Below are 115,343 nucleotides of genomic sequence, written 5' to 3' on the forward strand. Positions count from 1 at the left end.
TCGATAATGCTTGTACCAACAGGGAGGGGATAAGCATGGCTCTAACAGATATCAAAGTCAGAACAGCTAAGCCAACAGATAAGCAATATAAGCTGACTGATGGCAACGGTATGCATCTTCTCGTCCATCCCAATGGTTCTAAATACTGGCGTTTGCAATACCGATTTGGCGGAAAGCAAAAAATGCTGGCTTTAGGAGTTTACCCTGACGTATCTCTTGCAGATGCCAGAGCCCGCCGTGATGAAGCTCGTAAGCTTTTGGCAAACAGCATCGATCCGGGAGATAAAAAGAAAAATGATAAGGTTGAGCTGGAAGAAGCGCGTACTTTTGAGCAGCTTGCTATTGAGTGGCATGCCACAAATAAAAAGTGGTCGGAAGAACATAGTCGACGAGTGCTCAAAAGCCTAATGGACAACCTCTTTCCAGCCATAGGTAAGAGGAATATTGCTGATCTCAAAACTCGAGACCTGCTAGCCCCAATCAAAGCGGTAGAGTTGTCGGGGCGACTAGAGGTGGCATCCCGTCTACAGCAGCGCACTACTGCAATTATGAGATATGCCGTTCAGAGTGGTTTACTTGATTACAATCCCGCGCAAGAGATGGTTGGTGCTGTCGCTTCAAGTAACCGTCAGCATAGACCTGCATTAGAGTTGAAACGTATTACCGAACTGCTTCAACGGATTGATAACTATACCGGCAGGCCTCTAACTCGCCTAGCTGTTGAGCTAACCCTTCTTGTTTTCATTCGTTCCAGCGAATTGCGTTTTGCCCGATGGTCTGAGATCGATTTTGAAACATCAATGTGGACGATTCCAGCCGAGCGAGAAGCTATCGAAGGGGTAAAACACTCACAGCGTGGCTCAAAAATGCGCACACCTCATTTGGTGCCGTTATCTCGTCAGGCGTTAGCAATCCTTAAACAGGTACACAAACTTAGTGGCGATCGCGATTTTGTTTTCATTGGCGATCACGACCATCGCAAACCGATGAGTGAGAACACGGTGAACAAGGCGCTGCGCGTTATGGGTTATGACACGAAGGCAGAGGTTTGTGGACATGGTTTCAGAACAATGGCCTGTAGTTCATTGATAGAATCGGGATTGTGGTCGAGGGATGCGGTTGAACGGCAGATGAGCCATATGGAGCGTAACTCTGTACGTGCGGCTTATATTCATAAGGCCGAGCATCTGGATGAGCGCAGACTGATGCTGCAGTGGTGGGCTGATTTTTTGGATGCGAATCGGGAAAAGGAAGTTAGTCCTTATGACTTTGGTAAATAATCTAATTCCTGACGCTTGCTATGCGTGAATTTGAAAAGCCAGCTTGAACTATAACCCATACTTTTTTATAACTGTATTATTCTGGCGACTCAGAGGTGCACTATGAAAACTTTCGATACTCGACTTGCGATGAGCATCGTATCGCACTCAACTGGAGGTTTTAGTTACGAAACTCTTGCTAGGGCATTGATTTCTAGAGATAAAAATGTGAGTCCTGACTTCCTTCTTGAATCATGTCGAGACTTTTGTTTATCTCTTGCGGAAAAAGGCCTTCTGAGACGATGCCAAAGATGTTCTCATTCTCAAGATGAGTATTTCGAGTACATTCCTCACTAACATTCGTCCCTAAAATTTTTTTTTGGGACGAATAACTTCTTTCTTGTCATCCCCCTTTTTCTCCTGTAGCTTGTGCAACAGGATTCGGAGGGGCGATTGTGAGCAACATCAACTTAATAACTACATGTACAAATGGAAAACACTACGGTAGCGAAGATATATTGAGTCTTAGTCAATTTTCATCAGGCCGCATCTCTTCAAGTGTACTCGTCAATTCTTGGTGCAATGCTCTGAATGAAGCTATATCTACATCTGCAACTGTATGTGCAGATGATCTTTATAAAGGTGGGCACTGGGCGACAGCCAAAGCGATCTTAAATGAATATCCTATTGATTTATGGGTGCTTTCTGCTGGACTGGGCCTCCTCCATCACAAAGACAATGTTGTGCCGTATAAAGCGACCTTTGCTGTTGGATATGACGAATCAATACCCTTGTATTCTCAAGAATATGTAGGGAAAAATTTTCATAGAACATGGTGGAAAGAAATAACTAATAGATCTATTTTTAAATCTAAGCATCCTACATCTATTGTAGAACTAATGAAAAAAAATAAAAAAGACTATTATATTGTTTGCGGCTCTCCAGATTATATTAATGCAATTGAATTGGATATTATTAATGGTATTGAGTATTTGGTTGATGCAAAAAAACAACTGCTTATTATAACTTCAAAAAAAATCAATGACAGGTTGACTGCATATCTTTTCAAAACCAACCAAAATATGGCTCAGTGGTTAAGATGTAATATGCTCATGCTTAATATCAGTATGGCAAAATACATTGTGAAGGAATTTACGTCAAAACAACTCAATAATTTAAATGAGTTATCTGAAAAGTTAGTAGAAGAATTAAAGGAGTTACCTGAGCGTGAAGTAAAAAAAGGAATTCGTCGTAACTCTGAGGAAGTTAAGTCTTTCATTTTAAAGCTTATGGAACAAAATCCTGGTATCAGTGCAACACATGCGTTGCGTGAATTTCGTGACTCGGGAAATTCATTTGAGGAAAAACGTTTTCGGGCTGAGTTTAAGGCCCTTAGAGAGGCTAAACCATAATGCTACTTGCCTGGGTTTCATGGTAGAATCCCCCGTTTTTTGAGGCTTAGCAGTGGCGTCACAGGAGAGTAAGTTGTCGAAGCTAAAGTATTTTTTCCCTGATAGTCAGGATTTTATCGATCCCAGTTTTGACTTCTTCCGCGAAACGCGTAACGAACATCGCGTGCGTCAACGTGACGATCATTATCCGCATGAGGTTTTTCCTCATCCTTATGATGGTATGCTGGTTTCTAAAGCTGTAGTAGATGGTCTTGGTGGCGGTGAGAGCAAATATACCCGTGCCCAGCGTTTGCGTTATTTCCGTAATGGAATGAAGCACTTTTTCCGTCTTCCGGAAAATATGGAAACCATGGGTGATTGCGGAGCCTTCACCTATGTTAACCAGGACGTCCCCCCATACCGTGTGGAAGAGGTGATTGAGTTCTACGAAACTTCCCGCTTTAACCATGGCGTTTCTCTCGATCACATTGTCTTTGGCTATGAGAAGCCAGGTGAAGTATTCAGTGGCGAAGTATTGGCTGAATGTCGCCGACGCCAGGATATCACTCTGACCTTGGCTCAAGAGTTTTTAAACAAGTCTCAAAAGTCCTGTTTTACTCCCTTTGGCGTTGCACATGGATGGAGCAAAACTTCCTATCGTCAGTCTGTAGAGGCCCTGCTGGCCATGGGATACAGAAATATCACCATGGGGGGGATGGTGCCGTTGAAAACGGCGCAGATCCTTGAGACTCTCGAAGAGATTAAACCGCTGCTGAAAAGTGATACACGTGTTCACTTGCTTGGCATTGCCCGTCCAGAGAGTTTCGCCGACTTTATCAAGTTTGGTGTGACCAGTATTGACTCAACAACACCGCTGCAGCAAGCCTTCAAAGATCGGAAAAACAACTATCATACGCCTGATGGCCCGGCCTATACCGCTGTGCGTGTCCCTCAGTTTGATGCGAATCCAAGCTTGAGTCGCAAAATAAAATCTGGCGTGATTGATCAGGATATTGCACGACATCTGGAAAAGGATGCCATGACTGCCCTGTTTGAATATGATAAAGGGGCTTTGTCCCTCGAGAAGACTCTTGATGCAGTCCTGGCATATGAACGCCTCCATTCGGGTGAAAAAGAGGCCGATAAAATCCGTGCGGATTATGAGCGTACGCTGGGAGAACGTCCTTGGAAACAATGCCAGTGCAATATTTGCCAGGCCATCGGTATCAACGTCATCATTTTCCGCGGAGCAGAACGTAACCGTCGCCGCGGTTTCCATAATATTCAGGTGTTGTACAACCGTTTACAGCACACATTGTCATTACGCTCAGAGGAACTGTCATGAGTGAATATCGTGTTCCCGCCCTGCGAATCCGACAGGGTGAGGAGAGGCAACTCTATAGCCTTGCGATAGAAGGTAAACAGATCAGCAAAATTGCAGCGATTTCGCGAATTCGTCGCGGTGAAGAGAATTTGGTTGGTTATCAGCGTCCAGAAGTACGTAACCATATTCGCGAAATTCAGCGCTATATTGAGAGTAAAAACCCGATGATACCAAACCCGGTGATTATCGCTTTTGATAAGCGTGTGCGTTTTGAACCGCTTACAGATAATGGCGACATGGGGCATCTGGTGATACCTTTCTCCGAAGATAAGGATTTTGAGAAGCCAGGGTTTATTGTGGATGGTCAACAACGTACTGCTGCTTTGCGAGATGCGGAAATCGACTCGTTTATGATGCCGGTCTCTGCATTTATCGCTAATGATGCAGAAGAACAACGCGAGCAGTTTATGCTGGTTAACTCCACAAAACCGCTGCCCAAAACGTTGTTATACGAACTGGCACCGCATACCCACGGTCGTTTGCCATCCGATCTGCAAATGCGTAAGTTTCCTTCGCTGCTGACTCAACGACTGAACTTCGGGGAAGGTCCACTTGCGGGGCGCATCAAAACGGCAACCAATCCTGATGGGGTTATTGCTGACAACTCGATGATCAAAATGATCGATGCTAGTCTTCGTGAGGGAGCATTGTATCGCTTCCGTGACCCTGCGACAGGGTTGGGGGATGAAGGGAAGATGGTGAAACTGCTGAATAACTTCTGGTCGGCGGTGGAAACCGTGTTTACCGATGACTGGGACAAAAAGCCGCGCTATTCCCGCCTATTACACGGCGTCGGTATTCTTGCACTGGGTAGCCTGATGGATGAAATTGATCAGGTGCATCAGGACTATAAAGGTGAACCTGGCTGGACTGAGATCCCTTCCTATACTCGTTTTGTCGAAGAGTTAAATCGCATCAAGTCGCTTTGTGCATGGAGTAGTGGCGCGTGGAACTTCGGTACGGATATTGATGGTCAGCCTATCGTCCGTAAATGGAATGAACTGCAGAACCTGTCGAAAGATATCTCATTAGTGACGGATTATCTGGTCACAAGTTATATCAAAGCAGCGAACGCCAATATATAAAAAAGGGGCATTTGCCCCTTTTTTTATGCCACTACTGCAGAAACCTGCTGAACGTGCGCAATAAACGCGTTCAGCATTGACCCGGCACCTTTACCTGTAGGGTAGATTAAATCTCTGCGCTGTGCTGAGACCGCGTAAAAGGCCTGATGAGTGGCGCTGCCTGCAGAAAAGATGAAGTAATCAGCCTGTTTTGCTTGATTAATCAACTTGTCGGTTGCAGTGTGCGCATGGCTGATCTCCACTCTGATCCCGGGGAACAGCGTTTCCAGCATCCGTTTCGCGCGTCTTGCCGCGCCTTCTGTCAGGCTATAAATCGCCACTCTGGCTCCGGATAAGTCCGGCAATTCATCTTCTGCATCTGCCGTACAACTATCCTGCTCAGCCGGAAATACGCGCTCTGCACCTTCCCCTAGCACGTCAGTCGCCAAGTTGCGCATCACGGTACGAGTAGTCGGATCTAATCGCGCCCATATTCCGCTCACAAAAGACTGAACGCTGAGCCACAGCGAGGTGAGCGTCGCCCGATCCTGCACCGGAGCATCAAGGAAGAGTTCGATCAACTCGCCCAGCGCTGGCAGGTTGCGGAATGAACTGGCGCGTTCGACGATCAGTTCCAGCATGGCACCGGACTGTTGATACGCTTCCTGGCTAACAGAGCCTTGTAGGAAGCGGTCCGTCACCATTGTGGCCAGCTTGATATCCGCCTGACTGACGCTTTGTTCCATCGCAAGAACATCCAGCCACTTTAGCCACGTAGTGCTACTCAGACTGAACTGATGACGTTCAAGCCATTCAATAAAGGCAGGCATCACGTTACGCAGGATCGGGAACGCGTCTGGTGGAACCTGACTTGATAGTAACTGGAGCATCGTCGCTTCATGGAACGAGTCGGCGGGCCAGTTTTCACTTTCCAGCGCGACCAGTTGCACCAGGCTGTTGCTGTCAACTTCTGACTGACATAGTCGGGAGAAACAGATATCCCAGCCCACGATTTGCGGATTGGTCAGATGGCGGATCTCCTCGATGAGTGTTTTCAGCAGTGGTACCGCCATCGCCTGCTCTATCAACTGCTGATCAAGCGTGTGGAGCGTTTGTGCGTAGCCCGTAATCTCCTCTTGCGTTGCGGTCAGGGAGGTTTGCAGATATGCGGCAAGCTTTTGCAGCGTATCCGGGACCGACGCCGTCGCTGTCGCTGCTGACGGACTCACAACGTAGAACGGCCGACTGGCCCAGGTGTGCAATCCACTCAACCAGTCGGTTTTTAGGAGTTCTGGTAACGCGTTGAGCAGGTCGACTTCGCCAATAAGCATCACGCCGGTGGCCCAGGTTTTCCACGCCGCAAAGTCAGCCTCATCCTGGGATAAAAAAGGCATCTGCGTAAACAGAGGGTGTAGCGCCAGACATTGCGGGCGAAGATCCGCCGGGGAGGCCTGCGGATACCCGTGGATGTCGGGTGTAAAAAAGCGCTGCTGGTATGCTTTCAGCAGCATCCGCATCAGAGTTGTGGGAATGCGTCCCCGAACCAAATCAGCAAGCGAATCGTGATTCAGCAGCGTGTCCCACTTCTCTAACTTACCCGCCTGCTGGAGTTCAAGCAGCATAAGGTTGCGTCGCGAAAGCGCGCCGTTGTTCTTCAGTTCCTGTAGTAAAGCGTCGCTTGTGGCTTCGTCTTTTTGGCTATTCGCCAGAATGAAATCACTCAAGATCCGCCCAAAGGGACGTTTGACCGTGCGTACGATTGATGGCCTATCACGAAACAGGGCGATAACGTCTTTGAGCGCGGCGAAGACCCGCTCTTTTGCTGGTTTATCTTTCTGCTTTGTGGGCAGTAATTCGATCCGGATAAATCCGGCCGGACAGTGCGTCAGCAGAGCCGTTTCAGACAGCGATGTCGCTCCCTGCGCGGGGACGAAAGTCACCCTTCTATCGGCAATAACATCGGCAGACCCCAGCCTGGCATTCAACACATTGCTGAGCTCCAGCGTGGTGCGATCCGTTTCTGCCGCGGCAAAAAATACCCAGCGATGAGCATCGCACCAGGGCAGAATGATCGGCCACTGAGCGTCAGTCGCGCTCTCATAGAGCGGCAGTAAGACGGTTTTTAAGTCCGCAGGGTAGGCGTTTTCAACGTTTTCTAGCAACCTGTCCAGCTTCAGTAAATTTCCGTTGCCAAAGAAGTCACGCACCCATTGAGGAGTATCAGTCATGGGTGTCTCCAAAGGTGTACTGGCCGCTAAATTCAATCAACGCATCTGAAATCACCGTATTATTAGTTGAAAACAGTAGATGCTCATCGTTCAGGTTTGCGCCGCTCCAGGTGTAATTCATGGATCCTTTCAGAAAGAAATGTTTGGTCAGCAACCCCTTGGCGTGCAGGTTCTCGTGATATAGGTATTGCATGTCGTGATCGGGCGATAAGCGCGTCAACAGTCGCTCGATAAAGACCACGCTGCGCGTGTCTTCACGTGTCACGATGCGTAGCGGACAGCCATTGTTGACGGCGGTGGCGAGCAATTCCTGGAAGCTGACCATCCGGGCCCCCCATGAAGGATCAAGAAAACTCCACTGACCGCCCCGGTTATCAATCACGTCAAAGTCGCTCATCCACGGTGAGATCAGCCAGATCGGTTCTGGATAGAGGATCAAGCCACTAAACTGCGCGCTTAGAATTTCCCGCAAATGTCGCTGGCCCAGTGGGCCATGTAGGAAAATTTGTCGTTGTTCTTCCATTTCTGCGTTCCTTACAGCAGCGCTTCGGCCAGTTCAATACGTAACACTAGATTGCCATCCTGATAATCCACGGCGGATTCGCGGGGATAAAGATGCAAACCAAAGTACTCAATCGGGGTCACCTGCACCAGAGAGGTCACTTCCACAATACGATGGCGGGCCTCGCGCGGGATATGCAGTTCTGCAAAGCCGTGTTGGGTAATGGCGTGATGTAACTGCGCTAACCAGTCGTTCTCGCTGATGCTGATGCTGCACGCCGTCTGTTGAAACAGTGAGCTTAGCAGCAGTCGTTCAGTCAGGTTGTTACCGGACTTAAACGGATTGTAATAGCTGAGAACCGACTGACGGATGGCATTGCCGCGCTGCCAGAGCATTCCCTGAATTTTGCAAAAGCGCTCAAAAACTTTAATCACACTGGCGTCAGGCAGTTCTTGCGTCGCTTGGGTATGGGCAAAAATATTCAGAGCGATTTCGTATCCGGCTTTGTCTTCCAGTTCCCGCCATGCGTTGAGATATGCAAGCATCTGCGCATCATGTGACGCCTGGCTGCCCGGACGTAGTACTCGTGTGTGCAGCACCGACATAAAACTGTGACTGAGTGCAAATCCCTGCGCCTTCAACAGCGCTCTGAGGTGGGCGTTAGCCTCACGGCGCTGCGGATGGCTGCTGGCCTTACGTATCGCATTTAAGGCCTCCCGGAGCTCGCTGGAAGAGGGGAGCCGCGAAAGCATTTCGAACAGGTCGTAGTCGATCTGCTCGTAATCGCTGGCGGCAAAACTACGCATAAACAGATTCAGTACGGAGACCGGATCCTGATGAAAAACGTCTTCCAGACGGGTAATGATGCCACAGCCGCCGGGTTCTGATTCGGTCAGCCAGATGTCCAGTACTTCGTCGTTGAGTTCGGTATCCACCACCAGACCGCGTTCATCGACATCCGGCAGCAACAGGTGGCTGGTTTGTTTGACCGCTCCGGCAAGGGTCGTTGTCAGCAGATGCTGTAGCCAGTCCTGAAAATCGACATCATCACTGAGATCCTGAGTCAGGATCGCGCTGTGCCTGTCCACCATTTCCAGAATGTCGGTCTCTTTAAACAGGTTGCGCAAATGTTGCTGCAGTTCCTGGCTTTCGGCGTCGTCTTCACCATCCTCGCTATTTTCAAAGATATTCTCTGCCTGGAAGAGTGTGTCCGCGATATCAGTCAGTCGACGTCGGCCGTCCGGGGTTTTTAATTCCGCGATAGAGTCTGCCAGAGACGACTGTGTGGCCAATTCCCGCGTAACCGCCGCTAGGTAGCACTCGTAGATCCAGTCAGCGGTGAACGTGTCATATTCGAAGCGTGGTTCATGTTTGATCCGATGCTGGAAATAGAGCGTTCGCAGTGCGCGCTGAATGGCCGGGTCATGCCGGAGGCGTTGCAGCAGAGTGGGCGGCAGCGTAAATCTGAGCCGGGTGCCATCCACCCACTGCCGCACGCCAACCCCGACAGGCTCGCCATTGTCGACCCACCTGAAGTTCACATGCGCCTGTTGCTTGGTTTTATTGCGTAATGAGGCTGTTGCGTGGGTGGCGTAACGCGTGACGTCGAGAGGTGTCATGTTCTGGTGGGTAAAGAACGTAATGGAGCGAAGGGTGTCCGTCCACGGGCCGGCAGGAATGGGGAGCGGATCGGCCTGATCGTCTGGGTTAAACCGGGTATGCCAGTACAGTTGCGAGTTGCTTTTCTCGGTGAGATTTTGCTCGAATCGCAGCGCGCGCGTAAGCACCTGCATCGGGCGAATGACCCTAATAGGGGGCTGACCTTCATACTCAATGATACACTCGGGCTGCCAGGTATCGCCGAAAGCCTGCTCAATTTCAAAATCAACATCCGAAACGCAATTCATCGCCGGAACAAAGTTGTTCGGGATAAGCCAGTCTGCTTCATTGTCGGAGTAAACGGCATAGCGCTTGGAAATGCGCCCCGGCGCAAACTCTTTCAGACCCTGAATAAAGGGCAAATGTTCACGTTTCTTGAACTTCCGCTCGAGATGGATCTCCAGTTCCGGCAGATTGAGTTCACTGAATAGCGCTGAAGGAATAAAGGCCGGCAGCGGGGAACGTCCCGTCGAACGGTCTGCCTCCGGTTGGCCCATCCGCGACCATTGGGTGGTGAGTTGTCGTTTTAATGTCGGCAGCAACTCCATCATGATCGAACGGGGCGGCGACCACAGTACACGCTGAAGTTGCTCGTCAGTGATGCGCAGCGCGTAGAACAGATACTTTTCCAACTCCTGCTGCCACGCATGTTGTTCGATCACGGCGGTAATCAGGTGGAACATACGATCAAGATGGTCAAGAGACTCTCGCTTTGTCTGCCGTTTATTCAGCAATGACCAGATATTACTTCCGGGGATCTTCGTGCTCAGCCAGTCAAGTGTCGCCATTGCCGCCTGCATTTTCTGGATATGAATGTTGCCCATCGGCAACGACTGTCCTTTTATCTCTGGATTAATGAGCTCTTCATAGCGTTGATAAACGACGCGGTCGCGGCCAAATTCGGACAGGACTGCGACCATCCACGGACGCATAGTTCTTGAACGACCGGCACGCCCTTTACGCTGCAAATAGGAGGCAACGTTACGTGGCGCTTTATGCTGAATAACCATGCCAACTGAGGGGTCGTTAAAGCCCACCTCCAGCGACGCGGTTGCAATTACCACTTCCGCTCTAGGATCGACCCCGACGTCCTGACTGGACGTTCGGGCAACGATGGCCCGGTCATTTTCGTCAAGTGGGTGACCAATATCCTGCGCGATACGCCAGTTCTGTCCTGCCAGAGTCAGCGTATGGCTGTTTTGCGGTGTTTCCAGACGCTGAGCGGCCAGCGGCGGTTTTGCAACGTATAAGTTTTGACCACGCGACCGCCAGCCTTCGGCGTCACACAGTTGATGATAAAGTCGGTTATTGATATCCAGATCGTCGGTGAAGACGAAGGTTTTTTGCCCCCATGTCCCGCGTGATTTTTTCCTTTTCGTATCCAGAATACGCCGGGCGAGCATGCTGGTCTGGATAGTAGTAGACAGCAGGGCGGTTTGCGAGACCGGATCACCGCGTAATGCCAGCAGATATTCAGCCCCTTCATCTTCCATTTCGTGGAGCTTCGGTTCGATAAGAGCCACATGTTTTTTATGCGCACCTACCAGAGCGGCGAAGAAACGTTCGGCGTCACTTAGCGTTGCCGACAGCCCGACAAAATGGGGGCGGCTGCGTGCAAGTTGCATCCAGCGTCGCAGCAGATAGGCTGTCTGCGCACCGGTATTCCCCACATAGGTGTGTACTTCATCCAGCAGGACTACCGGCGGCGGTGTTACGCCGATGCCAACGCCAAATAGGTGATTCGTTTGGTTATTCCCGAGGTGCTGATTGAGCATTTCGGTGGTAGTAAACAGGATGTCAGGCGGGTTTTTCATCAGCGAGACGCGGGTCAGGATCACTTCGTCACTGTCTACGCTGTGATCGCAGTGGCTACAACGAAGAATCTCTCTTTTCGCTTTGATATCTTCTGCTTTCCAGTGCATTTGCCCCTGACATTTCGGCGTGGTGCAACGGAGTAAATCAAAGGGCATATCCTTGTCTTTATCTTTCGTTGCGTATTGATGGTTGAACGGGGTGTCACCGAAAAAAGAACCAATACGGATCTTGCGTCCTGCCAGTGCTAGGGCCTGACTGTCGAGTTCACGACATTTGCCCCAGGTTTCCATGAACTGATCTTTAAGCAGTTCTTTACGCGGATACAGTGCCAGCGTCCTGACCCGCTGTGCGTTGTCGCGCTGAATATCATTGAGGAGCGAGGTGAGTGCCGGGAGATAGAACGCCAGCGTTTTACCACTCCCCGTACCGGCACAGACAATGGTCCCGGTGGCTTCTTTCGCGTGAGCATGATGACTATGAAAGTGCCAGGCGCGCAAAATACGTTCGGTTGAGCGTTCCTGAAAGCCGGCAATGGAAAAGTCGCCGATCAGTCGGGAAAGCGCCTGGCGTTTAATCTCGTTCATCCACGGGACGTCGACCCATTTGCTCAGCACCGTTTGCGCCGGAAGTTCCCGCTTCGGATAGTTGCGCGGGCGACGGACGAAACGGTAGTCGGCGACAAGCGTCCGGGCTCGCTGAAGCGGCTGATCGCGGAACCATTGACGCTGGTGGCGGAACAGGTAGACCGATTCCGCCATACGCGTGCGGTAGCGCGTCCCCCCTTTGCTGGTCGGGACGCTGAAGAGCATGGCAGCATTCTGCAGTTCTGCCAGTAACGACTCTGCATCTTCGTAGGGCAGGTGCCGGGTAAAGAGTGAGATGATATCGGCATGGGTAAATGCGCCATCCGTATCCCCCCAGACCAGCAGTTCCGCTTCCCGCTCTTCGAGCAGGTCCAGCGCCTGGTGCAAGTGGGACAAATCAGCCGTAGACATAAACTATTTCCTTGTGATCACGAACTCATCCAGCATCTCTTGATCCCTTAACCACTCAAGCACCTCGGGCGTCAGGGCACTTAACGTCGGGCGGAGACTCTGCGGGCCATTAATGCTATTGAAAAATGCTTGCACCACGTCAGGCCAGTCTGTTTTCATCATGCCGCGCAGGGAATACAGTTTTTCGGCGAGCGCTTTGATTTGGTGAATCTTTTCACCGCTTACTGGTTGGCACTGCGTTAAGTTTTCGAAATCCTGACGTCGACGCTCATAGTCGGAGGCGATATCGTCAAATTTGTTCGCATTTTTTTGGAAATTCAGTGTCTTGTCATCGACATGAACCTGCTGATGTAACTCTTCCAACCATGCATCCCAGGCATCTTTCAGTTCTTTGCTCAGGTCCTTGTGTAGGGTGCCGAGTTGGCTGACGCAATGGGTCAAGGAATCATTCTGGATGATGTCGTAAGCGGTAGGTTCCTCTGAAGCGGCCAGCGTCTCATCTAGAGAGTTCTGTGGCGACTCTTCCTGATCTACAAGGTTTTCTTCCTCGCCGGGATTGTTTACCGACTGGTTTTTCAGCCAGCGTCCCCACTGTAACTTGAGACTTTTGACGCTGTTCGCGGCAGCGATCAGTTCGCTACGCTGCTCGTCATTCCAGTTAACCGCAATGCCCCGCGGGAGTTGTTGCTGGGCTGGATATTGCTGTTTAAGCAATGCAAACTTATCGGCAATGGTGTTAGTTTTGCTGCACACCAGATTACATTTATCGATGATTTGTGAGGCCTTACCAGCCTTAACGCTAAGATCGAGTTCTTTTTGCATTTCAGCCAGTTGTTGGCGCAAGGTGGTCATTAATCGGCTCCAGAGGCGATGATATCGCTCACAAGTGTTTTCAGACGGTCATTCACTTTATTCAGAGCAAGAGTCAGTTGCTGGATATCCCCTTTGGCGTTCATCTGCTGGAGTGTGAACGCGATCTTGGGTTGTACCAGTTGCCATTGCGCAAGTACGCTGCTGATTCTTGAAACGTAGTCACCGTCAAGTCGACAGATCTCCAGCCACAATTTCGCACTATCTTTCTGTTTTTCAATGGAAAGTAACGCAATTAAAGTCGCCAAACTCTCCTCGGCGTCGGTTCTGAGGGCTTCAATTTCACCCAGCAGCCACGAAGATGGTTTGTACTGAGCGCTGCCTGTGGGATAGTGCTCGGTCCGCACAGTCTCAATAAACGTCTGCCAGTCGTTCAGTTGGCTGAGGAAATCGTCGCTATCTTTAATGTTGGCAAAGAGATGAACATTTTTTAGCGTGCTGGCAAGTTCCTGTTTGACGGAGAGCGCCGCACGTTCAATTTCCGCACCAAGCGGCTGTTTTAACACTGTTTTCAGCGCGGAATATATTACATCGGCATCCAGCGCACGACTGCTGCCCAAGCCTGAGCCTTGCTCAGTGATGGCAACCTGTTCAAGCCACGCTTTTCTGGCATCATCCCATCCTACGAGCGCCTGCGCCCTAGCTTCGGCGACTCTGGCGCTGGCGTGCGGATGCAGGGTCGCCTCAATCCCTCTGAAACAGATCTCGGAAGGAGAGGTCGTCAGCGTTCGACCGGTACTTTTCCCTTCGGTTCTCCCGACACCTTTCTGGGTGAGGCATAGGGTATTGACGATCTCCGCCGGTTCTTCTTTACCCGTCACCAGGCCAAGCAGCAGAGCTTTTTGCAGATGCTTTTTAAGCGCATCCTGTAAGTTACGCGCCCGGAAGTGATTAATGGCGCTTTCAGTAGCCTGCGGCACCCACCACTGGATGAAGTTTTGATAGCGAGTGTAGTCTTCCTGCGCCTCTGGATAGTTAAAGCCTTGCTTTAAACCGGCGTAATACTGGATACGTAACAGGGCTACCGCAGCGTTATACACATCTACCCGTCGGGAAGGATCGGTCAGGTCCTGCTCAGAGTAAAAGTTCGTAATAATGCTTGAGGGGTCAGACGCCGCTTTTGGCAGTGAAATCAACGTAAAACGACCTTCTTTCAGCGGTGGCCGAGAAGACATACCGAACAACTCTGGCTGTGCATGAATTTCATAACAGGCGTTCAGTGCCGCACGCAAATCACGGGCAACATCCTGCGGCAGAATGACATTGTCATTCACCCATGCACGGACCGCCCTGATAAAGGGTAGTTCGGATTTGGCAGTGTATTTTGCCTCTTCTTTCGGTTTGAATTCCGGATTGTCAATCTTTTTACCCGCCGGCGTACTGCCTATTTTGCCCGCCGTTTCGTGTGCGTTCTTTGTTGCTGGTTCCGCCGACTCCATGGTGGGACCTTTGCCATTCAGTTGCGCTGCTAGTTCATCGAGGCCAAAGGCACTCGCAACGCTGCCCGGCAGTTTTTCGCGTAGTTCATCAAATGAATCAATTCCATATCCCCAGATGGCGGCAAGCGTCACCGAACTGCCAACCCGGTTGACAACTATCTGTGAAATCTTGTCTTCGATCTCGGGAACGGCATGAATTCCAGCGAAATTTGCTGGCGGGAACTGTGTTTTTTCCGCTTCTATTCTGCAATCGCGCAGAATATCTAACAGGATGCGGTTAATGATTGTACGCGGGTTAAAAATCAACTCGCCGCTGCTGTCGCGGCAATGCTTATCCGCCAATGCCAAAATGGCATTGCGGTTATACGGGAAGAGCGGGAATTTCTTATTGGCAGAATAACCAAAATCTTCTAGTGCATTGGGGATCTCATCACTGTGCCAGACAGGTGGCCACTGGGGCTTACCTTGCTCAGGACTGTTTTTTAACTCCTCTGATCCAAAGCGTGCGGCGTTTAGATAGCGACCACAGAGCGAGACAATACGATCTTCGTTATTGTCTTTATCGACGTTCTCGATGACCCACTCGTAGCCAGCACGCGTGATTAACGTTTCCTGGCGGCGTTTATAGCCGGGATAATTGTCGGTGACTGCAATCACTGAGTGGACAGGACAGAGAATTTGCACGCCGCTAGGTGCCGCTTCTTCGATCAGGCTGTCGATCAGGACATCTTCAATGGCGGAGATCGCCGCCATATCTTCTACCAGAATCACCAGACGGCGATTAAGTCGCAGAAACTCCTTGCGGATTTCCTGAAAAAGCTCCTGAAAAGATCCTCCATTGAAGGTGAACAGGCGCTTGAAGAGTGATTTCAGCGAGGTATGCATGGCTTCATTGAGTACGCGCGCTGCACGGGTACGCGCCTCCACTTGGTCTAACTCATGCAGTTGAGAATGGTTAAGATAGCGGCGTGCACGCGCGGACAGATCGTCAGGCTCAAAGACAAAATAGAGATCTTCCGGAAGAAGTTCATATTTATCATGATCTTCTTCTCCTTCTTCCAGACCACTACTCATCCGACTGGCAAGTTTGAAAATACAGTGGCCCGACTTCAGAAGATTCTGTTTGAAGTTGGGGTCGGTGATCAGATCACAGATACCGTTTTCCACCTCTTCAATGATGGCTTCCATATAGGCGAGTCGGTCTGCTGGAATGTCTTTACCTTGTGCCAGCAGCGTTTGACCTTCTTCCATGACCGCTTTTTGCATGTCCTGCAACTGATGGGCCATCATGGTCAACAGTAGATCTGCCAGATCTTTCGCCGGATACTGTTCTGTTACTTCATTAACGCGCATGCGTGCGTTGTCGAAAAATTCCCCCGTCAAGTTTTTCAGGATGCGTAAAAGCACCTGTCGTAGACTGGAGTTTTTGGGTATCCGGACAATTTCCCATTGCTCGCTCTGGTCGTTTTCCGCCAGGTACATGTTGAACCGGCAGTCTAACCAGCGCACCAGATGTGATTTCCCCATCCCCGAGCGGCCAATCAGTGGGATGGCGCGCTCCGTATGAAGTAACTGCTGGAACAGGTCTTCGTCACGTAATATTTTATGATTTTCATTGACGTCGCGTCGGGTCAGTAGCATCGGTTCATGCACGGCCAGAAGCACATGATCCTCTAATTCTTCTGCTTCATTGCGAATGCATTGGACGATATTTTTCCTGGATGGCCAGTACTCCATCATGCTCATTCTGCATCCTCCCTTAGCGTGATTTGGCTAACCCGGCGAATTTTACCGCCAGGTAAGTGGAGTGATAAGGCGTCTTTATCATCACTGCCGATGGCGAGGATAATGCGCTTACTGATTTCAAGTCGTTGCAGCGCAACGGATGTGCTGGTGCAGATATTGTCACCTTCCGGCGCGACCCAGTCTTTTTCCTGCTGCATCACGTCATGAACGGAGTTTCTGAACTGGCCCCCGTCCATCATTGGCATGACCTCCGCCATGTTTGCCATAAAGATTTTGGCGGGAAGGGTACGCGTATCGTCAAAGATCTCCGGCAGAAAATATTGAATGGCCCGGGTAGGGTCGGTGACATAATTTCCGTCCGGCATTAACTCGAGAAAACCGAGAAAACGACCAAATTCTCTCACTAGTTTTTCGGTATTGGTATTGATGGTTTCGCCGGGTAACCATTTATGCACTTTGTTGGTGATGATCGTAGGGGAGAGAGGTTCCAGGCCCCCGAGCGAGTGTTGCTGAAGGCTCAACAGGCAACTCAGTACCCGCCACAGCGGTTCGCATTCATTCCCACTGGCAACGCCGTTTTCACGACAAGCATCAATCGTACAGGCAAGCAACCGATGCGCCAACGGACGCACACCTGCTTCAAGCGGTAACATCTTTCCGTCGAGCATCGGCCAGAGTCCCAGATTGCACCAGAAGCTCAGGTTCTCTTTTAATTTTCCCCATGCGTTATCGTTAGTGGGCAGGTTATCAGGACGATAACGGGCGAGCAGCGTGTCCTGAGACAACGGTTCCTGTGCGCTTTGCAGAACGCGTTCAATCAAAGGAAGCAGTATCAGGCCGCTTCCTGGGTTTGCGTTGTTAATTATTGACATGTTTTAGTTGCCTGATAAAAGTGTCCAGCGACAGCGCATTAGCGGCGCTTGCACACCATGTTCGATGTGGGAACTGAGGATCGGCGAGATGCTCAGGTGCAATAATAATTCGCTCAAAGCGCGTCATGGGTAGGTCTGGGAATGCATTGGCCGTGTTAGGGATGATCACGATCTCTGGTCCATCCGATGCAGGTGCTGTCATTTTCTGTGCGCTCCAGAAATGCGAAAGCGAATCCAGGTTGTTCTCTAGTTGCAGGAACACTGGCCTGTCTGCACGAATAAACACGTATTCGCCAGAGGTGATCAGCGACCGCAACGTCACACGAAGTTCCATCAACAACGAATGTAACTTCATATTTTCGTTGTAATAAACTTTCTTTTCCGCACCTACGAAGAGTGCTTTTTTCTTCGGCTCGGAACGTAAAATTTGTACATCTGTGCCCACGGTGGGCGAAAACGCTCCTTTCCCTTTCTGGCGACATCCCGGACAACCTCCACAGGTTAACTCGGGAGGATGGCTCTGATATTCATAGAATTTCTGCAGAATTTTACACAGTGGTTTGCCAGGATCCTCCAACCACATTTCCATTACCGTAAAGGCTGCCCGGCGGTTATTCAACTCGGACTGGCGGATCTTCTCCACATGGGTGTTCCAGTGCGCTTCTGAATAATGCGCATCGTCACAGTGACGGATATGAACGTGGTTATAGTAGCTTTCGAACCATTCAATCAGTTGCGTGTTGTTGTCATCCAGATTATCTCGCAGGTCGTCAGGAATTTTCGGATCAGCAAAGACCAGTTTGATGAGTCCGGCTCTTTGCATTAACAGCAATGTCCGACGGTTCCAGGCTTCGTTTTTATCGCCTTGGTGATCAATATGAACGGGCTTGGTGTTCAATGAAATCATGTAGTCAGCGATCGGGCTTTTCTTACGATCGTCAAACATTGCTTTCCAGCGGGCAAAACCTTTTTCTACGCCAATCAGCGTCTCAACGGCCAGCGATTTTGCCGTTTTCATTTGCGCCTTATGCCATACCAGATGCACCTGGCAGGATCTGCCGTCACGCCCAGCACGCCCGCAGTCCTGGTAATAGCGGTCGATATTTTCCGGAATGGCAGCATGAATGATGCTGCGGATTTCCTTTTTATTCATCCCTACCCCAAAGGCAGAGGTAGCGACCATGATATCGAGCTGGTCATTTTTCCATTTTGAAATCAATTTCTTGCGATTGTTTGTGTCAATTTGACCGTGGAACATGCCGGTTCGCCAGTAGCCCAGTTCGTTCAGACGGGCAGACCACATTTCCGCATCTGTGCGGGTAGTGCAATACAAAATCAGCGGGCGGGGTAAGGTCATCAGAAGCTGTTCGACCCGCTGACGATGCGCGTTTTCATTTGCCTCATGATGCACAAAATATTCCGGCTCCGGGCGTAGGAAATTAGCTGACACTTCAATCAGTTCGCTGTTTTCATCATGGAACTGCTCGACCAGAATGTCCCGGGTGCTTTTGCTGTAAGTCGCCGAAAGTAGCAGCGTACGAAAACGGCATTTTCCTAGGGCTTTCAGTGAGCGAATCATAGGGGCAATCAGCTGAAAGTCAGGGCGGAACTCTGCGCCCCATTGATCGATCAAATGCGCTTCGTCGATGACGATCGCGCCAATCATATTCAGTCTGGAAAGCTCAAACAGCACCGGAACCAAAGAAGAGCGAACGGATTCCGGGGAACAGAAGAGCACACGCTGTGTCCCCGCTTTGATTCTTTCCTTAATTGCCTGACGCGAGGGCTGATCTTGTCCTCCGATCCAAGCATAACTTCCACCATGATCTTGGCCGGTGCCGCGAAGCAGTTTTTGCATGTCGTCAGCCTGCTCAATTGCGAGGGCGACGGTGGGGACGATCACCAGCGTGAGGGTGTTTGTCGGTGCGCTGAGCGCCTGGAGTTGGGTGAGCAGACTTTTACCGCAACTGGTGGGCAGATTCACCAGCAATGTACAGTTATTATCAGACGTTAGCAGCGTCCGGATGGCGGCCTGTTGACCGAATCCCTGATAGTGAGTCAGCCAGGGCTCCTCGGGTAACAGGCGCTTCAGTGCCGGATCGGTCTCGGGGCGCAGCAAGTTCCTGCGGATCTTACGCTGATAGGTGGCTCTGGTCAGCGCCAGGTCCGCCTCTTCAGCCAGTTGAATTTGTTGCGCGGCAGGCGACTTTGTCATGCCCCACTCAGGCGCCGGAGCGTCGGTCAGTTCCGGCGGCAGGGGTAGCCACGGCGCGCTAATACCACTTGCGTGAGCGGCACGTAACGCATCGGCGTAGCCGGCAAAAATGTCACCATGACCTGCCGAGGCATCGGTGATGATCTGAATCAGTCTGTTCAGAAACTGATTTTCGATGCCGTCCTTAAAGGTGACCCCTTGACTAAAACAGGTGGTTAGCGCCTGCTGCAGGCGTGACCATTCCTCTTCCATCAGACGATTTCCTCCAGTAGATTTCTGCTGCACACCACCACGGCTTTGACGGCCATTAACTGGAGTCTGGCTTGTTCGCCGAAGGTTGCCTGTTGTTGTTCCCGGTCACTGGCATAGACTCGTTCCACCATCTCTTTCCAGGTGTCCGGTGAGACAAGCTCTTCAATTTCTTGCCAGAGATTAGGGCGCAGATTCATATCTGCATAGAATTTCTGCGATGTTTCATGTTTGGCGTACTCGCTATTGAGCAGTTCCAGCAACTGCGGATTCGTCACCGGTGTACCCTTAGAGGACAGCCAGTGTTGCACAATACGCGGCGGGTACAACTCGTCTGCGATACGGCGTTGGGCGTAGGTGTCCTGCGTCTGGCGATGGGTGACAAGCCAGGTAGACTGGAAGAAGTAATTGGGCTCATTCAATGGCTTTGGGAGCACCCGCAGTACCGCCATGGAACTGCCCCGGGCATCCTGGTTTAACAGTTGCCAGATCGTATCGACAAATGGCTGCCCATAACGCAGCGGATAAACGGTTGTTCCGTCGATCGCCGGAATGCGTTCAGCGCTCATCAGATGCGTTGACGGTGGGTTACCCCCTTCTTTATCGAAGCTGAGCATGCAGGTGGTGAGAAAGGTTTTAAAATCGACCAGCGTCCCTGTGCTGCGGCCAGAGAGTTCGAACTGAAACTTGATACCTTTTTCTGCGGTGCCGGTGGCGCGAAAACGCAGCGCACGCGTGATCCAACTTGTCAGCGTATTACACTGCGCTACTGCAAGATGATCGTCAGCGCTTATCTGTTGCGCAAAAATCGCCGCCTCTGCAATCTCGTCATCCATCGCCAGCAGCTTTTCCTGCATGTTAATTTTATGCGTTTCATTGGCCAGAATGCCCTGTTCGCCAGGGAATTCGCTGGCAATACGTTCAAGGGCCACCGGACCTTCTTGGTAGACATTTTGCCACGCATTTTCCAGATAATCGTCGAGGACGAACTGGAGGCTGGCGATGGTGTTATTAAATACGCCAATGCTGTCTTTCAGAATGCTGGCCCACACGTTGCGTAATCCGCGGTCGGCATGATTTTTCAGGATCAGACTCTGGACGGGTTTTACGCCTTTCAGGTTTGCACTGTACCTGTTCAGACGACCAAGGCGCTGTTCAATACGGCTACAAGAGCGCGGTAAACCGTAGTGAACGGCCAGTCGCAGACCTCCATGGAGATTCAGACCATCTTCGCCGCTTTTATCGCAGATCAGGATCCGAATGGGGCTGCCGGGTTTCAGGTACATCAGGGGTTGACCCGGTTGATAGCGCTCCAGGGGGTACTCCAGCAGCAGTTCGAGCTTTATTGCCAAGTGCTGGGCAAGATCCGGACGATCGCAGAAGACGATGGCTTTTCCTGTTGAATTCTTTTGCAGCCACTCATTCAGGGTGATGGCAAGCTTGTTATCAATGGCCTGAAGTTCATTTTTTGCAGTTGAAACAATGTGTTCTAACAGATCTCGTTCTTCCTGAGTGCGTTCCGCTTCACCCAAATGTACTTTAGCGCGTTGCATGACACAGAGTGGGCTGGATAGGAGATCGTCAATCCAGAAGAGGTACGTGTCTTCACTCATTGCCCACTGCGTATTCTGCGGCAGTAAAGATAATGAACGATACTCATCAATCAGTTCGTCTAACGCTAACCCATCGCAATACCAGCGGCACTCTGCTGCTCCATTTAGCCCTGGAAACAGAAGGTTTAGGTTGAGGTTTTTCGTTTCATCGAAGCTGAGTGAAACCTGACGGCGGTTACGCAACAGTCGATGATGAATGCGATAGTTTTCCCCTAGGTGCCGGCGAATATCCCGGATCCTTTCTTCACGCTCCGGGGTATTGGGGGAGAACGTCCCAATAAGCGGGATGAGTTGCTGGCAGAGTGTCATCAGAACAGTATCTTCTGGGAACTGCTGCTGCAGTGTTTCCAGATTACGGCGTAAGCTGACGTTTGAGACGGAAGGTACTAACCCCGAGAAGATCCCGCCGAGGTTTTCACGATTTTTGACCAGTTCGGTAAAGTATTGCAGATGGGTCTCATCCACTTGGTAGGATTCGGGATTAATACAGTGCAGCATCGACAAGAAGTTCCTTTCATGCCCATGCAGAGGGGTCCCCGTGAGTAACAGAACGTAGTGGGCTTTCCGGCAACCCTCAGCGATCAGGTTGAAGTCATAACGTTCATCTTTATCTCCTGACCACGGCCAAGAGGCAATCTGGTGGACCTCATCGACCGCGATAAGCGAAGGGGTGAATCCCCGTTCAATCAGGGTACAGGCATCGCAATGGGTGCAAATCACGATGCCTTCTGTGACCTCATTTTGTCGCAAACCTGCGAGGGCCGTCGAGGCATCAATAATAAGTTGTTTCAGTTGAAAGCGTTCACCCAGTTCTTCCCGCCACTGGTTAACGAGCGGTGCCGGAACCGCAATAAGCATGCTGACGTGGCCAGTTGCTTCTAACGCGTGTTCACGGACGACCATTCCGGCTTCGATGGTTTTCCCCAGACCAACCTCATCGGCCAGAATATATTTAGGGTTTTTATCCTGAAGCACACGGCGTACCACTGCCAACTGGTGGGGCTCAAGTTCAACGGCGCTACTGGAAATAGATGCCATCGCCCGGCAGGCAGCACGTTGTTGGATGTAAGTTTCAATAAAGGCTTGGCGGTGAGGGAAAAAGAACGGCGCGTCATTAGCTTGGTGGGCAAGGAAATCTGCAGGGTTTACTGGGGTATCCGGCGCTTTGTTCAGAACAAAAATTTCGTCGATTGTCAGCGTCGTACTTTCATCTTCGCGAAAGATGACGAGAAAATCCCCTTTGGGGCGCGAACCGCCAAATCGGGCTCTAGCCCATCGTTGGCTTTGTGGTTCAATGCAATAAATTACCGTCTCTTCGTGCGGGATTGTCGGGGTGAGTTGTTCTAAAGGAACTTTCGTTTGCCGTGCATAAGGTTGAGTCGGTGACTCAAAAAAAGCAACTATTGCATTGTTTGCGTCAATATCAATGCTGACGACTTTTCCGATGCCCTCAAAATGCTCAGAAATAACCAGCGACCCAATAGGTAATATGCTCATCATCACAATCCTTGAAATTGTCTTCGCATGTATGATATGTGCGAAAAATGGACAGTCATGGGGTGAAGTAAGCGGTTTCCATGTCTGAACGACACACACATAGAGAAGCAAAAGTTCAGTCGATAGTGACAGGATACTGAGATAAATCCCATATTCAAGTGAAAAAAATCAAAGTTTTTAGTAAGTTCACAGATAACAAATTGATGTGATTAATTCACTTTGGGATGATTGATTTGTATAGAGAAAATCCCTTTTTCAACTGCTATTTTTTAGTGTTGACAGTATTAAGTTTGAGTTAAGGTAAGTTAAATTGAATCGATGAAAACTAGATGGTTAATTTATTGCGATATATTAAATATTTTTGTTGCATTAGTTAAATATAACAATAAATTTTAATAAGGCTAGGTAGCCAATATAAATTTGGCTACCGAGGTAAATTATTATTCACCGTGATAAATACAGCCTGCAGAGCATGTCTCTTTAACGACGACTGCGCTAAGGATTGGGAGTTGCGGCTTAATCTGATTCCAAATCCATTCAGCAAGCACTTCGCTGGTGGGATTCTCCAATCCAGGAATATCATTGAGATAGTAATGATCCAGGCGATCTAGCGTCGGTTTGAAAATGGCCTTGAGTTCAGCGAAATCAATAATCCAGCCCGTGTGTTTATCAACTTCACCGGTAATCTCAAGGCGCACGACAAAGGAGTGTCCGTGTAAGCGACCACATTTATGACCGTCCGGTACATTGGGGAGACGGTGCGCGGCTTCAAAGGTGAAATCTTTGTATAACGTAGTTTTCATGGTGACCTCATTTTTTTGTTATACAGTAACAATAACAGCTAGGATTTCCTAGCATTTCTGAGTTAGCTACCACTACCCTATTGATAAAAACAATCAGCTCGAGCCTACACGGGCTGTTTTCGAGTGTGAGCCTATGTGCAGGCTGAGCATGCAACTAAATTGCTGGTTATCGCCGGTCACAGCCTAACATGGACTGCTTCGCGTGGTTCCCACTTCATAGTTTAAAAATTGGCGGCAAGAAAATACCTTAGCATTCTCATGCTGCCACAGTTTGGACTGACCCCACGCCCGTAGACAAATTCTGTCCTCACGATGAGGCCTGTTCGAAGGCCTCCGGACTGAGGCCGCCGAGGTGACTGTGGCGCCGGGCCCGGTTGTAGAACACTTCAATGTAATCGAAGATATCGGCCCGGGCCAGATCCCGGGTTTTATAGATGCGTTTTCTGATCCGCTCTTTTTTCAGCGAACTGAAGAACGATTCGGCCACCGCATTATCCCAGCAGTTGCCACGCCTGCTCGTGGACTGACCCCACGCCCGTAGACAAATTCTGTCCTCACGATGAGGCCTGTTCGAAGGCCTCCGGACTGAGGCCGCCGAGGTGACTGTGGCGCCGGGCCCGGTTGTAGAACACTTCAATGTAATCGAAGATATCGGCCCGGGCCAGATCCCGGGTTTTATAGATGCGTTTTCTGATCCGCTCTTTTTTCAGCGAACTGAAGAACGATTCGGCCACCGCATTATCCCAGCAGTTGCCACGCCTGCTCATGCTCGGGGCCAGGTTATTAGCCCGGCAGAAGCGCTGCCAGTCGTCACTGCCGTACTGGCTGCCCTGGTCTGAGTGCACGATGACCTCGCCGTCCGGTTTTCGCCGCCAGACGGCCATCATCAGCGCGTCGAGTGCCAGTTCGCGTGAGAGAGTGGGCTTCATCGACCAGCCGACCACATTACGGGCGAAGAGATCGATAACCACCGCCAGATACAGCCAGCCCTGCCAGGTGCGGATATAAGTAATATCTGTGACCCAGACCTGATTGGCCCGGACAACAGTAAACTGCCGNTCACTGCCGTACTGGCTGCCCTGGTCTGAGTGCACGATGACCTCGCCGTCCGGTTTTCGCCGCCAGACGGCCATCATCAGCGCGTCGAGTGCCAGTTCGCGTGAGAGAGTGGGCTTCATCGACCAGCCGACCACATTACGGGCGAAGAGATCGATAACCACCGCCAGATACAGCCAGCCCTGCCAGGTGCGGATATAAGTAATATCTGTGACCCAGACCTGATTGGCCCGGACAACAGTAAACTGCCGCTGCACGCGATTAGGGGCAACCACTGAAGGCCGGCCGGCGATACGACGCGGCGCTTTATAGCCGCGTACGGCTTTGATCCGGTTTTGTTGCATAATACGACCCACCCGGTTTTTGCCGCAGGTTTCCCCGATTTCGTTCAGGTCGCCATGAACCCGCCGGTAACCGTATACGCCTCCGCTCAGTGAATATGAGTCGCGGATAAGCATCAGCAGACGCTGGTTATCTTTATCACGCRCCGAGACCGGGTTGTGCAGCCACGCATAGAACCCGGCCCGGGCGACATTCAGTACCCGACACATCGTCATCACACCCCATACAGTGCGGTGTTCATTGATAAAGCGGTACTTCAGTCGGGCTCCCTTGCAAAGTACCGCGCGGCCTTTTTCAGGATATCCCGTTCTTCTTCGGTGCGTTTTAGCTGCGCCCGGAGTTTCAGGATCTCGCTTTTGGCTTCCAGTAAATCCCGGGCATGCTGTTCGCTGTGTATCAGGTTTGATAGCCCGTAGCCACTTGTAGAGGCTGTGTGCAGAAACGCCCAGACGGTCGGATACTTCGGCAACGGAATAACCGCGTTCTGTTATCTGACGGACGGCTTCTTCCTTAAATTCAGGTGTAAATCGTGGTGTGCCCATACGCTCCTCCTATGCTCAAACTATAGGGCAGGATCGTCTACCGGGGCGGGGTCAGTCCAACTATAGGGCAGGATCGTCTACCGGGGCGGGGTCAGTCCAAGCAGCGTAATAGTTGAGGTAAGTAGAGCCCTAAAGGCTCTGCTGTTGCCATAGCATTTTCACCTATGCAGTGATTTGCTTCAGTATCTATTGCATACGACAAACCAGATCGCTATGGGCGCATGCTGGGCCTTGTCATAAACAGCGACGATAAACAGATTAACTGCGAAATAATCCGCGCTGGTGCAGCCTGGGTTTATCTGAAGTACAACATTGATTCCGAGCTTCCTTCAATCGAGCAGGAAGCTCGGCAGAACAGCGTGGACTATGGCAACAGGCGAACATCGTCGCGACGTGGGAATTACGACACCATAAAAAATGGCGCGAAGCAGAGCGTCATCGATGATGAAAAGCGCAAAAAGATTTTTTACTTTGCGAGTTACATAATGAAATTCAGAGGACAAAAGGCGAATGACCTACATCAAAAAAACTACGTCCAACGGGCGCAATATGCAGCGTGTTTGTTATGTCACCGGCCACGGTCTGACTAACCAACGTTTTGAAAGTTTCCGCGCATTTTGGGAGTCCGAAAAACTCGAAGGTGATCATATCGGTGTGCGTACAAAACTTTTTCAAGATGCCGAACAGGCCAATTACCAGGGGTACAGCATTCGCATGGTTTATAAGGCTGACGACGAGGCAGGGCTAAAGTGATCAAACGAATGGCCACAATCGTGGCCGTTTTAAAATAGTTCCTGTCTTTGGTGTGTATCACAGGTACATTTGGTGTGTCTGTTAGGCAAATATAGTAATCAGCCAAACGACGAACACGCAGCTATACGGCGTTAGGCAGGCGGCGCGCTCGCGCACCTTCAGAAAGCAAATGAGAGCATAAAAAATGGGACTACGTTTCCGGCAGCCATTCATGCTGTTCCCTGGCGTGCGCTTGAATATTGGAAAACATGGATTTAGCGCGTCATTCGGCGCGCCGGGAGCAACCGTAAACGTCGGCAAACGCGGAAAACGGGCGACCGTCGGCATTCCAGGGAGTGGTATTTCTTTCACTCAAGATCTGTATAAGTTCGGCAACCAGCAACAGCATCATCGCCAAAACTTGCGCTATATTGACCCGCAGGCGACGAATTATTACGTGCCTGACGAAGGCGACCACATGATCCGAAGTGCCGCCGTCGAGCGTCTGACTAGTGAAGGCCTGAAGCCGCTGCGTGATCTAATCATAACGGCCAACGCGCAACAGAAGGAGATCCGCGCTGACCTGTTAGAGGCCCGTCAGGAGAAAATACGACAAACTGACTTGCTGCAACGTAAAAAAACTAGCCTGTTTCGTCGATTCTACAAAAAGAGTATTGCCGCGCTGGAAGAAAGCCTTCCGGTAGTTCGAGCCGAGGTGGAACGCCTGGAAGAGTGGGAAGAGAACACAAAGATTAGAATCGAGTTCGACGCGGGCGAGCACTGCGCGTATGTTTACCTGCCGCGCACTTGATCAATGGGCCTTTTAGCATGGTGTGGAACTACCGCTTATCCAGCCAGGTAAGCCAACGCCGAACGGATTTATTTAGAGTTTTAACGGACGCTTTCGCGATGAGTGTCTGAATGAACACTGGTTCAGCGATATTCTTCATGCCCGGAAAACGATTAATGACTGGCGGCTGGATTATAACGAGTGCCGTCCCCATTAATCGCTGGACTACCAGACGCCAGCTGAATTGGCAACGGACTGGCGAAACAAGAAATATGAAGAAAAACCAACCGACATTACTAACTGAAGGTTGTATCTAATCCTGGGGGCAGGTCACCCTGATAAGGTGTGAACTTTCTGGCAGTCTCATTCTTAATTTTTACTTCAAAGGTAACAAAGAAGGGGATCATGTCCGTAGATATTCTTCTGCCTCGTTACCATGGTCAGATCCTGTTACCGATAGCCGGTCCGCGCTGCGTATGACCGACACGTCGGGTGGCCCAAACAGCACGGTGAACGTCGACGGCACCATACTGAGGATCAATCATGTGCGGATGTTTAGGTGGGGGCTGTGGGGAAGCAGAAGGACGCAGTCAGGCTGGGAAGGGGAACGGTTTCTGGAACACCAGCAGGCGTATTTTACGCATGCCGGAAACGGTATCTCAGCCCGGCAAAATGGGCGCAGAACGTTATTCGTTTTGGCCGTATGTCAGAATTTTTTCACCGGAAAGCTTTCCGGATGAAGTTATGACTCAGCGAGGGGGGCATTCCCTGTTAATTTTTACAGCAGAACTGGGAACGTCAAAATCATCTCAATCACGAAGCCAGGCATTTTTTTATCTCACTGAATGCGAGTGGTTTGCTTTGTACCCGAGAATTTACATAAGTTAGGATTCATTGTGACCTCGTGAATTGTGGTAATGAACCAACTTTTTATTTTAAACGAATTAAAATATAAAAAATAAATCCATGCCCATAATAATGATTGGTCAGCGTCTGCTATTGCTATGCTTTCATTAAGTAAAGCCAAAAGATAAAATTCTTTTATGCTGTTATTATGTGACTAATGCAAAAAAGTGACAATTCTGTATGTCTATAAATTAGGGATTAATAAAAATATTTGTATTTCAATTGCTTATATATTTAAGGGGTGCTTACCATAGATCCCAATTTGGACTCGATAATAATTTGAGTTTCTGCGCCTTAAGGCTATGCTTAAGAGCATTATCTGATATCGTATAAAAGGTTCAACGGGAGATTTATGCAAACCGTGATTAACTTAAAAACGGAAAAACAGACGCTTATTGTCCTCCACTCCTTTGAGGAGTTTAAAAAATGGTATTTGCGTTTTTTTGATCTGAGTATCTTTGCCGAAGGTGAAGTGAGTGCCCTTCTGAATGAGGGGAAACCTGAGCATTATCCCTGTATACCCCTGATCCTTGATAAAAATATGAATCTTATATTTTTTGATGCAACGTCTGTAAACTGCTGGTGCGAACAGTTGAAGTCCATCACCTTAAAACATAAGCATTAAGTTGATAAATGCAAAACCTGTGCTATATATTATACTTACTGGCTTGTTTTGGTTGCAACTATGAAAAAAAAATCAACCCGCACTGATACCCATTATCTTAAAGTGATAATGGAAAAAATTGAACCATTTTTGAATTATGAGAATTATGGTGCAAATACTCGGTTTACTATTAATGAAAAACATAATGAAAAATGTTATTTCATTAAAAGCGGTGCGGTTTCGTTGTATCGGTATCCTGACGGAGTATTACTGGAAATTTTTGATGCGCCAACACTAAGAGGTTACATACCACTCATTAAAGACAGTGAAACAGAATATGTCATCAAACTATTATTAACATCCGAGGTTGCGATCGTTTCCAAAGAAGCATTGTTTAATTTATTATCGACTCAAAATTTATGGGAAGAGTTCGCACGTTATCAAATGGCGCTTATTTCATCTGTATCAGAAGTCATTTACAGACTATCGACGCCTAATAGTTATGATTCAATCCGCCATCAGTTGATTGAATTGATGGCAAAGCCGAGTGAAATTAGGGAGCTCATTACGGCTGAGAACTATATCCGCTGTAAAACCCGCATGTCCCGAAGCAGTATAATGCGTATATTATCAGATCTTAAAACAGGTGGTTATATTACGATTGAAAGAGGGATTCTACGTGGAGTGCATAATCTCCCGCTAAAATATTAAGAAAATCGTCACGGAATCAGAGATAATAATTATTTCAGGCGTGGCAGGAAAAACGTACAACAGGATGTTTATTTTGCGTAGAGTTTATATTATCTCTGATAATCAATATTTTGCACTGGGTATTGCTGGTCTTTTTTATAAGGTAGATGCAAACATCATTCACCCGCAAGATATATTTGATAAAAACAATTTCTTGAAGAATGGATTCGTATGAATAGATCTTCACTCTTTACGGAAAAGAACAACACAGGTCTCACTCAATTACAATTATAATGTTCATTCCACATTAACTTCTGCGGCTCAGAGAAGTATGGAATTAATTTCAAAGGGTGTTGAAACTTATGTCACCTGGATTAAGGCCAGCAGTAAAGATGCTAAAGTAGTCCAAAGACATTACCGTGCTGTCAAAAAGTCTGCAGGCATTGAGAGCGTAAGCGTTCATAATTTATTTCTTACAGAATATATCGCTGTAAGTCATATGTTGATGGTCTGGCTTTCAGGTTGGACTGAGCTAAATATATTTCGGAACCTGAAACAACAAAAGATTGTTAATGCTGGATTGGTTGACTCAGTATAAGTTTCAGTAATTAATATTATCTATATAGAAGCATTGAGAAAGGAAAAATGTATCTAATCACAGGATTAATACACAAGGCAGGGGGGGCGCCTGTCTCATGGAAACATTACTCGTGCCATAAGCTTACACTGGAGCAGTGTGTAAAAATGCTATCGAGGCCAAAGGCGGCGGGTAAAAGCTATGGATATCCGGTTACGATTACTGATTACCACTGCAAAAAAATGGTGGAAAATGATCGGTAAAATACCCCTGAAAGAAACAGAGGGCTGACAGGAGAGGAGCTTTGTCTACTAGCTTGACGAGCGGAAGGATGAGTTACAGAAAAGCATCACCCTGATACTCTATAACTTAAGATAAAGAGCATGCTCATTTTTTGCGCATTAGCCATTACATTCCTTCGATAGCGCCGGCAAACCATCACACATCACCTGCAACTCATTAAACATCCTTGCCACATGGAAACCATCGCACACCGAATGATGGACCTGCACCGCGAGAGGCAACAGCACTTTTCCATCCTGTTCGTAGTATTTACCAAACGTGAACATTGGGGAAAAGAAGTTCTTCATATGCGCAATATTCATCGTAAAGTTCGTAAACGTTACCCACGGAATAGACGAGACGAAAAAGACGTTTTCGCGGGTCTCTTCCTTAGGCCAGTATGAAAGGTTATTGCCATAGCGCGCCGTATCTTCTGCATACGTGTTCTGGAAGTGATGAATATTGCCGTCGAAGTGGCTCCACAATGACGAAAAGGTCTCCGTTTCTGGGTGGAAGATGGTGTAGCTGGGATGAACTTCATTCCATATGACAAGCTCATCGTCCTTCATGACCATACGGAACTCAGGATGCCGGTTCATGATTTTAGACAGGAGAAAAATGATCGTAGGGTAAAACTTCCAGCCCACCTCTTTGATATGTTTTCGCAGCGCGGTGATGTCGATCAGAACCGTTTGGTTAATTGTACACTCAGCAAATGACTGGAAGACTTCAAAATGCTCTTTCCTTGCCCAACGAGATAAATCAACAGGCGTATAGTCCGGGGCTGTTTTTTTCATATTATAACCTTTGATTATCAATCACCTGAAGGGTTTTGGGCCAGAAACAACCGCGCAACCATTTCAACCGTACCTAATCTTCCTGTCAATCTCAGCCTGTGGTTTTCCGAACAGGTATCCCTGAACGAGATCGCAGCCAAGCGCCTGAAGACGTTCAAGCTGCGCTTCGGTTTCAACGCCTTCTGCAATGACTCTCATATTGAGGCTCTTCGCCATGCCGGTAATCAATTTAACGATATTAAGGGCATCATCCTGCGTGGATATTGGGTTCACAAAGGATTTATCGATTTTAATTTTATCAAAATTCAGTTCACTCAGTCTTGATAGCGACGAATAGCCCGTTCCGAAATCATCGATAGAAATTTTTACACCGAGCGTTCTGAGCTTTTTGAGAATAGTGATCGGCGTATTGCTGTCACTGAAGAGCGAAGACTCCGTAACCTCTAATTCAAGACGGTTTGCCGGAAGTCCTGTCTCCTTCAGGATGGACTGTACCATCGCCGTAAAGGATTTCGTGCCCAGCTGAACGGGTGAGACGTTCACAGAGATCCTGGCCGGAACCGCCCATGAGACCGCTTCCCGGCAGGCAAGCTCAAGCACATTTTTGCCAATCTGATTGATCATCCCCGTTTTTTCAGCGACAGAGATAAAGTAATCAGGTGACAGTATCCCCTTCACCGGATGTATCCAGCGAATCAGCGCTTCGTAGCCGTAAATTTCATTGCTGAATGAATCGACAATAGGCTGATAATAAACAACGAACTCATGGTTATCGATCGCCAGTGCCATATCATGTTCAAGGGTTCTACTTTCCTGCAGCTTTTGCAGCATCCACTGACGGAAGACTTTTATCTGCTGTGAACCCTCTTTTTTGGCTTCGTAGAGCGCCAGATCGGCAAATTTATAAAGATAATCAGAGCGCCGTTCATTATCCGATAACACGATACCCACACAGGTGGCGATTTTTATCAGCTGGTTATTAATCGTATAGGGCTGGCTGATATGCTCGCTTATCTCTTTGGCGCGCGAAACGGCTGCTGTTTCGGTGAGGCCGCTGGAAAGCAGAGCGAATTCGTCTCCGCCCAAACGGTAAAATGTATCAGTGGCGCTGCTCATTGAGGTGAGGCGTCTGGATACCTGGTTCAACAGCAAATCTCCGGCATCATGGCCATAGGTATCGTTGACCTCTTTGAATCGGTCTAAATCAAATAGCATTACCGTGACAGGGGTGTGGTTTTTATCGGCCTGAAGAGTAATTTTGTTGAGATCGTCCCAGAAGAAAAGGCGGTTTTTCATGCCGGTGAGGGAGTCATGATAAACATCATACTCCAGCTTCGAGTTCTGAATTTGCAGTTTTTCTTTTGATATTTGAAGTTCGTCGGCAAGGCTTTTAACCTGCATGTGTGCTTTGAGAATGTTTTTATTCTGGTAGATCATTAAGAAACCCAGAATAAAGCTTAAAATCACAAGGAGTAATGAAAGTACGGAATAAATATAGTACAGGATCTGTATTTTATGGTTGGATTCATTAACCGTGTTAATATCTTTCGTCAATGCCGTTGCAGAAAGCTGACTTAGCGGCGCATCGAGATCATGCATATTTGTCAGATATGCCTGTAACTCCGGATGGCTCATTTTTTCAAGATGGCTATCCAGATAGGTCAGTATTTTCTCTAAGCGTATAGCGAGTTCCTGATGCGCTTTATCGCTGTCAATATAGCGGCCTAAATCTCCCCCCTTCATTAAATCGCTCTGGCTTAGCATAATTTCGAGACGCATGCGGACCTGGTCTATCGTAACGTCATCAGTATCGGTTGCGTATAGACCAAGCCATGATTCAAAACGGTAATACTCTGATACCAGTTGTGCCACGGACCAGGACTCAGTGTATTGAGTCAGTTTTTGCAATTCCTGCTGTCGATCGTAAACAAGAAATGCAATATATCCTGTCGTGATAAAAAGAGAAAAAATGATACCAACCAGTATCCTGTTCATTATGTTCTCCTGAACGGCTACTCAATCTTCATTTTGCTAACCTGCCATGCTGATCGCGAGTAATAAATCTGATTATTCAACTCAGGAAGACTGTCATAGGGGTAAACAATGAAAGATGGCCCTTTGTCTCGGATGCGCATATATTCGCCATTGACCTTTAAAGCAAGTATGGCGTTGTATTTTTTGAAATCACTGAGAGGGATCACGGTAGAGTAATCATTGAGCGCAATAACATTAACGTTAGTCCCCTTCGCACCCACATAATCCATGAGTTTGTTCATGGGGACACCCTCAAACTTTGTACGTCCATTATACCAGGGGGATGTCGTCTCGAAACTCACCACACCCAGTTTTTCAAGGCTGGCGAGATCAAACACTGCTTTTCCATTTTCATTGGTATTTTCTATATTACCGTAAATCGTTAAAATGGGTTTACCAACTGGTTTTGGCAGTTCGCCAGCCCAGGTTACACTTTGTACCAGACAGCATAACAGCAGTAGGGTTAATCGCATTTTGGCCTCCACCTTTTTAACAGAAGTATAAGAATTATAATTTAGATATCACACGAGTTGATATATTTTGTTGGGGAGTAAGGGTTTTTATCGTTTTTATTGATGTAAACACAGTTTAATCAATGGGTTATGCGTTGTGGGTGACAGGGTTTTTGATACTCGAGCGACGCTTAACTTTTTGATAAAAGCTAAAATTGCGGGCATGAATGCTCTTCTGTTTAAAAAATAATCGCTTTAATTGATTGATATTAACTTCGACGACAATTTTGGGGGGCCCGTGGCTTTTTGGGGGCGCGAATCTGGAGACTAAATACGCGCCCCGGGGTGTACGCTGTTTCAGGATCACGATGATAAGCGAGGACACTAACATTCCGATTGAGCGTGTCCCATAGCGCTTGCCTTACTTCATGTCCTCCTGGATCCCCCTTTCGCCATGCTGGCAAACACTGCGTCCCGGTAGATCCACGCATGGACGAGTGCGGCAGAGAGATGGACCAGCACCACAGCAAAAAGCAACTTTGCCAGAAGGCTATGGGCATCGTGACACCAGGCATACAGCACTGGACTGGTGGGGACAATCGCCGGCAGGTTGACGCCATCAAACATTACGATTGGCAGGCCCGCTGCCGACAGTTGCGCCCACCCCAGCAGCGGCATTGCCAGCATTAACCCATACAGTATCCAGTGTGATGCCTTTGCTGCAAGCACCTGCCAGATGGGCAAATCGGCAGGAAGTGGCGGCGTCCGGCTAAGAAGCCGGTTGACCAGACGCACCAGTGCCAGCAGTAAAATGGCGATACCCAGCGGCCGGTGCAGGTCGATTAACCAAATCCGGTGATGTAACGACGTCATCATCGCGGTACCGATGAAAAGCATGGCCAGGATCATCACCGCCATCAGCCAGTGCAGGCTTCGCGCCAGGGTATTGAAATGCTGCGGCGCGTGCTCTCGCATGTCTTTATTCGAGCTCATTTTACCTCCTGCTTTTGCACGGCTTCGGTGGCCTTGCCGTAGCCGATTTCCCGCTCACGGCGGCTGAAAGAGTGGGAGTAGGCCGCGGAGCGGGCGTTTAAGATGGGATCATCAGACACCGCAACGCCTGCAGGAACAATCGAAGGGTCAAAGTTAACGTCGCGGCACGCGCCTGTGGATTGTGTTTCGACGCGCGTCACTTCCAGCGTGCCGGCTACCACCTTTTTGCGATCGTCCGGCCATGGCTGGGAAGGGTCATCCACCGGATCGCCCGGCTGTGCGAGCTGCAATACCATATCCCAGTAGATTGGTTTCTGTGCCAGTCTCTGGCTGATACCTTCGAAAAGGAAGTCATGATCGACTTTCTGCCGTACCGTCTCATCCAAAGGCATAAACAGATCGTGCGGGCGCATCATCCAGCGTACCGGCTGTTTATGGCCTTGAGCATCGACAAGGTAGAAAGCATTAATGCTGTTAAACGTCGCACCGGAAAAGCTACCGGGAGCCGGGGTTTGTGCCGCCCACGCGAGGTATTTCTTTGCCTCGGGATACGCTTTTAAAAATGCCGCAAGGCGCTGCGGATCCGGCTTGCCGGTAGACCCATCTACCGCGAGCGCTTTTGGCATGGCGAGAAATCCTTCAGGATCCCGTGTTGCGAAGAATGGCACGTTGTTCATTGCCATACGCCATTGTTGTTTGTCATCCGTTTTAAGCAACAGCGCCATGCTCAGCGTTTTCGTCGAGGTATCCGCGGCATGTGGGTTACCGGTGCCAATAGAGAATCGTCCTACAACGGGGGTTTTTGATTGGGAAAAGAGGCGTGCGGTTGATAAAGACGTTGCTGCACCGTCTGGCGTGAACGTACCCGCAAAACAGATGCCTTTCCCGTGCGCACGACGAAAGCCGGCTGGAAACGGTTTCGGTGTTTCTGACACTAACGACTGACTGACGGTACGAGATCCGAACCAACCCGCAGTCCACGCCAATACGGATGCTAATACCCCAGCGATGACAGCAATCGACGCCAGCGCTCCCCAGGTTTTTTGGGATTTGAAATCCAGCTTATACATAGACGTTTTTCCATAGCAGAAATGTAATACCCGTTAGGCCCAATAATGAAAGCGAAACATTCATAATTCAGAGATAATAGAGAAGACGATTAGGTGTAAATAATCGTAGTGGCACTTATGTTGAGAACGGAAATATTCGTGTTAAGTATTTTTTCGAGCCGGTCACGATTATTTTCGAGTATATAAGCCAGGCAGGCAAAAAAAAGAATATCACGAAAAGTTTATACTTTGCGCCTGTGGGGGGAAGGTTTAAGCTCAGCGCTTAGCTGGCTGTTCGTGCCGTGGAAGCATGGAAGCGACTCGGGGTAAATATCTGTTCCCCCTTCAGAGGTATTGCCGGCATATCTGGCCAGTGAGTGCCTTCGCCGGCAGTAATCAGAGCCATAATCGATCTGTTGACCGGCTAAACCGCCTCCAGCATCCCAAAACTCACAATCCGCGCGCGTCCCAGCTCTTTTGCCCGGTATAGCGCCACATCCGCGGCGCGCAGCAGGTTGTCGGTCTGGGCATGTTGAGGGTAGCTGGCAATGCCAATCGACACATCAACCGGCCCAATCTCGGTCAGTCCGTAGCGAAGCGACAGCTCATGTACGCCGGTGTAAATCTTCTGCGCACAGGCATACGCGCCTGCTTCATCGGCACCAGAAAGCAGCACCAAAAACTCCTCGCCCCCGTAGCGGAACGCCAGTCCGTTGTCATGTGCGACCCGCTGAACGATTGACGCCACGCTTTTAATTACCCGATCGCCCGCTTCATGGCCGAATCGGTCATTGATGCTCTTGAAGTGATCGATGTCTATCATCATGCAGCTTAACGGTTCGCCGGTGCGTAACGCCTGTGCCGTTTGGGTTTGCAGGGTATCTTCCAGATGATGACGGTTACGCAGTCCGGTGAGCGGGTCGAACAAGGCTTTTTCCAGCAACGCGTCGCGCAGACGCTGGTTGGCCAGCGCCAGCCCAAGCGCTTCGGCCATCAGTTCCAGATAGGCGCGGGAAGGGGCGTTGTCCGCCGTAATATTCTGGAAGGAGAGCAGGCCAATGGCCTCGCCCTGGGCGATAAGCGGCACGCACAGGGAACTTTCCGCCTGGGAGGACGGCAGATGGTAGCAGGCGACATCCGGCTCACCGTTTACCGGCGGGTGGCTCTGCCCGCGGCGCACGGCCCAGCACTCGTCCGGATGGAAGCTTATCTCTTCACCAACCGGTGAAAGCCATTGCGCGACGCAGCGCATCTGCCACGGCTCCCGGTCAAGGACGTAGAGTCGGCCCGCGATCCCCGGCGCGATATTGGGGGCAAACAGCTCCGCCACGTTAATCACATCGTTAAAGTTTTCACACCCCTGCAGCCGCTGGGTCATGCGCGCCAGCAGCTCGCGGATGGCCCAGTCGGCATCGCGCTCTTTCTCCAGACGCTGTCGCGCCAGGCCGTTTTCGCGGAAGATGCGGATGGCCTGGGCCATATCGCCAATCTCATCAATCTGCTGGAAATTGGGCGTTTCAACCGCGTAATCCTGGGATGCCAGACGGTGCACCACGTCGCTCAGGCGCACCACGGGGCGCAGCACGCGGCGCTTCAATATAAAGCCGAGAACAAACAGGAACAGCAGGGCGGTCAGGCCGACCATCAGCTCAGAGGCCGTACGCAGCGCTTTCGATTTTTTTGTCGCGTCCTGAACGGAGGCGATGACGCGTTTGTCGAGTATCTGGCGGAAGTGATCGAGCTGGCTCTGCGCGCGCTCCAGCTCCAGCTCATAGGGCGCGCCGTAGAGCAGCGCAACGGCCTTAGCATCTTCTCCCTGCGCCGCGCTCGTTAGTGCCGTCTGCTGCTCGTCCTGCAGTTCATCGACAATCTTTATTCCTTCATGCAGCAGGGCCAGTTCTTCATCCGATGCGCCATTATCCTGCAACTTTTCCAGCCGAAGCTCGATGCTCTTCAGGCTGTTTTCTGCCTGGTTATATTCCCTGAGAACCTGTGGATCTTTTTTAATGACGTACAGCCGTGCTAAATCAGACTGCGCCCAGATATCGATTTCAATATCTTCCGTGAGCTGATCGAACATCTGCCGTTGTTCAACGGCCTGACGCTCGAGGGTATCAGCACTGGACGCCATCAGCATGATGATGCCGGAGGCGATGGTCAGGCAGACCGTGGCACCATAGGCCCAGTTGGTTATCGTCGCGATTCGCACCAGATGATCCTTTTACGACATGAGTAGGATGGCGTTCTTTCAAATTATAGAAAACGTCTGATTTAAGGCGAAAAAAAAGGCGGCACAGCGCCGCCTGGTGTGGTGTATATCGTCACATCCTCACAATTCTGGAGGATTTTTTCCTTCTTCGATGAAGTCGGGGTCCAGCTCTTCGGCATTACCTTCGTGATCGCGCCCAGAGAAGAGGTTCCAGCAGGCGATAAACAGCGCGGCAATGAGCGGCCCGATCACAAAGCCGTTAATGCCGTACAGCTCCATGCCGCCGAGGGTGGAGATCAGAATCAGGTAGTCCGGCATTTTTGTGTCTTTCCCCACCAGCAGCGGGCGCAGAATATTGTCCACCAGCCCGACGATAATTACGAAGAAGCCGACAATAAACAGCCCTTGCCAAAGCTGATGGGTGGCGAACAGGAATATTGCGGCGGGCACCCAGATAATCGCCGAGCCGATGGCGGGCACCAGCGAGAGGAAGGCCATCAATGCGCCCCAGAGCACGCTGCCATCAATGCCTGCAATGGCAAACGCAATCCCGCCGAGCGTGCCCTGCACCACCGCGACCACCGCCGTGCCTTTTACCGTCGCCCGAGAAACGCCGACGAATTTGGCGAACAGGTGCTGTTTAGCGAAATCAGACAGCGGCAGGGAATCAAGGATCTGGCGCACCAGATAGGGGCCGTCTTTCAGCAGGAAGAACAGCAGATACAGCATGATGCCGAAGCTAATCGCAAAGCCAAACGTCCCCTTGCCAATCAGGAACGCGCTGCCGGCAAGATATTGCCCGCCCTGCAGGGCGACATCAGAGAGTTTTTTCTGGATCTGCGCCGCGTTGGTCAGGTTATGATCCGCCAGGAAGCCGCTGGCCCAGTCAGGCAGATGGTTAAAGATGCTCGCCACCACTTCCGGGAACTGGGTGTTGTTCTCCTGGAGCTTCGTATACACCACGTTCAGCTCAATGGCGAGCGAGGAGAGGATCACCATCAACGGAATAAAGACGATCAGGCAGATAATGCCAATGGTCAACAGCGAGGCAAGCCCGTTGCGATCCCCCAGCGCTGCGCGCAGCCTGTTTTTTACCGGGTTGAAGATGACGGTCAGAATGGCAGCCCAGAGTATCGCGGAGAAGTAGGGCGACAGCACGTCGAAGAAGGCCCAGGTCACGAGGGCAAGAATAAAGATAAAGAAACCTTTGGTCAGTCCGTTAAAGCGCATCAGTCAATCCTGGTTACTAAGAAACTGTGTCGACTATAGAACTGATTGTGAGAATTACCAACTTTGCGTCAGGGGGCGGGCAGTGTAGCGGTATGAATCCGCTCTTCACGGATACCACTTTCGACTGACCGAAGATCGCCGCTTCCCGCACCATGCTGTAAGTATCTGCTTGCGGAGGTGCTTATGGCCTGGCGTCCGATTCTCTATGTGATCCTCACAACCCACCCCAGACTCAGCGCGAGGCGTGCCCGTTTGCGTCTTGTCATCTAGCTTTTTATTAACAATCGCGGTATAACACACCTTCTTTGGATGTTTAGATGTCCATACGTATAGAAGGTAATATGCAAAAACAACAAGAAAATGGGCAGCTTAAGCGCACCATGAAAACACGCCACCTGATTATGCTCTCGCTGGGCGGCGTGATTGGGACAGGGTTATTCTTCAATACCGGCTACATCATTTCAACGACCGGGGCGGCAGGGACGCTGCTGGCGTACCTGATAGGCGCGCTGGTGGTCTGGCTGGTGATGCAGTGTCTGGGCGAACTTTCCGTGGCGATGCCGGAAACCGGCGCGTTCCACGTCTATGCCGCCCGCTATCTTGGCCCGGCGACGGGCTACACCGTGGCGTGGCTCTACTGGCTCACCTGGACGGTGGCGCTCGGCTCGAGCTTTACCGCCGCCGGGTTCTGCATGCAGTACTGGTTCCCGCAGGTGCCCGTCTGGGCCTGGTGCGTGGTCTTCTGCGTGGTGATTTTTGGCCTGAACGTCATCTCGACGCGCTTCTTTGCTGAAGGCGAATTCTGGTTCTCCCTGGTCAAAGTCATTACCATCATCGCCTTTATTATCCTTGGCGGGGCGGCGGTCTTTGGCTTTATCCCGATGCAGGACGGTTCCCCCGCGCCGGGCTTAAGCAATATCACTGCCGAAGGCTGGTTCCCGCACGGCGGCCTGCCGATCCTGATGACCATGGTGGCGGTGAACTTTGCCTTTTCCGGGACAGAACTCATCGGCATCGCAGCGGGCGAAACGGAAAATCCGCACAAGGTGATTCCGGTTGCGATCCGCACCACCATCGCGCGCCTGATTATCTTCTTTATCGGCACCGTGTTTGTGCTGGCGGCGCTGATCCCGATGCAGCAGGCGGGCGTGGAAAAGAGCCCGTTCGTGCTGGTGTTTGAAAAGGTCGGGATTCCTTACGCGGCAGACATCGTTAACTTCGTGATCCTGACGGCGATCCTCTCGGCGGCGAACTCGGGCCTGTACGCTTCCGGGCGCATGTTGTGGTCGCTGTCGAACGAGAAAACGCTGCCGCGCTGCTTTGCCCGCGTGAACAAAAACGGCGTGCCGCTGACGGCGCTCTCGGTCTCTATGCTCGGCGGCGTGCTGGCGCTGTTCTCCAGCGTCGTGGCCCCGGACACGGTGTTTGTCGCGCTCTCGGCGATTTCTGGCTTTGCGGTGGTGGCGGTGTGGATCAGCATCTGCGCGTCGCACTTCGTTTTCCGCCGCCGTCATCTGCAGTCCGGGCAGCCGCTCTCTGCGCTGCAGTATCGCGCGCCGTGGTATCCGCTGGTGCCGGTGCTCGGTTTTATCCTCTGCGTGGTGGCCTGTGTCGGCCTGTGGTTTGACCCGAGCCAGCGCATTGCCCTTTATTGCGGGCTTCCGTTTGTCGCCCTGTGTTATGGTGCGTACTACCTGACCCGAAATATGACATCGCAGGAGCCTGAACATGTCGCAGAATAACCCGCTTATCGCCATCCTTGAAAAACAGCCGTTTGTGGTGCTGGATGGCGCGATGGCAACGGAGCTGGAAGCGCGCGGCTGTAACCTTGCAGACAGCCTATGGTCTGCCAAAGTGCTGGTTGAAAACCCGGATCTTATCCGCGAAGTGCATCTCGACTACTATCGAGCGGGCGCGCAGGTGGCGATCACCGCCAGCTATCAGGCCACGCCTGCGGGGTTTGCGGCGCGAGGTCTGGACGAGGCGCAGTCCCGCGCGCTGATTGGTAAAAGCGTGGAGCTGGCGCGTAAGGCGCGCGAAGCGTATCTGGCTGAAAATCCGCACGCGGGTACGCTGCTGGTAGCGGGCTCCGTTGGGCCTTACGGCGCCTATCTGGCGGATGGCTCAGAGTATCGCGGCGACTATGTGCGCAGTGCGGAAGAATTCACCACCTTCCATCGTCCTCGAGTGGAAGCGCTGCTGGATGCGGGCGCTGACCTGCTGGCCTGCGAAACCCTACCATCCTTTGAGGAGATTAAGGCGCTGGCGGCGTTGCTGTCTGAATATCCCCGCGCCCGGGCGTGGTTCTCGTTCACCTTACGCGACAGCGAGCACCTGAGCGACGGTACGCCGCTGCGCGAGGTGGTCAGCGTGCTGGCAAGCTCTCCGCAGATCGTCGCGCAGGGCATTAACTGCATCGCACTGGAAAACACTACGGCGGCGCTGAAGCATCTGCAAAGCCTGACGTCGCTGCCGCTGGTGGTCTACCCGAACTCGGGCGAGCACTATGACGCGGTAACTAAAACCTGGCACCACCACGGCGAAGCGTGCGAGACGCTGGCGGGGTATCTGCCCCAGTGGCTGGACGCCGGAGCGAAGCTGATTGGCGGCTGCTGTCGCACCACGCCGAAGGATATTGCTGAGCTTACCGCGAAGCGCTGATGCCCTCACCCTGACCCTCTCCCACGGGAGAGGGAAAAAAAACAACCGCACAAAACCAACTATCCTTTCCCGCTTTTTATCTAAAAACGAATCGTTATGAGCGATTCATTTTTATTCCTTTATCAAAATTCCCGCGCCGGAAATACTGCCCTCATAACAACAAGGGGAGCAGGCACTATGGCAATTTCATCGCGAATCACACTTCTCGGCGCACTGGCGCTGTGGGCATTTCAGGCGCAGGCGGTGGACGTCACCGTCGCGTATCAAACCTCTGCGGAACCGGCGAAAGTCGCGCAGGCGGACAACACTTTTGCCAAAGAGAGCGGTGCGAAAGTCGACTGGCGTAAGTTCGACAGCGGCGCCTCCGTGGTGCGTGCGTTAGCCTCCGGCGACGTGCAGATCGGCAATATCGGATCCAGTCCGCTGGCGGTTGCGGCCAGCCAGCAGGTGCCGATTGAGGTTTTCCTGCTCGCCTCGCAACTCGGTAACTCTGAAGCGCTGGTGGTGAAGAAGAACATAACCAAACCTGAGGATCTGATCGGCAAACGCATTGCCGTGCCGTTTATCTCCACCACCCACTACAGCCTGCTGGCGGCGCTCAAACACTGGGGCATCAAGCCGGGTCAGGTACAAATTATCAACCTGCAGCCGCCGGCGATTATCGCCGCCTGGCAGCGCGGGGATATTGACGGGGCCTACGTCTGGGCACCGGCCGTGAACGAGCTGGAAAAAGACGGCACCGTGCTGACCGACTCTGAAAAAGTGGGCCAGTGGGGGGCGCCAACCCTCGACGTGTGGGTCGTGCGTAAAGACTTCGCTGAGAAGCATCCAGAGGTGGTGAAAGCCTTCGCCAAAAGCGCGATTGACGCCCAGCAGCCGTACATCTCTAACCCGGATGAATGGCTGAAGCAGCCCGCCAACCTGGAAAAACTCTCTCGCCTGAGCGGCGTGCCGGAAGCGGACGTGCCGGGGCTGGTGAAAGGCAATACCTATCTGACGCCCGCGCAGCAGGTGCAGCAGCTGACCGGGCCGGTGAACAAAGCGATTGTGGATACCGCCACCTTCCTGAAAGAGCAGGGCAAAGTGCCTGCGGTGGCAGCGGATTACAGCCAGTACGTGACCGATCGTTTTGTGAAATAAGGAGTCCGCCATGCTGAATATTACGAACCTGTACGCCGATTACGGCGGTAAGCCCGCGCTGGAGGAGATCAACCTGACGCTGGACAGCGGTGAGCTGCTGGTGGTGCTGGGCCCGTCCGGGTGCGGAAAAACCACGCTGCTGAATCTGATCGCCGGGTTTGTCCCTTATCAGCATGGCACCATCCAACTGGAAGGCAAAAAGGTGGAAGGCCCGGGCGCCGAGCGCGGCGTGGTCTTCCAGAATGAAGGGCTTCTCCCCTGGCGCAACGTGCAGGAAAACGTGGCGTTTGGGCTGCAGCTTGCGGGCATCAACCGCGAAAAGCGGCTGGAAACGGCACGGGCGATGCTGAAAAAAGTGGGGCTGGAAGGGGCGGAAAAACGCTTAATCTGGCAGCTTTCCGGCGGCCAGCGGCAGCGCGTAGGTATTGCCCGCGCGCTGGCAGCTAATCCGCAGCTGTTGCTGCTGGACGAGCCGTTCGGGGCGCTGGATGCCTTCACCCGCGAGCAGATGCAAACCCTGCTGCTGCGCCTGTGGCACGAGACGGGCAAGCAGGTGCTGTTGATTACCCACGATATCGAAGAGGCGGTGTTTATGGCGACGGAGCTGGTGCTGCTCTCGCCGGGGCCGGGCCGCGTGCTTGAGCGTTTGCCGCTGGATTTCGCCCGCCGCTACGTCGCGGGAGAACCCGTGCGCAGCATTAAATCCGATCCGCTGTTTATCGAACAGCGTGAATACGTTTTAAGCCGCGTGTTTGAACAACGGGAGGCCTTCTCATGAGCATCGTCTTCAGTGAAAAAACGCGCCGCACGCGTCTGGCGCTGCGCTGGCCTTTCTCGCGCCAAATCACGTTGAGCGTCGGTACGCTGCTGGTGCTGCTGGCGGTGTGGTGGGCGGTTGCTGCCCAGCAGTGGATCAGCCCGCTGTTTCTGCCCCCGCCGGGCCAGGTGCTGGCCAAACTCATTACCATCGCCGGGCCGCAGGGCTTTATGGATGCCACGCTCTGGCAGCATCTTGGGGCAAGTCTGGCGCGTATTCTGGTGGCGCTTCTGGCTGCCGTCATCATCGGCATTCCCGTGGGTATTGCGATGGGGCTGAGCCCGACGGTGCGAGGCATCCTCGATCCGCTGATCGAGCTTTACCGCCCGGTGCCGCCGCTGGCCTGGCTGCCGCTGGTGGTTATCTGGTTCGGCATAGGTGAAACGCCCAAAGTTTTACTCATCTATCTGGCGATCTTTGCGCCGGTTGCAATGTCAACGCTGGAAGGCGTGAAGAGCGCCCAGCAGGTGCGGATCCGGGCGGCGCAGTCGCTGGGGGCCAGCCGCACGCAGGTGCTGCTGTTCGTGATTTTACCGGGCGCGCTGCCGGAAATTTTAACCGGGCTGCGCATCGGCCTCGGCGTGGGCTGGTCCACGCTGGTGGCGGCAGAGCTGATTGCGGCCACGCGCGGCCTTGGGTTTATGGTGCAGTCGGCGGGAGAGTTCCTGGCGACTGACGTGGTGCTGGCAGGGATCGCGGCGATCGCCTTCGGATTAGAACTGGGGCTGCGCGCGTTACAGCGCCGCCTGACGCCCTGGCATGGAGAAATACAATGAGTGAACGTCTGACCATTACCCCGCTGGGGCCATACATTGGCGCACAGGTATCGGGCCTGGATGTGACCCGTCCGCTGAGCGATAACCAGTTCGAGCAGCTGTACCACGCGGTGCTGCGTCATCAGGTCGTTTTCCTGCGCGAGCAGGCGATCACCCCGCAGCAGCAGCGCGCGCTGGCCCTGCGCTTTGGCGATCTGCATATCCACCCCGTCTATCCGCATGCGGAAGGTGTGGAGGAGATTATCGTTCTGGACACCCACAACGATAACCCGCCGGATAACGACAACTGGCATACCGACGTGACCTTTATCGAGACGCCGCCCGCCGGGGCGATTCTGGCGGCGAAGCTGCTGCCGGATACGGGGGGCGATACGCTGTGGGCCAGCGGGATTGCGGCGTATGAGGCGCTCTCCGCGCCGCTCCGGACGCTGCTGAGCGGGCTGCGGGCGGAGCACGACTTCAAAAAATCATTCCAGGAATACAAGTATCGCAAAAGCGAAGAGGAGCATCAGCGCTGGCAGGAGGCGGTTGCGAAACATCCTCCGCTGCTGCACCCGGTGGTGCGGACCCATCCGGTCACCGGCAAGCAGGCGCTGTTCGTGAACGAAGGGTTCATCACGCGCATTGTGGACGTGTCCGAGAAAGAGAGTGATGCGCTGCTGGGATTCCTGTTCGCGCATATTACCAAGCCGGAGTTTCAGGTGCGCTGGCGCTGGCAGGAGAATGACCTGGCGATATGGGATAACCGCGTGACGCAGCATTATGCCAATGCGGACTATCTGCCGCAGCGCCGGATTATGCAGCGGGCGACGATTTTGGGCGATAAGCCGTTTTACCGCCCATGATCCTGTAGTACCCGTAGGCCGGGTGGCGGCTACGCCTTACCCGGCCTACAAAAAACTGCACACTTAAAGGTGCGCCTCAATATACCGCTGGTAGCGGTTCGCCTTCAGGTAACACAAATCCACCAGCACCAGCCCATCAACGCAGTTGTTAAACGCCGGGTCGCTGCCGAAATCAATAAACTGCACGCCGCCGGGCTCGCAAAGCTCGGAATATTGCTTGTAGAGCGGCGGAATGCCGCAGCCCAGATTGCCGAGCAGGGATTTCAGCTTTGTCAGGTCGTCTACGTAATCCACGCCGCCAAACTGCGCCAGCACGTCCGGCAGGGACGCGGGATACGGCTGGCGCGAGGCGGCTAGCGGATGCGTCGCCGGGAACCACAGACGGTAAAAGGCCACTAGCAGATCCCGCGCGGCTGGCGGTAACCCCCCGGAAATTGAGACCGGGCCAAACAGGTAACGATAGTTCGGATAACGCGCCAGGTAAGCCCCAATGCCGGACCATAAATAGTCCAGGCCGCGGCGTCCCCAGTAGCGCGGCTGAATAAAGCTGCGCCCCAGCTCAATGCCGTGCTCCAGCACGTCCTGCATTTTGTCGTCGTAGTGGAACAGGCTATAGCTGTACAACCCTTCCAGACCGCGACGTTCAACCTGTCTGGCGGTCGGCATAAAGCGATACGCGCCGACGATCTCCAGATCCTCATCATCCCACAGGATCAGGTGCAGATAATCATCGTCGTAGCAGTCGGTGTCCCGGCGCTTGCCGCTCCCTTCCTCCACCGCGCGAAAGGCAATCTCGCGCAGGCGCCCCAGCTCGCGCAGTAGCGGGGCGTCTTCCTGACCGTTGCGCTGCCAAAGATAGATGGTTTTACCGTCGCTGGTATTGCCCAGACATTCGGCCTGCGCCAGCGCGCGTTTCAGGGTGGCCCGGTCTTCCGGACGGGCAATCGCGCACTGGGTTTTAAAGACGCCGGGCACTCCCTTGCCAAGACGCATCACGTGCTGACGGCACTGCTCGGCCATCTCACGCGACGAAAGGGTGGCGCTGTGCCAGTGATGCCACGCAATCTGCTGGCCGATTTTAATCGGCAGCTGGCTGTGGCGGCGGCGGAACATCTGCTGCATCAATAACAGCATCGACAGCGTCGGGGAGACCAGCGTACTGGCATAAAAGAGCAGGCTGTTATGCGCCTGAATATGCACCGGCAGCAGCGGGGCGCGCAGCTTGCTGGCGAGTTTGATAAAGCCGGAGTGCCATTTTTTATCGCGAATGCCTTTACGCGTGGGGCGGGAAACTTCTCCGGCCGGGAAGAAGATCAGCACGCCTGCGTTTTGCAGATGCTGTTCCATCTGAACCAGGGACGATTTCGCCGTCCTGCCGCCCATATTGTCCACCGGAATAAACAGCGAGCTGAGGGGCTCAAGGTGAGTCAGCATCCGGTTGGTCACGACTTTAACATCGCGACGCACGCGGGAGACGGCGTACATCAGCGCCAGCCCGTCCAGCGTACCCGTCGGGTGGTTGGCAATAATGACCAGCGGGCCATGTTCGGGGATTTGTTCGAGATCGCGGGCGGAAACGGTGCAGAGAATATCAAGGTGTTCCAGAACTTGCTCCACCATATCCAGCCCTTTCAGGTGGCGGTGGGCTGCGGCAAATTGCTGAAATTCGTCTTCGTAAAACAGTCTTTTTAACAGACTTTTTTGCCAGGGTGCAGGCCTCGCCTGAGGCCAAAGATCGTCGAGAACGCTATCGAGGCTAAACATGGTTACTCCTCCTGCCGTCTTGCGAAGACAGTAGAAGGAGCAGATGTCGGTTGTATTGCAGTTTGGTGAAGATTAGCGGAGGATTTTTTTCTCAGCCAGATCCAGCGCGAAGTAGCTGAAGATCAGATCCGCGCCTGCGCGTTTGATGGCGCCGAGGCTTTCGAGGACCACTTTCTCTTCGTCAATCGCACCGGCTAGCGCGGCGAATTTGATCATTGCGTACTCGCCGCTGACCTGGTAAGCGCCCAATGGCAGCTCGGTGCGCTCGCGAATGTCGCGCAGGATATCAAGATACGCACCAGCCGGTTTCACCATCAGGCAGTCTGCACCCTGGGCTTCATCAAGCAGGGATTCACGAATCGCTTCTCGACGGTTAAGCGGGTTCATCTGATAGGTTTTACGATCGCCCTTCAGCGCTGTGCCCGCAGCTTCACGGAACGGGCCGTAGAAGGAGGAGGCAAATTTGGTGGAGTAAGACATGATGGCGGTGTCGGTAAAGCCCGCCGCGTCCAGCGCCTGACGGATCGCCTGAACCTGTCCGTCCATTGCGGCAGAGGGCGCGATGAAGTCCGCACCCGCAGCGGCAGCCACAACCGCCTGCTTGCCGAGGTTAAGCAGGGTAGCATCGTTATCCACGCCGTGATCGCACAGCACGCCGCAGTGGCCGTGAGAGGTGTATTCGCAGAAGCAGGTATCTGACATTACCACCATTTCCGGCACGGTCTCTTTGCAGATGCGGGACATGCGGGCGACGAGGCCATCTTCTTTCCACGCGTCGCTGCCGGTGGCATCGGTATGGTGAGAGATGCCGAAGGTCATCACCGAGCGGATCCCCGCGTTGGCGATACGTTCGATCTCACGCGCCAGATATTTCTCCGGAATGCGCATTACGCCCGGCATGGCTTCGATGGCTTTGTAGTCATCGATCTCTTCTTCGACAAAAATCGGCAACACCAGATCGTTTAAGGTCAGGGTTGTCTCTTCAAACATAGCGCGCAGTGCAGGTGACTTGCGCAGGCGGCGGGGACGTGCAATTAAATCGGTCATGGAATGCCTGATGTTTGTGGAACAAAGAAGGCTAGTGTACCGCAAAGTGAAGCCAGGTGTTTTACTAAAGTGGGCATTTTGTTTTTGCGAAATGCGGCAGATCGGGTTTCATATCATCAGTATATAATACCGTTCAGGATATTATTGAAAGGAGGTGAGATATTCGTGTTGTTTCTATATTAATGGGTATGCATCATTAAAAATGATTTATTATTTGTTATTATATGTTTTGCATTGGTGTACCTGTATTTTAACTTTTTGTTTTTATAATATTAATCTCGAGTGACCCATGCGTTTGTCGCTTTTGAAGTGTTATTAGTCTGAATACGGACTTAATGGAAACATTCATTGAACCTTTTTCAAATGAAACTGCATAATTCCCTCCGCAATTAGATGTTGCAAATTCAATGATGGACAAACTTGCTTACGTCCCTGAGGAGGGATGACCCAATGCAAACATGGAAAAAGAAACTCGTTGTATCTCAACTTGCATTAGCCTGCACACTGGCTATCGCTTCTCAGGCCAATGCGAAGGATATTTCCGGTACGACCTATAATACATTCGGATACGATAATACCGCTTCCACTCCCTGGTATTATGGCTATGCCGATTGGGATTACTCAGACGCGACACACGACGGTGATATTTATCCGGTGATTAATAAAAGCACCGTGAATGGCGTTATTTCAACATACTATCTGGATGATGGCATCAATGGCCGGGCAAATGCGTTAAGTATTTCCAATAGTACTATTAATGGCATGATTACCTCGGAGTGTATGACTTCTTCGTGTGCGGACGGTCTGGATACCGATGGCACCAACCATTCTCAATACGATCGTTTTAGCCTGACCGTTGATAATTCCACCATTAACGATACCTATGAGCATTATGCGTATGACGTCGTGAATGGGGAAAATACGGAAAGACACTATCTGGACACGTATAATCTGGGTAATGCGATTACCCTGGATGTGGAGTCCGATATTGTTATCCAGAATAATTCCCACATTGCCGGTATTACTCTGACGCAGGGATATCAGGAACTGGATAACACTCCTTACGACGGTATTGAAGGCGTAGCCAACAGCAGCAAAGTATTTACAGACACGCTGGTGGTGAAAGACTCCGTTCTGACCTCAGGCGCATACAGCGATCTGGGGACCAGCGGGTTCTACGGTCAAACCGCGAAGCCTGGCGACTACGGTGAAACGAATGCCACGGCAGCAGATGATGCGGCGCTGATCGTTGCAGCTAGCGCGTCTGATAACGCGATGCAGACCACTGCCACGTTCGATCACTCCACCGTTACTGGCGATATTCTGTTCTCCAGCACCTTCGACAACAACTTCTATCCGAACGGCGATCCGGCAACCGATACCACCGACGATGGCATCTATAACCCAACCACCAACGGCTGGGATGGCACCGATAAGCTGGATGTGACTCTCACCAACGGCAGCAAATGGGTCGGCGCAGCGCAGTCCAGCGTCGAGGCTATCGGCACTGCGCAGATGTATGGCCAGGGCTACAGCAACGTAGACTGGAGCACTCTATCCCCTAACAGCATTTGGCCGGACTCCACCTATGACAGCAAAGGACACGTTACGGGTGAAGCGGTATATCAGAGTGGGCTGTTTAACATCGCGCTGGATAACGGCTCAGAGTGGGATACCCGCAAGCTTTCTAATATCGACACGCTGACGGTAAACAACCAGTCTCAGGTTAACGTTGAAGACTCTGGTCTGCTGGCGGACTCCATCACCCTGACCAATGCTTCATCAATGAATATTGGGGACAGCGGTGGCGTGGCGACCGACCATCTGTATCTGGACAGCTATAGCCGTGCGGCACTGACGGAAGAAACGGCCGAACTGTATGCCAACACCATCACCGTGGATAACGGTGCTGAGCTGGCGCTGGGGCTGGGTCAGGTTGATACGCATAATCTGGAACTGACCGATGGCGGGGTACTTAACGTTGCCAGCCGTGATTACGTCCTGAACAGCGATCTGAACAACGCACGCTATATCACTAACGATAAGTACAATGCCGACTACGACTACGGTGTTGTGGCGATGAACTCAGATGGCCATCTGTCAGTAAACGGTGACGTGGCAGGTAACTACCAGGTACGCATCGACGATGCGACCGGTGCAGGTTCCGTTGCTGATTACAAAAACAAAGAGATTATTCGCGTCTATGACAATAACGCGGATACCACTGCCAGCTTTACTGCCGCAAACAAAGCGGATTTAGGTGCTTACACCTATCAGGCACAGCAGCAGGGTGACGCCGTTGTCCTTCAGCAGAAAGAGTTGACCGACTCTGCGAATATGGCGCTGAGCATCCCATCAGCCAATACCAATATCTGGAATCTGCAGCAGGATTCCGTTGGCACGCGTCTGACCAACAGCCGTCACGGCCTGGCGGATAACGGCGGGGCGTGGGTGAGCTACTTCGGCGGCAACTTCGACGGTGACAATGGCGTTATCAGCTACGACCAGGACGTGAGCGGTATTTTGGTGGGTCTGGATACCCAGATTGACGGTAATAATGCGAAGTGGATCGTCGGTGGGGCGGCAGGTTTCGCGAAAGGTGATATCAGCGATCGTACCGGTCAGGTCGATCAGGATAGTCAGACGGCGATGATCTACGCGTCTGCGAAGTTCATGAACGATCTGTTCCTCGACAGCTCCCTGAGCTACACCCGCTTCAACAGCGATCTCTCCGCTAACATGAGCAACGGTCAGTATGTTGACGGCAATACCACTAATGATGCTGTTGGTTTTGGGCTGAAGCTGGGCTATGACTGGAAACCAAACCTCTCTGGCTACGTTACGCCATATGCAGCCGTATCTGGCCTGTTCCAGTCTGGTGATGATTATCGTCTGAGCAATGACATGCGCATGGATGGGCAATCTTACGATAGCCTGCGTTATGAACTCGGTGTTGATACGGGCTACACCTTCAACTACGGCGGCGAACAGGCCCTGACGCCTTACTTCAAACTGGCTTACGTCTATGACGACGCCGATAACAATGCCGATATTAACGGTGACAGCATTGATAACGGCGTGAAAGGTTCCGCTGTTCGCGTTGGGCTGGGCACCCAGTTCAGCTTCACGAAGAACTTCAGCGCTTACACGGATGCCACTTATCTGGGCGGCGGTGACGTTGACCAGAACTGGGGCGCAAATCTGGGTGTGAAATATACCTGGTAATGAATAAAAGCGGGGGAGTAGTTATCTCCCCCACTTTTTATAGAAGTAATAAAAATAATATTGAACCGACAAATACGGATGTCTTGAGGTCTGCATGAACGTTAATGCGAAACCGCTTTCTGAATTACGCCGGCTCGAACAGTATTTAACAGCGGCCAGTACCCCTTTTACATGTGCGCCCCAGCAATTAATTACGTCAGGCGAATGGAATGAGCCTTGTACGATCGTATTACAAACCGGTGTTATTGAGGTTTATCGTTCTTCTGATGAGCTTTTGGTAGGGATTGCGACAGCCCCTTTTATTTTCGGTCTGTCTACGGTGATGATTAATCACTCTCAGGAATACAGGGTGATGGCTAAAACGGTCTGTACCGGTTTTTATTTGCCCACGGAAACCACCCGTCAGCTCATCCAGCAGTATTCACTCTGGAAAGAGGCCTTCTGCTGGTTATCCTGGATAAATTACATTCTTGAGAAACGCGATAAGCAGCTGGTTGGAAATAACTCCTATCACCAGATCCGCTCGATGCTGTTGAATATGGCGGAATGGGATGAAACGCTGCGTTCAAAAATCGGTGTGATGAATCATATTCAACAAAGCACACGAATTTCACGTTCCGTTGTTGCCGAAGTTCTTGCCGCCCTGAGGCAAGGAAACTATATCAATATGAGCCGGGGCAAGCTGGTCAGCATTAACCGCTTGCCCACGGAATATTAAATTTAGTTAGACGCGGTGAGCACCTGGGCCTTATTGGCGCTCAGTTCTGCCACCAGGTTATTAATCCCGTCACTCATATTGACGAAACGCGTATGCGGGGAGCGGGTGACCACCACAAACGCGCCGACGTTTGACTGCGGGATCATGGCCATATAGGTGATGAATCCGCCGCCGCCGCCGGTTTTCTGAATAATTCCCGGACGGCCATTTTTCGGCGCCATATAGACCCAGCCCAGGCCGAGCGCATCGGCTTTACCCGGCACGTCCATTCCTATGACGCGGTGCAGCTGAGTGCGCTGATAAATCAGGGTCTGCATGCGATCGGCCTGGCTGGTGCGAGCGTAAAAATCCGAGGAGAGGAACTGCTGCATCCAGCGCATCATGTCGCCAGGCGTGGAATAGACTCCGCCGCTGCCCACGGCCGCGAGCGTGTTATTGCAGGGGCTGGCGCCTTTCTCCGCCACCATCAGGCGACGGCACTGATCCGGGGATGGGGTAAAGGTAGTGTCTTTCATACCCAGCGGACGGGTTATCTGCTCTTCAAACAGCTGCGTGTAGGGTTTGCCAGCCGCCGTTGAAAGGGCGTCCGCCAGCAGGTCAAAGGCCAGGTTTGAATAAGAGGCCTGCGAACCCGGAGCCGCCTTCAGCGTGGCGGTACTCAGGTAGCTCCAGCGCTGTTCGCGCGTAGGCCAGACAAATACGTCACGGTGCGCTGCCCCGCCTGGCTGCTCACGCGGCAGGGCGCTGGTGTGAGTGGCAAGATTCACCAGCCGAATCGGCGTACCCTGCCAGGTTGGAACCCGGGCGCCTGGAGGCGCGTATTTGCTGAGCGGGTCGTCGAGTTTCACCACGCCCTGGTCGAGCAGTTTCACCAGCATTTCGCTGGTCATCAGCTTGGTTAAGGACGCGATGCGGATAACGGAATCCAGCTGCGGGTGAACGTTATTTCCTGGTCGCGTTTCGCCAAAGCTGCGGAACACACGCTGGTTGCCGTCGATGACGACCATCGCCATCCCGGTCGCGCCGCTGCCGTAATAGATAAGGTTCGCGTAGCGATCGGCAATATCTGAAGCTAAAACGGGCGCCGTCAGCGGTTGGGCTGCCTGGGCGGTAGAAAAGCTCACCGCACACAGCGCGGCAAAAGAGAGCAGACAACGTTTCAACGAAAAGCATCCATGAAGTGTATGAGGAAAGTAATGGGTATTTATACTACTAAACGGTACCGCGCAATGCCCCGAATTGCATAACGATAGCGAGAAAAACGTAACCATGGGTAAATATGAACAATTTACTGACGAGCCATCTCCCATTTTGTGACATCGGGCTTATGATAGGCACCAGTGTCACTCAATCTTACGGAGAACGGTATGTCTGAGAAGCGTGTGGTTATGGTTGTCGATATGCAGAACGGGGTATTTGAAACCCCTCGTCATCAGCGCGAAAAGTGTGTCTCTCTGATCAACCAGCTTACGCAGGCAGCCGACAAGGTGATTTTTATTCAGCATACCGAGGCCGGGGGGCTGGAAGAGGGAAGTGAAGGCTTTGCGTTACTGCCTGAACTCCATCAGCCTGCTGACGCGCTTTACGTCACAAAAACCGCCTGTGATGCCTTCTATAACACCGCGCTTGAGGCGCTGCTGCGTGAGCAGGGCATTCGCGAGTTTGTCATCTGCGGCTGCGCCACCGATTACTGCGTTGACGCGACGATAAAGAACGGCGTCAGCCGGGGTTATCACATCACCGTGGCGGAAGATGCCCATACCACATCCAACCGCCCGGCTGCTGAAGCACAGATCCTGATTAACCATCACAACGACGTCTGGCGTAACTTCATCGCGCCGGCGAATCCTCTCGCAGTGAAACGCACCGAAACAATTCTCGAAAACTGGAAAGCGAACTAATAATCAACCCTCGGGTCTGACCTTTTTGCCTGAGTCGGGAGGCTGGCCTGGGCACGTTTTTCGTGTGGTAACGTGTTGTGCACAGCAACAGCCATAACAACAAGAAGGAAGCATTATGTTTAAGTCTTTTTTCCCAAAGCCGGGGCCTTTTTTCCTGTCGGCATTTATTTGGGCACTCATCGCCGTCATTTTCTGGCAGGCAGGCGGCGGCGCATGGCTGACGCGCATCACGGGGGCAACGGGCGAGGTGCCGATTAGCGCGGCGCGCTTCTGGTCGCTGAGCTATCTGCTGTTTTACGCCTACTACATGGTATGCGTGGGGCTGTTTGCGCTGTTCTGGTTTATGTATTCTCCGCACCGCTGGCAGTATTGGTCAATTCTTGGCACATCGCTGATTATCTTTGTCACCTGGTTCCTCGTGGAAGTGGGCGTGGCGGTTAACGCCTGGTATGCGCCGTTCTACGATCTGATCCAGACCGCGCTGAGCTCGCCGCATAAGGTGACCATCAACCAGTTCTACCATGAAGTTGGGATCTTCCTCGGTATCGCCTTGATTGCGGTGATCATCGGCGTGATGAACAACTTCTTCGTCAGCCACTACGTTTTCCGCTGGCGTACCGCGATGAACGAACATTACATGGCGCACTGGCAGCACCTGCGCCATATCGAAGGCGCCGCGCAGCGTGTGCAGGAAGACACCATGCGTTTTGCCTCCACCCTTGAAGACATGGGCGTAAGCTTTATCAACGCCATCATGACGCTGATCGCCTTCCTGCCCGTGCTGGTAACGCTCTCTGCGCACGTGCCGGATCTGCCGATTGTCGGCCATCTTCCTTATGGTCTGGTGATTGCCGCGATCGTCTGGTCGCTGATGGGCACGGGCCTGCTGGCGGTAGTGGGGATCAAGCTGCCGGGTCTGGAGTTTAAAAATCAACGCGTGGAAGCCGCTTACCGTAAAGAGCTGGTTTACGGTGAAGATGATGCCAACCGCGCCTCGCCGCCGACCGTCCGCGAGCTGTTTGGCGCCGTGCGTCGTAACTATTTCCGACTCTACTTCCACTATATGTATTTCAACATCGCGCGTATTTTGTATCTGCAGGTCGATAACGTTTTCGGTTTGTTCCTGCTGTTCCCGTCGATTGTTGCGGGTACGATTACGCTCGGTCTGATGACGCAGATCACCAACGTTTTCGGTCAGGTTCGAGGCTCGTTCCAGTACCTGATCAGCTCCTGGACCACCCTGGTAGAACTGATGTCCATTTACAAACGTCTGCGCAGTTTTGAACGTGAGCTGGACGATCGTGACCTGCAGGAAGTCACCAACACATTTAGCTAATACAGGAAGTTGCTATGTCTTTTGCCGTACCGCGCGCGTTACCGTTGTCCTTGCTGGCCGCTCTTGTGCTGGCAGGCTGTGCCGAAAAAGGGGCCGCTCCGCTCAAAAAGGGGGAGAAGCCCGTCGATGTGGCGAGCGTAGTGCGGCAGAAAATGCCCGCCAGCGTGAAGGATCGCAACGCGTGGGCAGATGCGCTGGCAAAAACCTTTGAAAGCCAAAAGATCGCGCCGACCGAGGAGAATATCTGCTCGGTGCTGGCGGTGGCGCAGCAGGAGTCGATGTACCAGTCAGACCCGGTCGTGCCGGGCCTGAACAAAATTGCCTGGAAAGAGATCGATCGCCGCGCGGAGTCCATGCATATCCCGGTTTTCCTGGTGCATACCGCGCTTAAAATCACCTCGCCGAACGGCAAAAGCTACAGCGAACGGCTGGATGCGGTGAAAACCGAAAAACAGCTCAGCGCCATCTTTGATGATTTCATCAGTATGGTCCCGATGGGGCAGAAGCTGTTTGGCTCGCTGAATCCGGTACATACCGGTGGCCCGATGCAGGTTAGCATTGCGTTCGCGGAGAAGCATACCGACGGCTACCCGTGGAAAATCGACGGTACGGTACGTCAGGAGGTCTTCTCCCTGCGCGGTGGGCTGTGGTTCGGCACGTATCATCTGCTGAACTATCCGGCGAACTACAATGAGCCGCTGTACCGCTTTGCCGACTTTAACGCGGGCTGGTATGCCAGCCGTAATGCGGCATTCCAGAGTGCGGTCAGCCGCGCAAGCGGCGTTAAGCTGGCGCTGGACGGCGATCTCATCGCTTACGGCAGCAGCGAGGCGGGAAGCACCGAGCGGGCGATACGGAAATTATCGACAGCCCTTGATATGAGCAACAGCGACATTCGCCGTCAGCTTGAGAAAGGCGACAGCCTGGCCTTTGAGAAAACGGATCTGTACAGGAAGGTGTTTGCGCTTGCGGAGCAGAAAAGCGGGAAAACGTTACCGAGGGCTATCCTGCCGGGCATTCAGCTGGAGAGCCCGAAGATCACGCGTAACCTGACCACTGCATGGTTCGCAAAACGCGTGGACGATCGCCGGGCGAGCTGTATGGGGCTTTAACGGCGACGGCGAAAGCGCAGCACTAAGGCCACAACGCCCAGAATCATACATCCCGCGAGGAAGGGGATCAGGCCGAACAGGGTACTGACGCCAAAGCCAATCTCAACCCGCGGGCGTCCGTTATCCTGCACCTGCATCAGGTGTTCATAAACGCCAGGCGCATGGACCAGCATATTAAGCAGCTGGGAACCGGCCCAGAAGCAGAACAGGACAAACAGGGCATAAGCGATATTACCCGCCGTGGAGGTTTTTGGTTTGCCGCCAAAAATCGGTTTCGACAATGTAAAGTCAGCCATATGACCTCCCGAAATATCACTCTGATTTAATACGCGTCTTACAGGGTGAGTTTGACAGGTCATCGTATTTGTCAATATCAGAATCGTGGTAATTTACGCGCCGGAATCCTCCTGGATTGTCGATTTCTGCAGCACATCACAATTTCATTACTTAAGTGAAATTGCGTCGCGTTTCAGAATTTCTGCATCTGCCACAGACCTGGCCGTAAAACTGTGAGAGGATGTCTTTTTTTCCTGCCGGAGTTGTTATGAAGCTCACGTCCAAACTACGCCGTGACTGGCATTACTATGCCTTTGCTATCGGGCTGATCTTTATTCTTAACGGTGTCGTGGGCCTGTTGGGGTTTGAAGCAAAAGGCTGGCAAACGTATGCCGTTGGGCTGGTGACCTGGGTAATCAGTTTCTGGCTGGCGGGGCTGATTATCCGCCGTCGTCCTGAAGAGACGACAGCGGATGAGGCGAAGAGCGCCGATTAACCGTTTACGGAACTTTTAAGCGCGCTGTCGGCGGCGTGACGTTCCAGCGCCAGTTCGATCAGGCGGGTGATCAATTCCGGGTAGCTCAGGCCGCTCGCCTGCCACAGCTTCGGATACATGCTGATGTTGGTGAACCCCGGCAGCGTGTTGATTTCATTGATCACGACTTCGTTCTCCGGCGTCAGGAACACGTCCACGCGCGCCATGCCGCAGCAGCCGAGCGTCTGATAGGCGCTAATGGCGATCGCGCGGATCTTATCGTTAACCGCCGGATCGAGATCCGCAGGAACGACAACCTGCGCGCCTTTGTCATCAATGTATTTGGTGTCGTACGAGTAGAAATCGCTGTTTAAGACCACTTCGCCGCAGGTGCTCGCCTGTGGAAAATCGTTGCCCAGCACGGCGCACTCAATTTCACGGCCTTTGATGCCCTGCTCAACCACCACTTTATGGTCGAACTCAAACGCCAGACGGACGGCCTGCGTGAACTCTGCTTCGCTGGTGACTTTGCTGACGCCCACGGAGGAGCCCTGGTTTGCCGGCTTCACAAACAGCGGCAGACCCAGCTCTTCGCTTATTTGCGCGAAGCTGTGTTTGTCGCGGTTGGCGCGGGTGAGGGTCACGAACGGCGCAATGTTCAGCCCGGCATCGCGCAGCAGGCGTTTGGTGACGTCTTTGTCCATGCACGCAGCAGAGCCGAGAACGTCCGAGCCGACGAACGGCAGGTTGGCCATACGCAGCATCCCCTGCAGGGAACCATCTTCGCCCAGGGTGCCGTGAACGATAGGGAAGACAACGTCGATCTGGGCGAGAGCCTGTGCGTTTCCGGCGTCGATAAGCTGCCCCTTCACGACGCCGGGTACGGTGGCGACGCTCACTTCCGAAGGATTAAGGGCGATGTGCGCCGGATCGTGAGCATTCAGCAGATACTGGCTGGCATCGTTAACGTGCCACTGGCCCTGTTTATCAATGCCCAGCAGCACCACGTCGAAACGGCTTTTATCGATTGCATCAACGATATTTTTAGCCGATTGCAATGACACTTCGTGCTCCGCTGATTTTCCCCCAAAGACAATACCTACGCGCTGCTTAGCCATCTCACTCTCTTCCAGTCTGACGAAAAGCCAATAACATACCACGATGCCCGGCGGGTTTCGCGGCCTTCTGCCATAATGTTTTGGGGAATCTTGAGGGGGGAGAGTGAAAGGAAAAACGCTGCTGACCGTTTTCATCATTGTGGCCGTTGCAACGGTGGGTTACCGCTGGTTGCCGCCTTACTACAACCCTTTCATACCGCTGACGCTTGACGACCCGCCGGGCCGAATCACCCAGTATAAGCTTCGGCGCTTAACTCCCGAGGCGTGCGAGAGCCTGCTTTCGCAGGCTAACCAAAGAGATCTCATCCACACCCAGCCGGTGGCGGACAGCGGCGGCGCGTGTCCGCTTAACAACGTCGTGCGCGTGCGTGACTTCGGTCCGGTCGGCCTGAACGGGAGCTTTCTTGCCAGCTGTACGCTGGCGCTCAGCTCTGCGCTGTTTATCAGCCAGCAGGCCCGACCGCTGACAAAGCGCTATACGGGCAGCGACCTGGCGCGTATCGACCATCTCGGCAGCTTTGCCTGCCGCAATATTTACCACCGCCCTGATGCGCGACGCAGTGAACATGCCACGGCTGAGGCGCTGGATATCGCCGCTTTTCGGCTGGCTAACGGGGAGCGCGTCACGGTGCTGAACGGCTGGAAGGCGGCAACAACGCAGCCATGGCTGAAGGCCATGCTGGCGGCAAGCTGCGGCTACTACGGAAACGGCCTCGGGCCGGAGTATAACGCGGCGCATGCCAACCATTTTCATCTGGGAATGCGCGGTTTCGGACTCTGTCGGTGAAGCATAATATTCCGCCAGAAAATGGATGAATTGTGACTTATTTCACAAATATGATGACTGGGAAGATAAAACACCAAAGTCAGTTGGGCCGCATCTCTGGTGCGACGTTAGTACGCGTAACTTGCTAATCTGTCGGCGAATTCGCCTAAAAATGAAGACTATTTCTTTATGGAATCCTGGAAAGTTAATCTCATCTCGGTCTGGTTCGGCTGCTTCTTTACCGGGCTGGCGATCAGCCAGATCCTGCCGTTCCTGCCGCTGTACGTCTCGCAGCTGGGGGTGACCTCGCATGAAGCGCTCTCCATGTGGTCCGGCCTGACGTTCAGCGTCACGTTTCTGGTCTCCGCCATTGTGTCACCGATGTGGGGCAGCCTGGCGGATCGGAAAGGCCGAAAACTGATGCTGCTGCGCGCCTCGCTCGGGATGGCGATTGCCATTCTGCTGCAGGCCTTCGCCACCAACGTCTGGCAGCTGTTTTTCCTGCGCGCGGTGATGGGGCTGACGTCCGGGTACATTCCGAATGCCATGGCGCTGGTCGCCTCTCAGGTGCCTCGCGAGCGTAGCGGCTGGGCGCTGAGTACGCTCTCCACGGCACAGATCAGCGGCGTCATCGGCGGTCCGCTGCTGGGCGGTTTTCTGGCGGACCACGTCGGGCTGCGCGCGGTATTTATCATCACCGCGATCCTGCTGGTGGTCAGTTTTCTGGTCACGCTCTTTCTGATTAAAGAAGGAGGCCGCCCGGTTATCAGTAAATCTGAACGCCTGAGCGGCAAGGCCGTCTTTGCCTCGCTGCCCTATCCGGGACTAATGATCAGCCTGTTTGTGACCACTATGGTTATCCAGCTTTGTAACGGTTCGGTCGGTCCGATTCTGGCGCTGTTTATCAAGTCGATGGAGCCGGAAAGTACAAATATCGCTTTTCTGAGCGGCATGATTGCCGCCGTGCCGGGCGTATCCGCCCTGATTTCCGCACCGCGTCTGGGAAAACTGGGTGACAGGATCGGCACGGCGCGCATCCTGATGGCGACGCTGATTTTTGCGGTCGTGCTCTTCTTCGCGATGTCGTTTGTCACCTCTCCGCTTCAGCTTGGCATATTGCGATTTCTGCTCGGGTTTGCCGATGGCGCCATGTTGCCTGCGGTACAGACCCTGCTGGTTAAATATTCCAGCGACCAGGTGACGGGGCGTATTTTTGGATATAACCAGTCATTTATGTATCTGGGGAATGTTGCCGGTCCGCTTATTGGCGCATCCGTTTCCGCGATGGCCGGTTTTCGTTGGGTATTTGCGGCCACGGCGATTGTTGTTTTAATCAATATTATCCAGCTGGCTATTGCGCTGCGTCGCCGCAGACAAATGGCGGAAGCGAAATCGTCGAGATAATCGTTTCGTTGATGTATTATATATTCTTATGGTAGCCGCATTTTTATATAACAAAATGCGGCGTTTTTTATAGAAAAACGTTTCGCTCGCCGCGGTGATCTTCTATTTTCATTCCTGCATCACTTTTGCATACCATAATAAATTTCTTCTCTTTGCATTATGGATTCAGAATGCTAACTTCAGACAAAACTGAAAAAGGAACTGGCACGATGAAAAATCTCATTGCTGAATTGCTGGTCAAGCTGGCACAAAAGGAAGAGGAGTCAAAAGAGCTGGTGGCTCAGGTCGAAGCGCTTGAAATTGTGGTCACCGCGCTGCTGCGACAAATGGCGAAAACCGATCAGCAGGCGTTGATTGAGAGCGTGGAAGGCGCGCTGGAGAGCGTCAGGCCTGAATCGCAGGTTCCGGTTGAGGATGCCGAGATGCTCCACCAGTACGTAAAGAAGCTGTTAAGGCATCCGCGCAGCTAAACCGTCACAGGACGTAACGACGTGTCATAGAATTGTCATGCAGGATGCCTATAGTCGCTCTGTTTTTATTTTTATGTATTTGTACATGGAGAAAATAAATTGAAACAGAGCGCACTTTTCATCGCATTACTTCCCCTGTTAATTACCCCTGCCATTTATGCCGATACTGCCCAAACCAGCGTGCTGGATAATCGCGCGGCAAAAGGGGATATCACCCAGCCTGGCGGCGCACGCCGTTTATCAGAAGATCAAACTGCCGCTATTCGCGCTTCGCTGAATGATAAGCCGGCGAAAAATATTATTCTGCTTATTGGCGATGGAATGGGGGATTCCGAAATCACGGCGGCGCGAAATTATGCCGAGGGGGCGGGCGGCTTTTTTAAAGGTATCGACGCATTGCCGCTGACCGGACAATATACCCATTACGCGCTGGATAAAAAAACCGGTAAACCGGATTACGTCACGGACTCCGCGGCCTCTGCTACGGCGTGGTCCACCGGCGTGAAAACCTATAATGGCGCGCTGGGTGTGGATATACACGAAAAAGATCACCAAACCCTTCTGGAGATGGCAAAAGCGGCGGGCCTGGCGACCGGCAACGTTTCTACCGCTGAACTTCAGGATGCAACGCCCGCGGCGCTGGTGGCGCACGTGACCTCGCGTAAATGCTACGGTCCGTCAGTGACCAGCGAAAAATGTCCGACGAACGCGCTGGAAAAAGGCGGAAAAGGCTCGATTACGGAACAGCTGCTGAACGCGCGTCCTGACGTGACCCTGGGCGGCGGCGCGAAAACCTTCGCAGAAACCGCGACGGCGGGCGAATGGCAGGGTAAAACGCTGCGCGAGCAGGCGCAGGCCCGCGGCTATCAGCTGGTGAGTGATGCGAATTCGCTTGCAGCCATCACCGAGGCGAACCAGGACAAGCCGCTGCTGGGGCTATTCTCTGACGGCAACATGCCCGTGCGCTGGGAAGGACCAAAAGCCTCGTATCACGGCAATATCGATAAACCTGCCGTAACCTGTACGCCTAACCCGAAACGCACGGACAGCGTACCGACGCTGGCGGCGATGACCGATAAAGCCATCTCTCTGCTGAGTAAGAGCGAAAAAGGATTCTTCCTGCAGGTAGAAGGCGCGTCGATCGATAAGCAGGATCATGCGGCGAACCCGTGCGGCCAGATTGGCGAAACCGTCGATCTGGACGAAGCGGTGGCAGAAGGCGCTTGAGTTTGCGAAAAAAGACGGTAACACCCTGGTGATCGTCACCGCGGACCATGCGCACGCCAGCCAGATCATCCCGACAGATACCAAAGCCCCGGGCCTGACGCAGGCGCTGAACACCAAAGATGGCGCCGTTATGGTGTTGAGCTACGGCAACTCTGAGGAAGAGTCCATGGAGCACACGGGCACCCAGCTGCGTATTGCCGCCTACGGCCCGCACGCGGCAAATGTGGTAGGCCTGACCGATCAAACGGATCTGTTCTACACCATGAAGGCGGCGCTGGGTCTGAAATGATAAAAATCCCGGCGGAAATCACATCTGCCGGGTGGTTTTTTTCCTGTCACGAACCAGACTTACAGGGAATGTTCACAAAAGGATGGTGCAATGAAAACAACATTACTGGTTACTCTGCTCTCCGGCCTGTTCCTGGTCGCATCGGCGAACGCGGAAGAGAAAACGTTAACGCCGCAACAGCAGCGTATGACCACCTGTAATCAACAGGCGACGTCTCAGAGTCTGAAGGGAGATGCTCGCAAGACCTACATGAGCGACTGCCTTAAAAACGGCGCCGCGAAACCGGGTGAAAAAAGCCTGACGCCGCAGCAGCAAAAAATGCGCGAGTGTAATGCGAAAGCGACCGAGCAGTCCCTTAAAGGTGACGACCGCAGCAAGTTCATGAGCGCGTGCCTGAAGAAAAAAGTGTAGTTCAAACGGGTGAGCGGCTCCGGCGGCTCACCCGAAATTTCATACTTTCCCCGCAGACCCCCTCTCTATAATTTGGGAAAATGTTTCAGAATATTCCCAAAAATGATGAATGATGAAACGTATTACAACAAAAAGCGCATTCGGGAAGAGTGGAATTTAACCCTTTCTCAGGATGACCCTCACCGCGCCGGCATTCAGTTTGCCCGGCGAGTCCGGCTGGCGCGCGCCGTCGGGCTGGCGGCGATGTTTTTCCCCGTTGCGGGGATGTTGGTTACCCATTTTTTACCCGGTGGCTGGTGGCTTTTACTGGTGGGCTGGTCGTTCGTCTGGCCCCATTTTGCCTGGCAGCTGTCCTGCCGCGCCGCTTCACCTCATCAGCAGGAAATTTTCAATCTTAAAATCGATGCCATTATTGCCGGGCTGTGGATCGGCGTGATGGGGATGAATGCGTTACCCACGGCAGCGCTGGTGATGATGGTAGGGATGAATATGATGGGTTCCGGCGGCTGTCGTCTGTTCATCCCGGGGATCGCGTTGACGCTGCTCTCAGCGCTGGTGACCCTGTCTCTCGTCGGGAAGGTGGTCGTCTTCAACCCCGACCCCGTAGAGTGGATCCTGACGCTGCCCGTACTTATGCTTTATCCCATGCTGTTTGCCTGGCTCAGCCACCGCACCGCCGTCAGGCTTGCGGAGCACAAGCGGCGGCTGGAAATGATGAGCACCCGCGACGGCATGACCGGGGTCTTTAACCGTCGCCACTGGGAAATGCTGCTGCGAAATGAATTTGAGCATTGTCGGCGCGACCACAGCACCGCCACGATATTGCTGATTGATATAGACCACTTTAAAAACATCAACGACACCTGGGGGCACGACGTGGGCGACGAGGCGATCGTTGCCATTACGCGTCAGCTCCAGCGGTCGGTACGGTCAGGCGATGCGATCGGCCGGTTTGGCGGAGATGAGTTTGCGGTGATCATGTCGCAGACCGCGGCGGAAAGCGCCATCGCCGTGATGTCGCGGCTGCATGAGCGGCTGGAAAAACTGACGTTACCGTGTGCGCCAAAAGAAGCGCTGCGCATCAGCGTAGGCGTTGCCCCCTGGGGGCCGCAGTTTGGACATTATCGGGAATGGCTGAAGGCGGCTGACGTGGCGCTGTACAGGGCGAAAAATGCCGGGCGCGGCCGCACCGAAGTGGCCGCCTGACGCCCGGTCAGAAATCAGGATTTACTCAGCTTCTCTGATTTTTCCATGCATTTTGCCATCGCTTCAATGACGGCCGAGCGGAACCCGCGCTCTTCCAGCACCCGCACCGCTTCGATGGTAGTACCGCCCGGAGAGCAGACCATATCTTTCAGTTCACCCGGGTGTTTGCCGGTTTCCAGCACCATTTTGGCGGAGCCCATGACGGCCTGCGCGGCGAACTTATACGCCTGCGCGCGCGGCATTCCGCCAAGCACGGCGGCGTCGGCCATCGCTTCTAAAAACATGAAGACATACGCAGGTGCAGAACCGCTGACGCCGACCACCGGATGGATCATCGATTCGGCAATCACTTCTGCTTCACCGAAGCAGCGGAAAATGTTCAATACATCGGCCACTTCTTCTGTGGTCACCAGCGCGTTAGGCGTAACGGAGGTCATGCCGGCGTTGACCAGCGAGGGGGTATTGGGCATCGCGCGGACGATTTTGCGGTCGTGGCCCAGCGCGCGCGCCAGCTGATCGAGCGTGACGCCTGCGGCAATCGACACGACCAGCGTCTCTTTGTTCAGGCTGGAGGTGATGTCGCTCAGCACTTTGATCATGATGTTTGGCTTGACGGCGCCAAAGACGATATCGGCGACCTGGGCGACTTCCTGCGCGCTTTCGGCGGCGTTGATCCCGTATTGATCGCGCAACGCGGCGACCTTATCCGGTGACGGGGTATAGACCCAAATCTGACCCGGCAGCACCTGTCCGCTGGCGATCAGACCGCCCAGGATGGCTTTGCCCATGTTACCGCAGCCGATAAACCCGATTTTCTTGTCCATCATGATTCTCCGTCATTATGCGTTGTTTTCTCTGATTGATAGCTTAACAACGAAATGCAGGCGACAATAGTCGACAGAGTCATTATGGGGAGACAATATGGCGATTTGGGTTGATGCGGACGCGTGTCCGAATGTGATTAAAGAGATTTTGTTTCGCGCCGCCGAGCGCGTTCAGATGCCGCTGACGCTGGTGGCGAACCAGAATATTCGCGTACCGCCTTCACGGTTTATCCGCTCTTTGCGCGTGCCGGCCGGGTTCGACGTGGCGGATAACGAAATTGTTCGCCTGTGCAGCGCGGAGGATCTGGTGATCACGGCGGATATCCCGCTAGCCGCAGAAGTGCTGGAGAAAGGGGCGGCGGCGCTCAATCCGCGCGGGGAGCGTTACTCGCCTTCGACCATTCGGGAAAAGCTGACGATGCGCGATTTTATGGATACGATGCGGGCCAGCGGCGTGCAGACCGGTGGACCGGACAGCCTCTCCCAGCGCGATCGCCAGCAGTTCGCTGCCGAGCTGGATAAATGGCTGCTGGAAGTGAAGCGCCGCACAGCGTAATGATAATTATTGTCAATTTGTGGTACAGTGTGGCCTCCACAGGGTTGTCATCCCGTACCGCTTTGCAGTAAAGTAATCGCAACATCTTCTGCAATTATTTCTTTACACTCTTCAGCCATCCGGCATCAAGGGGAACACCTGGCATGACCCAACCCATCTTTTTAGTTGGCCCTCGCGGCTGTGGGAAAACCACCGTTGGCCTGGAGCTGGCACGCGTGTGTCATCGCCAGTTTGTTGATACCGACCACTGGCTGCAAACCGAGGCCGGAAAAACCATCGCCGAGATCGTTGAGCAAGAGGGGTGGGAGAGCTTTCGCGCGCGCGAAACGGCCGCGCTGAAGGCGGTCACTATCCCGTCTGCCGTGATCGCGACCGGCGGTGGCATCGTTCTGGCGGAGTGCAATCGTCACTTTATGCGCGAAAAGGGGATTGTGATTTATCTCAGCGCGCCGGTGTCGGCTCTGGTAGGGCGGCTGGAAGCCTTTCCAGAAGAGGGGCAACGCCCCGCGCTGACCTCCAGGCCGCTCAGCGAAGAGGTGAGCGAAGTGCTGGCCGAACGCGATGCGTTATACCGCGAAGCGGCTCACCACGTGGTGGATGCGTCCGCCTCTCCCGAAGAGGTTGTGATTCAGATTATTACCGCCCTGCGTTTGGCTTGTGCCAGCTAACCGGCGTCTATACTTATAGCTCAGACATAAAAAAAGGATGAGCTATGCCAACCAGACCTCCCTATCCGCGTGAAGCGCGCATTGTTACCGTTGAAAAAGGCCAGACGGGTCATACCGTGACCTGGTATCAACTGCGCGCCGATCACCCCAAGCCGGACTCGCTGATCAGTGAACACGAGACTGAACAGGAAGCGCTGGACGCGAAACGGCGCTACGAAGATCCCGATAAAACCTGACCGTTTTCCTAAACGCTCCAATATCGTGCCTGAATCACACTTTTTACTCATCGGGAAAGTTAAGCAGGAGTTAATATTTAGTTATTACAAGTAACTCCGGTATCGGCAGGCGATCTTTACATTTCGATGTCGGGATCACCTGCTACGCTTGGTGCTGTTTTGTTGAAAAAATGAACTGTGCAGCGTAGTGAGCCTGTACCTGTATGCACGATGTTGGAGTAATGGAAGGCGATCAAGATGAAGGCAACGTTGGCGATCCTCACCATTGGTGTGGTCCCTGTAAGCGAAGTGTTACCGCTCTTAACCGAGCATGTATCTGAACAACAGATAACGCATCTGAGCCTGCTGGGGAAGATGAGTCGGGAAGAGGTCATGGAAGACTACGCTGTCGAGGCGGGGGAGGATCCCCTGGCGACGTTATTAAGTGACGGTAAACTGGCGCACGTTTCGCGTCAGAAAATCGAGCGCTCGCTGCAGGGCGTGATAGAAGTGCTCGATAATCAAGGTTATGACGTTATTTTGCTGATGAGTACCGCGCCCATCAAGGGCCTCACGGCGCGCAATGCGATTTTGCTGGAGCCGATGCGCATCATTCCACCGCTGGTGGCTTCCATTGTGGATGGTCATCAGGTTGGGGTGATTGTACCCATTGAGGAGCTCATGGATAACCAGGAGGCAAAGTGGCACGTGCTGGAAAAAGTGCCCTTGTATGCGCTGGCAAACCCGTTCTGGGACAGTGAGGCCAAGCTCATTGCTGCCGGGAAGGAACTGCTGGAAAGAGGGGCAGATGTCCTGATCCTGGACTGCCTCGGTTTCCATCAGCATCATCGTGATCTGCTGCAAAAAGCGCTGGATGTGCCCGTGCTGCTATCCAACGTTCTGATGGCTCGCCTGGCCTCGGAACTCCTCATGTAATGATTTTGCGTGACAGGTGATGAGCATGGCCCCTATAGTGAATTTTTATCTAAAAATATAAGGGCCAGTTCATGCTTCAAAGTAACGAATACTTTTCCGGTAAAGTGAAATCCATTGGTTTTACCAGCAGCAGCACTGGCCGCGCCAGTGTCGGCGTTATGGCGGAAGGGGAATACACCTTTGGCACGGCGGAAGCTGAAGAAATGACGGTCGTCAGCGGTGCGCTGAACGTCTTACTGCCGGGTGAAACGGAATGGAAAGTTTACGCTGCCGGGCAAGTTTTCAACGTACCTGGCCACAGCGAATTTCATTTGCAGGTCGCTGAACCTACCTCTTATCTGTGCCGCTACCTGAAATAAAAAATAAGCCGGGTGGCGCGAACGCTTACCCGGCCTGCGTTTTGCCTGTTATCTCTGCGCTTCGCCGCCGAGACCTTCCACCAGATTCTGAATCAACGCGGCCAGCTCGCCGGTCATCAGGATGAAGTCGGCGTCAAAGCGCTGGGCGTAATCTTCCCTGTCGATATCTTCGTTCTGATCGCGCAGCTCGTCGCAGAACTTCAGACGCTTCACGGAGCCGTCGTCGCACATCACGAACTGAATGCGCTGCTGCCAGTCGAGCGCCAGTTTAGTGACCACTTTACCCGCTTCGATGTGGACGGCGATCTCGTCGCTCACCAGATCCTGCTTCTTCGCGCGGATCACGCCGCCATCTTCCAGCAGGGCTTTCAGCTCGGCTTCATCAAGGATCTGGAAACCCTGAGCCGCAGCGCCGCTGCGTACCCATTCGGTCAGCGTCAGCTCGATCGGCGTTTCCAGCGCCAGCGGAACGACCGGTAAAGATCCGATGCTTTTACGCAGCAGGGCCAGCGTGTCTTCTGCTTTCTTGGCGCTGGCGCAGTCCACCATGATCAGCCCGTTAACGGTGTCGATCCACATCATGGTCTGGCTGAAGCGGCTAAAGGCGCGCGGCAGCAGGGAGTGCAACACTTCGTCCTTCAGCGAATCTTTTTCGGTCTTTTTCAGCTTGCGGCCCTGTTCGGCTTCCAGCTTGAAAATTTTCGCTTCGAGCGCCTGCTTAACCACCGGCGTCGGCAGGATTTTCTCTTCTTTACGGGCGCAGACGATGATTTGACCCGTGCTGCTGGCGTGGGTCAGTGCATCGCTTTGTGAACCCATTGGCGGCACCCAGCCGGTTTTCGCCATATCCTGGCTACCGCAAGGGGAAAAGGTATAAGCGGCTAACTGTTTTTCCATCTCTTCTGCACGCAGCGAAACGTCGCGGCTGAGACGGTAAACCATCAAATTTTTGAACCACAGCATGATAATTTCCACGGCCTTGTCGTTAAATCAGCGGGCATGATAACGAATTGTCGCATCGCTTGCATTGCTAATCGGGAAGCGTGCTTCTACTCTGTTGATAATCAAAATAATGAGGAGAGTCTTGTGCGTATTGGGATCGATTTGGGCGGCACCAAAACAGAAGTCATCGCGCTGAGCGAACAGGGGGAGCAGCTGTTTCGCCACCGTCTGCCGACGCCGCGCGATGATTATCACCAGACTATCGAGACGATTGCCAGCCTGGTTGAGATGGCCGAGCAGGCGACAGGGCAAACCGGCAGCGTCGGGATGGGGATCCCGGGGTCGATCTCGCCGTATACCGGGGTGGTTAAAAATGCCAACTCCACCTGGCTCAACGGTCAGCCGTTTGATAAAGATTTAAGCGCGCGCCTGAACCGGGAAGTGCGTCTGGCCAACGATGCCAACTGCCTGGCGGTCTCTGAGGCCATCGACGGCGCGGCGGCCGGTGCCCAGACCGTGTTTGCCGTGATCGTCGGTACCGGCTGCGGTGCGGGCGTAGCGTTCGGCGGGCGCGCCCATATCGGCGGTAACGGCACCGCGGGCGAGTGGGGACACAACCCGCTGCCGTGGATGGATGAAGACGAGCTTAAATACCGCGCTGAGGTGCCGTGCTACTGCGGAAAGCAGGGCTGTATTGAGACGTTTATCTCCGGTACCGGCTTTGCGACCGACTACCATCGCCTGAGCGGCCAGCCGCTCAGGGGCAACGAGATTATGCGTCTCGTCGAAGAACAGGATCCGGTCGCCGAGCTGGCCCTTAGCCGCTACGAAATGCGGCTTGCGAAATCCCTGGCCCACGTGGTGAATATTCTCGATCCGGACGTGATTGTGCTCGGCGGCGGCATGAGCAACGTCGACCGGCTGTACGCCACGGTACCGAACCTGGTGAAGCAGTGGGTGTTTGGCGGCGAGTGTGAAACCCCAATCCGCAAAGCTGTCCACGGTGACTCCAGCGGCGTGCGCGGCGCGGCGTGGCTGTGGCCCGAATAAAATCTAATAGTGTTTATTCCCTCTCCCTGTGGGAGAGGGCCAGGGTGCGGTCTGATGCCCGCCCCCTCCTCCCATTCATTCCACTGCAAACACCTTATCCAGCCTGCTGTATCCTAGCCCGTTGATCTTCTTCACCTTGATCTGCACCGGAATGCGCTCTTTCATTGCCTCAACGTGGCTGATCACGCCGATGGTTTTCCCGGTGGCGTTCAGCGCGTCGAGCGCATCCAGCGCGGTATCCAGCGTTTCACTGTCGAGCGTGCCGAACCCTTCATCCAGGAAAAGAGAATCGATCCGCGTTTTATGACTCACCAGATCGGAAAGGGCCAGCGCCAGCGCCAGGCTGACCAGGAAGCTCTCGCCGCCGGAGAGCGTGCGGGTATCGCGAACCGCATCTGCCTGCCAGGTATCAACCACTTCCAGCTCCAGCGCGTCGCTGGCCTTGCGCTGCAGCAGATAACGCCCGTGCAGGCGGTTAAGCTGCTGGTTAGCAAGCCAGACGAGATTGTCCAGCGTCAGCCCCTGCGCGAACTTACGGAACTTGTCGCCGGTGCTGGAGCCGATCAGCGCGTTCAGATAACCCCAGTCGTCCGCCTCGCGCGCGGCCTCTTCAATTTGCTGCATCAACGCCAGCTGGTGCTGACGGTTATCGCTGTCCTGCTTAAGCTGCTGGCGGATCTCGCCCTGATGCGTGGTGTTCTCGCGAAGCCGTTGCGCCAGCTGCTGCAGCTGGCTTTGCAGCGTGGGGGCATCGGCACTGAGCCCTTCCGGCCGCAGCGCCAGATGAGCTTGCAGCTGCTGGTTAGCCTGGCCGGAGAGAGCCGCGGCCTGCTGTATCTGGCTTTCCAGCGACTGCTTCAGCTGTTCGAGGTGGCGAATAGCGTCGTCATCCAGCAGCGCGGCAAGGAACGCGTCCCGATCGGTAAAGCAGCTCGCTGCGAGCGCCGCGGTGAACTGCGTCTGCGACTGCTGCAGGCGCTCTTGCTCCAGCTTTTCCTGCTGCTGCTGCGCGCTGAGCTGGCTTTGTAGCGACACGCATTCGTCGTGCACGTCGCGCCAGCCGTCCGGAATCTGCTGATACTGTCGCTCCTGCACTTCCTGCTCGTTTAGCTGGTTTTGCAGGGTCAGACGCTGGCTGAGCTGATAGAGCTGGCGCTCGTACTGTTCCTGCTCGTTCATCCATGGCGTGATATCTTCCTGAATATTCAAAGCAATGTTCAGGGAAGCGCAGGCCTCCATCCACTCTTTAGTGAGCACTTGCTCTTCCTGAGAGAGCGTCTGCGCTTCGTCAGTCTCGCGCTGGATCTGCTGCGTCAGGGCATTAACCTGTCCCAGTACCAGCAGGCCTTCCTCTTTAAGCGCGGCTACCTCTTTTTCCAGGGCATCACGGCGGCGCTGGTTATCCGTCAGCTCAAGAGACTGGTATTGCGCAACGGCGGGGTGCTCGCTGGAACCGCACAGCGGACAGGGTTTGCCTGCCTCAAGCCGGGAACGATAGCTTTCCAGATCTTTAATCGTCGCTTCACGTTCGCACAGGGCTTTAAGGTCCAGATAGTGCTGGTGTTTCTCTTTGTACTGCTGGCGGCGTAGCGTCAGCGTTTCATTGAGTTTATTTTGATCGGCCTGGGCCTTCTGCACGCTTTCACCGCTCTGGCGCAGGCGCTTTTGCAGCGGCTGATAGCGGGCATGCAGCGACGTCAGCCGCTGGCGCAGCGTGCGTGACCGGGACTGCTGCTCCATGGCCGCGCTGACCTCATCTGCCGTCAGCGTCAGCGCATTTTCCGGCATCTCAGCCAGCCTGTTGCGTAATTCGCTCATCCGCGCAGCAAGCGAGGCTAACTGCGTTTTATCGCGGTTAAGCTGCGAGAACTGGGCGCGCCAGCCGGCAATCTCCTGCCCCAGCAGGCGAAAGCGTTCGTGCTCCGCCAGCCACTGCGCCAGCGCCGTCAGTTCGGTCTGAAGCTGCTCATGATTCCGCTGGGCGGTATGACGGATCCGCGCGCGCAGTGCGGTTTTGGCTTGTAAGCGAGTATTTACTTCGATAATTCGCTGCTGGGTTTGCGTCAGACGCGCGGTTTGCTCCTGCTGGTGCTCCCAAAGCGGTCGAAGCTGGGCTGCGGGGAGAGCGAGCTGGAGCTTTGCCAGCTCTGGCGCAGCGTTCGTCAGCGACTGTTGCGCCTGCTGCTGCATCGCGGTGACGCGCTGTTGCTCGCGTACAAGCTCATCATGGCGCGTAAGCCACTGAAAATCTTTCTGCTGGCTTTGCTGCTGAACCAGCAGGGTTTTCTCTTCGTCAGTAAGTGCCTGCAAACTTTGCTGTAACTGCTGCTGTTGCTCTTCGCTCAACAGCACGACGCCCGCCGCCTGCGCCTCGCACTTTTCAAGCACGCTACGGGCGGCTTTGTGTTTTTCAAACACCATGGCGGAAATCTGGCCGTAGATCTCGGTGCCGGTCAGCTCTTCCAGCAGTTCAGCGCGATCGCTCGGCCTGGCATTAAGGAAGGCGGCAAACTGCCCCTGTGAGAGCAGCATGGAGCGGGTGAAGCGGCCATAGTCCAGCCCGGTGAGCGCGGCGGTTTGCTCCAGTTTATCCGTCACTTTGTCGGCCAGGATTTTGCCATCTTCGCAGCGCGCCAGCTCCACGCGCGGCGCCTGCAGGTTTCCGTCCGGCTGGTTGCGCGCGCGGTTCTGGCTCCAGAAGGCGCGATAGGCGGTGCCTTTTACCTCGAATTCCACTTCGGCCAGGCACTCGGCGGTGTCGCGCGTCATCAGGTCGTTTTGCGCCTGGGAGACCTTCTGCAGGCGTGGGGTTTCGTGATAAAGCGCCAGGCAGATGGCGTCGAGCAGGGTGGTTTTACCTGCCCCGGTCGCGCCGGTAATGGCAAACAGCCCGTTGCTGGCAAACGGCTCCGCGGTAAAGTCAATTTTCCACTCCCCCTTGAGGGAGTTGAGGTTTTTCAGGCGCAGGCTCAAAATTTTCATGCGTTTTCTTCCTCATCATTGAGCGCATGCAGGGTATGGCTGAACAGTTCGCTGAGCCTTTCGCGCTTCGCGTCGTCAATTTCCTCCTGCGAGAGCCTGCGTTCAAACACCTCTTCAACCCGAAGCTCACTGAGCGTTTCGCGTTGAGCGCTTAACAGAATTTTCTCGCGCTGCTCGCGGCTGCGGCGCACCAGTAAAACTTCGACGGGTAAATCTTCCGTCAGCGCCTGAATTTTTCGCTGCATATCGTGCAGGTAGTCGTCGGTGGTGATTTCAATATCCAGCCAGACCGGCGGGTTAAGCGCTGCCCCGCGCCACTGCTTAAGCTGGGCGGTAATGGCGTCAAGATCGCCCTTCAGCACCGCCAGCGGCTGGGTGACGGGTACCTCCAGCGTCTCGACGGCGTGAAGTTTTCCGTCTGAGAAGCTCACCAGATGGACGGACTTGGCTTTGCCGGTTTCGTCAAAGCTGAGCGAAATTGGCGAGCCGCAGTAGCGGATATGCTCGCTGCCGCCGACGATCTGCGCCCGGTGAATGTGTCCGAGCGCAATGTAGTCGGCTGGCGGGAAGTTCTGCGCCGGAAAGGCGTCCAGCGTGCCGATATAGATGTCGCGTACGGCGTCACTTTTACTGGCCCCGACGGTGGTGAGATGCCCGGTCGCAATCACCGGAATCGGCTGGTCGCCGCGCAGGGCGCAGGCATCGGCGTGCTGCTGGTGATAATAGTCGGTGATGGCCTGCAGGAGATGCTGCTGCTTTTCCGCGCCCGACAGCCCCGCCTGGCTTTGCACGATGTCGCGCGGTCGTAAAAAGGGAATGGGGCACAGCACCGCCCCCGGCGTGCCGTCGCGTTTTTTCAGGATCTGCGGGGCGTGCCCGGCGCTGGCGACGACGGTGGTATTGAGAAATGCCAGGATGTCGCGGGATTCATTGAGCGTCGCGACGGAATCATGGTTGCCGGCGACAATCACCAGATGACAGCCGGTTTGCTGCAGATTCACCACGAAGCGGTTGTACAGTTCACGCGCATAGCTGGGGGGCGAGCCGGTATCAAAGATGTCACCCGCCACAATAATCGCGTCCACCTCGTGCGTCCGGGCCGTTTCCAGCAGCCAGTTCAGGAACGCTTCATGTTCAGCCGCACGGCTTTTGCTGTAAAAATTTTGACCCAGATGCCAGTCCGAGGTGTGAAGTATGCGCATAGCTGATCCGTGGCAAAAAAGAGAAAGCAGGATTATAAACGTTCAGAGACGGGAAAATAACCGCTGTAATAAAACAACGGTTTGCCCGTTATCGTGGTACTGTTTTTCATAAATCTGTCATAAATCTGACGCATAATGGCGCCGAATTACAAACTTGTAACGTAAATAAGATAAGACAGGGCAAAGTATGGCGAGACGTATTCTGGTCGTAGAAGATGAAGCTCCAATTCGTGAAATGGTGTGCTTCGTGCTCGAGCAAAACGGCTTCCAGCCGGTTGAAGCGGAAGATTATGACAGCGCAGTGAACCAGCTGAATGAACCCTGGCCCGATCTGATTCTGCTGGACTGGATGTTGCCCGGCGGCTCCGGACTACAGTTTATCAAACACCTGAAGCGTGAGGCGCTGACCCGCGACATCCCGGTTGTGATGCTCACGGCGCGCGGAGAAGAAGAGGATCGCGTGCGCGGTCTGGAGACCGGCGCGGACGATTACATTACTAAACCGTTCTCCCCAAAAGAGCTGGTTGCCCGCATTAAAGCCGTGATGCGCCGTATTTCGCCGATGGCGGTGGAAGAGGTGATAGAAATGCAGGGGCTGAGCCTTGATCCCACCTCGCACCGCGTGATGACCGGTGAAAATCCCCTCGACATGGGGCCTACCGAATTTAAACTACTGCACTTCTTTATGACCCACCCGGAACGCGTGTACAGCCGCGAGCAGTTGCTGAATAACGTCTGGGGAACTAACGTGTATGTCGAAGACCGGACGGTTGACGTACATATTCGCCGCCTGCGAAAAGCGCTGGAACTGAGCGGCCACGATCGCATGGTGCAGACGGTCCGCGGCACGGGTTATCGTTTTTCTACCCGTTTCTGAACAATGACAGGAGTGTGACGCGTGCTGGAACGTCTGTCATGGAAAAGGCTCGTCTTTGAACTGATCTTATGCTGTATTCCGGCCTTCATTCTGGGGGCCTTTCTTGGACACCTGCCGTGGTTTCTGCTGGCGTCGGTCACCGGGCTGCTGATCTGGCATTTCTGGAACCTGCTGCGCCTCTCCTGGTGGCTGTGGGTTGACCGAAGTATGACGCCGCCGCCGGGAAGCGGCAGCTGGGAGCCGCTGCTGTACGGTCTGCATCAGATGCAGATGCGTAATAAAAAGCGCCGCCGCGAGCTGGGAAGTCTGATTAAGCGTTTTCGCAGCGGTGCAGAGTCGCTGCCGGATGCCGTGATCCTGACGACCGAAGAAGGGACCATCTTCTGGTGTAACGGCCTGGCGCAACAGCTGCTGGGCCTGCGCTGGCCCGACGACAATGGCCAGAATATCCTCAACCTTCTGCGCTATCCCGAGTTCACGCTGTATCTGAAAAAGCGTGATTTTAGCCGTCCGCACAATCTGAAGCTCAATAATGGTCGCCATCTGGAAATCCGCGTGATGCCTTACAGCGATAAGCAGTGGCTGATGGTGGCGCGCGATGTCACCCAGATGTACCAGCTGGAAGGGGCGCGTCGCAACTTCTTCGCCAACGTCAGCCACGAACTGCGAACCCCGCTAACCGTGCTTCAGGGCTACCTGGAGATGATGCAGGAGCAAACGCTTGAAGGCGCGCCGCGTGAAAAAGCGCTGCACACCATGCGCGAGCAAACGCACCGGATGGAAGGGCTGGTGAAGCAGCTGCTGACGCTCTCGAAGATTGAAGCGGCGCCAACGCTCGCGCTAAATGACACTATTGATGTCCCGATGATGCTGCGGGTCGTGGAGCGTGAAGCGCAGACGTTAAGCCACAAAAAGCATCACCTGACCTTTGACGTCGACAACACGCTGAAGGTGCTGGGCAGCGAAGATGAACTGCGTAGCGCCATTTCCAACCTGGTGTATAACGCCGTGAATCATACGCCGGAGGGGACGGATATCGTGGTGCGCTGGCAGCATACCCAAACGGGGGCTGAGTTTAGCGTGGAAGACAACGGGCCGGGGATTGCGCCTGAGCATATTCCGCGTCTGACCGAGCGCTTTTACCGTGTGGATAAGGCGCGATCCCGGCAAACAGGCGGAAGCGGCCTGGGGCTGGCAATTGTGAAACACGCGGTCAATCACCATGAAAGCCGTCTCGATATTCAGAGTACGCTGGGTAAAGGAACCCGCTTCAGCTTCGTTATCCCGGAACGATTAATTGCCAAAAAGATCGCCTGACGGCAGGCGTGTCATTTTACCTTTCCACGGGTCAGCGTCTGCTGGCCCGTTTGCTTTGCAGCCAGGCGAAACGCGAGTGAATTTTATACGGCTGACTGTTTTTTGTTCGCATGATTAGCCATGGGTTTTTCTTATAAATAGCGTATTGTTCTGACGTGTGTTTTCATGCTGGCATATTGTTCTGGTTTTACGATCCCACCTTGCCTTTAAACGTTATAAGCGTTTAAATTGCGCCCCAGATACTGTCAGACCGACTGTATTTGCGTGGTAAATCGAAAAACTATTCTTCTCCACGCCAGGACGGGAGCATTTCCCGCTGAAATTGAGCAAATTTTCGGCTGTATCGTCCCGTCAGGGATATCGAAAATCTCAATGTTTTCAACACCACATCCACAGGCAGTAAGGTTTTATGACCCATCACTTAAAATCGCGTGACATCATCGCGCTGGGCTTTATGACATTTGCGCTGTTCGTTGGCGCAGGCAACATCATTTTCCCTCCAATGGTTGGCTTACAGGCGGGTGAACACGTCTGGACCGCCGCGTTTGGTTTCCTGATTACTGCCGTGGGTCTGCCGGTTCTGACCGTCGTCGCGCTGGCGAAAGTCGGCGGCGGTGTGGATAGCCTCAGCACCCCGATTGGCAAAGTGGCGGGCGTTCTGCTGGCAACCGTCTGCTATCTGGCCGTGGGGCCGCTGTTTGCCACCCCGCGTACCGCGACCGTTTCCTTTGAAGTGGGGATTGCTCCCCTGACCGGTGACGGTGCGATGCCGCTGTTCATCTACAGCCTGATCTACTTCGCGATCGTGATTCTGGTTTCTCTCTATCCGGGCAAACTGCTGGATACCGTGGGTAACTTCCTGGCTCCGCTGAAAATTGTGGCGCTGATTGTTCTGGCGGTTGCGGCCATCGTCTGGCCAGCGGGCCCGATTAGCGACGCGATGGACGCCTATAAAAACGCCGCGTTCTCTAACGGCTTTGTGAACGGCTATCTGACGATGGATACGCTGGGCGCGATGGTGTTTGGTATTGTTATCGTTAACGCCGCGCGTTCCCGCGGTGTGACCGAAGCGCGTCTGCTGACCCGCTACACCATCTGGGCCGGTCTGATGGCCGGTGTGGGGCTGACGCTGCTTTATCTGGCGCTGTTCCGTCTGGGTTCCGATAGCGCCATGCTGGTTGAGCAGAACGCCAACGGTGCGGCTATCCTGCACGCCTACGTTCAGCACACCTTCGGCGGTGCGGGCAGTATGCTGCTGGCAGCGCTCATCTTCCTGGCCTGTCTGGTCACTGCCGTTGGCCTGACCTGCGCCTGCGCAGAGTTCTTTGCGCAGTATCTGCCGCTCTCTTACCGTACCCTGGTGTTTATCCTCGGTATCTTCTCCATGGCAGTGTCTAACCTCGGTCTGAGCCACCTGATTCAGGTCTCTATTCCGGTGCTGACGGCAATTTACCCGCCGTGTATCGTGCTGGTGGTGCTGAGCTTTACTCGCCCGTGGTGGAACAACTCTTCACGAATTATTGCGCCAGCCATGTTTATCAGCCTGATTTTTGGTATCCTTGACGGGATTAAAGCATCAGCTTTCGCGCACATACTGCCGGCATGGACACAGCGTCTGCCGCTGTCCGAGCAGGGTCTGGCCTGGTTGATGCCTACCGTTGTTGCACTGGTTCTGGCGATTATCTGGGACCGTGCTGCAGGGCGTCAGGTCGCATCGAACGCTCATTAATCAACGGCAACAAACTGTTTAACCACGGGGCTTAAGGCCCCGTGGTTTTTTGTTTTTTTCGTGTTGAATGGCAAGATTTAAATGGAAAGCACTAACAAACTTAAACGTGGATTGAGCACGCGCCACATCCGCTTTATGGCGCTGGGCTCTGCTATCGGTACCGGTCTTTTTTATGGCTCGGCAGATGCCATCAAAATGGCCGGTCCCAGCGTTTTGCTGGCGTACATTATCGGCGGCGTGGCGGCGTATATCATCATGCGCGCCCTCGGCGAAATGTCGGTTCACAACCCGTCCGCCAGCTCTTTCTCCCGCTATGCGCAGGAAAACCTCGGCCCGCTGGCCGGGTTTATCACCGGCTGGACCTACTGCTTCGAAATCCTGATTGTGGCGATTGCCGACGTGACGGCGTTTGGCATCTATATGGGCGTCTGGTTCCCGGCGGTACCGCACTGGATTTGGGTCCTGAGCGTGGTGCTAATAATCTGTGCCGTCAACCTGATGAGCGTGAAGGTGTTCGGCGAGCTGGAGTTCTGGTTCTCCTTCTTCAAGGTCGCCACCATCATCATCATGATCGTGGCCGGTTTCGGCATCATCATCTGGGGGATTGGCAACGGCGGGCAGCCGACCGGTATTCACAACCTCTGGAGCAACGGGGGCTTCTTCAGCAACGGCTGGCTCGGGATGGTGATGTCGCTGCAGATGGTGATGTTCGCCTACGGCGGTATCGAGATTATCGGTATCACCGCCGGGGAAGCGAAAGATCCGGAGAAATCCATTCCGCGCGCCATCAACTCGGTGCCGATGCGTATTCTGGTGTTTTACGTGGGCACGCTGTTCGTGATCATGTCCATCTATCCGTGGAATCAGGTGGGCACCAACGGTAGCCCGTTTGTTCTGACCTTCCAGCATATGGGGATTGCCTTTGCGGCCAGCATTCTGAACTTTGTGGTGCTGACCGCGTCGCTTTCCGCGATCAATAGTGACGTCTTTGGCGTGGGCCGTATGCTGCACGGCATGGCGGAGCAGGGCAGTGCGCCGAAGGTGTTCGCCAAAACCTCACGCCGCGGCACGCCGTGGGTAACCGTTGTGGTGATGACCGTAGCGCTGCTGTTCTCGGTTTACCTGAACTACATCATGCCGGAGAACGTCTTCCTGGTGATCGCATCGCTGGCGACCTTCGCGACGGTGTGGGTGTGGATCATGATCCTGCTGTCGCAGATTGCGTTCCGCCGCCGCCTGTCGCCGGATGAGGCGAAAGCGCTGAAGTTCAAAGTACCTGGCGGGGTGGCAACCACCGTCGTCGGGCTGATCTTCCTGGTGTTTATCATTGGCCTGATTGGCTACCATCCGGATACCCGCATTTCCCTGTACGTGGGCTGCGCGTGGATCGTCCTGCTGCTGGTGGGCTGGGTGTTTAAATGCCGCCGTGACCGTCAGCTGGCGGAAGCGCAGTAATATTTTTATTCCCTCTCCCTGTGGGAGAGGGGATTTTTACCTCCTCCCCCGTCCTCCTCCCCCAATAAATCACGTCATGGTGAGCTATCCTTAACCACCCTGTGGCAAGGTGACGTCAATTTCATCAGAGGGGATTCGTGATGTTAAACGCCTGGCACCTTCCGGTTGCCCCATTTGTTAAGCAAAACAAAGACAACCTTGTGATTACGCTCTGGCTGGCGGGGGAAAATCAGCCTGAACGCGTGACGCTTCGCGCCGAAATAGATAACGAAGAGACCGGGTTGAAAATGCACAGGCTGCGCAGCCAGCCGCAGCCGGGGATCACGGCGTGGCGGGCGAATATCGATCTGCGCAGCGGACAGCCGCGCCGCCGTTACAGCTTTAAGCTTTTGTGGAATAACCGCCAGCTGTGGTTTACCCCGCAGGGGTTTAGCCGTTTCCCGCCCGCACGGCTGGAGCAGTTTGCGGTCGATTACCCGGATAGCGGCCCGCAGTGGGTTAACGATCAGGTGTTTTACCAGATTTTCCCGGACCGTTTTGCGCGCAGCGAAAAACGCACCGCCGACCAGGATAAGATCTATCACCACCATGCGGCGGGCCACGACATTATCCTGAAAGCGTGGGACGAGCCCTTAACCGCACAGGCGGGCGGCTCGACGTTTTACGGCGGCGATCTCGACGGCATCAGCGAAAAGCTGCCGTACCTGAAAAAGCTCGGCGTGACGGCGCTGTACCTCAACCCGGTGTTTAAAGCCCCGAGCGTGCACAAATACGATACAGAGGATTATCGCCACGTTGACGAACAGTTTGGCGGTGACGAGGCGCTGCTGCGCCTGCGCAAGAACACCCAAAACGAAGGCATGCGCCTGATTCTGGACGGCGTGTTCAACCACAGCGGAGATTCGCACGCCTGGTTTGACCGCCATAACCAGTCGATGGGCGGGGCATGTCATAACCCGGAGTCGCCGCAGCGCGACTGGTACAGCTTTAACGAGGAGGGCCGCGCGCTGGACTGGCTGGGTTACGCCAGCCTGCCGAAGCTGGATTTCCAGTCGCCAACGCTCGTGAATGAAATCTACGGCGGTGAAGACAGCATCGTCCGTCACTGGCTAAAGGCGCCGTGGAATATGGACGGCTGGCGGCTGGACGTGGTGCATATGCTCGGCGAAGCGGGCGGGGCGCGGAATAACCTTCAGCACGTCGCCGGGATTACGCGTTCGGCGAAAGTGGCCCAGCCGGAGGCGTTCGTCTTTGGCGAGCACTTCGGCGACGCGCGCCAGTGGCTGCAGAACGATGCGGAAGATGCGGCGATGAACTATCGCGGCTTTACCTTCCCGCTGTGGGGATTCCTCGCTAACACCGATATTTCCTACGACCCGAATCATATCGACGCTGAAACCTGCATGGCGTGGATGGAGAACTATCGCGCCGGCCTGTCCCATCAGCAGCAGCTGCGGATGTTCAACCAGCTCGATAGCCACGATACCGCCCGCTTTAAATCCCTGCTCGGCAAGGATGTGGCGCGTCTGCCGCTGGCGGTGACCTGGCTCTTCACCTGGCCGGGCGTGCCGTGCATCTATTATGGTGACGAAGTGGGGCTGGACGGCAACAACGATCCGTTCTGCCGCAAAACCTTCCCGTGGGAGCCAGAGAAGCAGGACAAGGTGCTGTTCAGCCTGTATCAGCGGCTGGCGAGGCTGCGTAAGCAGAGTCTCGCCCTGCGCTACGGCGGCTGCCAGGTGGTATACGGCCACGATAACGTGGTGGTGTTTGCTCGCGTCTATAACCAGCAGCGCGTGCTGGTGGCGATCAACCGGGGCGAGGCCTGCGAAGTGGTGCTGGATGATTCACCGCTGCTGAAGGTGGCGGCGTGGAAGAATAAAGAGGGCAAGGCGACGATACAGGACGGCGTGCTGGCGCTGCCTGCGGTATCCGCGACGATCTGGTTCGGCAGCTAAGACCTGCTAATGTTTCCACCTTTTAAGATGGCGTAAATGCAACTATTTGTGTCAATCTTAACAGATCGTTTACGGTGAAGGTGGAAACATGGACGAGCTTTACATCCTTGGCTGTTTGTTCCTGGTATTTGCGCTGGTGGTTGCGCCCGTGCTTGCGGTTATTGGCTTTAATCGAAGTACGGCGGCGCGACAGGAGATCGCCCTGCTGCGACAGCGCATTGAGGCGCTTGAGCAGCGCGGCGTGCCTGAAAGCGCGCCGGAGCCGGTGCAGCCTACCGCGCCAGTGGCTGTGACCGCGCCGGCGGTAGAGGACGCTCCCGCGCCTGTCGACCCTTGGCGTTCCGATACTCCCACAGCCGTGGCAGAACCCGCCCCGGCCCCGGCGCCTGCGGCAAAACAGCCTTCTGCCTTTGGCGGCATGCTGACGTCGCTGGTGCGCTGGTTCATGCAGGGTAACCCGCTGGCGAAGCTTGGGATCCTGCTGCTCTTCCTCGGTCTTTCATTCCTGCTGCGCTATACCGTCGAACACTCCCTGTTCCCGCTTGAGCTGCGCCTCGTGGCAACGGCGCTGTTTGCCATCGTTCTGCTGGCGGTGGGGTGGCGGCTGCGGCACAAACAGCGCGTCTATGCGCTGATCCTCCAGGGCGGGGCGACTGGCGTGCTCTACCTGACGGTGTTTGGCGCGTTTCGGCTCTGGCAAATGCTGCCGATGACGCTGGCCTTTGCGCTGCTGGTGGTGATTTGCGCGGCGAGCGTCGGGCTGGCGGTGCTGCAAAAGGCGCTGAGCCTTGCCATGCTGGCGAGCCTCGGCGGGTATCTTGCGCCGCTGCTGTTGTCTACCGGGGGCGGCAGCTTTGTCGCGCTGTTCTCTTTCTATCTCCTGCTTTCCATCGGCATTCTCGTTATCAGTATCTGGCAGCACTGGCGCGAGCTGAATCTGCTCGGGCTGCTGTTTACGTTCGGCGTGGGCGGCCTGTGGGGGCTGAGTGACTACCAGCCTGAAGACTATTGGGTCTGCCAGCTGTTCCTGATTGCCAATACGCTGATATTCGGCGTCCTGAGCGTGGCGCTGTCGCTGCGGGCGCAGGAGAAAGGGAAGCAAATTATTGACGGCGTGCTGCTGTTTGCCCCGCCGCTGATCGGTTTCGGGATGCAGTACGGCATGACCCGGCACTGGGAATATGGCCCGGCCCTGAGCGCGCTGGGATACGGCGCATTTTATCTGGCCCTCGCGTTCCTTGCGCTGCGGCGCTATCCCTCCCTCGGACGACCGCTGGTCATGGCGGCGCTGGCCATCGGAGGCGGGTTCGCCACGCTCGCCATTCCGCTGGCGCTGTCGGCGCGCTGGACGGCGATGGCCTGGGCGCTGGAAGGGCTGGGTATCCTCTGGCTGGGCGTGCAGCAGCACCAGCGTCGCATGAGCTATAGCGGGACGGCGCTGCTGGTGCTGGCGCTCGGCAGCGCGCTGTGGGCGCAAACGAATGGTGTTACGTCCCTGAGCCTGCTCCTTATCTTCGCCATCCTCAGCCTTTGCTGGCTGGCTGCGGCCTGGCTGTGGCGGGCTCTCTTTCTGCCGGTCAGCTGGGCGCTGCTGGCAGGCGGGCTGCTGTTCTGGCTCGTGGCGCTATTGGGCGCGTCGCGGATGGTGCTGAAGCACGAATTGCCGATTCTCGCAGGCGTGCTGGCGCTGACGGCGGCGTCGGCCTGGGGCTGGCGGCAGGCGGCTGCTCGTCTGGCGTGGCGGGAGCTGGATGTCAGTAAATGGCTGCTGTGGCCGGTTATGCTGCTGATGGTGGGTTATCAGCTCTGGCACCAGCAGATCGTTGCCGCCGGCTGGTCAAATCTCGCCTGGTGCGTTGCGCTTCCTGCCGCGCTGATGCTGCTGCGGCGCGACGGTGAAAGACTCCTGCCGCGCATCGCGATGGGGCTGCATCTGTCGCTGTTCTGGATGATTTTGCTGGCGCTGGCCGCCGAGCTTTACTGGTTTGCCCGGTCGTTGCCGTGGGGCATGGCGGCCTGGGGCAGCGGATTAGCGATGGCCGCAGGCGGCGGGGTGATTATGGCGCTTTCTGCAGCCGTACGGCGTCGCGTGTGGCCGTTCCGGGAGTGGCCTGCGCTCTACGCCTGCCTGGCGCCGATCCCTGCCGTCGTGGCGCTGCTGGTACTGCTGGTGGTGACCAATTTCCAGGACGGCGTGGTCTATCGTCAGACCTGGCTGCCGTTGGTAAACCCGCTTGAGGAAGGCGCGGCGTTCGCGCTGCTGGGGCTGGTGGTCTTTTATCGGGCGGTAGATCGCTACTATCCGGCATGGCTTGCGCAAGCGCGTCCGTGGCCCGCCGTCGCGATTATGGCGTTTGGCTTCTGGTGGCTAAACGGTGCACTGATGCGCGCTCTGGCCTGGTACGGCGATGTAGCCTGGAATATGGCATCGCTGTGGGATTCGCGGCTTATCCAGACCAGTTTTGCCCTGTTCTGGATGCTGAGCGCGCTGGTGGTCATGATCCATGCCACCCGTCGGGCTTCCCGGCAGGAGTGGCTCTGCGGTGCCGCGCTGCTGGGCGTGGTGATGGTTAAACTGATGCTGGTGGACAGCGCGGGCGGAGGCGGTTTGTCGCGCGCGGTGGCGTTTATCGGCGTGGCGATACTGGTTCTGATCGTGGGGTATTTCTCACCGCTACCGCCCAAAACAGGAGATGAAAAATGAAATGGATGAAAGCGGTAGCCTGTACCGCGCTGCTGGCGCTTTCCGGCCCGGCGTTTTGCGACGAGGGACAAACGGAATCGCCCCGGGACTATGCCTTTGGTCTTTCACTGGATACGTCGGTTCCTTCCCAGTGGTATCGGGTGCTGCTGCCGCTCGCCGTCTATGAGCAGAGCTCGTCGCCGGATCTGCATGATGTCCGCATCTTTAACCAGTCGGGCGAGCCGGTTCCCTTCAGCCTGGTCAGCGCGACGCGTCCGCAGGCGCCAGCGCAATCCACCGCGCTGCGCCTCTTCCCGCTGGACGCCTCGCCGCTTGCGGCTTCGCAAGGATCCGGTGACAGCGATAAGATCCTGCTCCGTTCCCGAAACGGCGTTGAGATTGTGCTGGAGGGGCAAAAAGCCGCCGCAGCCGGGCAACATTATCTGCTGACCCTGCCGGAAAAGGCGACGGGCGAGATCGCTATATCCCAGCTGCAGCTGCTCTGGAATACCCCGCAGATGCCGTGGCAGGGAACGGCGTCGGTCTATTACAGCGAGGATCTTAAGCGCTGGTATACCCTGCGCGAGGATATGCCCTTGCTGGACGTCGTCAGCGGCAAGGATCGCCTTAAGCTCGATCGGATCGATACCGATACGGTTTTATCTCCCGATGCGAATCGCTATCTCATGGTGGTGCTGAATGCGCAGAGTCAGGGGATAAACTTGACCGGCGTAAACGCAATCAGCGCACCTGCCCAGGCGGCCCCGGAAGCTATCGACCTTGAGGGCGAAGGGGAACAGCTATCGACAAGCGAAGCGCAGTGGCACTGGGCGCGACCGCAGCCGCTGAGTGCTGTCAGCATTTCACTGAACGGCGATGGCGTCCTTCCCGTCGAGATAGCGTGGCGGAGTACGGAGAAAGACGCATGGCACCCCCTGAAGAAAGAGGTCCTTTACCGTCTTGAGGGAAAAACGTCGCCCCCGGTTTCGCTTCACGGAGGGCTGGTGCAGGCCGTGAAAATCACGACGCTGAATGCGCGTCTGCCGGAATACCTGCCGAGCGTCACGGGCCATCGCGATCGCTATGACCTGGTGTTCAACGCGCAGGGGAAAGCGCCGTACGTGCTCGCCTGGGGCAATGGAGCGGCTAAGCAGGCCAGCGTGGAGCCCGATATGCTGATCCCGGCCGATCTGCGCAAGAACTATGATATGGCGAACCTGCCGCAGGCCGATATTCAGGATAATGTCGCGTTAGGCGGCGAGGAGCGTCTGACCGCTACCTCCGCGGCCGAGCGAGAGAGCAGGATGAACACGCTGCTGGTATGGGGCGTGCTGATTGCGGGAGTGATTTTGCTGGCGGGCATGGCCTGGCGCATCTGGCGGGAGACGCAGCGTAAGGCATAAAAAAAGGCCCGCATAAGCGGGCCTTTTTCGTAAACCGTGCCGATTACAGGCTGGATACGTTCTCAGACAGGTATTTAGCCACGCCGTCTGGAGACGCGTTCATGCCTTCTTTACCTTTTTCCCACTGAGCCGGGCACACTTCGCCGTGCTCTTCGTGGAACTGCAGCGCGTCAACCATGCGCAGCATTTCGTCGATGTTACGACCCAGCGGCAGATCGTTCACAACCTGGTGACGAACGATGCCGTTTGCGTCGATCAGGAAGGAACCACGCAGCGCAACGCCAGCGTCCGGATGTTCGATACCGTAAGCCTGCTGGATTTCGCGTTTGATGTCCGCAACCATTGCGTATTTCACCGCACCGATGCCGCCTTTGTCGACAGGGGTGTTACGCCATGCGTTGTGTACAAATTCAGAGTCGAAGGAGACGCCAACAACTTCCACGCCACGCTTCTGGAATTCTTCATAACGTTTGTCGAATGCGATCAGCTCAGACGGGCAAACGAAAGTGAAGTCCATTGGCCAGAAGAACAGAACGGTCGCTTTACCGTTGGTGTGCTGTTTGAAATTGAAGTTTTCAACGATTTCACCGTTGCCCAGAACTGCTGCAGCTGTAAAATCCGGAGCCGGACGAGTTACCAGAACCATATGATTCTCCTGTAGATACTAAGGTTATTTGGAACGCAACGCGAGCCAGTATAGAGAGTGTTCATGGATAAGACAAAGAGGTGGTGACAATCGTTCCGCCAGCTTTTACCTATCAATGTGAATTCTGTTACAGCTGTTTGTTTTTCGCCTGCGCCATCATGCGCGGGTAAAACTGCCAGAAACGCGCTTCCAGCGCATCGTAATGTTCATCCAGGTCATACCAGGAGTCGCGCAGCGCATCCAGCCGCGGGCGGCGGCTCGCCATCCCGTTCAACACGCTCTGGATGAAGTCCATATCGCGATAGCGCTCCAGCCAGCGTTCCGACCACAGATAGTTATTCAGATTCACAAAGCGCGGCGGCGAGTCGGGCAGAATGATCGACACCTGCTGGTGGGCATAGCGCACAAACGCCGGCAAGGGCATCTCCGGCGACAGCTGTTCCCAGTGGCGCGACAGAAAGTGGTCCCACATCACGTCGAGCGTGATCGGCGCAACGCGGCGCGTTTCAGGGCGAAACCACGCTTTGGCTTCCGTCACTTCCGGCAGCTTATCCGTCAGCACGTCGATGCGGCGGTGCATAAAAATCCCGTCGACAACCTCAGGGGAATAGTCCTCAGCGGGGTTGCCGCGTACGAAATCGGCCAGCAAATTGCCGGACAGGGAGCTGTCAGCGAGGTGAGCGAGATGCAGGTGAGCGAGAAAATTCATGCGTTTTATTTGTCCGGGGGCGGCTAGTTGTTGCAGCAAAAGGGTGTGAGCACTAGACTATGCCGCCTGTTTTTAAGTCACGAGTATACGTCATGCGCGTCGCCGATTTCTCCTTTGAACTACCTGAATCCCTGATTGCTCACTATCCCATGCCTGAGCGCAGCAGCTGTCGCTTACTGTCACTGGATGGGCCAACGGGCGAGCTGACGCACGGTACTTTCACCGATTTGCTCGACAAGCTCAACCCTGGCGATCTGCTGGTCTTTAACAATACCCGCGTGATCCCGGCGCGCCTGTTTGGCCGTAAGGCCAGCGGCGGCAAGATTGAAGTGCTGGTCGAACGTATGCTCGATGATAAACGTATTTTGGCACATATTCGCGCTTCCAAGGCGCCGAAGCCGGGCGCTGAACTGCTGCTGGGCGATGATGAGAGCATCAAAGCGACCATGACCGCGCGCCACGATGCGCTGTTTGAGGTGGAGTTCAACGACGAGCGCACGGTGCTCGATATCCTGAACGTCATCGGCCACATGCCGCTGCCGCCGTATATTGAGCGTCCCGATGAAGAGGCCGACCGCGAGCTGTACCAGACCGTCTACAGCCAGAAGCCTGGCGCCGTCGCGGCGCCGACCGCGGGCCTGCATTTTGATGAGCCGCTGCTGGAGAAACTGCGCGCGAAAGGCGTGGAGATGGCGTTCGTGACGCTGCACGTCGGCGCGGGGACTTTCCAGCCGGTGCGCGTGGACAGCATTGAAGATCACATCATGCACTCTGAGTACGCCGAAGTGCCTCAGGACGTGGTGGACGCGGTGCTGGCGGCGAAAGCGCGCGGTAGCCGCGTCGTGGCGGTCGGTACAACGTCCGTGCGCTCACTCGAGAGCGCCGCGCAGGCAGCGAAGAACGATCTTATTGAGCCGTTCTTCGGCGATACGCAGATCTTTATCTACCCGGGCTATCAGTACAAAGTGATTGACGCGCTGGTGACCAACTTCCATCTGCCTGAATCAACGCTGATTATGCTGGTGTCGGCATTTGCCGGTTACCAGCATACGATGGCGGCCTACAAGTCTGCGGTAGAACAAAAATATCGCTTTTTTAGCTACGGGGACGCGATGTTTATCACGTACAATCCGCTGGCTTTGAATGAGCGTGTCGGGGAATAAGTCCGCGGCACCGTTTTACAACGTTGGACTGTTTTTCTGACGTCGGAGAAAAAATGAAATTTGAACTTGATACCACCGACGGTCGCGCGCGTCGCGGTCGCCTGGTGTTTGATCGCGGCGTGGTGGAAACCCCCGCGTTTATGCCTGTGGGCACGTACGGCACCGTAAAAGGGATGACGCCGGAAGAAGTAGAAGCCACTGGCGCACAGATTATCCTCGGCAATACCTTCCACCTGTGGCTGCGCCCGGGTCAGGAGATCATGAAGCTCCACGGCGATCTTCACGATTTCATGCAGTGGAAAGGTCCGATTCTGACCGACTCCGGCGGCTTCCAGGTCTTCAGCCTGGGCGATATCCGCAAGATCACCGAGCAGGGCGTACACTTCCGTAACCCGATTAACGGCGATCCTATTTTCCTCGATCCCGAAAAATCGATGGAGATTCAGTACGATCTCGGCTCTGACATCGTGATGATCTTCGACGAATGTACGCCGTATCCTGCCGACTGGGATTACGCAAAACGCTCCATGGAGATGTCCCTGCGCTGGGCGAAGCGTAGCCGTGACCGTTTTGACTCCCTGCAGAACAAAAATGCGCTGTTTGGCATTATCCAGGGCAGCGTTTACGAAGATTTACGCGATATCTCTGTTAAAGGTCTGGTAGAGATAGGCTTTGATGGCTACGCTGTCGGCGGTTTGGCTGTGGGTGAGCCGAAGGAAGACATGCACCGCATTCTGGAACATGTCTGCCCGCAAATCCCGGCGGATAAACCACGATACCTGATGGGCGTGGGAAAACCAGAAGATCTGGTTGAAGGCGTACGCCGCGGCATTGATATGTTCGACTGCGTCATGCCAACCCGCAACGCGCGTAACGGCCATTTGTTCGTTACCGATGGCGTGGTGAAAATCCGTAACGCGAAGCATAAGAGTGACACCAGCCCGCTCGATTCCGAGTGCGATTGCTATACCTGTCGCAATTATTCCCGCGCGTATCTGCATCATCTCGATCGTTGCAACGAGATTTTGGGCGCGCGTCTCAATACCATTCATAATCTTCGTTATTATCAGCGCTTAATGGCTGGTTTACGTAAGGCTATCGAAGAGGGTAAATTAGAGAGCTTCGTGACCGATTTCTACCAACGTCAGGGGCGGGATGTTCCACCGTTGAACGTTGATTAATTTTAATAATGAGGGAATTTGAATGAGCTTTTTTATTTCTGATGCGGTAGCGGCAACAGGTGCTCCAGCGCAGGGCAGCCCGATGTCTCTGATTCTGATGCTGGTTGTGTTCGGTCTGATCTTCTACTTCATGATCCTGCGTCCACAGCAGAAGCGCACCAAAGAGCACAAAAACCTGATGAACTCCATTGCGAAAGGCGATGAAGTACTGACTAACGGTGGTCTGGTGGGTCGCGTAACCAAAGTGGCTGAAAACGGCTACATTGCTATCGCCCTGAACGACACCACTGAAGTGGTCATCAAACGTGACTTCGTAGCTGCCGTTCTGCCGAAAGGCACCATGAAGGCGCTGTAATCCCAACTTTTCCCAAAGGGAACTGCCGTGTTAAACCGTTATCCTTTGTGGAAGTACATCATGCTGGTCGTCGTGATTCTCGTCGGCCTGCTGTACGCGCTTCCCAACCTGTATGGTGAGGATCCGGCTGTTCAAATCACTGGCGCGCGCGGTGTCGCCGCCAGTGAGCAAACGCTGATCCAGGTCCAGAAAACGTTACAAGAAGAAAAAATTACCGCTAAGTCTGTGGCTCTGGAAGAGGGTGCAATTCTTGCTCGCTTCGACACCACCGACACGCAGCTCCGCGCTCGCGAAGCGCTGATGGGCGTGCTGGGTGATAAATACGTCGTGGCGCTTAACCTTGCCCCTGCAACCCCGCGTTGGCTGGCTGCGATGAACGCAGAGCCAATGAAACTCGGCCTTGACCTGCGTGGCGGCGTTCACTTCCTGATGGAAGTGGATATGGATACCGCGCTCGGCAAGCTGCAGGAACAGAATATCGACAGCCTGCGCAGCGATCTGCGTGATAAAGGCATCGCTTACACCACCGTGCGTAAAGAAGATAACTACGGCATGAGCATCACGTTCCGCGACAGCGCGGCGCGCGATCAGGCTGTAGATTACCTGACCCAACGTCACCGTGACCTGGTGATCACCTCTCAGGGCAGCAACCAGCTGCGCGCGGTGATGACCGATGCGCGTCTGAAAGAAGCGCGTGAATATGCCGTTCAGCAGAACATCAACATTCTGCGTAACCGTGTAAACCAGCTTGGTGTGGCTGAGCCGCTGGTACAGCGTCAGGGGGCTGACCGTATCGTGGTTGAACTGCCGGGTATCCAGGATACCGCGCGTGCGAAAGAGATTCTGGGTGCGACCGCAACGCTGGAATTCCGTCTGGTGAACTCCAACGTCGATCAGTCCGCTGCTGCCGCAGGGCGTATTCCGGGTGACTCCGAAGTGAAACAGACCCGCGAAGGTCAGCCAGTTGTGCTGTACAAACGCGTGATTCTGACCGGTGATCACATCACCGACTCCACGTCGAGCCAGGACGAATACAACCAGCCGCAGGTTAACATCTCGCTGGATAGCGCGGGTGGTAACATCATGTCTAACTTCACCAAGGACAACATCGGCAAACCGATGGCAACCCTGTTCGTGGAGTACAAAGACAGCGGTAAGAAAGATGCGAACGGTCGTGCGGTGCTGGTGAAAGAGGAAGAGGTGATTAACATCGCCAATATCCAGTCTCGTCTGGGTAACAGCTTCCGTATCACCGGTATCAACAACCCGAACGAAGCGCGTCAGCTCTCTCTGCTGCTGCGTGCTGGTGCGCTGATTGCGCCAATTCAGATTGTTGAAGAACGTACCATTGGTCCAACGCTGGGTATGCAAAACATCCAGCAGGGCCTGGAAGCGTGTCTGGCCGGTCTGGTGGTTTCTATCCTGTTCATGATCTTCTTCTATAAGAAGTTTGGTCTGATTGCGACCTCCGCGCTGATCGCCAACCTGGTGCTGATTATCGGCATTATGTCCCTGCTGCCGGGGGCGACGCTGACCATGCCGGGCATTGCGGGTATCGTTCTGACTCTTGCGGTGGCGGTCGACGCCAACGTACTGATTAACGAACGTATCAAAGAAGAGTTGAGCAACGGTCGCTCTGTTCAGCAGGCGATTGACGAAGGCTATAAAGGCGCGTTCAGCTCCATCTTCGATGCGAACGTAACAACACTGATTAAGGTTCTTATCCTGTATGCAGTGGGTACTGGCGCGATCAAAGGCTTTGCGATTACAACCGGTATCGGTGTCGCAACGTCAATGTTTACCGCTATTGTCGGCACCCGTGCCATCGTGAACCTGCTGTACGGCGGCAAGCGCGTCAAAAAGCTGTCTATCTGAGGAGTGCGTTGTGGCACAGGAATATACTGTTGAACAATTGAACCACGGCCGTAAAGTCTGGGACTTTATGCGCTGGGACTACTGGGCCTTCGGCATTTCAGGTTTCCTGCTGATTCTGTCCATCGTCATTATGGGCGTGAAAGGCTTTAACTGGGGTCTGGATTTCACCGGCGGTACGGTCATCGAGATCTCCCTGGAAAAACCGGTCGATATGGACCAGATGCGTTTGTCTCTGCAGAAAGCGGGCTTTGAAGAGCCGCTGCTGCAGAACTTCGGCAGCAGCCGCGACATCATGGTGCGCATGCCACCGGTGCACGATGCCAACGGCAGCCAGGAGCTGGGCAGTAAGGTTGTTAGCGTGATTAACGAAACAACCAGCCAGAACGCGGCGGTTAAGCGTATTGAGTTCGTCGGCCCAAGCGTGGGTGCTGATCTGGCGCAGACCGGTGCGATGGCGCTGCTGGTGGCGCTGATCTCCATTCTGGTATACGTCGGTTTCCGCTTTGAGTGGCGACTGGCGGCCGGTGTGGTTATCGCTCTGGCGCACGACGTGGTAATCACTATGGGCATACTGTCGCTGTTCCACATTGAGATTGACCTGACGATTGTGGCATCCCTGATGTCCGTTATCGGTTACTCACTGAACGACAGTATCGTGGTATCTGACCGTATCCGTGAAAACTTCCGTAAGATCCGTCGCGGTACGCCGTACGAAATCTTTAACGTGTCGTTGACCCAGACGCTGCACCGTACCTTGATCACATCCGGTACCACCCTGATGGTGATCCTGATGCTGTTCCTCTTCGGTGGTCCGGTACTGGAAGGCTTCTCGCTGACCATGCTGATCGGTGTCACCATCGGTACGGCGTCGTCTATCTACGTCGCGTCCGCTCTGGCACTGAAACTTGGCATGAAGCGCGAGCACCTGCTCCAGCAGAAGGTCGAGAAAGAGGGGGCGGATCAGCCGTCCATTCTGCCGTAAGGCGACGTTTAGCGCGTTATCGAAATCCCGGTCTGTTGACCGGGATTTTTTTTATCTGCTCCTGACAAACACTCCTGACACTATGCTGTCAGGAGCCCTGTCGTAGACTCCTTCTGAACCCAAACAACAGGCAGGAGGATGTATGAAAAGCGTCATTAACTGGTTTGAAATTCCGGTCGCGGATATGGATCGCGCTATCAAATTTTATGAGCCGGTGATGCAGCTCGCGCTGCGTCGCGAGAAAATGGACTGCGCGGAGCTGGCCGTTTTCCCGCATGAGGATCCGGGTACCGGCGGGGCGCTGGCAAAATTTGACGGCGTTACACCGTCTTTGCAGGGCGCTATTATTTACCTGCATACTGACAATCTGGCGGCCACGCTCGATCGCATCGCCTCTGCGGGCGGCGAGTGCGTGTTTGGCCCGCTGGAACTGCCGCATGGCATTGGCACTATCGCATTGTTTACCGACAGCGAGGGTAACCGCGTCGGCCTCCATCAACCTGCCTGAGAGCGGAATAAGATATGACCCGACGCGCTGACCGTTTGTTTCAGATTGTGCAGATCCTGCGGGGCAGGCGTCTGACAACGGCAGCGCATCTGGCGGAACGGCTTGGCGTATCCGAGCGCACGGTCTACCGCGATATCCGCGACCTGTCGCTTTCCGGCGTGCCGGTGGAAGGTGAGGCGGGGAGCGGATATCGGCTGATGTCGGGTTTTGACCTGCCGCCGCTGATGCTGACAAATAGGGAGTCCGAGGCGCTGATCGTCGCGATTCGCCTGCTCAAAACCTGGGGAGGGGAATCGCTTTCGCGCGAGCTGGAGTCGGCTCAGGAGAAGGTGCTCGCTATCCTGCCCGAGGAGAGTCGTCGAAAGGCGGAGCAGACGCGGATCTACGCCCCGGATTTTTGCATGCAAAGCCACTCCCGCAGCGATTTTGACAGGATCCATCAGGCGATTTCCGCCCAGCGCGTGCTGGCGCTGCATTACCGTGATGAAGCCGGACAGCTCTCAAAGCGCGAGGTGCAGCCGCTGGGCTTGTTCTTCTGGGGAGAGCGCTGGCTGCTGGCTGCGTGGTGCGAACGGCGCGATGACTATCGCTGTTTCCGGCTCGACCGATGCCTCAATATTTTGCAGACGGAGAGGCGGTTTAGCGAGAGTGGGGACAGGTCTCTGGCAGATTTTTTGCGCAAGGTTAAGCAGTAAAAAGCCGGGCGGCGAGGTAAAAGCAAAACGGCAACGTGTGTTGCCGTTTTTAATGTTTGCACCCTCTCCCGCGGGAGAGGGGCGGGGTGAGGGCATCAGCCCGCACAGTCCCGCACTGATTAGAAGTTGTAACCTACAACCAGGTAACCACCCCAACCGGTTGAACGGACGTTTTCTTTCATCCAGTTCAGATCGGCATCGTCGTTCCACTGTCCACCGTTGTGCCAGTAACGCGCCACAACAGAATAGTGCCAGTGATCGTAGTTCAGCGCCAGGATGTGGCTGGAGGCGATGGAGTCGTTGGTACGCTGCTTAATACCGTTCTCTGCGTAACCGCTCTTATCGCCCAGCTCTGAACCCCAGTCGAAGTTGGTGAAGCCGATGTAGCTCAGGTTACCGCCCCACAGCTGGGTGATTGGCACAAAGTATTTCACTTTGAAACGATAGCCATCCCATTCGTTCTGGTTTTCAGCACCGTAGTTCTGCCACTGGTATTTCGCGTACACGTTCAGGGACAGGCTCATTGGCAGTCCGGTATCAACGTCGGTACCCAGACCCATGTACCAGGTGCTCTGACGACCGGACGCGTTGCGGCCCATGTCGTAGATATAGTTGTTCGCGAAGTACCACTCTTTGAACGGACCGAAGCTCAGGTCGGTGCCGGTCAGCTTGTCGATGGAGAAGCGCGGTTCGATCTCCATGAACAGCGGAGAACCGTGGTTCCAGATACCTTTTGCCTGCGTGTTACCGCCGAAGAAGACCGGAGCATCCATATAGCCGTAGAAATCAAACCAGTCTTTCTTGGCGAATGCTTCGTATTCCAGGTAGGTATCGTTGCGGATCTGTGGTCCGAAACGGGTGTGGTAGCTGCCGACAACGTTAACGCTCTGGTGCCACCAGTCGGAGAGGTATTGTGGTTTATCGTTTTCCGCTGCGTTAACAGTGAAAGAGGAGGACAGTGCCAGCACGGCGCCAGCTGCGAGTAATGTTTTTTTCATAATCATGCCACTGATTGAAATTCCCTTTCGGGAGTGAAAAATGCGCGAATTGCGTTTCTAAATATTTCGTGTTTCTGCGGTGCCTATTATAGGAATCCCTGCTCACAAAAATATGTGTTGTTTCACATATCTCTCACACGCGTAATCGATTGCGTTCACGTTTGCGTACTTTAAACGGGCGGGATTGTAGCGGCAATCATTTATGTTGCCAATCCATACGAAATGTAAATGTTAGCGGAGTGACATTTCACTCCGCTAAAAGGAGGGTTACTGCGCGGCGGGCTGGATATCGTGAATGCGGATGAAACCTAACTGTTCCGGAGTCAGTCCGTTAAGCTGCAGCGGAATATCAACATCGCTCGGAGCCAGCACGCTGGCTGGTGCGGTGAATAGCTGACTGTTAACATTCACCTCCTGGTAATTCTCCGTGGTGCCCTGGATCTGGCCCCACTCGACGGTGCCGCTGAAGGCTGGAAGCGGATCGTTGGACTCGCCCTGAATGCGTAATGTTGCGCGAGTACCATTTGCATTCGCCGCCACATTCACCAGAGACATTTTCAGCGTGCCAATCTGACTGTTGAGCCGCGCAGGCGTATTCGCACCCGGCAGGAGATAAACCCCGCTGCTGGATTTGGCGTTCAGCGCGTTTTGCTGGGTGATCTTCACCGTTTCTTTGTTCAGTTTGTCCATCGCCGTATTGAGCGTATTCACGCTCTGTTTCATCTGACGGACTTCGGTTTGCTGTGCACAGGCGCTAAGGGTGAAGAGGCTCCCCACCAGCAAAATTTTAAGGTAACGTCTTGTCATTGCGTTTATTTCCTTTAAATAACGGATCGCCTTAATGGTAGCCAGCATCATCGTGTCAGACATAGATCCTTTGTCTCAAAAAGCTCTTCCTTTGTTGTCAGGCCAGATCAGGGTAAAATGAAAATTAGTTAACCACATAACAGGGATACCGTATGCATTGCCCATTCTGCTCCGCTGTGGATACCAAAGTCATCGACTCTCGTCTTGTGGGCGAAGGGTCTTCCGTACGCCGTCGTCGGCAGTGTCTGGTGTGCAACGAGCGTTTCACGACCTTTGAGGTTGCAGAGCTGGTAATGCCGCGCGTGGTGAAAAGCAACGACGTGCGCGAGCCGTTTAACGAAGAGAAACTGCGCAGCGGGATGCTGAAGGCCCTGGAAAAACGTCCCGTCAGCGCGGATGACGTTGAGATGGCGTTAAACCACATAAAATCTTATCTTCGTGGTTTGGGTGAGCGTGAAGTGCCGAGCAAAATGATCGGCAACCTGGTGATGGAGCAGTTGAAAAAGCTCGATAAGGTCGCCTATATCCGCTTCGCCTCGGTCTACCGCAGCTTCGAAGACATCAAAGAGTTTGGCGAAGAGATCGCCCGCTTACAGGATTAAGCTCATGCAGGATGAGATTTACATGGCGAGAGCCATGAAGCTGGCGAAGCGCGGTCGTTTTACTACCCATCCCAACCCGAACGTCGGGTGCGTTATCGTTAAAGATGGCGAGATCGTGGGCGAAGGTTTCCATTACCGCGCGGGCGAACCCCATGCTGAGGTTCATGCCCTGCGCATGGCTGGTGAGAAGGCGCGCGGTGCTACAGCCTACGTCACGCTGGAGCCCTGCAGCCATCACGGCCGTACGCCGCCGTGCTGCGAAGCGCTGATCGCGGCGGGCGTGTCGCGCGTGGTCGCCTCGATGCAGGACCCAAATCCGCAGGTGGCCGGACGCGGTCTGTACCGCCTGCAGCAGGAAGGCATTGACGTCAGCCATGGGCTGATGATGCAGGACGCGGAAGCGATCAACAAAGGCTTTCTGAAGCGCATGCGCACGGGGTTCCCGTATATTCAGCTCAAGCTGGGCGCCTCGCTGGACGGCCGTACGGCGATGGCAAACGGCGAAAGCCAGTGGGTAACCTCACCACAGGCAAGGCGCGATGTGCAACGTCTGCGCGCACAAAGCCATGCTATCCTCACCAGCAGTGAAACCGTTCTGGCTGACGATCCGGCCATGACCGTGCGCTGGGACGAACTGAATGCCGATACCCAGGCGCTGTACCCGCAGGAGAACCTGCGCCAGCCGCTGCGTATTATCATTGATAGCCAGAACCGCGTGACGCCGGAGCACCGCATCGTCCAGCACCCGGGTGAAACCTGGATTGCCCGCACTAAAGAAGATACGCGCGAATGGCCGGAAGGCGTGCGCAGCATTATGGTGCCGGAGCATCACGGTCATCTGGATTTGGTGGTGCTGATGATGCTGCTCGGCAAGCAGCAGGTGAACAGCATCTGGGTTGAAGCGGGGCCAACGCTCGCCGGTGCGCTCTTGCAGGCCGGGCTGGTGGATGAACTGCTTGTTTACGTTGCGCCTAAACTCTTAGGTCACGACGCGCGCGGCCTGTTTGTGCTGCCCGGCCTTGAAAAACTGGCCGACGCACCGCAACTCAAATTTAGCGAGATTCGTCCGGTAGGTCCGGATGTCTGCCTCCACTTAACGACAGCGTAATTGCTCCTGAAATAGGGAAGCAGTGCGCAAAGTATTATGATAAAATCCGCCCCCCTGCGGGGCCAAATGAACCCGTAAAGGAAGAGTATGAACATTATTGAAGCTGCTGTAGCTACCCCGGACGCTCGCGTCGCCATCACCATTGCGCGTTTCAACAACTTCATCAACGACAGCCTGCTGGAAGGTGCGATTGACGCCCTGAAACGTATCGGCCAGGTTAAAGATGACAACATTACCGTTGTTTGGGTTCCAGGCGCTTACGAACTGCCACTGGCGGCGGGCGCGCTGGCGAAAACCGGTAAATACGACGCGGTGATTGCGCTGGGTACCGTTATTCGTGGCGGCACTGCGCACTTCGAATACGTTGCGGGCGGTGCAAGCAACGGTCTGGCACACGTTGCGCAGGATGCTGAAATTCCTGTCGCGTTCGGCGTGCTGACCACCGAAAGTATTGAACAAGCCATCGAACGTGCTGGCACCAAAGCCGGTAACAAAGGTGCAGAAGCTGCACTGACCGCGCTTGAAATGATTAATGTATTGAAAGCCATCAAGGCCTGATTTTTTTGTAAGGGGAATTCCGTGAAACCTGCTGCTCGTCGCCGCGCCCGTGAATGTGCCGTCCAGGCACTTTACTCCTGGCAGTTGTCCCAGAACGACATCGCTGATGTTGAATACCAGTTCCTGTCAGAACAGGACGTGAAAGACGTTGACGTTCTGTACTTCCGCGAACTGCTGTCGGGAGTGGCGACTAATAGCGCGTATCTCGATGGCCTGATGAAGCCATACCTGTCCCGTCTGCTCGAAGAGCTGGGCCAGGTGGAAAAAGCAGTGTTGCGTATCGCGCTGTTTGAGCTGTCTAAACGTGATGATGTGCCGTATAAAGTGGCCATCAACGAAGCGATCGAACTGGCGAAAACCTTCGGCGCTGAAGACAGCCACAAGTTTGTAAACGGCGTACTTGATAAAGCAGCACCTGCGATCCGTCCCCACAAAAAGTGATCCGCAAACCGGAGTCCTGCATTGCCTGACGGGTAGTGCGGCTCCGGTTTTTTCTTTTATTTGCTGAGGCATAACGTATGGCATGCGGCGAATTCTCCCTGATTGCCCGTTATTTCGACCGTGTCAGAACCTCTCGTCTTGATGTTGAAACCGGCATTGGCGATGACTGTGCACTTCTCAATATTCCCGAAAAACAGACGCTGGCAATCAGCACCGACACCCTGGTGTGCGGCCGTCATTTCTTACCGGATATCGATCCTGCCGATCTGGCGTATAAAGCCCTGGCGGTTAACGTCAGCGATCTGGCGGCGATGGGGGCCGATCCCGCGTGGCTGACGCTGGCTCTCACCCTGCCAGAGGTGGATGAAGCCTGGCTGGAAGCCTTTAGCGATGCGCTGTTTGAGCAGCTTAGCTATTACGATATGCAGCTGATTGGCGGCGACACAACTGCCGGTCCGCTGTCGATGACGCTGGCGATCCATGGCTACGTGCCGCTCGGCCGCGCGCTGAAGCGCTCGGGCGCAAAACCGGGCGACTGGATCTACGTGACCGGTACGCCGGGCGACAGCGCGGCAGGGCTGGCGATTCTGCAGAACCGGTTAACGGTTGAAGATGCTGACGACGCGGCGTATCTGGTGAAACGCCATCTGCGGCCAACGCCGCGTATTTTGCACGGCCAGGCGCTGCGCGAACGGGCAAGCTCGGCTATCGATCTCTCTGACGGGCTGATCTCAGACCTCGGGCATATCCTGAAGGCCAGCGGCGTCGGCGCGCGCGTTGATCTGGATCTCTTCCCGCTATCTGAGCAACTGCTTCGCCATGTGGAACCTGAGCAGGCGCTGCGCTGGGCGCTGTCCGGTGGTGAAGACTATGAGCTGTGCTTCACGGTGCCTGAGCTCAACCGCGGAACGCTGGACGTGGCGTTAGCGCATCTCGGCGCGAAGTTTACCTGCATCGGTCAGATCATGCCGGAGAGCGAAGGGCTGAAGTTTGTGAAAGACGGTGCGCCGGTTACGCTGGACTGGAAAGGGTACGATCACTTCGCGTGAGTTTGTGCGATCTGTATTGCCGGGTGGCGGCTCCGCCTTACCCGGCCTACAAAAGATGGCCTACTTAAACCCCACCACCGGATGCGGCTGATACGGCGTCTCCAGCTCGGCAACCTGTTCCGGCGTCAGCGTGATATCCACCGCATTCAGCAGCTCATCCAGCTGTTCTTCCCGCGACGTTCCAATAATCGGCGCCGCGACCCCGCGCTTACTCAGCAGCCACGCCAGCGCTACCTGTGCGCGGGTGGCACCGGTATCGTCGGCGATCCCGGCTAAACGTTCGGCAATCAGCGCATCGCTGGCTTCTGTTCCGGAATAAAGATTTTTTCCCACTTCATCCGATACCAGGCGAGCCGTGGTTTCACCCCACGGACGGGTCAGGCGGCCGCGCGCCAGCGGACTCCACGGGATCACCGCCACGCCCTCCTGATGGCACAGCGGCAGCATCTCGCGTTCTTCTTCACGATAGATCAGATTGTAGTGATCCTGCATGGTGACAAAGCGCGCCCAGCCGTGCTGCGCCTGGAGATCCAGCGCCTGGGCAAACTGCGACGCGTGCATAGACGACGCGCCGATGTAGCGAGCTTTCCCTGCTTTGACCACGTCGTTCAGCGCTTCAAGGGTCTCTTCAATGGGCGTGTTGTAATCCCAGCGGTGGATCTGCAGCAGGTCGACGTAATCCATGTTCAGACGTCTGAGGCTGTCATCAATGGAGCGCAGGATCTGCGCACGAGAAAGGCCCTCAGCCAGGTCGCCTACCGGATAGTACACCTTGGTGGCGACGACGATGTCATCACGACGGGCAAAGTCGCGCAGGGCGCGGCCGACAATCTCCTCGCTGCTGCCGTCGGAGTAGCTGTTGGCGGTGTCAAAGAAGTTAATGCCGCCCTCGATGGCGCGTTTGATAATCGGACGGCTGCTCTCTTCCGGCAGCGTCCAGGCGTGGTTTCCCCGATCGGGCTCGCCAAAGGTCATGCATCCCAGACAAAGTCGGGAAACCTTAAGGTCCGTTTTTCCTAACGTAGTGTATTGCACGGTTCCGCTCCTGCTGTTTAAACACCAGGTTTAAGCATAGCAGGAGCGGAAAAGGGGGGAGGGGTCAGTCCAGCCAGGTACGGATTTTGGCTTCGATACCGGCGGCGTCCAGGCCAATAGCCGCACGGGCTTCATCCTGAGTACCTTGCGGAATGAAACGATCCGGCAGGCCGAGGTTCAGCACCGGCACGGCTTTACGATTTGCCATCAGCACCTCGTTCACGCCGCTGCCCGCGCCGCCCATGATGGCGTTTTCTTCCAGCGTGACCAGAACGTCATGCGTCTCAGCCATACTCAGGATCAGAGATTCATCGAGCGGCTTCACAAAGCGCATGTCCACCAGAGTGGCATTCAGCGCTTCAGCCGCTTTAGCCGCCTCTGGCATCAGCGTGCCGAAGTTCAGAATCGCCACTTTCTCACCGCGACGCTTAACCACTCCTTTACCCAGAGGCAGTTTTTCCAGCGGCTGCAGCTCAACGCCCACCGCATTGCCGCGCGGGTAGCGGACGGCGCTTGGGCCATCCTGATAGTGATAGCCGGTAAACAGCATCTGACGACATTCGTTCTCGTCGCTTGGCGTCATGACAACCATATCCGGAATACAGCGCAGGAAGGATAGATCAAACGCGCCCTGGTGCGTCTGGCCGTCGGCACCGACGATGCCCGCACGATCGATAGCAAACAGTACCGGCAGCTTCTGAATCGCCACGTCATGGATCACCTGATCGTAGGCGCGCTGCAGGAAGGTGGAATAGATAGCGACAACGGGCTTGTAGCCACCAATAGCCAGGCCCGCAGCAAACGTCACCGCATGCTGCTCGGCAATGGCGACGTCGAAATACTGGTCAGGGTATTTTCTGGAGAACTCCACCATGCCAGAGCCTTCACGCATGGCCGGGGTGATCGCCATCAGCTTGTTGTCTTTGGCTGCGGTTTCGCACAGCCAGTCGCCAAAGATTTTTGAATAGCTCGGCATGCCGCCGCTGCTTTTTGGCAGACAGCCGCTGGACGGGTCAAATTTTGGTACCGCGTGGAAGGTGATCGGATCTTTTTCCGCCGGTTCGTAACCGCGCCCTTTTTTGGTCATGATATGCAGGAACTGCGGGCCTTTCAGGTCGCGCATGTTCTTGAGCGTGGTCACCAGGCCCAGCACGTCATGGCCGTCAACCGGGCCAATATAGTTAAAGCCCAGCTCTTCAAAAAGGGTGCCCGGCACCACCATGCCTTTGATGTGTTCTTCGGTACGCTTGAGCAGCTCTTTAATCGGCGGTACGCCGGAGAAGACTTTCTTGCCGCCTTCGCGCAGCGAGGAGTAAAGCTTGCCGGAGAGCAGCTGAGCCAGATGGTTGTTCAGCGCGCCAACGTTCTCGGAGATCGACATTTCGTTATCGTTGAGGATAACCAGCATGTCCGGCTTGATGTCGCCCGCGTGGTTCATGGCTTCGAAGGCCATCCCTGCGGTGATGGCGCCGTCGCCAATCACGCAGACGGTGCGGCGCTGCTTGTTCTCTTTCTCGGCGGCAACGGCAATCCCGATGCCCGCAGAAATGGAGGTGGAGGAGTGGCCGACGCTCAGCACGTCGTACTCGCTCTCACCGCGCCACGGGAACGGGTGCAGGCCGCCTTTCTGACGAATGGTGCCAATTTTATCGCGACGTCCGGTCAGAATTTTGTGCGGATAAGCCTGATGGCCCACGTCCCAGATGAGCTGATCGAACGGCGTGTTATAGACGTAGTGCAGCGCCACGGTCAGCTCTACCGTGCCAAGCCCGGAGGCGAAATGGCCGCTGGAGCGGCTTACGCTGTCGAGCAGGTAGCGACGCAGCTCGTCGCACAGCTTCGGCAGGCTCTCTTTCGGCAGCAGACGTAACTCCTGGGTGGAGTCAACTAACGCCAGTGTCGGGTATTTGGCAATATCAAAACTCATCAAAGGCTCATCGAGATATATAGTTTATTTATCACGCTGGATTATATAGTCCGCTAGCGCTTCCAGTGCCGAGGTATCCAGCGATTGCGCGGCCAGTTCATTTAGGGACTGGCGGGCATCGTCAATCAGATCCCGGGCTTTACGTTGGGCTTGCTCAAGACCCAGCAGGGCGGGGTAGGTACTTTTGCCAAGCTGCTGGTCCGCACCCTGACGTTTACCCAATGTTGCAGTATCGCCCACCACATCCAGAATGTCATCCTGAACCTGGAATGCCAGACCGATACTTTCTGCGTATCTGTCCAGAATCGGCAGGGCTTTGCGCCCTTGTTCACCCGCGCTCAGCGCGCCCAGGCGAACGGCTGAGCGAATCAACGCCCCGGTTTTATGGCGGTGAATACGCTCCAGCTGTTCCAGATTAACCTGACGTCCTTCCGCTTCCAGATCCAGCGCCTGTCCCCCGCACATGCCGGCCACGCCGCTGGCCATTGCCAGTTCGGAGATCATCGCCAGGCGGTCGCGGTCAGCCACTTCCGCCATCGGCGCGTCGCTCAGAATCGAGAACGCCAGCGTTTGCAGGGCATCACCCGCCAGAATGGCATTCGCCTCGCCAAACTTGATATGGCAGGTGGGTTGACCCCGACGCAAATCGTCGTCGTCCATGGCCGGGAGATCGTCGTGGATCAGCGAGTAGGCGTGGATGCACTCCACGGCGGCTGCCGGGGCGTCCAGCGTGTTATCGCTGATACCAAACATATTGCCTGTGGCGTATACCAGGAACGGGCGCAGGCGCTTTCCACCCAAGAGTGCGCCATAGTGCATGGCTTCAACCAGTGGAGTGTTCTGAAAAGGCTGTGGCGCAATAAAACGGCGCAGGGCGTCGTTGGCGCGTACGACACGCGCCTGAAGCTCGTTGGCAAAATCCATTTACTCGGCGTCCGGTGTGAAAGGCGTGGTTTTCGCGTCTTCGCTGTCGGAAAGCAGGATCTGCACGCGCTGCTCGGCCTGCTGCAGTTTGACCTGCCCCTGGCGCGCCAGCTGCACGCCACGCTCGAATTCGTTGAGCGCCTCTTCCAGCGGGAGATCGCCGCTCTCAAGACGGGTAACGATTTGCTCCAGTTCACTCAGCGCAGTTTCGAAACTGGCCGGTGCGTCGTTCTTCTTCGGCATAGTGAATTGACTCTTATATTCTCAGCCCCGACATGGTAACGGACTCAGGGCAATTATCAAATAACGCGCAATGTGCACAGGAGCGGCGCGATGGTGGTATACTTGCGCGCCTGGATGCAGCCACGGGTGTGGGCTGCTGTACTCTTTTCCATTACAAGCTTTAATACGCTTGCCTAAGAAACATTGCCGCCATGAAGTTTATCATTAAATTGTTCCCTGAAATCACCATCAAAAGCCAATCTGTGCGTTTGCGCTTTATTAAAATTCTCACCGGGAACATTCGTAACGTATTAAAGCACTACGACGAAACCCTCGCCGTGGTGCGCCACTGGGACCACGTTGAAGTGCGCGCCAAAGACGAAAACAAACGTCAGGATATTCGCGACGCGCTGACCCGTATTCCGGGGATCCACCATATCCTGGAAGTGGAAGATGTTCCGTTCAGCGATATGCACGACATCTTCGAGAAAGCGCTGGTGCAGTACCGCGACCAGATCGAAGGCAAAACCTTCTGCGTGCGCGTGAAGCGTCGCGGCAAGCACGAATTCAGCTCCATTGAAGTGGAACGTTACGTCGGCGGCGGTTTGAACCAGCACGTTGAAACGGCGCGCGTTCGTCTGACCAACCCGGACGTGACCGTGAACCTGGAGATCGAAAACGATCGCCTGCTGCTGGTGAAAGGGCGCTATGAAGGTATCGGCGGCTTCCCGATCGGCACCCAGGAAGACGTCCTGTCCCTCATCTCCGGCGGCTTCGACTCCGGCGTCTCCAGCTATATGCTGATGCGTCGCGGCTGCCGTGTGCACTACTGCTTCTTCAACCTGGGCGGTGCGGCGCACGAGATCGGCGTTCGTCAGGTGGCGCATTACCTGTGGAACCGCTTCGGCAGCTCTCACCGCGTGCGTTTCGTGGCGATCAACTTCGAACCTGTGGTCGGCGAAATCCTCGAAAAAGTGGACGACGGCCAGATGGGCGTGGTGCTGAAGCGCATGATGGTGCGTGCGGCGTCCAAAGTTGCCGAGCGCTACGGCGTGCAGGCGCTGGTCACCGGTGAAGCGCTGGGGCAGGTTTCCAGCCAGACGCTAACCAACCTGCGTCTGATCGACAACGTGTCTGATACGCTGATCCTGCGTCCGCTGATCTCCCACGATAAAGAGCACATCATCGATCTGGCGCGCGAAATCGGTACCGAAGATTTTGCCCGTACCATGCCGGAATACTGCGGCGTGATCTCAAAAAGCCCAACGGTGAAGGCGGTGAAGGCGAAAATCGAAGCGGAAGAAGAGAACTTCGATTTCAGCATTCTGGAAAAAGTGGTGGAGGAAGCCTCCAACATCGACATCCGCGAGATTGCCCAGCAGACCGAGCAGGAAGTCGTTGAAGTTGAAACCGTAAGCGGTTTCGGCGCTAACGATGCGATTCTGGATATTCGCTCCATTGACGAGCAGGATGACAAGCCGCTGCAGGTTGAAGGCGTCGAAGTGGTTTCTCTGCCGTTCTATAAGCTGAGCACCAAGTTTGGCGATCTCGACCAGAGCAAAACCTATCTGCTGTGGTGCGAGCGCGGGGTGATGAGTCGCCTGCAGGCGCTGTACCTGCGCGAGCAGGGCTTTGCGAACGTGAAGGTGTATCGCCCGTAGTTTTTTGCCGGGGAGTGCGGCCTGATGCCCTCACCCCGTTCCTCTCCCAAAGGGAGAGGGAGAACACCTATTCGTAATAATTATAAATCCCCGCCGGCATCACCAGCGATGACGCTACTTCGTACGCTTTTTCGCGCCCGACCAGCAGGTCAATAATCTTTAAGCCAAAATCAATCGCGGTACCTGGCCCCTGGCTGGTCAGCAGGTTGACGCGCGGATCCCAGACGACGCGTTTATCCACCCAGTGCTCTTCCGGGATCGTATCCTTAAGCCCCGGGAAACCGGTCATGTTGCCGATGGGGAAGATATCGTGCGGAATCAGAACCGTTCCGGCGGCGGCACAGATTGCCGCGACGATGCGGCCGGATAAATGAAACTGACGCACGGTCTCGACCAGCAGCGGGCTGTCGCGAAAACATTCCGCGCCTTTTAAGCCGCCGGGCAGCACGATGATGTCGTAATCGCCGTCAGCCACCTGAACGAGGGGGGCATCCGCGAGGATTTTCACCCCGCGCGAGCAGGTGATTGCCAGATTGCCGTCGCTGGAGACGCTGGCGGTGGTAACCTGAATGCCGCCGCGCACCATCAAATCAATGGTGGTGACCGCTTCCATCTCTTCGCTACCAGGGGCGAGGCAGATCAGGGCTGACGCGCTCATATTCACTCTCCTTACGTTTAACCAGGTCATACAGACGGGCGTTTTCCGGCACGGAAATGCCGTGTGCGCGGGCGCGTTTTAGCAGATAGCCGGTGATGTAGTCGATCTCCGTGTGGCGTAATGCCCGAACATCCTGCAACATTGAGGAGATGTTTTCTGCCGTGCTCTCAATGACCTGCCCTACATAACACCGCAAATCGTTGGCCGAGGTATGCAGGCCTTCCCGCTCAACGACCGCCGCGACTTCCGCACACAGTGTGGCAACGTCCTGCGGATGATTTTTCAGCTCTCCGTTCGGGCAGTTCCACAGCGCCGTCAGCGGGTTGATCACGCAGTTTACCGCCAGCTTGCGCCACAGCTGAGGGCGGATGTTGTTGTGCCAGGCCACGTCCGGCAGCACCTTCTGCAGCACATCGGCAAGATAGCTGTAATCACCATCCTGCGTTCTGGCGGGACCGATATGCGTCACTCCGCTGGCGACATGCACGATGATGTTGCCGTCGCGACGCGCAGCGTGCGTGGTCGTCGCCATCAGCAGGGGCTGCTGGACGTTTTTCAGCTCATCAAGCGTCCCCATGCCGTTATGCAGCAGCAGTATGGGGGAAGTGGGGGGGAGCTGCGCGGCCAGCGTTTTTACCGCGTCTGAGACCTGCCAGGCTTTGAGCGTCACCAGTAAAAGATCGCTTTGCGCCAGGAAATCAGGATCGTTCGCGGTGAGGGATTCGTTAAAGATGCTTCCGTCTTCACCAATCAGGTTTACACTGCAATAGGGCTGGGGCACGCGCAGCCAGCCCTGAACCTCATGTCCGTGCTTGCACAGCGCGGTCAGCCACAGCTGACCAAGCGCTCCGCATCCGAGCACCGTAATTTTCATTGTTCCTCCTCACCTGCAACTGCGCCAGGTGTTACAGCTTAATTATACAGCTAAGCTTCTGTTGAGTTATGCCTCGTAGCGGGTATTATGCAACGCAACAAAAGTGAAGGGAGAAGAAAAGATGCCATCTTTCGATATTGTTTCCGAAGTTGATATCCAGGAAGTTCGCAACGGCGTTGAGAACGCAACCCGCGAAGTTGAGTCACGTTTCGATTTTCGCGGCGTTGAGGCGTCGTTTGAGCTGAACGACGCAAATAAGACCATTAAGGTGCTGAGCGAGTCTGATTTCCAGGTGAATCAGCTGCTCGACATTCTGCGCGCCAAGCTGTTAAAGCGCGGCATCGAAGGGACGTCTCTGGACGTGCCGGAAGAGTTTGTGCACAGCGGTAAAAACTGGTTTGTTGAAGCCAAACTGAAGCAGGGCATCGAGAGCGCGGTGCAGAAGAAGATCGTTAAGCTCATTAAAGACAGCAAGCTGAAGGTGCAGGCGCAGATCCAGGGCGAAGAAATTCGCGTGACCGGTAAGTCCCGCGATGACCTCCAGTCCGTAATGGCGCTGGTGCGCGGCGGCGATCTGGGGCAACCGTTCCAGTTTAAAAACTTCCGCGATTAATATAAAAAGCCCGGTTTAACCGGGCTTTTTTTCACGCTTTGAGCGCTTGCTCGACCTCGAAGCGGTTGGTCATTTTACTGTCTATTTTGACGTAAGCGCTGCGCTCTTCCGGAACGATGAGCACCTCTGTCACACCCTCTTTGGCTTCCAGACGCTGTTTCAGCGCATCGCTGATCTCCACATCATCCGGGATTTCTACCCGCAGGCTGCTCACGTAGCGCGGCTCTTTCATGGTGCTGGCGACCAGCAGCCAGACCGTCGCCAGTAGCGCACCGGCGAGAAACACGGTTTGTGAATCAAACAGGCCGTCCACCCAACCGCCGAGCGAGCCGCCGATCGCCACGCCGAGAAACTGGCTGGTGGAGTAGATGCCCATCGCGGTGCCTTTATACCCGGCGGGGGACTCTTTACTGATCAGCGACGGGAGCAGCGCTTCCATCAGGTTAAAGGCCAGGAAGAACAGCTGTACGCCGGCAATCAGCTCCCAGAAGTGCGGGCCGGCACCCCAGAGCACAATTTCGGCAATCAGCAGGACCGCCACGCAGCCCACGAAGACGCGCTTCATTTTGCGCTTCACTTCGGCGTAGATGATGAACGGCACGACGGAAACAAACGAAATCAGCATCGTGACCAGATAGATTTTCCAGTGCTCAGCCGCCGGGAAACCCGCTGCGGCCAGCTGGCCGGGCAGGGCGACAAAGGTGGACATCAGAAGGATGTGCAGGCACATAATGCCAAAATTCAGCTTAAGCAGGCGCGGCTCGACAATCACTTCGCTGAAGCAGCCTTTTACCATCCCCGATTCACGGTTCAGAACGTGGTTTTTGCTGTCCGGCACGACCCACAGGGTTAAGGCAATACCGATGGTCGCCAGCACGGCAATCATCCAGAACAGGGCGTGCAGACCCAGCGTGTGCGTAATGATGGGGCCCAGCACCATTGCAATCGCAAAGGTCACGCCAAAGCTCACGCCGATGAACGCCATCGCTTTGGTGCGGTTCTGCTCGCGGGTTAAGTCGGACAGCAGCGCCATCACCGCGGCGGCAATCGCGCCGGAACCCTGCAGGGCGCGGCCGAGAATAATCCCCCAGATGGAGTGGGAGAGGGCGGCAATCACGCTTCCGAGCACAAAGACCAGCAGCCCGCCGACGATCAGCGGCTTTCGGCCCACCCGGTCAGAGAGCAGGCCAAAGGGGATCTGGAAAACCGCCTGCGCCAGACCGTAGATGCCGATTGCGAGGCCAATGAGCGCCTCGCTGGCCCCCTGCAGCGCCATACCGTACGTGGTCAGAACAGGCAGGACCATAAACATGCCAAGCATCCGTAGCGAGAAGACAGTCCCTAAGCCCCAGGTCGCGCGAAGCTCGCCTGGCGTCATTTTATAATCGTTCATTACCACCTCAGTTCAAAAGCAGGCCATAGTGTAGTGCGGGGAAGGGGCGGGGTAAATAAAGGGTTATTTAACAAATATTACATGCGTTATTAGTAGATTCAGTGAATAAAAAAGGGTGCCGAAGCACCCTTTTATTGACCTGTTTTGGCTTACCAGACGTAAGTCAGCAGGTTGTGTGAATCTGGCACCATGAAGTCTACGGACATCATCACGGACAGCGAGGTGATGGCCACAATCGAGAACACAAACAGTTTGCGCGCCCAGACCTTGTCATCTTCCACTTTGTAACCGCGCAGCGCCATACCGAGCCACCAGACGCTCACCGCAGCCGCTACCGCCAGATATTTATACCCAGCGTAACCACCCAGAGAGAGCATCAGCGTTGCCACGGCAAAGGCGATGATGTACAGCGTGATGTGGTTCTTGGCAACAGAAATGCCTTTCACGACCGGCAGAACCGGGATGTTCGCTGCCTGATAATCCTTAAAGCGGAAAATCGCGATGGCATAGGAGTGCGGCATCTGCCACAGGCTAAAGATAGCCAGCAGGATCAGCGCACCGCTGTCGAACTCGTTCGTGACCGCGCAGTAGCCAATCACCGGCGGCGCAGCGCCGGAGAGAGAACCAATCAGCGTGCCGTAGACGGAGTGGCGTTTCATATACAGGCTATAGACGCCCACATACACCACGAACCCCATCACCCCCAGCCAGCAGGCCAGCGGGTTAGCACCAAACCACAGCAGCATAAAGCCAGCAATACCCAGCAAGGTGGCGTACACCAGCGAGACGGAAGGGGCGATCAGGCCTTTCACCAGCACCCGATTTTTGGTCCTTTCCATCTTCTTGTCGATATCCATGTCGATGTAGTTGTTAAATACACAACCGGACGCAACAACCAGTGACACACCGACCAGCGTGTAAATAAAGAGGGTGTAATCAATGCTGCCCTTAGAGGCCAGCAGGAACCCTCCGATCACGGAGATCAGGTTGCCAAAGATGATGCCTGGTTTCGTTACTTGCAGGTATTGCTTAAACATACTCGCCGCTCTTAGTGAACCATCATGTTGTAGTTGAGGTTCCACATAATCCAGATGGAACCGACTACCAGGATAGCGATGATAATCACGGTAAAGATAAAGGCGGTCATATTCCAGCCTTCATCGGACTTGGTGTTCATGTGCAGGAAGCAAACCAGATGCACCAGAATCTGAATCACCGCGGTCACCAGGATTGCACCCAGGATAACCGGCTTAGACGCAGAACCGCTCATCACCATCCAGAACGGGATCACCGTCAGGATGATCGACAGGATGAAACCTGTCATGTAGGTTTTTACGCTGCCGTGGGAAGCGCCATGATCGTTTGAATGACTCATTACATCGCCCCCATCAGATAGACAACAGAGAACACACAGATCCACACCACGTCCAGGAAGTGCCAGAACAGGCTCAGGCACATGATACGGGTACGGTTAGTGCTGGTCAGGCCGCGACGGGATACCTGGAACATCAGTACCGCCATCCAGATCAGACCAGAGGTCACGTGCAGACCGTGAGTGCCGACCAGCGCGAAGAACGCGGACAGGAAGCCACTGCGATCCGGGCCGAAGCCTTCCATGATCAGGTGATGGAATTCATAGATTTCCATCCCGATAAATCCAGCACCAAACAGCCAGGTCAACGCCAGCCAGGAGACAACCTGGCTCTTGTTGTTTTTGTACATGGCGATAGCCGCCATGCCGTAGGTGATGGAGCTGAATAACAGCAGTGCGGTTTCAACCAGAACGAACGGCAGTTCAAAGATGTCCTTGCCGGCCGGGCCGCCCGCCGTGCCGTTCACCAGAACGGCATAGGTCGCGAACAGACAGCAGAACAGAATGCAGTCGCTCATCAGGTAGATCCAGAAACCGAAGACTTTAGTCGGTCCTGCATCGTGGTGCGCATGCTCATGCGCGTGGGCAGTTGAGTGCGCCAGAGTATCAGTTGCCATTTTTCAGCCCCGCTTTAGAAATCTCGTCGAAATGCTGATTTTCCAGCTTCTCAACTTCACGGACTGGTACGTAGTAGTCCACGTCCTCGTCAAAGCTCTTCACAATCCAGCTGATTACGATGCCGGCGAAGCCAACAATCGCCATCCACCAGATGTGCCAGATCATTGCGAAACCAAATACCGTTGCGAAGGCGGCAATCACAATGCCCGCACCGCTGTTTTTCGGCATGTGGATCTCTTCGTAATGAGCAGGTTGCTTGTACGCTTCACCTTTTTCTTTCATTTCCCAGAATGCGTCGCGTTCATGAACCTGCGGCACGATGGCAAAGTTATAGAAAGGAGGTGGAGAAGAGGTCGCCCACTCCAGCGTACGGCCACCCCATGGGTCACCGGTCAGGTCACGGTTCTGGTCGCGGTCGCGAATAGACACGTAGAACTGAATCAGCTGAGACGCGATACCACAGGCAATCAGCACCGCACCGCCCGCTGCAACCATCAGCATTGGGTGGAACTGCGGATCGATCTGCTGGCTCAGACGACGGGTCATACCCATGAAGCCCAGCACGTACAGCGGCATAAATGCTACGAAGAAGCCGATGATCCAGAACCAGAATGCGCGCTTACCCCATTTTTCGTTCAGCGTGAAGCCGAACGCTTTTGGCCACCAGTAGGTTACGCCAGCGAAGCAGCCGAAGACCACGCCACCGATGATAACGTTATGGAAGTGCGCAATCAGGAACAGGCTGTTGTGCAGAACGAAGTCAGCACCTGGTACCGCCAGCAGTACGCCGGTCATCCCACCTACGGAGAAGGTCACGATGAAGCCGATGGTCCACAGCATCGCTGAGTGGAACACGATACGGCCCTGGTACATGGTGAACAGCCAGTTGAAGATCTTCACCCCGGTAGGGATGGCGATAATCATGGTGGTAATACCGAAGAAGGCGTTTACGTTCGCGCCCGCACCCATGGTGAAGAAGTGGTGCAGCCAAACGATGAACGACAGGACGGTAATACACACGGTTGCCCACACCAGAGAGGTGTAACCAAACAGACGTTTACGCGAGAAGGTTGCCGCGATTTCGGAGAACACACCGAACACAGGCAGAACCAGAATGTACACTTCCGGGTGACCCCAGGCCCAAATCAGGTTGATGTACATCATCATGTTGCCACCCATATCATTCGTGAAGAAATGGGTGCCCAGGTAGCGGTCCAGGGTCAGCAGCGCGATGGTGACGGTCAGAATTGGGAAGGAGGCAATAATCAGGATGTTGGCGCACAGAGATGCCCAGGTAAATACCGGCATCTTGAACATGGTCATGCCAGGGGCACGCATCTTGATAATGGTCACGAAGAAGTTGATACCGGTCAGGGTAGTACCGACACCGGAGAGCTGAAGCGCCCAAATCCAGTAGTCGACGCCAACGCCCGGACTGTACTCAATTCCTGACAGCGGCGGGTAAGCCAGCCAGCCGGTCTGCGCGAATTCGCCCACACCCAGTGACAGGTTAACCAGGATAACGCCGACAACCGTGAACCAGAAGCTCAGGTTGTTCAGGAACGGGAACGCCACGTCGCGCGCGCCGATTTGCAGCGGAACGACCACGTTCATCAGACCGATAACCAGCGGCATCGCCACGAAGAAGATCATGATAACGCCGTGGGCGGTAAAGATCTGATCGTAGTGGTGCGGTGGCAGGAAGCCGGCTTCACCCGCAGAAGCGAGTGCCTGCTGGCTACGCATCATGATGGCATCCGCAAAGCCACGAATTAACATGACGATACCGACGATGCAGTACATGATACCGAGTTTTTTGTGGTCAACCGAAGTCAGCCACTCGTTCCACAGGTAGCTCCACTTACCGAAGTAAGTGATCAGGGCCAGTAAGGCCGCGCCACCAATGATAATTGCAGCCACCGTAACCACGATAATCGGTTCATGGTAGGGCACTGCATCCAGTGTCAATTTTCCGAACATTTTCTTCCTCGGCCCCTTAGTGAGCGGTTTCCGCGTGGCTCATGTCCATGCCTTCCATACCTTCGTGCGCGCTGTGCTCGCCTTCAGGCTGGGTCATGTCCATGCTCTTGCCGTGATCCATAAATTTGCCAATAACGTCTTTGAACAAATCTGGTTTCACATTAGAGAAGTACTCCACCTTGTTGTATTCGCTTGGTGCAGCCACTTTTTCGAACGCCGCCATGTCAGACATGGTGTTTGGAGACTGCTTCGCTTTTTCAACCCACTGGTCGAAAGCTGCACGGTCTGGCGTCGCAATAGCTTTGAACTTCATACCTGAGAAGCCCGGGCCGCTATAGCTGGCGGAGATACCATCATAGGTGCCTGCTTCATTCGCGATCAGATGCAGGTTGGTCTGCATACCGGCCATCGCGTAAATCTGGCTACCCAGACGTGGGATGAAGAAGGAGTTCATTACGGAGTTGGAGGTCACTTTGAACTGAACCGGAGTGTTCGCCGGGAAGGCGATTTCATTCACGGTAGCAATACCCTGCTCTGGATAGATGAAGAACCATTTCCAGTCCATGGAGACCACTTCAATGGTAATAGGTTTCTCATCGTGAACCAGCGGTTTGCTTGGCTCAAGTGCGTGAGTGGTTTTCCAGGTCAGTACGGCAAGGAACAGGATGATCAGAATAGGTACCGTCCAGACCACAGCTTCCACTTTATTGGAGTGTGACCAGTTAGGGCTATACTTCGCATCTTTATTGCTCGCACGATACTTCCAGGCGAAACCAACAGCCATCAAAATGGCAGGAATAACCACAATCAACATCAGGCCAAAAGCCGTCAATATCAGTGAACGTTGTTCCAGTCCAATCTGTCCTTTGGGGTCTAGTAGTGCAGAATCGCAGCCACTGAGTAATACAGTGCCCGCGAATAATGACAACCATCCCAAACTTTTATTGTATTTCCCGAGTCTCATTTAACGACCTCAATTCCACGGAGTCTGGTGGCGTTTAAAGTGTGCGGGCATTTTACGGGAAGGTTACATTACTGTAAACATCATTAGGCCTGTGTCAGGAAGGTGTTACCGGGTTCTGCCGCACGTGTCACAAGTGTTGCAAATTATGTCGCTTTTTATGACCGAAGCCGCATGTCATGGGCTTTATAACGAAAGGACCCCCAAGCATACCTTAAAAGGGGCAATTGGTATAACCATTGTTGAAAATAAACAAAAAATTAACAATTAATTATCAATAAAAAGACATCTGAAAAACGAAAAATCAAACTCTCGGGTGCTGAATCGTTTAATGAAAAATAGCGTTTTGGAACTGGTGCCAATAATTTCCAAATCCTATCCCGCACAAAACAACAAATATTTTTTTAGCGGTTGGTGGCTATTTCGCCGTTATAATTGCGGTTAGTGATTACAACGGGAAATAACCTTTCGCTTTTTTCTTCAGGTCAGCTGGATTTTACGCAACGCCATGAAATCAAGCAGACCTCCGGTCAGGATCCCGGCGATAGCCAGCAGGGCGCCTGCGTCCAGCAGAAGGGCTTCGAAAGGGAGTACCAGAGAGGTGCTGGCATTGATAATAAGCACCACAAGCCAGAGCGCCAGAGCAGTGCAGCCCGCCATTAACAGACGTAGCGCAAAACGGTAGGCGCGGCGATATTCGGTGCGCGGCATAAAATGTTCTGTCCGCTGGGTATATTCCAGCGTCTGACGGCAGACCAGCAGCAATAAAATTCCCGGCACGGCAGCCACGACCGAGAAGAGATAAAATGTTGGCCAGCCGTGGGCTTCCACGAACCAGCCGGCAATCGGGCCAACGTACACGCGGCCAACGGCGGAAAGCGCCGAGAGCAGAGCGAACTGGGTAGCGGAAAACGACTTGTTGCACAGGGTCATCAGCAGGGCGACAAACGCCGCTGTTCCCATGCCGCCGCAGAGGTTTTCGAAGAACACCGCCGCGGCCATGCTGATCGTATGTTTGTCGGTAATCGACAGCAGCCAGTATCCTGCGTTAGAAGCGCCCTGAAGGATGCCGAAAATCAGCAGCGCGCGGAACAGCGTCAGGCGCTGCATCAGCACGCCGCCATAAAGCGCGCCGACAATGGTCGCAAACAGCCCCAGCGTTTTATTCACCACACCCACTTCACCGGCATCAAAACCGACACCCCTGATCAGGAAGGTGGTGGTGAGGCTCATGGCAAAGGCATCACCCAGCTTATAAAGGACGATGAGCAGCAGGATCAGCCAGGCGTTGTTGCGGCCAAAGAAGTCGCGGAGCGGTTCGGCGACGGCCTGCTCCAGCGAGCGGGGAACCGGGATGATGTCACTCGGTTCGGGCGCGAACAGCGTCGCGATAATGCAGGGGATCAGCAGGGCGGCCATCAGCCAGTACATGCCCTGCCAGCCGAGGTAACGATCTGCCAGCCACAGCGCCAGCCCGCCGGAGACCAGCATCCCGAGGCGATAGCCCAGCACGCTGATTGCCGCGCCGGCGCCGCGCTCTTCTGCAGGTAGCACGTCCGTCTTCCAGGCGTCGAACACGATATCCTGAGAGGCGGAACAGAAGGCAATTACCACCGCAAGTGCGGCCATCCATCGAAGCTGGGTGGTGGGTTCAAGAAATCCCATCGCCGCGATGGCCAGCAGCAGCAGGATCTGCGTCATTACTAACCAGCCGCGTCGACGCCCGAGGAAAGGCGGCGTGTAGCGATCCATGACCGGAGACCACAGGAACTTAAAGACATAGGCCTGGCCGACAAGCGAGAAGAAACCAATGGTTTTAAGATCGATGTTCTCAACCGTCATCCACGCCTGAAGCGTGCCGGAAGTGAGCGCGAGGGGTAAACCCGAGGCGAAGCCGAGGATCAGCAGAATCGCTGATTTCGGTTGCTGGAAAATGCGTAAGTAATGGCTGGACATGTTCTTATAAAACTGACCCGGTGATACACCGGGTCAGAGAGCGGGATTAACGCGCGTTCTGCTTGATGAAGTCGTGAATGCTGGTGTCCTGCGCCATATCGGCGATGGTGTCGGTCAGCACGCTGTTCACGGCGTTAGCAATGTTCTGGTTAGAAGCCTGGAAGGCACCTTCAACAGAGTAGCTGGCGCGGTAGTTTTTGGTCATCTTGTTGCCATTCTTCGCGGTGGCAATGATGGCGATATCCGCTTTGGTCGCGATGTTGTAGCGCACGTTGCCCTGAGACACGTCAGCGTACAGGTTGTTCACGATGATCTGCAGATCGACCGCGCCGCTTGGGCCAATCATGTAGCCGCGAGCGGTCATCTGTTTCTCCAGTACTTCCTGGAGCAGGAAGCGCAGGTCGCGGGAGGCGGTGAGGGTAACCTGCTGGTTATCGCGGGTCACT

100 protein-coding genes and 2 pseudogenes (1 of these 102 running past the window's edge) are annotated in these 115,343 nt (G+C 54.4%); 57 read left to right on the forward strand and 45 right to left on the reverse strand.

Annotation, left to right across the window (positions count from 1 at the left end; all coding sequences use genetic code 11):
- Nucleotides 1-35 precede the first annotated feature (35 nt).
- The 4 genes from LA04_RS02605 to dbpB all read left to right on the forward strand — a co-directional run bounded on the left by LA04_RS02605 (nucleotide 36) and on the right by dbpB (nucleotide 5,119).
- A complete protein-coding gene (locus LA04_RS02605) occupies nucleotides 36-1,280 on the forward strand; it encodes a tyrosine-type recombinase/integrase (protein ID WP_047650651.1) in 1,245 nt (414 codons plus the stop codon).
- Between the two features lie 434 nt (nucleotides 1,281-1,714).
- Nucleotides 1,715-2,671 carry a hypothetical protein gene (locus LA04_RS23080; protein WP_235211310.1) on the forward strand — a complete coding sequence of 319 codons (957 nt, stop codon included), beginning with the start codon at nucleotides 1,715-1,717 and terminating at the stop codon, nucleotides 2,669-2,671.
- 73 nt (nucleotides 2,672-2,744) lie between these two features.
- Nucleotides 2,745-3,995: a tRNA-guanine transglycosylase DpdA gene (dpdA, locus tag LA04_RS02615; protein ID WP_047650378.1), complete on the forward strand. Its 1,251-nt coding sequence runs from the start codon at nucleotides 2,745-2,747 to the stop codon at nucleotides 3,993-3,995.
- Entirely contained in the window at nucleotides 3,992-5,119 is a 1,128-nt protein-coding gene (gene dbpB, locus LA04_RS02620) for a DGQHR domain-containing protein DpdB (protein ID WP_047063873.1), read from the forward strand. Before dpdA ends, dbpB begins: the two co-directional genes overlap by 4 nt.
- 23 nt (nucleotides 5,120-5,142) lie before the next feature.
- Here dbpB and dpdD read toward each other — a convergent pair whose 3' ends face one another.
- From dpdD to LA04_RS25205, 11 genes are all read right to left on the reverse strand, one after another.
- Nucleotides 5,143-7,326, reverse strand: a complete 2,184-nt coding sequence (gene dpdD, locus LA04_RS02625) for a protein DpdD (RefSeq protein WP_047650379.1) — start codon at nucleotides 7,324-7,326, stop codon at nucleotides 5,143-5,145.
- Entirely contained in the window at nucleotides 7,319-7,849 is a 531-nt protein-coding gene (gene dpdK / locus LA04_RS02630; protein ID WP_047053963.1) for a phospholipase D-like domain-containing protein DpdK, read from the reverse strand. The genes dpdD and dpdK overlap by 8 nt, the downstream gene beginning before the upstream one ends.
- An 11-nt stretch (nucleotides 7,850-7,860) precedes the next feature.
- A complete protein-coding gene (gene dpdJ, locus LA04_RS02635; protein ID WP_047650380.1) occupies nucleotides 7,861-12,297 on the reverse strand; it encodes a protein DpdJ in 4,437 nt (1,478 codons plus the stop codon).
- 3 nt (nucleotides 12,298-12,300) lie between these two features.
- Nucleotides 12,301-13,149 carry a hypothetical protein gene (locus LA04_RS02640; RefSeq protein WP_047650381.1) on the reverse strand — a complete coding sequence of 283 codons (849 nt, stop codon included), beginning with the start codon at nucleotides 13,147-13,149 and terminating at the stop codon, nucleotides 12,301-12,303.
- On the reverse strand, nucleotides 13,149-16,352 hold the full coding sequence (gene dpdH, locus LA04_RS02645) for a protein DpdH (RefSeq protein ID WP_047650382.1): 3,204 nt from the start codon (nucleotides 16,350-16,352) through the stop codon (nucleotides 13,149-13,151). The genes LA04_RS02640 and dpdH overlap by 1 nt, the downstream gene beginning before the upstream one ends.
- Nucleotides 16,349-17,224: a protein DpdG gene (gene dpdG / locus LA04_RS02650; RefSeq protein ID WP_047053969.1), complete on the reverse strand. Its 876-nt coding sequence runs from the start codon at nucleotides 17,222-17,224 to the stop codon at nucleotides 16,349-16,351. Before dpdG ends, dpdH begins: the two co-directional genes overlap by 4 nt.
- A complete protein-coding gene (gene dpdF / locus LA04_RS02655; protein ID WP_047650383.1) occupies nucleotides 17,211-19,691 on the reverse strand; it encodes a protein DpdF in 2,481 nt (826 codons plus the stop codon). Before dpdF ends, dpdG begins: the two co-directional genes overlap by 14 nt.
- Nucleotides 19,691-22,801: a protein DpdE gene (dpdE, locus tag LA04_RS02660; RefSeq protein WP_235211311.1), complete on the reverse strand. Its 3,111-nt coding sequence runs from the start codon at nucleotides 22,799-22,801 to the stop codon at nucleotides 19,691-19,693. The genes dpdF and dpdE overlap by 1 nt, the downstream gene beginning before the upstream one ends.
- Before the next feature lie 437 nt (nucleotides 22,802-23,238).
- Entirely contained in the window at nucleotides 23,239-23,601 is a 363-nt protein-coding gene (queD, locus tag LA04_RS02665) for a 6-carboxytetrahydropterin synthase QueD (RefSeq protein ID WP_047650385.1), read from the reverse strand.
- Between the two features lie 307 nt (nucleotides 23,602-23,908).
- Nucleotides 23,909-24,088, reverse strand: a complete 180-nt coding sequence (locus tag LA04_RS24250) for an IS3 family transposase (protein ID WP_047650386.1) — start codon at nucleotides 24,086-24,088, stop codon at nucleotides 23,909-23,911.
- 67 nt (nucleotides 24,089-24,155) lie between these two features.
- On the reverse strand, nucleotides 24,156-25,541 hold the full coding sequence (locus LA04_RS25205; protein ID WP_081957641.1) for an IS3 family transposase: 1,386 nt from the start codon (nucleotides 25,539-25,541) through the stop codon (nucleotides 24,156-24,158).
- Between the two features lie 188 nt (nucleotides 25,542-25,729).
- Here LA04_RS25205 and LA04_RS25210 point away from each other — a divergent pair, with 188 nt between their 5' ends.
- From LA04_RS25210 to LA04_RS25215, 8 genes and pseudogenes are all read left to right on the forward strand, one after another.
- Nucleotides 25,730-26,131 carry a thermonuclease family protein gene (locus tag LA04_RS25210; RefSeq protein ID WP_149323819.1) on the forward strand — a complete coding sequence of 134 codons (402 nt, stop codon included), beginning with the start codon at nucleotides 25,730-25,732 and terminating at the stop codon, nucleotides 26,129-26,131.
- The gene (locus LA04_RS24675) at nucleotides 26,052-26,294 is read left to right on the forward strand and encodes a hypothetical protein (protein ID WP_047650387.1); all 243 of its coding nucleotides are present in this window, start codon (nucleotides 26,052-26,054) and stop codon (nucleotides 26,292-26,294) included. Before LA04_RS25210 ends, LA04_RS24675 begins: the two co-directional genes overlap by 80 nt.
- A 211-nt stretch (nucleotides 26,295-26,505) precedes the next feature.
- Nucleotides 26,506-27,084, forward strand: coding sequence for a DUF4236 domain-containing protein (locus tag LA04_RS02695; RefSeq protein WP_233443233.1), 579 nt, complete (start codon nucleotides 26,506-26,508; stop codon nucleotides 27,082-27,084).
- Nucleotides 27,062-27,367 (forward strand): annotated as a pseudogene (locus LA04_RS02700) (integrase core domain-containing protein); the annotation flags it as partial. The gene LA04_RS02695 and the pseudogene LA04_RS02700, both read left to right, overlap by 23 nt.
- A 954-nt stretch (nucleotides 27,368-28,321) precedes the next feature.
- A complete protein-coding gene (locus tag LA04_RS02705; protein WP_047650388.1) occupies nucleotides 28,322-28,594 on the forward strand; it encodes a hypothetical protein in 273 nt (90 codons plus the stop codon).
- A gap of 60 nt (nucleotides 28,595-28,654) precedes the next feature.
- Nucleotides 28,655-29,284 (forward strand): helix-turn-helix domain-containing protein, encoded by a 630-nt coding sequence (locus tag LA04_RS23290; RefSeq protein ID WP_072015498.1) that lies wholly within the window; start codon nucleotides 28,655-28,657, stop codon nucleotides 29,282-29,284.
- Nucleotides 29,285-29,594: 310 nt separating this feature from the next.
- Entirely contained in the window at nucleotides 29,595-29,861 is a 267-nt protein-coding gene (locus tag LA04_RS24265) for a hypothetical protein (RefSeq protein WP_126329137.1), read from the forward strand.
- Nucleotides 29,862-29,908: 47 nt separating this feature from the next.
- A complete protein-coding gene (locus LA04_RS25215; RefSeq protein WP_072015499.1) occupies nucleotides 29,909-30,103 on the forward strand; it encodes a DUF1187 family protein in 195 nt (64 codons plus the stop codon).
- 138 nt (nucleotides 30,104-30,241) lie between these two features.
- On the opposite strand, the gene catA is transcribed toward LA04_RS25215, so the two are convergent.
- From catA to LA04_RS02745, 7 genes are all read right to left on the reverse strand, one after another.
- Complete coding sequence (catA, locus tag LA04_RS02715; protein ID WP_047650389.1) at nucleotides 30,242-30,919, reverse strand: type A chloramphenicol O-acetyltransferase; 678 nt, start codon at nucleotides 30,917-30,919, stop codon at nucleotides 30,242-30,244.
- Nucleotides 30,920-30,982: 63 nt separating this feature from the next.
- A complete protein-coding gene (locus LA04_RS02720; RefSeq protein WP_047650390.1) occupies nucleotides 30,983-32,914 on the reverse strand; it encodes a putative bifunctional diguanylate cyclase/phosphodiesterase in 1,932 nt (643 codons plus the stop codon).
- A gap of 17 nt (nucleotides 32,915-32,931) precedes the next feature.
- A complete protein-coding gene (locus tag LA04_RS02725) occupies nucleotides 32,932-33,426 on the reverse strand; it encodes a molybdopterin-dependent oxidoreductase (RefSeq protein WP_047650391.1) in 495 nt (164 codons plus the stop codon).
- 405 nt (nucleotides 33,427-33,831) lie between these two features.
- Complete coding sequence (locus LA04_RS02730; protein WP_047650392.1) at nucleotides 33,832-34,398, reverse strand: cytochrome b; 567 nt, start codon at nucleotides 34,396-34,398, stop codon at nucleotides 33,832-33,834.
- Nucleotides 34,395-35,468, reverse strand: coding sequence for a catalase family peroxidase (locus tag LA04_RS02735; protein WP_047650393.1), 1,074 nt, complete (start codon nucleotides 35,466-35,468; stop codon nucleotides 34,395-34,397). The genes LA04_RS02730 and LA04_RS02735 overlap by 4 nt, the downstream gene beginning before the upstream one ends.
- Nucleotides 35,469-35,871: 403 nt before the next feature.
- Complete coding sequence (locus LA04_RS02740; protein ID WP_047650394.1) at nucleotides 35,872-37,656, reverse strand: diguanylate cyclase; 1,785 nt, start codon at nucleotides 37,654-37,656, stop codon at nucleotides 35,872-35,874.
- Between the two features lie 120 nt (nucleotides 37,657-37,776).
- Complete coding sequence (locus LA04_RS02745; RefSeq protein WP_047650395.1) at nucleotides 37,777-38,886, reverse strand: AI-2E family transporter; 1,110 nt, start codon at nucleotides 38,884-38,886, stop codon at nucleotides 37,777-37,779.
- Between the two features lie 341 nt (nucleotides 38,887-39,227).
- On the opposite strand from LA04_RS02745, the gene mmuP reads away from it, so the two are divergent.
- The 6 genes from mmuP (at nucleotide 39,228) to tauD (ending at nucleotide 45,125) form a co-directional block, all read left to right on the forward strand.
- Nucleotides 39,228-40,628, forward strand: coding sequence for an S-methylmethionine permease (gene mmuP, locus LA04_RS02750; protein ID WP_047650396.1), 1,401 nt, complete (start codon nucleotides 39,228-39,230; stop codon nucleotides 40,626-40,628).
- A complete protein-coding gene (mmuM, locus tag LA04_RS02755) occupies nucleotides 40,615-41,547 on the forward strand; it encodes a homocysteine S-methyltransferase (RefSeq protein ID WP_047650397.1) in 933 nt (310 codons plus the stop codon). The genes mmuP and mmuM overlap by 14 nt, the downstream gene beginning before the upstream one ends.
- Before the next feature lie 177 nt (nucleotides 41,548-41,724).
- Nucleotides 41,725-42,687: a taurine ABC transporter substrate-binding protein gene (tauA, locus tag LA04_RS02760; RefSeq protein WP_023293188.1), complete on the forward strand. Its 963-nt coding sequence runs from the start codon at nucleotides 41,725-41,727 to the stop codon at nucleotides 42,685-42,687.
- Between the two features lie 10 nt (nucleotides 42,688-42,697).
- Nucleotides 42,698-43,465: a taurine ABC transporter ATP-binding subunit gene (gene tauB, locus LA04_RS02765; RefSeq protein WP_047650398.1), complete on the forward strand. Its 768-nt coding sequence runs from the start codon at nucleotides 42,698-42,700 to the stop codon at nucleotides 43,463-43,465.
- Nucleotides 43,462-44,280 (forward strand): taurine ABC transporter permease TauC, encoded by an 819-nt coding sequence (gene tauC / locus LA04_RS02770; RefSeq protein WP_047650399.1) that lies wholly within the window; start codon nucleotides 43,462-43,464, stop codon nucleotides 44,278-44,280. Before tauB ends, tauC begins: the two co-directional genes overlap by 4 nt.
- Entirely contained in the window at nucleotides 44,277-45,125 is an 849-nt protein-coding gene (tauD, locus tag LA04_RS02775; RefSeq protein WP_047650400.1) for a taurine dioxygenase, read from the forward strand. Before tauC ends, tauD begins: the two co-directional genes overlap by 4 nt.
- A gap of 63 nt (nucleotides 45,126-45,188) precedes the next feature.
- Here the strand turns inward: tauD and LA04_RS02780 are convergent, their stop codons facing one another.
- Together LA04_RS02780 and hemB are read right to left on the reverse strand one after the other, a co-directional pair.
- The gene (locus LA04_RS02780; protein WP_047650401.1) at nucleotides 45,189-46,889 is read right to left on the reverse strand and encodes a lysophospholipid acyltransferase family protein; all 1,701 of its coding nucleotides are present in this window, start codon (nucleotides 46,887-46,889) and stop codon (nucleotides 45,189-45,191) included.
- A 72-nt stretch (nucleotides 46,890-46,961) separates the two neighbouring features.
- Entirely contained in the window at nucleotides 46,962-47,936 is a 975-nt protein-coding gene (hemB, locus tag LA04_RS02785) for a porphobilinogen synthase (protein ID WP_028017695.1), read from the reverse strand.
- Between the two features lie 450 nt (nucleotides 47,937-48,386).
- Between hemB and LA04_RS02790 the strand changes: the two genes are divergently transcribed.
- Both LA04_RS02790 and LA04_RS02795 read left to right on the forward strand, forming a co-directional pair.
- Nucleotides 48,387-51,161 carry an autotransporter outer membrane beta-barrel domain-containing protein gene (locus LA04_RS02790; RefSeq protein WP_047650402.1) on the forward strand — a complete coding sequence of 925 codons (2,775 nt, stop codon included), beginning with the start codon at nucleotides 48,387-48,389 and terminating at the stop codon, nucleotides 51,159-51,161.
- Between the two features lie 94 nt (nucleotides 51,162-51,255).
- Nucleotides 51,256-51,879, forward strand: a complete 624-nt coding sequence (locus LA04_RS02795) for a helix-turn-helix domain-containing protein (protein ID WP_047650403.1) — start codon at nucleotides 51,256-51,258, stop codon at nucleotides 51,877-51,879.
- A gap of 2 nt (nucleotides 51,880-51,881) precedes the next feature.
- On the opposite strand, the gene ampH is transcribed toward LA04_RS02795, so the two are convergent.
- A complete protein-coding gene (gene ampH, locus LA04_RS02800) occupies nucleotides 51,882-53,042 on the reverse strand; it encodes a D-alanyl-D-alanine-carboxypeptidase/endopeptidase AmpH (RefSeq protein WP_047650404.1) in 1,161 nt (386 codons plus the stop codon).
- Nucleotides 53,043-53,246: 204 nt separating this feature from the next.
- Between ampH and LA04_RS02805 the strand changes: the two genes are divergently transcribed.
- From LA04_RS02805 to LA04_RS02815, 3 genes are all read left to right on the forward strand, one after another.
- Nucleotides 53,247-53,780, forward strand: a complete 534-nt coding sequence (locus LA04_RS02805; RefSeq protein ID WP_047650405.1) for an isochorismatase family protein — start codon at nucleotides 53,247-53,249, stop codon at nucleotides 53,778-53,780.
- Nucleotides 53,781-53,895: 115 nt separating this feature from the next.
- Complete coding sequence (sbmA, locus tag LA04_RS02810; protein ID WP_047650406.1) at nucleotides 53,896-55,116, forward strand: peptide antibiotic transporter SbmA; 1,221 nt, start codon at nucleotides 53,896-53,898, stop codon at nucleotides 55,114-55,116.
- Between the two features lie 14 nt (nucleotides 55,117-55,130).
- The gene (locus LA04_RS02815) at nucleotides 55,131-56,228 is read left to right on the forward strand and encodes a DUF1615 domain-containing protein (RefSeq protein WP_047650407.1); all 1,098 of its coding nucleotides are present in this window, start codon (nucleotides 55,131-55,133) and stop codon (nucleotides 56,226-56,228) included.
- Here the strand turns inward: LA04_RS02815 and LA04_RS02820 are convergent.
- Nucleotides 56,225-56,524: a DUF2755 family protein gene (locus LA04_RS02820; protein ID WP_008503287.1), complete on the reverse strand. Its 300-nt coding sequence runs from the start codon at nucleotides 56,522-56,524 to the stop codon at nucleotides 56,225-56,227. The two genes, LA04_RS02815 and LA04_RS02820, sit on opposite strands and share 4 nt — an antisense overlap.
- A gap of 248 nt (nucleotides 56,525-56,772) precedes the next feature.
- Between LA04_RS02820 and LA04_RS02825 the strand changes: the two genes are divergently transcribed.
- The gene (locus tag LA04_RS02825) at nucleotides 56,773-57,000 is read left to right on the forward strand and encodes a DUF2754 domain-containing protein (RefSeq protein ID WP_023310528.1); all 228 of its coding nucleotides are present in this window, start codon (nucleotides 56,773-56,775) and stop codon (nucleotides 56,998-57,000) included.
- On the opposite strand, the gene ddlA is transcribed toward LA04_RS02825, so the two are convergent.
- Entirely contained in the window at nucleotides 56,997-58,097 is a 1,101-nt protein-coding gene (ddlA, locus tag LA04_RS02830) for a D-alanine--D-alanine ligase (protein ID WP_047650408.1), read from the reverse strand. The two genes, LA04_RS02825 and ddlA, sit on opposite strands and share 4 nt — an antisense overlap.
- Before the next feature lie 103 nt (nucleotides 58,098-58,200).
- Here ddlA and LA04_RS02835 point away from each other — a divergent pair, with 103 nt between their 5' ends.
- From LA04_RS02835 to adrA, 6 genes and pseudogenes are all read left to right on the forward strand, one after another.
- Nucleotides 58,201-58,884: an extensin-like domain-containing protein gene (locus tag LA04_RS02835; protein WP_047650409.1), complete on the forward strand. Its 684-nt coding sequence runs from the start codon at nucleotides 58,201-58,203 to the stop codon at nucleotides 58,882-58,884.
- A 168-nt stretch (nucleotides 58,885-59,052) separates the two neighbouring features.
- Nucleotides 59,053-60,267 (forward strand): multidrug efflux MFS transporter, encoded by a 1,215-nt coding sequence (locus LA04_RS02840; protein ID WP_047650410.1) that lies wholly within the window; start codon nucleotides 59,053-59,055, stop codon nucleotides 60,265-60,267.
- 209 nt (nucleotides 60,268-60,476) lie between these two features.
- Complete coding sequence (gene iraP / locus LA04_RS02845) at nucleotides 60,477-60,737, forward strand: anti-adapter protein IraP (RefSeq protein ID WP_023293178.1); 261 nt, start codon at nucleotides 60,477-60,479, stop codon at nucleotides 60,735-60,737.
- Nucleotides 60,738-60,836: 99 nt separating this feature from the next.
- Nucleotides 60,837-62,253, forward strand: a pseudogene (gene phoA, locus LA04_RS02850) (alkaline phosphatase).
- A 90-nt stretch (nucleotides 62,254-62,343) separates the two neighbouring features.
- A complete protein-coding gene (psiF, locus tag LA04_RS02855; protein ID WP_047650411.1) occupies nucleotides 62,344-62,664 on the forward strand; it encodes a phosphate starvation-inducible protein PsiF in 321 nt (106 codons plus the stop codon).
- Nucleotides 62,665-62,766: 102 nt separating this feature from the next.
- A complete protein-coding gene (adrA, locus tag LA04_RS02860; protein WP_047650412.1) occupies nucleotides 62,767-63,870 on the forward strand; it encodes a diguanylate cyclase AdrA in 1,104 nt (367 codons plus the stop codon).
- 14 nt (nucleotides 63,871-63,884) lie between these two features.
- Here adrA and proC read toward each other — a convergent pair whose 3' ends face one another.
- The gene (gene proC / locus LA04_RS02865; protein WP_024906789.1) at nucleotides 63,885-64,694 is read right to left on the reverse strand and encodes a pyrroline-5-carboxylate reductase; all 810 of its coding nucleotides are present in this window, start codon (nucleotides 64,692-64,694) and stop codon (nucleotides 63,885-63,887) included.
- Nucleotides 64,695-64,791: 97 nt separating this feature from the next.
- Between proC and LA04_RS02870 the strand changes: the two genes are divergently transcribed.
- The 5 genes from LA04_RS02870 to ppnP all read left to right on the forward strand — a co-directional run bounded on the left by LA04_RS02870 (nucleotide 64,792) and on the right by ppnP (nucleotide 67,428).
- Nucleotides 64,792-65,250, forward strand: a complete 459-nt coding sequence (locus LA04_RS02870) for a YaiI/YqxD family protein (RefSeq protein ID WP_010428006.1) — start codon at nucleotides 64,792-64,794, stop codon at nucleotides 65,248-65,250.
- A gap of 143 nt (nucleotides 65,251-65,393) precedes the next feature.
- Nucleotides 65,394-65,918 (forward strand): shikimate kinase AroL, encoded by a 525-nt coding sequence (gene aroL, locus LA04_RS02875; protein WP_047650413.1) that lies wholly within the window; start codon nucleotides 65,394-65,396, stop codon nucleotides 65,916-65,918.
- Nucleotides 65,919-65,962: 44 nt separating this feature from the next.
- On the forward strand, nucleotides 65,963-66,154 hold the full coding sequence (gene yaiA / locus LA04_RS02880; RefSeq protein ID WP_032638425.1) for a protein YaiA: 192 nt from the start codon (nucleotides 65,963-65,965) through the stop codon (nucleotides 66,152-66,154).
- Nucleotides 66,155-66,391: 237 nt separating this feature from the next.
- The gene (locus LA04_RS02885) at nucleotides 66,392-67,069 is read left to right on the forward strand and encodes an AroM family protein (RefSeq protein ID WP_008503271.1); all 678 of its coding nucleotides are present in this window, start codon (nucleotides 66,392-66,394) and stop codon (nucleotides 67,067-67,069) included.
- Nucleotides 67,070-67,140: 71 nt separating this feature from the next.
- Entirely contained in the window at nucleotides 67,141-67,428 is a 288-nt protein-coding gene (gene ppnP / locus LA04_RS02890) for a pyrimidine/purine nucleoside phosphorylase (protein WP_008503270.1), read from the forward strand.
- A gap of 48 nt (nucleotides 67,429-67,476) precedes the next feature.
- Here the strand turns inward: ppnP and rdgC are convergent, their stop codons facing one another.
- Complete coding sequence (gene rdgC, locus LA04_RS02895; RefSeq protein ID WP_023310540.1) at nucleotides 67,477-68,391, reverse strand: recombination-associated protein RdgC; 915 nt, start codon at nucleotides 68,389-68,391, stop codon at nucleotides 67,477-67,479.
- A gap of 123 nt (nucleotides 68,392-68,514) precedes the next feature.
- Here rdgC and mak point away from each other — a divergent pair, with 123 nt between their 5' ends.
- Nucleotides 68,515-69,420: a fructokinase gene (mak, locus tag LA04_RS02900; protein ID WP_047650414.1), complete on the forward strand. Its 906-nt coding sequence runs from the start codon at nucleotides 68,515-68,517 to the stop codon at nucleotides 69,418-69,420.
- 75 nt (nucleotides 69,421-69,495) lie between these two features.
- On the opposite strand, the gene sbcC is transcribed toward mak, so the two are convergent.
- Complete coding sequence (gene sbcC / locus LA04_RS02905) at nucleotides 69,496-72,402, reverse strand: exonuclease subunit SbcC (protein ID WP_047650415.1); 2,907 nt, start codon at nucleotides 72,400-72,402, stop codon at nucleotides 69,496-69,498.
- Nucleotides 72,399-73,604 (reverse strand): exonuclease subunit SbcD, encoded by a 1,206-nt coding sequence (gene sbcD, locus LA04_RS02910; protein ID WP_047650416.1) that lies wholly within the window; start codon nucleotides 73,602-73,604, stop codon nucleotides 72,399-72,401. The genes sbcC and sbcD overlap by 4 nt, the downstream gene beginning before the upstream one ends.
- Nucleotides 73,605-73,791: 187 nt before the next feature.
- Between sbcD and phoB the strand changes: the two genes are divergently transcribed.
- From phoB to LA04_RS02945, 7 genes are all read left to right on the forward strand, one after another.
- Nucleotides 73,792-74,481, forward strand: a complete 690-nt coding sequence (phoB, locus tag LA04_RS02915) for a phosphate response regulator transcription factor PhoB (protein ID WP_008503265.1) — start codon at nucleotides 73,792-73,794, stop codon at nucleotides 74,479-74,481.
- Between the two features lie 21 nt (nucleotides 74,482-74,502).
- Nucleotides 74,503-75,798 carry a phosphate regulon sensor histidine kinase PhoR gene (phoR, locus tag LA04_RS02920; RefSeq protein WP_047650417.1) on the forward strand — a complete coding sequence of 432 codons (1,296 nt, stop codon included), beginning with the start codon at nucleotides 74,503-74,505 and terminating at the stop codon, nucleotides 75,796-75,798.
- A gap of 409 nt (nucleotides 75,799-76,207) precedes the next feature.
- Nucleotides 76,208-77,527, forward strand: coding sequence for a branched-chain amino acid transporter carrier protein BrnQ (gene brnQ / locus LA04_RS02925; protein ID WP_023310545.1), 1,320 nt, complete (start codon nucleotides 76,208-76,210; stop codon nucleotides 77,525-77,527).
- Nucleotides 77,528-77,608: 81 nt separating this feature from the next.
- Nucleotides 77,609-78,982, forward strand: coding sequence for a proline-specific permease ProY (gene proY / locus LA04_RS02930; protein WP_008503261.1), 1,374 nt, complete (start codon nucleotides 77,609-77,611; stop codon nucleotides 78,980-78,982).
- A 140-nt stretch (nucleotides 78,983-79,122) separates the two neighbouring features.
- Entirely contained in the window at nucleotides 79,123-80,940 is a 1,818-nt protein-coding gene (gene malZ, locus LA04_RS02935) for a maltodextrin glucosidase (RefSeq protein WP_047650418.1), read from the forward strand.
- Nucleotides 80,941-81,028: 88 nt separating this feature from the next.
- Nucleotides 81,029-83,644: a DUF2339 domain-containing protein gene (locus LA04_RS02940; RefSeq protein WP_047650419.1), complete on the forward strand. Its 2,616-nt coding sequence runs from the start codon at nucleotides 81,029-81,031 to the stop codon at nucleotides 83,642-83,644.
- Nucleotides 83,641-85,026 carry a DUF3999 domain-containing protein gene (locus LA04_RS02945; RefSeq protein WP_047650420.1) on the forward strand — a complete coding sequence of 462 codons (1,386 nt, stop codon included), beginning with the start codon at nucleotides 83,641-83,643 and terminating at the stop codon, nucleotides 85,024-85,026. The genes LA04_RS02940 and LA04_RS02945 overlap by 4 nt, the downstream gene beginning before the upstream one ends.
- Before the next feature lie 43 nt (nucleotides 85,027-85,069).
- Here LA04_RS02945 and LA04_RS02950 read toward each other — a convergent pair whose 3' ends face one another.
- Together LA04_RS02950 and acpH are read right to left on the reverse strand one after the other, a co-directional pair.
- Entirely contained in the window at nucleotides 85,070-85,672 is a 603-nt protein-coding gene (locus LA04_RS02950) for a peroxiredoxin (protein ID WP_014168840.1), read from the reverse strand.
- Between the two features lie 127 nt (nucleotides 85,673-85,799).
- Nucleotides 85,800-86,381, reverse strand: a complete 582-nt coding sequence (gene acpH / locus LA04_RS02955; RefSeq protein ID WP_047650421.1) for an ACP phosphodiesterase — start codon at nucleotides 86,379-86,381, stop codon at nucleotides 85,800-85,802.
- Between the two features lie 92 nt (nucleotides 86,382-86,473).
- Here acpH and queA point away from each other — a divergent pair, with 92 nt between their 5' ends.
- From queA to LA04_RS02990, 7 genes are all read left to right on the forward strand, one after another.
- A complete protein-coding gene (queA, locus tag LA04_RS02960) occupies nucleotides 86,474-87,544 on the forward strand; it encodes a tRNA preQ1(34) S-adenosylmethionine ribosyltransferase-isomerase QueA (RefSeq protein ID WP_047650422.1) in 1,071 nt (356 codons plus the stop codon).
- A gap of 53 nt (nucleotides 87,545-87,597) precedes the next feature.
- Nucleotides 87,598-88,725 (forward strand): tRNA guanosine(34) transglycosylase Tgt, encoded by a 1,128-nt coding sequence (tgt, locus tag LA04_RS02965; protein ID WP_003859110.1) that lies wholly within the window; start codon nucleotides 87,598-87,600, stop codon nucleotides 88,723-88,725.
- A 22-nt stretch (nucleotides 88,726-88,747) separates the two neighbouring features.
- Nucleotides 88,748-89,080: a preprotein translocase subunit YajC gene (gene yajC, locus LA04_RS02970; protein WP_003859109.1), complete on the forward strand. Its 333-nt coding sequence runs from the start codon at nucleotides 88,748-88,750 to the stop codon at nucleotides 89,078-89,080.
- Between the two features lie 27 nt (nucleotides 89,081-89,107).
- Entirely contained in the window at nucleotides 89,108-90,955 is a 1,848-nt protein-coding gene (gene secD, locus LA04_RS02975) for a protein translocase subunit SecD (protein ID WP_071787442.1), read from the forward strand.
- 10 nt (nucleotides 90,956-90,965) lie between these two features.
- Nucleotides 90,966-91,937, forward strand: a complete 972-nt coding sequence (secF, locus tag LA04_RS02980) for a protein translocase subunit SecF (RefSeq protein WP_024906803.1) — start codon at nucleotides 90,966-90,968, stop codon at nucleotides 91,935-91,937.
- 142 nt (nucleotides 91,938-92,079) lie between these two features.
- The gene (locus tag LA04_RS02985) at nucleotides 92,080-92,445 is read left to right on the forward strand and encodes a VOC family protein (protein ID WP_023310553.1); all 366 of its coding nucleotides are present in this window, start codon (nucleotides 92,080-92,082) and stop codon (nucleotides 92,443-92,445) included.
- 14 nt (nucleotides 92,446-92,459) lie between these two features.
- On the forward strand, nucleotides 92,460-93,140 hold the full coding sequence (locus LA04_RS02990; protein ID WP_047650423.1) for a helix-turn-helix transcriptional regulator: 681 nt from the start codon (nucleotides 92,460-92,462) through the stop codon (nucleotides 93,138-93,140).
- 119 nt (nucleotides 93,141-93,259) lie between these two features.
- Here the strand turns inward: LA04_RS02990 and LA04_RS02995 are convergent, their stop codons facing one another.
- Nucleotides 93,260-94,138: a nucleoside-specific channel-forming protein Tsx gene (locus tag LA04_RS02995; RefSeq protein WP_047650659.1), complete on the reverse strand. Its 879-nt coding sequence runs from the start codon at nucleotides 94,136-94,138 to the stop codon at nucleotides 93,260-93,262.
- A gap of 267 nt (nucleotides 94,139-94,405) precedes the next feature.
- Complete coding sequence (locus LA04_RS03000) at nucleotides 94,406-94,945, reverse strand: DUF3251 domain-containing protein (protein ID WP_047650660.1); 540 nt, start codon at nucleotides 94,943-94,945, stop codon at nucleotides 94,406-94,408.
- Between the two features lie 152 nt (nucleotides 94,946-95,097).
- Between LA04_RS03000 and nrdR the strand changes: the two genes are divergently transcribed.
- The 5 genes from nrdR to thiL all read left to right on the forward strand — a co-directional run bounded on the left by nrdR (nucleotide 95,098) and on the right by thiL (nucleotide 98,703).
- Entirely contained in the window at nucleotides 95,098-95,547 is a 450-nt protein-coding gene (nrdR, locus tag LA04_RS03005) for a transcriptional regulator NrdR (RefSeq protein ID WP_008503337.1), read from the forward strand.
- Between the two features lie 4 nt (nucleotides 95,548-95,551).
- A complete protein-coding gene (gene ribD / locus LA04_RS03010; protein ID WP_047650424.1) occupies nucleotides 95,552-96,655 on the forward strand; it encodes a bifunctional diaminohydroxyphosphoribosylaminopyrimidine deaminase/5-amino-6-(5-phosphoribosylamino)uracil reductase RibD in 1,104 nt (367 codons plus the stop codon).
- A gap of 87 nt (nucleotides 96,656-96,742) precedes the next feature.
- Nucleotides 96,743-97,213 carry a 6,7-dimethyl-8-ribityllumazine synthase gene (gene ribH, locus LA04_RS03015; protein ID WP_006176874.1) on the forward strand — a complete coding sequence of 157 codons (471 nt, stop codon included), beginning with the start codon at nucleotides 96,743-96,745 and terminating at the stop codon, nucleotides 97,211-97,213.
- 21 nt (nucleotides 97,214-97,234) lie between these two features.
- Nucleotides 97,235-97,654, forward strand: a complete 420-nt coding sequence (nusB, locus tag LA04_RS03020) for a transcription antitermination factor NusB (protein WP_006809908.1) — start codon at nucleotides 97,235-97,237, stop codon at nucleotides 97,652-97,654.
- A 77-nt stretch (nucleotides 97,655-97,731) separates the two neighbouring features.
- Nucleotides 97,732-98,703, forward strand: a complete 972-nt coding sequence (gene thiL, locus LA04_RS03025) for a thiamine-phosphate kinase (protein ID WP_033144764.1) — start codon at nucleotides 97,732-97,734, stop codon at nucleotides 98,701-98,703.
- Between the two features lie 60 nt (nucleotides 98,704-98,763).
- Here thiL and LA04_RS03030 read toward each other — a convergent pair whose 3' ends face one another.
- The 4 genes from LA04_RS03030 to xseB all read right to left on the reverse strand — a co-directional run bounded on the left by LA04_RS03030 (nucleotide 98,764) and on the right by xseB (nucleotide 102,832).
- Entirely contained in the window at nucleotides 98,764-99,738 is a 975-nt protein-coding gene (locus tag LA04_RS03030; RefSeq protein WP_047650425.1) for an aldo/keto reductase, read from the reverse strand.
- Nucleotides 99,739-99,802: 64 nt separating this feature from the next.
- Nucleotides 99,803-101,665: a 1-deoxy-D-xylulose-5-phosphate synthase gene (gene dxs / locus LA04_RS03035; protein WP_047650426.1), complete on the reverse strand. Its 1,863-nt coding sequence runs from the start codon at nucleotides 101,663-101,665 to the stop codon at nucleotides 99,803-99,805.
- 24 nt (nucleotides 101,666-101,689) lie between these two features.
- Nucleotides 101,690-102,589, reverse strand: coding sequence for a (2E,6E)-farnesyl diphosphate synthase (ispA, locus tag LA04_RS03040; protein ID WP_008503332.1), 900 nt, complete (start codon nucleotides 102,587-102,589; stop codon nucleotides 101,690-101,692).
- Nucleotides 102,590-102,832 (reverse strand): exodeoxyribonuclease VII small subunit, encoded by a 243-nt coding sequence (xseB, locus tag LA04_RS03045; protein WP_008503331.1) that lies wholly within the window; start codon nucleotides 102,830-102,832, stop codon nucleotides 102,590-102,592.
- Nucleotides 102,833-103,023: 191 nt separating this feature from the next.
- On the opposite strand from xseB, the gene thiI reads away from it, so the two are divergent.
- Complete coding sequence (thiI, locus tag LA04_RS03050; RefSeq protein ID WP_023310562.1) at nucleotides 103,024-104,472, forward strand: tRNA uracil 4-sulfurtransferase ThiI; 1,449 nt, start codon at nucleotides 103,024-103,026, stop codon at nucleotides 104,470-104,472.
- 67 nt (nucleotides 104,473-104,539) lie between these two features.
- Here the strand turns inward: thiI and yajL are convergent, their stop codons facing one another.
- Nucleotides 104,540-105,130, reverse strand: a complete 591-nt coding sequence (gene yajL / locus LA04_RS03055; protein ID WP_047650427.1) for a protein deglycase YajL — start codon at nucleotides 105,128-105,130, stop codon at nucleotides 104,540-104,542.
- Nucleotides 105,093-106,004 carry a 2-dehydropantoate 2-reductase gene (gene panE / locus LA04_RS03060; protein ID WP_047650428.1) on the reverse strand — a complete coding sequence of 304 codons (912 nt, stop codon included), beginning with the start codon at nucleotides 106,002-106,004 and terminating at the stop codon, nucleotides 105,093-105,095. Before panE ends, yajL begins: the two co-directional genes overlap by 38 nt.
- Before the next feature lie 121 nt (nucleotides 106,005-106,125).
- Here panE and LA04_RS03065 point away from each other — a divergent pair, with 121 nt between their 5' ends.
- On the forward strand, nucleotides 106,126-106,617 hold the full coding sequence (locus LA04_RS03065) for a YajQ family cyclic di-GMP-binding protein (protein ID WP_023334701.1): 492 nt from the start codon (nucleotides 106,126-106,128) through the stop codon (nucleotides 106,615-106,617).
- 31 nt (nucleotides 106,618-106,648) lie between these two features.
- Here LA04_RS03065 and LA04_RS03070 read toward each other — a convergent pair whose 3' ends face one another.
- From LA04_RS03070 to LA04_RS03110, 8 genes are all read right to left on the reverse strand, one after another.
- On the reverse strand, nucleotides 106,649-108,010 hold the full coding sequence (locus LA04_RS03070; protein ID WP_047650429.1) for an MFS transporter: 1,362 nt from the start codon (nucleotides 108,008-108,010) through the stop codon (nucleotides 106,649-106,651).
- Between the two features lie 149 nt (nucleotides 108,011-108,159).
- Complete coding sequence (gene cyoE / locus LA04_RS03075; protein ID WP_013095848.1) at nucleotides 108,160-109,047, reverse strand: heme o synthase; 888 nt, start codon at nucleotides 109,045-109,047, stop codon at nucleotides 108,160-108,162.
- Between the two features lie 11 nt (nucleotides 109,048-109,058).
- Nucleotides 109,059-109,385 carry a cytochrome o ubiquinol oxidase subunit IV gene (locus LA04_RS03080; RefSeq protein ID WP_006176899.1) on the reverse strand — a complete coding sequence of 109 codons (327 nt, stop codon included), beginning with the start codon at nucleotides 109,383-109,385 and terminating at the stop codon, nucleotides 109,059-109,061.
- Entirely contained in the window at nucleotides 109,385-109,999 is a 615-nt protein-coding gene (locus tag LA04_RS03085) for a cytochrome o ubiquinol oxidase subunit III (protein WP_047650430.1), read from the reverse strand. Before LA04_RS03085 ends, LA04_RS03080 begins: the two co-directional genes overlap by 1 nt.
- Nucleotides 109,989-111,980 carry a cytochrome o ubiquinol oxidase subunit I gene (gene cyoB / locus LA04_RS03090; protein ID WP_014168864.1) on the reverse strand — a complete coding sequence of 664 codons (1,992 nt, stop codon included), beginning with the start codon at nucleotides 111,978-111,980 and terminating at the stop codon, nucleotides 109,989-109,991. The genes LA04_RS03085 and cyoB overlap by 11 nt, the downstream gene beginning before the upstream one ends.
- A gap of 16 nt (nucleotides 111,981-111,996) precedes the next feature.
- Complete coding sequence (cyoA, locus tag LA04_RS03095; RefSeq protein ID WP_014882770.1) at nucleotides 111,997-112,944, reverse strand: cytochrome o ubiquinol oxidase subunit II; 948 nt, start codon at nucleotides 112,942-112,944, stop codon at nucleotides 111,997-111,999.
- A gap of 477 nt (nucleotides 112,945-113,421) precedes the next feature.
- Entirely contained in the window at nucleotides 113,422-114,897 is a 1,476-nt protein-coding gene (ampG, locus tag LA04_RS03105; protein ID WP_047650431.1) for a muropeptide MFS transporter AmpG, read from the reverse strand.
- Between the two features lie 46 nt (nucleotides 114,898-114,943).
- A protein-coding gene (locus LA04_RS03110) for a lipoprotein (RefSeq protein ID WP_023310568.1) crosses the window boundary here: on the reverse strand, nucleotides 114,944-115,343 show its 3' portion. It continues 179 nt past the right edge of the window; 400 of the gene's 579 nt are visible here — the last part of the coding sequence; its start codon lies beyond the right edge, outside the window; it ends in the stop codon at nucleotides 114,944-114,946.

The sequence above is a fragment of the Enterobacter sp. UCD-UG_FMILLET genome (assembly GCF_000762975.1).
Classification (GTDB): domain Bacteria; phylum Pseudomonadota; class Gammaproteobacteria; order Enterobacterales; family Enterobacteriaceae; genus Enterobacter; species Enterobacter dykesii.

Coding starts and splice junctions, on each gene's coding strand:
- mmuM (WP_047650397.1), top strand. CDS start 40,615: ATGTCGCAGAATAACCCGCTTATCGCCATCCTTGAAAAACAGCCGTTT.
- LA04_RS02885 (WP_008503271.1), top strand. CDS start 66,392: ATGAAGGCAACGTTGGCGATCCTCACCATTGGTGTGGTCCCTGTAAGC.
- malZ (WP_047650418.1), top strand. CDS start 79,123: ATGTTAAACGCCTGGCACCTTCCGGTTGCCCCATTTGTTAAGCAAAAC.
- aroL (WP_047650413.1), top strand. CDS start 65,394: ATGACCCAACCCATCTTTTTAGTTGGCCCTCGCGGCTGTGGGAAAACC.
- LA04_RS02705 (WP_047650388.1), top strand. CDS start 28,322: ATGCAAACCGTGATTAACTTAAAAACGGAAAAACAGACGCTTATTGTC.
- proC (WP_024906789.1), bottom strand. CDS start 64,694: ATGGACAAGAAAATCGGGTTTATCGGCTGCGGTAACATGGGCAAAGCC.
- LA04_RS02795 (WP_047650403.1), top strand. CDS start 51,256: ATGAACGTTAATGCGAAACCGCTTTCTGAATTACGCCGGCTCGAACAG.
- phoB (WP_008503265.1), top strand. CDS start 73,792: ATGGCGAGACGTATTCTGGTCGTAGAAGATGAAGCTCCAATTCGTGAA.
- dbpB (WP_047063873.1), top strand. CDS start 3,992: ATGAGTGAATATCGTGTTCCCGCCCTGCGAATCCGACAGGGTGAGGAG.
- catA (WP_047650389.1), bottom strand. CDS start 30,919: ATGAAAAAAACAGCCCCGGACTATACGCCTGTTGATTTATCTCGTTGG.
- LA04_RS02940 (WP_047650419.1), top strand. CDS start 81,029: ATGGACGAGCTTTACATCCTTGGCTGTTTGTTCCTGGTATTTGCGCTG.
- yajL (WP_047650427.1), bottom strand. CDS start 105,130: ATGAGCGCGTCAGCCCTGATCTGCCTCGCCCCTGGTAGCGAAGAGATG.
- tauC (WP_047650399.1), top strand. CDS start 43,462: ATGAGCATCGTCTTCAGTGAAAAAACGCGCCGCACGCGTCTGGCGCTG.
- proY (WP_008503261.1), top strand. CDS start 77,609: ATGGAAAGCACTAACAAACTTAAACGTGGATTGAGCACGCGCCACATC.
- brnQ (WP_023310545.1), top strand. CDS start 76,208: ATGACCCATCACTTAAAATCGCGTGACATCATCGCGCTGGGCTTTATG.
- acpH (WP_047650421.1), bottom strand. CDS start 86,381: ATGAATTTTCTCGCTCACCTGCATCTCGCTCACCTCGCTGACAGCTCC.
- dpdF (WP_047650383.1), bottom strand. CDS start 19,691: ATGGAAGAGGAATGGTCACGCCTGCAGCAGGCGCTAACCACCTGTTTT.
- dxs (WP_047650426.1), bottom strand. CDS start 101,665: ATGAGTTTTGATATTGCCAAATACCCGACACTGGCGTTAGTTGACTCC.
- LA04_RS02605 (WP_047650651.1), top strand. CDS start 36: ATGGCTCTAACAGATATCAAAGTCAGAACAGCTAAGCCAACAGATAAG.
- ampG (WP_047650431.1), bottom strand. CDS start 114,897: ATGTCCAGCCATTACTTACGCATTTTCCAGCAACCGAAATCAGCGATT.
- yajC (WP_003859109.1), top strand. CDS start 88,748: ATGAGCTTTTTTATTTCTGATGCGGTAGCGGCAACAGGTGCTCCAGCG.
- nrdR (WP_008503337.1), top strand. CDS start 95,098: ATGCATTGCCCATTCTGCTCCGCTGTGGATACCAAAGTCATCGACTCT.
- LA04_RS02820 (WP_008503287.1), bottom strand. CDS start 56,524: ATGGCTGACTTTACATTGTCGAAACCGATTTTTGGCGGCAAACCAAAA.
- LA04_RS24675 (WP_047650387.1), top strand. CDS start 26,052: ATGACCTACATCAAAAAAACTACGTCCAACGGGCGCAATATGCAGCGT.
- thiL (WP_033144764.1), top strand. CDS start 97,732: ATGGCATGCGGCGAATTCTCCCTGATTGCCCGTTATTTCGACCGTGTC.
- tauB (WP_047650398.1), top strand. CDS start 42,698: ATGCTGAATATTACGAACCTGTACGCCGATTACGGCGGTAAGCCCGCG.
- LA04_RS02745 (WP_047650395.1), bottom strand. CDS start 38,886: ATGCGCTTTAACGGACTGACCAAAGGTTTCTTTATCTTTATTCTTGCC.
- LA04_RS03070 (WP_047650429.1), bottom strand. CDS start 108,010: ATGAACGATTATAAAATGACGCCAGGCGAGCTTCGCGCGACCTGGGGC.
- LA04_RS25215 (WP_072015499.1), top strand. CDS start 29,909: ATGTATCTAATCACAGGATTAATACACAAGGCAGGGGGGGCGCCTGTC.
- cyoA (WP_014882770.1), bottom strand. CDS start 112,944: ATGAGACTCGGGAAATACAATAAAAGTTTGGGATGGTTGTCATTATTC.
- LA04_RS02780 (WP_047650401.1), bottom strand. CDS start 46,889: ATGTTTAGCCTCGATAGCGTTCTCGACGATCTTTGGCCTCAGGCGAGG.
- dpdD (WP_047650379.1), bottom strand. CDS start 7,326: ATGACTGATACTCCTCAATGGGTGCGTGACTTCTTTGGCAACGGAAAT.
- LA04_RS23290 (WP_072015498.1), top strand. CDS start 28,655: ATGAAAAAAAAATCAACCCGCACTGATACCCATTATCTTAAAGTGATA.
- LA04_RS02725 (WP_047650391.1), bottom strand. CDS start 33,426: ATGCGATTAACCCTACTGCTGTTATGCTGTCTGGTACAAAGTGTAACC.
- LA04_RS02870 (WP_010428006.1), top strand. CDS start 64,792: ATGGCGATTTGGGTTGATGCGGACGCGTGTCCGAATGTGATTAAAGAG.
- LA04_RS02995 (WP_047650659.1), bottom strand. CDS start 94,138: ATGAAAAAAACATTACTCGCAGCTGGCGCCGTGCTGGCACTGTCCTCC.
- LA04_RS02990 (WP_047650423.1), top strand. CDS start 92,460: ATGACCCGACGCGCTGACCGTTTGTTTCAGATTGTGCAGATCCTGCGG.
- dpdH (WP_047650382.1), bottom strand. CDS start 16,352: ATGAGCATGATGGAGTACTGGCCATCCAGGAAAAATATCGTCCAATGC.
- LA04_RS24265 (WP_126329137.1), top strand. CDS start 29,595: ATGGAATTAATTTCAAAGGGTGTTGAAACTTATGTCACCTGGATTAAG.
- dpdJ (WP_047650380.1), bottom strand. CDS start 12,297: ATGTCTACGGCTGATTTGTCCCACTTGCACCAGGCGCTGGACCTGCTC.
- LA04_RS03085 (WP_047650430.1), bottom strand. CDS start 109,999: ATGGCAACTGATACTCTGGCGCACTCAACTGCCCACGCGCATGAGCAT.
- psiF (WP_047650411.1), top strand. CDS start 62,344: ATGAAAACAACATTACTGGTTACTCTGCTCTCCGGCCTGTTCCTGGTC.
- tgt (WP_003859110.1), top strand. CDS start 87,598: ATGAAATTTGAACTTGATACCACCGACGGTCGCGCGCGTCGCGGTCGC.
- LA04_RS02790 (WP_047650402.1), top strand. CDS start 48,387: ATGCAAACATGGAAAAAGAAACTCGTTGTATCTCAACTTGCATTAGCC.
- dpdK (WP_047053963.1), bottom strand. CDS start 7,849: ATGGAAGAACAACGACAAATTTTCCTACATGGCCCACTGGGCCAGCGA.
- LA04_RS02720 (WP_047650390.1), bottom strand. CDS start 32,914: ATGAACAGGATACTGGTTGGTATCATTTTTTCTCTTTTTATCACGACA.
- thiI (WP_023310562.1), top strand. CDS start 103,024: ATGAAGTTTATCATTAAATTGTTCCCTGAAATCACCATCAAAAGCCAA.
- LA04_RS02825 (WP_023310528.1), top strand. CDS start 56,773: ATGAAGCTCACGTCCAAACTACGCCGTGACTGGCATTACTATGCCTTT.
- LA04_RS02640 (WP_047650381.1), bottom strand. CDS start 13,149: ATGACCACCTTGCGCCAACAACTGGCTGAAATGCAAAAAGAACTCGAT.
- tauA (WP_023293188.1), top strand. CDS start 41,725: ATGGCAATTTCATCGCGAATCACACTTCTCGGCGCACTGGCGCTGTGG.
- queA (WP_047650422.1), top strand. CDS start 86,474: ATGCGCGTCGCCGATTTCTCCTTTGAACTACCTGAATCCCTGATTGCT.
- ddlA (WP_047650408.1), bottom strand. CDS start 58,097: ATGGCTAAGCAGCGCGTAGGTATTGTCTTTGGGGGAAAATCAGCGGAG.
- LA04_RS02805 (WP_047650405.1), top strand. CDS start 53,247: ATGTCTGAGAAGCGTGTGGTTATGGTTGTCGATATGCAGAACGGGGTA.
- sbcC (WP_047650415.1), bottom strand. CDS start 72,402: ATGAAAATTTTGAGCCTGCGCCTGAAAAACCTCAACTCCCTCAAGGGG.
- hemB (WP_028017695.1), bottom strand. CDS start 47,936: ATGACCGATTTAATTGCACGTCCCCGCCGCCTGCGCAAGTCACCTGCA.
- ribD (WP_047650424.1), top strand. CDS start 95,552: ATGCAGGATGAGATTTACATGGCGAGAGCCATGAAGCTGGCGAAGCGC.
- LA04_RS02815 (WP_047650407.1), top strand. CDS start 55,131: ATGTCTTTTGCCGTACCGCGCGCGTTACCGTTGTCCTTGCTGGCCGCT.
- dpdE (WP_235211311.1), bottom strand. CDS start 22,801: ATGATGAGCATATTACCTATTGGGTCGCTGGTTATTTCTGAGCATTTT.
- LA04_RS03000 (WP_047650660.1), bottom strand. CDS start 94,945: ATGACAAGACGTTACCTTAAAATTTTGCTGGTGGGGAGCCTCTTCACC.
- LA04_RS03080 (WP_006176899.1), bottom strand. CDS start 109,385: ATGAGTCATTCAAACGATCATGGCGCTTCCCACGGCAGCGTAAAAACC.
- LA04_RS02695 (WP_233443233.1), top strand. CDS start 26,506: ATGCTGTTCCCTGGCGTGCGCTTGAATATTGGAAAACATGGATTTAGC.
- tauD (WP_047650400.1), top strand. CDS start 44,277: ATGAGTGAACGTCTGACCATTACCCCGCTGGGGCCATACATTGGCGCA.
- sbmA (WP_047650406.1), top strand. CDS start 53,896: ATGTTTAAGTCTTTTTTCCCAAAGCCGGGGCCTTTTTTCCTGTCGGCA.
- dpdG (WP_047053969.1), bottom strand. CDS start 17,224: ATGTCAATAATTAACAACGCAAACCCAGGAAGCGGCCTGATACTGCTT.
- LA04_RS02730 (WP_047650392.1), bottom strand. CDS start 34,398: ATGAGCTCGAATAAAGACATGCGAGAGCACGCGCCGCAGCATTTCAAT.
- adrA (WP_047650412.1), top strand. CDS start 62,767: ATGATGAATGATGAAACGTATTACAACAAAAAGCGCATTCGGGAAGAG.
- panE (WP_047650428.1), bottom strand. CDS start 106,004: ATGAAAATTACGGTGCTCGGATGCGGAGCGCTTGGTCAGCTGTGGCTG.
- cyoB (WP_014168864.1), bottom strand. CDS start 111,980: ATGTTCGGAAAATTGACACTGGATGCAGTGCCCTACCATGAACCGATT.
- ribH (WP_006176874.1), top strand. CDS start 96,743: ATGAACATTATTGAAGCTGCTGTAGCTACCCCGGACGCTCGCGTCGCC.
- rdgC (WP_023310540.1), bottom strand. CDS start 68,391: ATGCTGTGGTTCAAAAATTTGATGGTTTACCGTCTCAGCCGCGACGTT.
- LA04_RS02735 (WP_047650393.1), bottom strand. CDS start 35,468: ATGTATAAGCTGGATTTCAAATCCCAAAAAACCTGGGGAGCGCTGGCG.
- LA04_RS02985 (WP_023310553.1), top strand. CDS start 92,080: ATGAAAAGCGTCATTAACTGGTTTGAAATTCCGGTCGCGGATATGGAT.
- yaiA (WP_032638425.1), top strand. CDS start 65,963: ATGCCAACCAGACCTCCCTATCCGCGTGAAGCGCGCATTGTTACCGTT.
- mmuP (WP_047650396.1), top strand. CDS start 39,228: ATGCAAAAACAACAAGAAAATGGGCAGCTTAAGCGCACCATGAAAACA.
- ispA (WP_008503332.1), bottom strand. CDS start 102,589: ATGGATTTTGCCAACGAGCTTCAGGCGCGTGTCGTACGCGCCAACGAC.
- ppnP (WP_008503270.1), top strand. CDS start 67,141: ATGCTTCAAAGTAACGAATACTTTTCCGGTAAAGTGAAATCCATTGGT.
- xseB (WP_008503331.1), bottom strand. CDS start 102,832: ATGCCGAAGAAGAACGACGCACCGGCCAGTTTCGAAACTGCGCTGAGT.
- queD (WP_047650385.1), bottom strand. CDS start 23,601: ATGAAAACTACGTTATACAAAGATTTCACCTTTGAAGCCGCGCACCGT.
- LA04_RS02840 (WP_047650410.1), top strand. CDS start 59,053: ATGGAATCCTGGAAAGTTAATCTCATCTCGGTCTGGTTCGGCTGCTTC.
- sbcD (WP_047650416.1), bottom strand. CDS start 73,604: ATGCGCATACTTCACACCTCGGACTGGCATCTGGGTCAAAATTTTTAC.
- LA04_RS02950 (WP_014168840.1), bottom strand. CDS start 85,672: ATGGTTCTGGTAACTCGTCCGGCTCCGGATTTTACAGCTGCAGCAGTT.
- iraP (WP_023293178.1), top strand. CDS start 60,477: ATGAAAAATCTCATTGCTGAATTGCTGGTCAAGCTGGCACAAAAGGAA.
- cyoE (WP_013095848.1), bottom strand. CDS start 109,047: ATGTTTAAGCAATACCTGCAAGTAACGAAACCAGGCATCATCTTTGGC.
- LA04_RS03065 (WP_023334701.1), top strand. CDS start 106,126: ATGCCATCTTTCGATATTGTTTCCGAAGTTGATATCCAGGAAGTTCGC.
- LA04_RS02945 (WP_047650420.1), top strand. CDS start 83,641: ATGAAATGGATGAAAGCGGTAGCCTGTACCGCGCTGCTGGCGCTTTCC.